Raw genomic sequence first — 114549 nt, 5'->3', positions numbered from 1 at the left:
GTGGTCGTCGAGTCCGGTCAGAAACCCGCCACGGCACAGACTGGAGACCCGTAACCCGTTGTCACCGACGATTTTCGCCGCCTGTTCCACTCCGGCCTCCGCGACCCGGGCGCGCCACAGTCCGATCGCGGGCAGGCCGGCGGCCGCCGTCTGCTCCACCGCCTGCCGCAGGGTCCAGCCCTTGGTGGTCATCGTGTTGAGCGACAGGCGCCCGAACACATCCGGCATCAGCTGACTCCGTTCACGGACAGGAAGGTACGCATCCGCTCGGCGGCCAGATCCGGATCCGACAGCAGGCCCGCACGGTCGGCGAAGACGAACACCCGGCTCAGGTGGCCGACAGAGCGGCCACTGGCCAGACCTCCCACCATCGCGAAACCAGGCTGGTGGCCGTTGAGCCAGGCCAGGAATGCGATGCCGGTCTTGTAGTAGTACGTCGGCGCGGAGAAGATGTGCCTGCCGAGGGAACGGGTGGACTCCAGAATCTCCTGTGCAGCAACGATATTGCCCGCGTCGATCTCCTGCAGCGCGGTCGAGGCCGCCGGGTAGATCGCGGCGAAGATGCCGAGAAGGGCGTCGGAATGGCCCTCCTGGTCTCCGACGATCAGCTCCGGGTAGTTGAAGTCGTCACCCGTGTAGAGGCGCACACCCTCTGGCAGCGCGCGGCGCAGCGCCACCTCGTGGGCGGCGTCGAGCAGAGACACCTTGACCCCGTCCACCTTGTCCGCATGCCGTCGCACCAGTTCTTCGAACGTGGCGGTGGCGTGGCCGATGTCGGGACTTCCCCAGTAGCCGTGCAGAGCCGGGTCGAACATGTCACCCAGCCAGTGCAGGATCACGGGACGGTCCGCTTCGGACAGCAGCGTGCCGTACACCGACAGATAGTCCTGCGGCGACGCCGCCGCCCGCGCAAGGGCACGCGAGGCCATCAGGATCACCTGCGCACCGGCCGCACGGACCACGTCGATCTGCTCGCGATAGGCGTCGGTGACGGCACGCAACCCCGCCGCGCCCGCCGGAACATCGCCCGGACCCAGCTGGTCGGTTCCCGCGCCACAGGCCAGAAGTCCGCCCGCGGCACATGCCTCGCGACCCGAACGCATGATCAGTTCACGGGTGGCCGGCCAGTCCATGCCCATGCCGCGCTGCGCGGTGTCCATCGCGTCGGCGACGCCGAGCCCGTAGGACCACAGCTCGTGCCGGTAGGCCATAGTGGTGTCCCAGTCCAGATCCGCCGGCGCGCCCGGCGTGTTGTCCGCGGTCACCTTCGGCACGACATGGGCTGCGGCGTAAGCGATCCGCGACGTGATCGGCTGCGCCGGACGCCGCCACCGGCCCGGCTCCCCGAGGTGGTGGCGGCGCAGCTCGCCGTCGACGGGCAGAAGCACCGACGTGGTGGTGCGTACACCGGTCGTCGCGGTCACAACACGATCTCCGGGACCTCGAGCCGGCGTCCCTGCGCCGAACTCGTGAGGCCGAGTTCGGCCAGCTGTACACCGCGGGCCGCCGACAGCAGCCCGAACCGGTGCGGGCGCCCCGCGAGGACGTCGCGCAGGAACTCCTCCCACTGCAACTTGAACCCGTTGTCCAGGTCGGCGTTGGCGGGGACCTCCAGCCACTGGTCACGGAACTTCTCGGTGACCGGCAGATCGGGATTCCACACCGGTTTCGGTGTGTGGGCGCGCTGTTGGGCCACGCAGCGTCGCAGGCCGGCGACGGCGGACCCATGGGTGCCGTCGATCTGGAACTCGACCAATTCGTCGCGGTAGACGCGTACCGCCCACGACGAATTGATCTGCGCGATGATGCCGCCCTCGATCTCGAAGATGCCGTACGCCGCGTCGTCGGCCGTTGCCGGATAGGACTGCCCGGCCTCGTCCCATCGGGTCGGCACGTGGGTGACCGCGCGGGCGGTCACCGCCTTCACCGAGCCCAGCAGGCCCTCCATCACGTAGTTCCAGTGGCAGAACATGTCGACGGTGATCCCGCCACCGTCTTCGGCGCGGTAGTTCCAGCTCGGCCGTTGCGCAGGCTGGCCGTCCCCTTCGAACACCCAGTAGCCGAACTCACCGCGCATCGACAGGATCCGGCCGAAGAATCCTTCGTCGACCAGCCGACGCAGCTTGACCAGCCCCGGCAGGTAGAGCTTGTCGTGCACCACCCCGGCGACCACACCCGCGTTCTGCGCCATGCGCGCCAACTCGATTGCCTCCGTGAGCGTTTCGGCGGTCGGCTTCTCGGTGTAGACGTGCTTGCCCGCCTTGATCGCCGACGACAACGCCTCGACTCGGCGCGAGGTCACCTGGGCGTCGAAGTACACGTCGACGGTCGGGTCGGCGATCACCGACGCGACGTCTGTCGTCCATTCCTGGATGCCGTGCTGGGCGGCCATGTCCGCGATCTTGTCCGCGTTGCGGCCGACCAGGATCGGCTCGACGGCCACCCGGGTGCCGTCCACCAGCGTCAGGCCGCCGTCGCGCAGCGGCAGGATGGACCGCAGCAGATGCTGGCGGTACCCCATCCGTCCGGTCACCCCGTTCATGGCGATGCGCAGCGTCTTGGGAGATGAAGTCATGGGTGAGCTTCCTTATCGGTGCGCCGGGATGGTGTGTGACGTCCATCCGGCACGTGCTGTCGGTGGAATTGCACCGGTCGCACCTCGGCAACGAGGAATACGCGGTGTCAGCACTTCGGAATGCGCTTTCCACGGTAAGCTGTGCGAGCGTCGAGGTCAACCCGAGGCTGTCCTGGCAGCCGCCGACCCCGGCCACCGTGTCGGCAGTCGGTACCAGCCAGGAGAGCGGGAGCAGCGGACGATGGCAGCGGTGACACTGCAGGATGTGGCGACCCGGGCCGGTGTGTCCCAGGCGACCGCATCACGAGTACTCAACGGTTCCAGTCGGATTCCCGGCGAGGGCGTCGCCGATCGCGTGCGCGCCGCGGCGCGCGAATTGGGTTACGTGCCGAACGCGCAGGCCCAGGCGTTGGCGCGGTCGTCGACCGGCGTCCTCGGGCTGATCGTGCACGACATCGCCGACCCGTACTTCTCGTCCATTGTCCGCGGTGTACAGACGGCGGCCCGGACCGCATGCAAGCAGGTGCTGCTGGCCAGCACCGACCGCGACTTCGACGTCGAGCGGGCATCGGTGAGCACGTTCATCGCCCACCGAGCGGATGCGATCGTGCTGGCCGGCTCGCGGCAGAGCGGGCATCTGGACCGGGATCTGGAAGCAGAGTTCGGCCGCTACCGCGACAACGGCGGTCGCGTCGTCGTGATCGGCCAGCCGCTCGCCTTCGGAGCCGCTGTCGAGCCGGAAAACCAGTTCGCCTCAAGCGAATTGGCCGAAGCTCTGGTAGCCGCCGGGCACCGGCAGTTCGCGGTCATCGGCGGTCCCGCCAGCATCCGCACCGCGGTCGACCGGCGCAACGGATTCGTCGAGGCCCTGGGCCGTTGCGGCCTCACCCCGCTCGTCGAGGTGTCGGGCGCTTTCACCCGCGACGGTGGCTTCTCCGCGGCCCAGCGCCTCGCCGCCGCCCTGCAACTCCAGCCGGGCCTCGGCGGACCACCGGTCTGCGTGTTCGCCGTCACCGACGTGATGGCCATCGGCGCCATCGCCGCGTGGCGTGAGCTGGGCCTGACGGTCCCGCGCGATGTCTGCATCGCGGGTTTCGACGACATTCCGACCCTGCGTGACCACACCCCGAGCCTGTCGACCGTGGCGCTTCCACTGGAGGAGATCGGCGCGCGTGCCGTCGACCTGGCCCTGAGCCCCGACGCCGATGATCTGCGTGAGCGCATCCCCGGACGCGTGGTCCTCCGGGACAGCACTCGCTTGCCCTGACCTGGGGGTCCGGCACCGGACACGTACGGTCGTTGACACTGTGCGCTGGGTCACGTTAGGGTCGGAACCGCTTCGGAAAGCGCATTCCCATCGGGTTGACGACCCGAGCCACTGCGAACATAGGACATTCCATGGCGGTAACCGCTTCGGCCGGCGTGCGCCCCTCGTCGTCGGCATCCCCGCCCACCGCACCTCCGGCACGGCGCTCGTGGCGCCCGACCTTCTCCCTGCGCCGTACGGCGTCCAACCTGTGGCGTCCCCTGGCGCTGGTGATCGCAATCGTCGCCGCGTGGTGGGCCGTCACGCAGGCCGAGCTGGTCGCCCCCTACATCCTCCCGTCGCCCGCCGACACCTGGCGCACAGCGCAGGAGAACGCGGCCTACCTCGCCCAGAACACCTGGGTCACCACGTGGGAGACGGTGATCGGCTTCGCCATCGCCGCCGTCTTCGGCGTGTTCGTCGCGGTGGTGATGATCTACTCGGCGAGCCTGGAGAAGACCGTCTATCCGTTGATTCTCTTCGCGCAGGTGATCCCGAAGATCGCCATCGCACCGCTGTTCGTCGTTTGGCTCGGCTTCGGGCCGTCACCGAAGATCCTGGTCGCCGTGCTGATGGCGTTCTTCCCGATCGTCATCTCCGGTCTGGCGGGTCTGCGCTCCGTGGACCCCGAGATTCTGGAGCTCACCTCCACCATGGGTGCCAGCCGGTTCAAGACCTTCCTGAAAATCCGCTTCCCCGCCTCGCTGCCGCAACTGATGTCCGGCCTCAAGGTCGCCGCGACGCTCGCGGTCACCGGCGCGGTGGTGGGCGAATTCGTGGGCGCCAACGAAGGCCTCGGCTACGTCATCCTGCAGGCCAACGGAAACGTCGACACCGCAATGCTGTTCGCCGCACTGATCATCATGTCGCTCCTCGGCATCGTGCTCTTCGCGCTCATCGAGGTCGCCGAGAAGCTGCTCATCCCGTGGCACTCGTCGCGGCGCACCACCAATTCCACCAGCACCGCCGCCTGACCCGGCACCAACTGACGACTCATCGAGGAGTAGACACCATGTTCTTCACCCGACGCCGCGCCGCTGCCGCGGCCGTTGCGACCGCTGCCATTCTCACGCTGTCCGCCTGCGGTGGCAGCAGTTCGGAAAACGCCCCTGCCGCAGACGGTTCCGCCACTCCGGCGACGCTGATGCTCAACTGGTACCCCTACGGCGAGCACGCTCCGTTCTACTACGGCGTGCAGGAGGGCATCTTCGCCAAACACGGCATCGATCTGACCATCGACGCGGGTCAGGGCTCCACCAAGACCGTGCAGGCCATCGGCTCAGGCCAAGCCGACTTCGGCTGGGCCGACACCCCGGCCGTGTTGAGCAACATCGACAAAGGCGTCGAGGTCAAGAGTGCCGGGGTATTCCTGCAGACCACACCGTCGGCAGTGCAGGTGTTCGCCGACTCCGGTATCGAGAACCCGCAGGACCTGGTGGGCCGGACCATCGCGGTGTCCGCCGGTGACGCACCGACGACCACGTTCCCGATCTACCTCGACAAGGTCGGGGTGCCCGAGGACCAGGTAACCCAGCAGAGCCTCGATGCCGCAGGCAAGATGGCCGCGATGCTGTCCGGCCGCGTCGACGGTCTCATCGGCTTCGCCCACGACCAGGGGCCGACGATCGCCGACAAGAGCGGGCGCGAAGTGCGCTACCTCCGTTACTCGGATGCGGGACTGAACTTCTACAGCAACGGTCTGATCGCCAACGACTCCACGATCGCCGACAATCCGGAGTTGGTGCAGGCGATGGTCGACGCCACCAGCGAGGCGTTCACCGCTGCAGCCGACAACCCCGAGGCCGCCGTCGACGCGATGGCCGGCAAGGATCCGCAGATGCCCCCGCGTGAGGTGCTGCTGCAGCAGTGGCAGCAGACCATACCGCTGCTGACCACCGCGGCCACCGCCAATCAGCCTCCCGGCAGCAACGCCAAGGAGGACTGGGTCACCACCATCACCACACTCAACGGCGCCGGACTCCTGCAGGAGGCCAAAGATCCTGCCGAATACTGGGATTCGTCGTTCGCCCCCGACGGCCAGCAGTAGGAGATCATGGACATGACCACCGCGACCATCACCCCACCCGGGACGAATATGACCTCGGTCGATTCCGCCGCCATCACCATCGAGAACCTGAGCGTGACGTTCTCCTCGAAACGCGCCACCGTCACCGCGCTCGACGACATCGACCTGCAGGTCGCCGACGGCGAGTTCGTCTCGATCGCGGGCCCGTCCGGCTGCGGCAAGTCGACACTGCTCAAGGTCGTCGCCGGGCTCACCGATGCCAGTTCAGGAGAGGTCCGGTTACGTGGCAGCCGGGTCGACGGCCCGCAGCGCGACATCGGCTATGTGTTCCAGCGGGCGGCCCTGCTCGAGTGGCGCTCGGTGCGCAAGAACATCCTGCTCCAGGCGGAGATGCGCGGCATGCCGCGGCAGGCGGCGCAGCAGCGCTGCGATCACCTCATCGAGATGACGGGGCTGACCGGATTCGAAAGCGCACTCCCCCACGAACTGTCCGGCGGTATGCAGCAACGGGTTTCGCTGTGCCGCGCACTGCTGCACGAGCCACGCGTGCTGCTGATGGACGAGCCGTTCGGCGCGCTCGACGCGCTGACCCGGGAGAAGATGAATGTCGAGTTGCATCGCATCTGGCGTGAGACCGGCACCACCGTGGTTCTGGTGACGCACTCGGTGGCCGAGGCGGTGTATCTGGCGAACCGCGTGGTCGTGATGAGCCCGCGGCCGGGCCGCATCGTCGAGACGCTGCAGGTCGATCTGCCCGCCGAGCGGGAGTACGCCGAGACCATGGAGCGTCCGGAGTTCATCAAGGTGGCCAACCGCGTCCGCGACCTCCTGGGCAGCACCACCGCCGCCGACTGAGCCCGGTACGCTGCTGCTCACATGAGCAACACACCCGACGCACGCCAGGTCGCCGCGATGATCGACCACACCCTGCTGAAGCCGGAAGCCACCACGGCAGACGTCGAGAAACTGATCGCCGAGGCGGCCGAACTCGGCACCTATTCGGTCTGCGTGTCGCCGTCCATGCTTCCCGTCACGGTGCCCGCAGATCTCAAAGTTGCTGCCGTGTGTGGGTTCCCGAGCGGAAAGCACACCTCGGCGACGAAGGCCGCCGAGGCGGCCGAGGCGGTGCGGCACGGCGCCGACGAGATCGACATGGTGATCGACGTCGGTGCAGCCTCCGAGGGCGCATTCGACCGGGTCGAGGCGGATATCGCGGCAGTGCGTGCAGCTGTCCCCGCGCCCACCGTGTTGAAGGTGATCATCGAATCCGGAGCCCTCACCGATGATTCCATCGTGGGAGCCTGCCGTGCGGCGATCGCGGCAGGCGCGGATTTCGTCAAGACCTCGACCGGTTTCCACCCCGCCGGAGGGGCCACCGCACATGCCGTCGCGCTGATGTACCGGACCGTCGCCGACTCCGGTCTGGCGGTCAAGGCTTCCGGTGGCGTACGGACCCTGGCCGACGCCCGCGCGATGATCGCCGCCGGCGCCACCCGGCTGGGCGTGTCGGGTTCGCGCGCACTGCTGTCGGACACCGGCAACGGCGCCGACTCGGGATACTGAGCGCGTGACCCGGCCGGTCAGCGGATGCCGGGCACCAGCCAGCGTCCGGACAGGACCCGCCAGCCGACGAACACCAGTCGCAGCACCATGAATGTGCTCAGGCCTGCCCAGATGCCGAGCAGCCCCCATCCGAACGCCAGCGACAGCCAGATCAACGGGAGGAATCCCAGCAGCGCGCTCGCCAGCGTCGCGGTGCGCATGAACGCCGCGTCGCCGGCGCCGAGCAGTACCCCGTCGATGGCGAACACGATCCCGGCAACCGGTAACTGAGCCACCAGGAACCACCACGGCACGCCGATGGCGTCAAGTACCGAGCGGTCGTCGGTGAACACGGTGGGGAACACCGAGGACCCGAGCGCAAACACCGCGGCCAGCACGGCGCCCGCCACCGTGGAGAAGATGGTCACCCGCCACGCCACCGACTTGGCATGGGCCAATTGGCCCGCACCCAGGGCCGCACCGACCAGCGACTGCGCGGCGATGGCCAGCGAATCAAGCACCAGGGCAAGGAAACTCCACAACTGCAGGACCACCTGGTGCGCGGCTACGGAAGCTGCGCCGAACCTCGCCGCAACCGCACCCGCGGAGATGAAGCAGGCTTGGAAGGCCATCGTCCGCACCACCAGGTCGCGCCCCATCACCACCTGCGCGCGCACCACCGACGGCTGCAGCCGCAGGGGCACCTTCTCGACCACCAGCGCGCGGCAGAACAGCGCGGCGGCCAGCCACTGCCCCACCACGTTGGCCACCGCCGACCCGGCCAGCCCGAGTTCCGGAGCGCCCAACCAGCCGTAGACCAGCAGCGGACACAGCACCGCGGACACGGCGAACCCGACGACGACGTAACGCAGCGGCCGCATGGTGTCCTGGACACCCCGCATCCACCCGTTGCCGGCAGCCGCAATCAAGATGGCCGGCACGGCCCCGCTCGCGATCCGGACCCAGGGCAGTGCCGTCTCGGCGATGCTGCCGCCGTCGGCCCCGCCCGCCAGCACCCCCACCAGCGGAACAGCGGTCAGCTGCACGGCGACCACGATCGCGGTGCCGATCCCCAGCGCCAGCCAGGTGGCCTGGACTCCCTCGGCGACCGCCGCCCGCCGGTCGCCGGCGCCGTAGAACCGGGCCGCGCGGGCCGTGGTGCCGTAGGACAGGAACGTCAACTGCGAGCTCAGCACCCCCATGATCAGCGCACCGATGGCGAGCCCGGCGAGGCTCAGCGCCCCGAGCCTGCCGATGACAGCCAGGTCGAACAGCAGGTAGACGGGTTCGGCGGCCAGTACACCCAGTGCCGGGAAGGCCAGCGCGGCGATACGCCGGCTGGTCGCGGGCGCAACCGCGTCAGCCAAGGGCTGCAAGCAGCGCCGCGACCAGTTCGTCGGCGGTTCCGGACGTGGAATAGCCGGCGGCCAGGCGGTGGCCTCCGCCGCCGAACGTGCTGGCGATGTCGGAGACGTTGACCGTCTTCGCGCGCATCGACACCGACCACTGCCGCGGTGCGATCTCCTTGAAGACCGCCGCCACCTCGGCCTGCTGGGTGGTGCGCACGATGTCGACGATGCTCTCGACTTCCTCGGGCCTGGCCTGGCACAACTCGTCGTGGTCGACCACCGCATACACCAGCCCGCGCCCGCCGAGCGCATCGGTGACCAGCTGCGCCGAGCCGAGCACGCGCGACAGCATCGGCAACCAGGCATACGGGTGCGTGTCCAGCAGTGCACGGCTGACGGCAGCGTTGTCGACACCCATGTCGATCAGCCGGGCCGCGAGCCGGTGCGCGCGCGGGCTGGCCCAGCGGAAAGATCCGGTGTCGGTGGCCAGACCGGCGTACAGGCAGTGCGCGACGCCGGCGTCGATCGGTTTACCCCACGCGTCGAGCAGATCGGCGATCAGCACGGTGGTCGAATCGGCCAGCGGATCGACAAAATTCGCGGTACCGAACATCTGGTTGGACACGTGGTGATCGATGACCAGGACGTCCCGGTCGACGGTGAGGTCGTGCAGCGCACCGAGCCGGTTGACACTGGGTATGTCCACCGTGACCAGGAGATCGGCGTCGCGGCGCAGGTGTTGCGGCGCCACGAGCAGATGCCCGCCGGGAAGCGAGTGCAGCGAATCCGGCAGCGTGTCCGGCTCCGCGAAGCTGACTTCCACGTCCTTGCCGACATCTTCGAGCACCAGCGCCAAGGCCAGCCCGGCACCGATCGTGTCGGCGTCGGGATAGACGTGGCAGATGACACTGACGCTCCCTGCCGCGGACAGCAGTTCCGCGGCAGCGCCAGCGTCGACGCGCACGCCCCCGGTCAGGGCGTCAGTCGTCGAGTCTGTCGCGGTCACCCATGTCCTCAGCGTCCGGCGTGTCCGTGGTCCCAGCCGGTCCCTCGGTTGCCTCCCCCACCGAATCAAGACGATACGGGTCAGCGTCACCGGCGTGCTTGGCACCCTGCCGAACTCTCGCCAAATCCTCATCCGCGGCCCGGGCGCGGGCGAGCAGCTCCTCCATGCGGTGCGCGGTGTCGGGGACGGTGTCGCGGGCGAAGGCCAGGGTCGGGGTGAAGCGCACGCCCAGGGCGGCACCCACCCTGGTGCGCAGCACCCCGTTGGCCTTCTCCAGCGCCACCGCGACGCCCTCGTAGTCCGGTTCCTCGTCGAGCGACTTCCCCAGCACCGTGTAGAACAGCGTCGCATCGTGGAGGTCGTTGGTGACCTTCGCGTCGGTGATCGTCACCCCCACCAGCCGTGGGTCCTTGATCTCGTATTCGATCGCGGACGCCACGATGGTGGCGATGCGCTTGGCCAGTCGCTTCGCGCGCGCGGGATCAGGCACGTGCTTTTTCGACCAGCTCGTACGCCTCGATGACGTCACCCTCCTTGATGTCGGAGTACGTCACCGTCAGACCACACTCGTAGCCGTCCCGAACCTCGGTGACATCGTCCTTCTCGCGCCGCAGCGACGAGATGGTGACGGTCTCCGCAACCACCACGTTGTCGCGGAGCAACCGCGCCTTCGCGTTGCGGCGCATGATCCCCGAGGTGACGAGGCAGCCGGCGATGTTGCCGACCTTCGACGACCGGAAGATGGCGCGGATCTCGGCGCGGCCGAGTTCCTTCTCCTCATAGACCGGCTTGAGCATGCCCTTGAGCGCGCTCTGGATCTCGTCGATGGCCTGGTAGATCACCGAGTAGTACCGGATGTCGACGCCCTCGCGGTTGGCCAGCTCGGTGGCCTTGCCCTCCGCACGCACATTGAATCCGATGATGATCGCGTCCGACGCCGACGCCAGGTTGACGTTGGTCTCGGTGACACCACCGACACCGCGGTCGATGACGCGCAGTTCCACCTCGTCGTCGATCTCGATACCCAGCAGGGCCTCCTCCAGCGCCTCCACGGTGCCGGAGTTGTCGCCCTTGAGGATCAAGTTCAACTGCGACGTTTCCTTCAACGCTGCATCGAGATCGTCCAGGCTGATGCGCTTGCGGGTACGGGCGGCCAACGCGTTGCGCTTCCGCGCGCTGCGACGGTCCGCGATCTGCCGGGCGATCCGGTCCTCGTCGACGACCAGCAGGTTGTCACCGGCACCGGGCACCGACGTGAAGCCGATGACCTGGACGGGACGCGACGGAAGTGCTTCGTGGATGTCCTCGCCGTGCTCGTCGACCATGCGCCGCACGCGGCCATAGGCGTCGCCGGCCACGATCGAGTCGCCGACACGTAGCGTTCCGCGCTGGATGAGCACGGTCGCCACCGGGCCGCGGCCACGATCGAGGTGCGCCTCGATGGCCACACCTTGGGCTTCCATGTCGGGGTTGGCCCGCAGGTCCAACGCCGCGTCCGCCGTCAGCAGCACCGCTTCCAGCAGGGCGTCGATGTTGGTGCCCTGCTTGGCGGAGATGTCGACGAACATGGTGTCGCCACCGAAGTCCTCGGCCACCAGCCCGTATTCGGTGAGCTGGCCGCGGATCTTCGCCGGGTCGGCACCTTCCTTGTCGATCTTGTTGACCGCCACGACGATCGGCACGTCGGCCGCCTGCGCGTGGTTGATGGCCTCCACCGTCTGCGGCATGACGCCGTCGTCGGCCGCGACCACCAGGATCGCGATGTCGGTGGCCTTCGCACCACGGGCACGCATGGCGGTGAACGCCTCGTGACCGGGGGTGTCGATGAAGGTGACCAGCCGCTCGTTGCCGTCCAGTTCGGTGAGCACCTGGTAGGCGCCGATGTGCTGGGTGATGCCACCGGCCTCGCCCTCACGCACGGTCGCGTTGCGGATGGTGTCCAGCAGGCGGGTCTTGCCGTGGTCGACGTGACCCATGACCGTGACCACCGGCGGGCGGAATTCGAGGTCGTCTTCGTCGCCCTCGTCCTCGCCGTAGGTGAGGTCGAAGGACTGCAGCAGTTCGCGGTCCTCGTCCTCCGGGCTGACGACCTGAACGACGTAGTTCATCTCGCCGCCGAGCAGTTCCAGCGTCGAATCGTCGACCGACTGCGTCGCGGTGACCATCTCACCCAGGTTGAACAGCGCCTGCACCAGCGAGGCCGGGTTGGCGTTGATCTTGTCGGCGAAATCCACCAGGGACGCGCCGCGAGCCAACCGGATGACCTCGCCGTTGCCGTGCGGCAACCGCACGCCACCGACGACCGGCGCCTGCATGTTCTCGTATTCGGCGCGTTTGGCCCTCTTCGACTTACGGCCACGCTTGGGCGCACCGCCGGGACGACCGAAGGCGCCTGCCGCTCCGCCGCGCTGGCCGGGCCGGCCACCGCCGCCGGGACGACCGCGGAAACCACCCGCGGCCGCGCCACCGGCACCTGCACCGCCACCTGCGCCGCCGCCGCGGTAATTACCGCCGCCGCCACCGCCACCGGGACCGCCGGGACGACCGCCGCCGCCGGGTCCGGGACGGGGACCGCCACCGGGACGGGGACCGCCACCGGGGCGAGGACCTCCACCGGGACGGGCGCCGGCCGGACGAGGCGGCATGTTGCCCGGAGTCGCGCCGGGACGGGGACCGCCACCGGGACGGGGTCCGCCGGGGCCTGCACTAGGGCGCGGGCCGCCGGGGCCCGCCGCGGGACGCGGTGCCGGCCGCTCGACGGGCTGCTGGGAAGAGAACGGATTGTTGCCGACGCGCGGGGTCCGTGCGGCGGGCTTGGGTGCACCGGGCTTGGGCGCTGCGGGTCCCGGGCGCGGACCTGGGGTCGGCCGGGCCGACGGGTCAGCGGGAGCTGCCGCTGCCGGCGGCTGTGACGCGGCGGGGGTCGGCGCAGCGGGCGGTGCGGCCGGGGCCGCAGCTGCGGGGGGCGCCGGAGGTGCGGCGGGAGCCGCGGGCGCGGCCGGAGCCGCGGGGGCCTGCTGCGCTACCGGAGCGGCAGGCTTGGGGCCTGGGCGCGGACCTGGCGCAGACGGCTTGGCGGGCGAGCCGTTGGCTGCCGCGGGGCTGCTGACCTTGTCCTGCGCCGGCTTGTTGCCGCCGAACGACTCACGGAGACGGCGGGCCACGGGGGCCTCGACCGTCGATGACGCTGACTTGACGAATTCGCCTTGCTCTCCGAGCCGGGCGAGTACTTGCTTACTGGTGACACCGAGTTCCTTAGCCAACTCGTGCACGCGGGCCTTACCTGCCACTACATCTCCTGTCTAGGAGGCAACAGCGGTGGTTGGCGCCGTGCCTCGGGTTAGCTATGACGCATGGTCATCGGGACTTCACGGTGTGCTCATGTTTTTCGCTTACCTGTTCTCTTGGCCGGGTGCGTCGGACACTTCCCCATCGGGGAGATGCTTTGACACCGCGGTGATATCCGGTGAACCGGCGATCCGTAACGCTCGGCCGAATGCCCGCCGGCGAACCGCTGCCTGCAGGCAGACCGGATCGGGGTGCAGCCACGCACCTCGCCCCGGCAGGCTTCTCGCTGTGTCAACGATCACGGCACTGGAGCAATTCCCAGTTCCGCTCTCCCCGTCGACAGCGACCACCCTGAGCAGTTCGACGGCCAGCTCTCGTTTACGACATCCGATGCAGGTCCGAACCGGTCCACCCGAAGGCGGGAAGGTGCTTCTCTGCGTCCGAGCCGATGTCTCGCGCTGGACCACAGCTGAGTCTACCGTCACCGCAGCCAGGAGAAGAAAACCGGTGCGCAAACCGAATCCGCGCTGCCGGTCAGTGTCCGTCCCCCGCACCGCGCGAGGCATCGGGACGCGGTGCATGGCGCTCGGCGTGGCCTGCCGAATTCGGTCCGCCGGCTCCGTCGGCGGGCGCGTCGTCGCTGCGGATGTCGATGCGCCAGCCGGTAAGGCGCGCCGCGAGACGGGCGTTCTGCCCTTCCTTGCCGATCGCCAGGGACAGCTGGAAGTCGGGCACGATCACCCGCGCCGCCCGCGCCGCCTCGTCGATCACCGTCACCGACACCACCTTGGCCGGGGAGAGCGCATTCGCCACGAATCGTGCCGGGTCCTCGTCGTAGTCGATGATGTCGATCTTCTCGCCCGACAGCTCGCTCATCACGTTGCGCACGCGCTGTCCCATCGGCCCGATGCAGGCCCCCTTGGCGTTCAAGCCGGGAGCCCTGGTGGTGACGGCGATCTTGGATCGATGGCCCGCCTCCCTGGCCACCGCCACGATCTCGACTGATCCGTCGGCGATCTCGGGCACCTCCAGCGAGAACAGCTTGCGCACCAGATTGGGATGCGTTCGCGACAGGGTGATCAGGGGCTCCCTGGCACCGCGCGAGACGCCGACGACGTAGCAGCGCAGCCGGTCGCCGTGTTCGTACCGCTCACCGGGTACCTGCTCGGCGGACGGGATGACGCCTTCGGATCCCTTGGTCTCGCTGCCGATCCGCACCACCACCAGGCCGCGGGCATTCGCGCGGGCGTCACGTTGGATGACGCCGGCGACGATGTCCCCCTCGCGGGCGGAGAACTCCCCGTAATTCTTCTCGTTCTCGGCATCGCGCAGCCGTTGCAGGATGACCTGGCGCGCGGTGGTCGCTGCGATACGGCCGAAACCCTCTGGGGTGTCGTCCCATTCGTGGACGACGTTGCCGTCCTCGTCGGTCTGCCGGGCCAGCACCTTGACGATGCCCGTCTTGCGATCGATGTCGATGCGGGCGTCGGCCTCGTGGCCCTCGGTGTGCCGGTATGCCGTCAGCAGAGCCGATTTGATGGTGTCGACCACAACGTCGACGGTGATTCCCTTGTCCGCTTCGATCGCGTGCAGGGCCGCCATGTCGATGTTCATGCTGAGGTTTCCTCTCCGGAGACGCCGGCCAGCTCCAACTCACGTGAGCTCGGTGGCGAAAACTCCACCTGGACAACAGCTTTGGTAATCGTGTCGAGAGCGATCTCGCGGACCGCGGGTCCCTTCTTGACCTGCTTCACGACGAGGTCGACGGTGCCGTCCCGCACGGCTCCGATGCGACCGGTCACCACGGAACCGTCCGCCAGCGACATCTCGGCCAGCCGGCCCTGGGACCGCCGGTAGTGCTTTTCTGACGTGAGAGGGCGATCCACACCGGGTGAGGTGACCTCCAGCACGTAGGGGGCGGAGTCCACCTCGTCGAGCACCTCCGAGGCGGCTCGGGACAGCTCGGCGATGGTGTCGAGATCCAGACCGTCGTCGCCGTCGGCGATCACCGTGATGCGCGGCGGACGGGTCGCGGTGTCGATGCGCACGTCCTCGATGTCGTATCCGGCGCGCGCGAACTCGGCATCGAGCAGTTCGATTACCTGTTGTTGCGACGGTAATCCCGCAGACCGCTCCGCCACGGCGAGCTCCTCGTCTTGAGTTGTCCGGACACGTTACGCAGGGAAGGCTCCTGCGAATCCGCTCACCCACGATACGCCAGCGCCGGACGCACAAATGACGAAAAGCACGCACGACCGGCGGCCCGCGGCCAACTCGGCTCCCCACCCGTGGGCAGCGGGGTGGCAGGATGTGGCACGTGCCGAGCCGACCGCCGACCGTAAGCCGTCGACGCGTTCTTGTCGGTGCTGCCGCGCTGGCGGCGCTCGGAGCAACGGCGGCGGCCTGCGGTACGCCGCCCCCTCCCCCCGACCTCGACGATCTCACCACTGCGCTGGACCGGGCGCGATCCGACAGCCGGCTGGCCTCCGACGTCGCGGCGACCGCCCGGGGCAGGCTCGCCGACGTACTCACCGACGTGGCCGCCCAGCGTTCCGCGCACGCGGAGGCGCTCGCCGAGGAGATCGTGCGGATGACCGGCCACGCCGCACCGACGACGACCACGACGACCACCACCACCACGACCTCGGCGTCGCCGTCCTCGACAACTGCTGCTGCGGCGTCCGCGGACGACGTGGTCGGGGCGCTGCGCACCTCTGCGGACAGCGCCACGCAGGCCGCCGGCGCGCTCTCCGGTTACCGGGCCGGGTTACTGGCGTCGATCGCCGCGTCCTGCACGGCGGCCTACACCGTCGCGCTGGCGTCCGGAGACCGGCAATGACCAGCCCGTCGCCGTCGCCCGACGACGCGACGCCGACCCGGCCCGACGACACGTCCGCAGGCGCGCTGTTCGACGCGGTCGCGACCGAGCACGCCACGATCTACGCGTACGGGGTGGTGTCGGCGCACTCCGTGCCGGACGTCAACTATCTGGTCGCCGCCGCGATGGCCGAGCACCGGGCTCGGCGCGAGGCGGCCATCGCGCTGCTCGCCGACGAGGGAGTCGACGCTCCGCTGCCCGAGGCGGGATACCAACTGCCCAGTGAGGTCGACACGCCGCCGGAGGCGACCAACCTCGCGGTGCGGATGGAGGAGGACGCGGCGACCGCATGGCGGGCCGTCGTCGAGCAGGCCGCAGACCAGACCGTGCGGGCGTTCGGAGTCACTGCACTAACGGAATGCGCCGTGACGGCTGCACAGTGGCGCAGCGTCCGCGGCGACAACTCGGTGACCGTGGCGTTCCCCGGCGGCGCCGAGCAGTAGCCGTCAGCGTGCCGCTGTGATCGCGGCGCTGATCGCCGCCGCCGCACCGTCCGCCGGGACCTCCTGCTTGTCCCCGCTGATCCTGTTGCGCAACTCGACCACACCGTCGGCCCAGCCGCGGCCGACCACGACGATCCACGGCACACCGAGAAGTTCGGCGTCCTTGAACTTCACCCCGGGAGAGGCCTTCCGGTCGTCGAACAACACGTCGACGCCGAGGCGGTCGAGATCGGCGACCAGCTCGGTGGCACCGGTGCGGGCATCGTCGTCCTTGTTGGCGATCACGACGTGCACGTCGAATGGCGACACTGCCGCGGGCCACCGCAGTCCGAGTTCGTCGTGCTGCTGCTCGGCGATGACCGCCACCATGCGCGACACTCCGATTCCGTAGGAGCCCATGGTCAGTCGCACCGGCTTCCCGTCCTCACCGAGCACGTCGGCGGTGAAGGCGTCCGCGTATTTCTGACCCAGCTGGAAGATGTGGCCGATCTCGATGCCCCGTGCCGATGTCAGCGGGCCGCTGCCGTCCGGCGACGGGTCACCATCGCGCACCTCGGCCGCCTCGATCGTGCCGTCGGGGGTGAAGTCGCGACCCGCGACGAGGTCGACGACGTGCTTGCCGACCTCGTCGGCGCCGGTGATCCACGCCGTACCGTCGACGATCCGCGGATCGACGAGGTATCGAACTCCGTTGGCCAGCAGTCCTTTCGGACCGATGTACCCCTTCTTGAGGAACGGGTACTTCGCGAAGTCGGCGTCATCGATCATCGCGTACTCGGCCGGTTCCAGTGCGGCGCCGAGTCGCTTGTCGTCGACCTCCCGATCGCCGGGCACGCCGACTGCGAGCAGCTCCCAGTCCCCGCCCGGCATCCGCACCTTGAGCAGCACGTTCTTCAGGGTGTCGGCGGCGGTGACCTGACGGCCTAGACCGGCGCCGTTGGCCCACTCGACAAGGGTCGAGATGGTGGGGGTGTCGCCGGTCTCGTGGACGACGGCTTCGGGCAGGCCGTCGAACGGGATCGGCGCGGGCGGCGTCGTGATCACGGCCTCGACGTTCGCGGCGTAGCCCGATTTCAGAGACCGGACGAAGGTGTCTTCACCGACCTCGCTCTCGGCCAGGAATTCCTCGGAGGCGCTGCCGCCCATGGCGCCCGAGACTGCCGACACGATGACGTAGCGCACCCCGAGTCGCGCGAAGATCCGCTGGTAGGCCTCACGATGCGCGTGATAGGCCTTCTTGAGTCCGTCCTCGTCGACGTCGAACGAGTACGAGTCCTTCATCACGAACTCGCGCCCGCGCAGGATGCCGGCGCGGGGCCGTGCCTCGTCGCGGTACTTGGTCTGAATCTGGTACAGCCGCAACGGGAAATCCTTGTACGAGCTGTACTCCCCTTTGACCGTCATCGTGAAGATCTCTTCGTGGGTCGGGCCGAGGAGATAGTCGTTGCCGCGCCGATCCTTCAGGCGGAACAGGGTGTCCCCGTACTCCGTCCACCGGTTGGTCGTCTCGTACGGTGCCCGCGGCAGCAGCGCGGGCAGCAAGATCTCCTGCCCGCCGATGGCATTCATCTCATCCCGGATGACCTGCTCGATCTTGCGGAACACCCGAAGCCCCAGCGGCAGCCAGCTGTACAACCCGGGTCCCACGGGGCGGACGTAGCCGGCTCGGATGAGCAGCTTGTGGCTCGGCACTTCGGCGTCGGCCGGGTCGTCGCGCAGCGTGCGCAGGAACAGCTCGGACATGCGGGTGATCACAGCCGACAACCTTACTGACTGCGCCGAGTACTTTTTCCCCCAGTCGCTGCGCTGCTGCCCCGGCGGAATCCGGCTAGAGCTCGCCCGCCTCGACCGCTTCGCGATTGTGCTGTGCCGTCGCGATCTGGCGTGCGGTGAACCCGATGAACAGCGCGGCGGCGCCCACCAGGACGGAGACCCCCGCAACCCACAGCAACGAGTACGTGTAGCCGGCATCGAGGGCGTCGAGCTGGGCCGACGTCATGTCGTTGACCGGGCCGGTGGTCCCGCCGACGTACAGGGTCCGTGAGACCTGCACAGCCTGGATGACGACCAGCACCACCGGACCGCCGAGGTTCTGCACCATCAGCGTGATGGACGAGACCGGGCCGATCTCCCGCGGGCCGACGTCGGCCACCGCACACAGCGGCAGGATCACCGAGATCACCCCGATGCCGAACCCGCCGAGCACCAGGGGCGCGATCAGATCCGGGAAGTACGGGACGCCGCGGTTGAGCGTGGAGCCGTACACCATCGCGATCGGCACCAGCAGCCCCGCACCGAGGATCACCCACCGAGGGGCGACGTGCGGGGCGACGCGCGCCGCGACGATCGTGCCCGCACCGAGCGCCAAGGCGAACGGGATGAAGCAGACCCCTGCCTTCAACGCGGAGTAGCCCATCACGTCCTGGACGTAGAGACCGATCATCACCGTTGCGCTCAGCATCACGCCGCCGGCCAGGAACAGCGAGATGAACGTCGCCACCCGGTTGCGATTGTCGAACACCGACAGCGGCACGATGGGGTGGTCGGCGGAGCGCTCGACGACGAAGAACCCGACGAACAGTGCCGCGGAGGCGGCGCCCGCGCCGATCACGAGCGGGTCCGTCCAGCCGCGTGCCGGACCCTGCGTGAACACCAGAACCGCTGACGTGCAGCCCAGCGTCGCCAACAGCGCGCCGGTGACGTCGAGCTTGAGCCGTTCGTGGTGCGTCTCGGCGAGCCGCAACATCGCGATGACGATGATCGCGATGCCGATCGGGACGTTGATGAGAAACGCCAGCCGCCACGACACGACGGTCAGCGCTCCGCCGAGGACGAGGCCGAGCACCGAACCGGTGGCCTGCATGGCCGCCGAGACCGCCAGGGCGCGGTTCCGCGGCTGGCCCACCGCGTACGTGGTTGCGATGAGCGCCAGCCCGGTGGGCGCGGACACCGCCGCACCGACGCCCTGCACGGCGCGTGCGACCACCAGGGTGGCCTCGTCGGTGGCCAGACCGCACACCAGCGACGCGAGGGTGAAGACACCGACACCCGACAGGAACGCCCGCTTGTGCCCGATCGCGTCACCGATGCGGCCGCCGAGCAAGAGCAGACCGCCGAACGCCAGCACATAGGCGGTGATGACCCAGCTCTTGCCGGCATCGGAGAGGTCCAGCTCGGCCTGCATCCGGGGCAGCGCCACGATCACGATGGTGCCGTCGAGCGTGGACATCAGCTGCATGCCGGTGATCGCGATGATCGCGATGCCGAGCACGGATTTCGACAGCGGCGCCGGCTGGGGGTCAGACGGCCCGGACGACATGGTGAGCCACCCTACCGAGCGGGGTCGATCACGCGCGCTGACCTACGGTCAGCCCGGCTCTGCTAGAGCTCGCCGGCGTCGATCGCTTCCTTGACCTCCTGCGCGTGCGCCACCTGTTGAGCGGTGTAGCCGATGAACAGCGCGGCACCGCCGACGATGATGGCGACCGCCGCCACCCACAGCAGGCCGTAGGAGTAGCCCTGGTCGAGCGCGTGCAGCTGCGCGGTGTCCATGTTGCTGACCGGGCCGGTGGTGCCGCCGAGGTACAGCGTGCGCGACGTGATGACGGCCTGGATGATCGCCAGGACGACGGGTCCGCCGAGACTCTGCAGCATCAGCGCGATGGCCGAGACGGGGCCGATCTGGTCGAAGCCCACCCCGGCGATCGCCGAGACGGTCAGCGGCACCACGATCATGCCGATGCCGAGGCCGCCGATGGTGATGGGCAGAACCAGGTTCGGGAAGTAGGGGATCCCGGCATCCAGCGTGGAGCCGTAGAGCATCGCGGCGAGCACCAGGACACCGCCGCCGATCACCAGGATCCGGGGTGGATACTTCGACACCAGCGCCGAGGACAGACCCAGCCCGATACCGAGAGCGACGACGAACGGGATGAACCCGATGCCCGCCTTGAGCGCGCTGTAGCCCAGGATGTCCTGCACGTACAGGCCGATGGTCACGGTCAGCGTGAACATCACTCCGCCGGCCAGGAAGATGGCTGCGAACGTGGCGACACGGTTGCGGTCGTGGAAGAGGTCGAACGGGACGACGGGGTTCTCGGCCGTGCGCTCGACGAAGAGGAATGCGATGAAGGCGGCGATCGCAGCCACCCCCGACCCGAGGGTCAGCGGCGACATCCAGCCCGCTTCGGGCCCCATCGAGAACGCGAACACCGCGGCCGTACAGCCCAGCGTGGCGAGGATGGCGCCGGTGGCGTCGAGCTTCAACCGCTCACGGTTGGTCTCGCGCAGCGTTCGCCGGGCCAGGTGGATCATCAGCAGCCCGATCGGGACGTTGATCAGGAACGCCCAGCGCCAGGACACCTCGGTCAGCGCGCCGCCGACGATCAGGCCCAGCACCGACCCGATGCCCGTCATCGCCGCGAATATCGCGGTGGCTGCATTGCGTGCGGGTCCCTTGGGGAATGTGGTCGCGATCAGCGCGAGAGCCGTCGGTGACGCGATGGCCGCGCCGACGCCCTGCAGCAGACGAGCCGTCACCAGCGTCGCCTCGTTCCAGGCGAGACCACACAGCACGGAAGCGATGGTGAACAGCGCGACACCGACGATGAAGGTGCGCTTGCGCCCGATGACGTCACCGAGCCGCCCGCCCAGGAGCATCAGGCCGCCGAACGTCAGGACGTACGCGGTGATCACCCAGCTGCGGCCGGCATCGGAGAGGCTGAGTTCGTCCTGGATCTTCGGCAGCGCCACGATCGCGACAGTGCTGTCCATCGTGGCCAGCAGCTGCATCCCGCCGATCGCCACCACAGCGGCGATGAAACGTCGCGACGGCATCCACGCCGGAGTCCTGCTCGGTCGGGACGTACCACCCCCGCGGCCGCCTGCCGCGTCACCCGAACCCGGAACACGGGCGGGCAGCGCCCGGTCCGAGGTCCCGACCGATTCCCGGTCCGAACCCCGTTTTCCCCTGCCTTCAGCATTACCGTGGATGGCGGCACGCTCCGCATCGTTGAGAGCCGTCATAACGAGTTACCTTACAGTACTCTTAAGAATCCTTTAAGCGCCGAAGCCCGCCACAACTCCGATCACGATGATCGCCGGGGGCCGAATACCGTCGGAACGTACCCGTTCAGGCGCATCCGCAAGCGTCGCACGCAAAGTCCGCTGGGATGACATGGTGCCGTGCTGCACGATGAGCACCGGCGTATCCGCAGGTCGACCGCCTGCCAGCAGCACTTTGACGAACAGCTCGATCCGCTCGACCGCCATGAGCAACACAATTGTGCCGCTCATCGCCGCCAGCGCATCCCAATTCACTAACGATTCGGGGTGGTCCGGCGCCAAGTGGCCGCTGACCACCACGAACTCATGGGTCAGACCGCGGTGCGTGACGGGAACGCCGGCCAGCGCAGGAACCGCTATGGCGCTGGTCACACCGGGCACGACAGTCACCGGTATGCCGGCTTCGGCGCATGCGATGACCTCTTCGTACCCGCGCGCGAACACGAACGGATCCCCGCCCTTGAGCCGTACGACGAACTTGCCTTCTCTGGCCCGGTCGATCAGCACCTCGTTGATCGCGTCCTGCGCCATCGCCCGGCCGTACGGAATCTTCGCCGCGTCGATTACCTCGACATCCGGTGACAACTCGGCGAGCAGTTCCTGGGGGGCCAGCCGGTCGGCGACCACGACGTCGGCGTGCGCGAGAAAGCGGCGTCCCCGCACCGTCACCAACTCCGGGTCGCCCGGTCCCCCGCCCACCAGTGCGACGGTTCCCTTCACCACGCCGGGGGTCTGCGAGCTGTCCGCGGCGATGACACCCTGCGCAAGCGCTTCGCGGATCGCCGTCCGGATACCCGCGGACCGGCGATGCTCACCGCCGGCCAGCACACCGACGGCAAGCCCCTCGTAGTCGAAGGAGGCCGGGGTGACCGCGGTCCCCTCGATCGCGACGTCGGCGCGCACGCAGAAGATGCGGCGCGCCTCGGCCTCGGCGACGATCGCCGCGTTGACCTCCGCGTCGTCGGTGGCCGCGATGGCGTACCAGGCGCCCTCGAGGTCGCCGTCCCGAAACTCCCGCATGGTCAACGTGATTCCGTCGATGGCCTCGACGGTCTGGGTCGCAGCCTTGGTGATCACGTGGACATCGGCTCCGCTGGCGACCAACAACGGCAGCCGCCGCTGGGCGACGGTCCCCCCGCCCACCACGACGACCTTCTTGCCCGCCAGGCGCAGTCCCACCAGGTAGGCGTTCTCGGTCTCGGTCACCCGGCGAGTTTAGAGGTTGCCGCGGATGCGACGAACCGCGCGATCGCCTGGGGATGGGCCGCGGGATGGGTGTGCAGATAGCCGGCGTGCACGCCGCCGAGCACCGCCCCATCCTCGACCACCTGACCCGCCCGGCCGGTGTACCGCCATGCAGGTCGCCGATCATCGGCGAATTGCACTGTGGTGCGGTGGAATTCGTGACCCACCGTACGGTCACCGAGGCTGTGCAGCGACGAGTCCACCATCGCGACGGCATCGCGATACCCGAGCGTGAGAGTTGAGGTGAACGACGCCGACCCGGCCAGCACGCCGCACATCGGGTGCCCGTCGAGGTCGTCGACCAGATAGGTCAACCCGGCGCACTCCGCGTGCACCGGCGCACCGCGCGAGGCCAGCGTCCTGATCTGGGCGCGCACCAGCTCGTTGGCCGACAGCTCGCTGCCGAACTCCTCGGGGAACCCGCCTGGCAGGACCAGCGCAGCCGCCGAGGGCGGCAGCGGGTCGCACAGCGGGTCGAAGTCGACCACGTCGGCGCCGGCGGCGCACAGCAGTTCCCGGTGTTCGGCGTAGCCGAAGGTGAACGCCTTGCCTGCCGCCAGCGCGACCGGCACGGCCTCAGGCAGCGACGGGAACTGGGCGGGTGTCCACGGTTGATCGGCGACCCGGCTCGCGGCGACCGCCACGATGGCGCCGAGGTCCACGTGCCGGGCCACCAACTCCGTCATGGCGTGCACCGCGTCGGCGGCTCTGCGGCCGTGCTCCGTCGCGGTCACCAGGCCCAGATGACGGGAAGGCACCGAGAGCTCCGCGGCGCGCGGGATCGACCCGAGCACCGCAACCCCGGCCTGCTCACAGGCCTGCCTCAGCACCTCGTCGTGGCGGGCGGACCCGACGCGGTTGAGGATCACCCCGGCCAGGCGCACCGAGGGGTCGAACGTGGCGAATCCGTGCAACAGGGCTGCGACACTGTGACTTTGGCCACGGGCGTCGACGACCAGCACGACGGGCGCGCTCAAGAGCGTGGCGACGTGCGCGGTGGAACCCCGCGGGATACCGGTCATGGCGCCGCCGATACGGCCGTCGAACAGACCCATCACGCCTTCGACGACCGCGATGTCGGCGTCGTCGCTGCCGTGCCGGAACAGCGGGCCGATCAGGGGCTCCCCGACAAGCACCGAGTCCAGATTGCGACCCGGCCGACCGGACGCCAGCGCGTGGTACCCGGGATCGATGAAATCCGGACCGATCTTGAACGGGGCCACCCGGTGGCCTGCCTGACGGAGCGCACCCATCAATCCCGTGGCGACGGTCGTCTTTCCGCTGCCCGACGCCGGCGCCGCGATCACCACCGCGGGAGTGCTCACCACTCGATGCCCTTCTGGCCCTTGCGGCCCGCATCCATCGGGTGCTTGACCTTGGTCATCTCGGTGACCAGATCCGCGGCGTCCAGCAGCGCGGGTGGCGCGTCACGGCCGGTGATCACCACGTGCTGGGTGCCCGGACGCGACACGAGGACCTCGACGACGTCGTCGGTGTCCACCCATCCCCACTTCAGCGGATAGGTGAACTCGTCGAGCACATAGAAGTCGTGACGCTCGTCGGCCAGCCGACGCGAGATCTCGGCCCAGCCGTCGGCCGCTGCGGCAGCGTGGTCGATCTCGGTGCCGGGCTTGCGCGTCCAGGACCAGCCCGCGCCCATCTTGTGCCACTCGACGGGGCCGCCGACGCCGCGTTCGTCGTGGACGCGGCCCAGTTCGCTCAGCGCGGTCTCCTCGCCGACCTTCCACTTGGCGCTCTTGACGAACTGGAAGACCGCGACACTGAAGCCCTGGTTCCACGCGCGCAGCGCCATGCCGAACGCGGCCGTGGACTTGCCCTTGCCCGGGCCGGTGTGGACCGCGAGCAGCGGGGCGTTGCGTCGCGCCCGCGTGGTCAGCCCGTCGGCGGGAACGGTCAGCGGTTGACCCTGAGGCATCGCTTCACCCTTCTCACGCTGCGCCCCGGTCGGCTTGCGCCTTCACCAGGGCGGTCAGGTTGTCGGACCGCAACGCGTCCAGGCGCACTGCGGGGGCGCCCAGATGCCGCGCCAGGTCCTCGGCCAAATCGAGTCGGATATAGGAGGTCTCGCAGTCCACCACGACAGCGGCCGCCCCCTCGGCCACCAGCCGCGCCGCCGCGGCGCGCGTCCGCCCGAGAGGGTCGGGGCCGCCGGTGGCGCGACCGTCGGTCAGCACCACGACCAGGCTCCGGCGCGCCCTGTCCCTGGCACGTTCGCGCACGACCATGTCGCGGGCGGCCAGAATCCCCTGCGCCAGTGGAGTTCTGCCTCCGGTGTCGAAGCGGGCCAGCCGTCGGCTGGCGATGTACACCGACGAGGTCGGCGGCAACAGCACCTGGGCGTCCTGCTGACGGAAGGTGATGACCGCGACCTTGTCCCTGCGCTGGTAGGCGTCCCGCAGGAGCGACAGCGTCGCGCCGCTGACCGCTGACATCCGGTCCCGGGCAGCCATCGACCCGGAAGCGTCGACGACGAAGATCACCAGGTTGCCCTCACGCCCTTCGCGCACCGCACGCCGCACGTCGTCGGGGCCGGGACGCACCGCACCACGGCCGGCTTGCCGCCCGGCCGCCGCGAGCAGCGTTGCGAACACATGCATACCGTGGCCGGAATCGGCGTCCGGTGTCGAGGAGATGACCGTGCCGGTCCGGTTGCGGGCCCGGGACCGTCGGCCGGGGGCGCCGTCGCCGACACCGGGCACGACCAGGGTCTTGGCCTTGAACGTCGCCGACGGCGGGGCGCTCTGCCCGGTGGGCGCAGACGAATTCCGTTGCGGTGCATCGTCGCCGGAGGATCCGTCGGTATCCGGCGCGCCACCGCCGGGCGGGTCGGTCTCTGGGTCGGGATCGGGATCGTCGTCGGGAGCGGACCCGGCGTCGGCCGATTCCCCCGCCTGATCCATCGCCTCGTCGAGGCGGTCCGGGTCCAGTCCCGGGTCGTCGAACGGGTCGCGCCGACGACGGTGCGGCAGCGCCAGTTCAGCCGCCACCCGGATGTCGTCTTCCTCCACGGTGGTGGCACCACGCCATGCCGCGTGCGCCACGGCCGTGCGCGCCACCACGAGGTCGGCGCGCATCCCGTCGACGTCGAAGGCGGCGCACAGCGCGGCGATCCGTCGTAACTCCTTGTCCGGCAACACGACGTCGGGCAGCACCGCTCGTGCCTGCGCGATGCGTGCGGCCAGGTCGGCGTCCGCGTCGGCGTATCGCTCGGCGAACGCGACGGGGTCGGCCTCGTAGGACAGACGGGTCCGGATCACGTCGGCGCGCACGTCCACATCGCGGGAGGCGGCCACGTCGACGGTCAGCCCGAACCGGTCGAGGAGCTGCGGGCGCAGTTCCCCCTCTTCGGGATTCATGGTGCCGACGAGCATGAACTTCGACTCGTGGCTGTGGGAGACGCCGTCGCGCTCGATGTGCACCCGGCCCATCGCCGCCGCGTCGAGCAGCACGTCGACCAGGTGGTCGTGCAGCAGGTTGACCTCATCGACGTAGAGGACACCGCGGTGTGCCCGCGCCAGCAGACCCGGAGAGAATGCGTGCTCACCGTCCCGCAGCACCTTCTGCAGGTCGAGTGAGCCGACCACACGGTCCTCGGTGGCGCCGATCGGCAGCTCCACCAGTTGCCCGCCGTCGTCACCGGAAGCCGAGAACGCCAGGGCCAGGACGTGGGCAAGGCCACGCACCGCGGTCGATTTCGCCGTGCCCTTCTCGCCTCGGATCAGGACTCCCCCGATGTCGGGGCGCACCGCGCACAGCACCAGCGCCAGCCGCAACCGGTCGTGTCCGATGACCGCACTGAACGGGTAGATCGGCGGGGACACGCCGGCGGCCGTCACGGCTTCACCATCGCGACGTGCGGGATGCCGTCGTCGAGGAACTCGTCGCCGACCCGCACGAACCCGTGCCTGCCGTACATCTCCTCCAGGTACGTCTGCGCGTTGATGTGGCACGGGTAGTCGCCGACCTCGGCCAGCGCGGCCGCAAGGAGTCGCGCGGTGTGCCCGTGTCCGCGGTCGCTGCGCTTGGTACACACCCGCCCGATCCGGAAGGCCTTTTGACCGCCGGGGTGTTCCTCCATCAATCGAAGTGTGGAAATGACTTGTCCTTCAGGGCTTTCCAGCCAGAAATGGCGCGTCTCGGCAAGCAGGTCACGGCCATCGAGTTCGGGATACGGGGTCGCCTGTTCGACGACGAACACCTCGACCCGCAGCTTCAGCAGCTCGTAGAGCGTTACGGCGTCCAAGTCCTGGGCCCAGCTGCGGCGCAGCGCCACTGTCATCCGGCGACCTTCGTCAAACGGTCGCCGCCGTCGGGGAATGCTCGGTGCCCGCAGTGGATTCGTCTGCCGCCGTGGCGGGCACGACGCTGGCAGGCTTGTCCAGCTTGAGCACCTTGGTGCCGTGCGCCCATACCTCGTCGAACAACGCCGGCTCGGTGGACAACGGGGTGCCCAGGGACGGCACCATCTCCTTGAGCTTGGGCTCCCACCCGGCGTACCGATCGGGGAAGCACCGCTTCATCACGTCGAACATCGCCGGTACCGCAGTCGACGCGCCCGGCGAGGCGCCGAGCAGTCCGGCGATGCTGCCGTCGGCTGCCGAGAGCACGGTGGTGCCGAACTCCAGCACCCCGCCCTTGCCCTTGGCCTTGCGGATCACCTGGACGCGCTGTCCCGCGATGTCGAGCTCCCAGTCCGAGTCCCTGGCGCTGGGCGCGAAGTCGCGCAGGTTCTCCACCCTGGCCGACTCGCTCAGCAGCAGCTGCCCGATCAGATACTTCAGCAGCCCCATCTCGGTGAGCCCGACGCCGAGCATCGAGACCAGGTTGTCTGGCCGCACCGAGAACGGCAGATCGGTGACCTTGCCCTGCTTGAGGAACTTCGGCGACCAGCCCGCGAACGGACCGAACAGCAACCACGACTTCTCGTTGATGACGCGGGTGTCCAGGTGCGGCACCGACATCGGCGGGGCGCCCAGCGGCGGCAGCCCGTAGACCTTGGCCTGGTGCTTGGCTGCCAGCTCTGCATTGCCGGTCCGCAGCCACTGACCGCCGACAGGGAAGCCGCCGAACCCCTTGGCCTCCTTGATGCCCGCCTTCTGCAGCAGCGGCAGCGCGCCCCCGCCCGCGCCGACGAAGACGAACTTCGACTGGAACACACGCTTGCGCCCCGTGCGCCTGTTGGTGACCTTGACCGTCCACGACGAGTCCGAGTTCTGCTTGAGGTCGGTGACCTCATGCCCGAAGAGGGTGTCCAGCCCCTGCTTGGCGCCGAACCCGAAGAGCTGCCGCGACAGCGACCCGAAGTCCACGTCGGTGCCGTCCTGCGTCCAGTTCAGGCCGACGGGGTCCGAGAAGTCGCGCTTCTCGGCCATCAGCGGCAGCCGGCGGGCGAACTCGTCGCTGTCGTCGATGAACTCCATGGTCGCGAACAGCGGGTTACCGACCAGAGCCTCATGCCGACGCTTGAGATAGTCGACGTTGTCCGCGCCGCTGACGAAGCTGACGTGCGGGATGGGGTTGAGGAAGCTGCGGACATCGGGGATGACGCCGTTCTCGACGGCGTAGGTCCAGAACTGACGGGACACCTGGAACTGCTCGTTGACGTTCACCGCCTTGGCGATGTCGATCGAGCCGTCGGGACGTGCGGGCGTGTAGTTCAGTTCGCACAGCGCCGAATGCCCGGTGCCTGCGTTGTTCCACGGGTCGCTGCTCTCGGCCGCCGCACCGTCGAGGCGTTCGACCAACGTCATCGACCAACTCGGCTCCAACAACCGCAGCAACGTGCTGAGGGTGGCGCTCATGATGCCCGCCCCGACCAGCAGGACGTCGGTCTTCTCTGGTTCTGACACCTTTTCGTGGGTCCTTCGTCATCGCGGTCCGCTGCACACGGCTTACCGGTGTTCAGGTTATCCCGCCGGGCCGGGCCGCAACGTGGCGACCACTGCCCGGGCCGCTCCGCGGCCGCTACACGGCACTAGGGTGGCTGTCGTGTCCGGATGGGATCCCGACGTGCTGCCCGGCTACTGGCAGCGCACCTTCGCGCTCGGTCCCGACCCCGACGGCGAGGGTGAGCTGGAGGCGACGCTGGTGCGGCGCGGTGCGGCCGACCCGTCGGCCCGCCACGCGGTGCTGATGGTGCACGGCTTCACCGACTACTTCTTCAACACCGAGCTGGCGGACCATTTCGCCGCTCGCGGGTTCGCTTTCTACGCCTTGGACCTGCACAAATGCGGGCGCTCACACCGCACTGGGCAGACTCCCCACTTCACCACCGACCTGTCTCGCTACGACGTCGAACTGGAGCGCGCACTCGACGTCATCGGGGCGGTGTCACCGGCGCAGGTGCTGGTCTATGGGCACTCGGCCGGCGGGCTGGTCGTGTCCCTGTGGCTGGACCGACTGCGGGCGCGGTGGGCCACCCCGGGGTCGGGGGTCTCGGGTCTGATCCTCAACAGCCCGTGGCTGGATCTGCAGGGGCATGCGATATTGCGCACACCGCCGGCATCGGCGGCGATCCTCGCCATGCGCCGGTTGCGCAAGCACTCGGTGGTCCGGCGCCCCACCGCCGGCGGCGGCTACGGCACCACGCTGCACCGCGACTTCGCCGGCGACTTCGACTACAACCTGGACTGGAAGCCCGTCGGCGGCTTCCCCGTCACCTTCGGATGGATCCACGCCATCCGGCGCGGCCAGGCGAGGCTGCACCGGGGCCTCGATGTCGGTGTGCCGAACCTGATCCTGCGGTCGGACCGCAGCGTGCGCGAAGCCGCCGACCCTGAGCTGATCCAGCGCGGTGACGCCGTGCTAGACGTGGCGCAGATCGCGCGCTGGGCGGGATGCATCGGCAACCGGTCCACAGTGGTGCCGATCGTCGACGCCAAACACGACGTGTTCCTGTCGCTGCCGACGCCCAGACGCGACGCCTACGACGAGCTGGACCGCTGGCTGGACCGCTGGCTGGCCGACACTTCGACGAATCCACCACCCTCAGACGGAAGCGCAGGACATGGCTGATTTCGACATCGCGATCATCGGCACCGGCTCCGGCAACTCGATTCTCGACGAACGCTACGCCGACAAGCGCGTCGCGATCTGCGAGAAGGGCATCTTCGGCGGCACCTGCCTCAACGTCGGCTGCATCCCGACCAAGATGTTCGTCTACGCCGCGGGGGTGGCCCAACAGATCCGGGAGTCAAGCCGTTTCGGCGTCGACGGACACATCGACGGCGTGCGATGGCCCGACATCGTGTCGCGGGTGTTCGGCCGCATCGATCCGCTGGCCAGCGGCGGCGAGCAGTATCGGCGCTCCACCCCGAACGTGAAGGTCTTCGCCAGCCACACCCGGTTCGCCGGCCCGGACACCGGTGACGGATACCGGCTTCGCACCGATGACGGTGACGAGTTCACCGCCGAGCAGGTGGTGATCGCAGCGGGTGCGCGGGCCACGGTGCCCCCGGCGATCCTCGACTGCGGCGTGGCGCACCACACCAGCGACACCATCATGCGCATCTCCGATCTTCCCGAACACATCGTCATCGTCGGCGGCGGCTTCGTCGCGGCGGAGTTCGCGCACGTCTTCTCGTCGCTGGGGTCGCGGGTGACGATCGTGCTGCGCGGCACCACGATGCTCACCCACTGCGACGACACGCTGTGCGAACGGTTCACCGACATCGCCGGCAAGAAGTGGGAGATCCGCAGCCGTCGCAACATCGTGAAGGGCAGCAACGGAACGGACACCACCGAATCCGGCGTCACCCTCCACCTCGACGACGGCTCCACCCTGCAGGCGGACACGTTGCTCGTCGCCACCGGCCGGATCCCCAACGGTGACCTGCTCGACGCGGAGAAGGCCGGCATCGAGGTCACCGACGGTCTCGTCGCGGTCGACGAGTTTCAGCGCACCTCGGCACGGAATGTCTTCGCGCTCGGCGATGTCAGCTCGCCGTATCAGCTCAAGCATGTGGCCAACCACGAGGCCAGGGTGGTCAAGCACAACCTGCTGCAGGACTGGGACGACACCGCCAATCTGATGCCGGCCAACCACCGCAACGTTCCCTCGGCGGTGTTCACGGAGCCCCAGATCGCCTGCGTCGGGCTCACCGAGAACGAAGCCCGCGCAGCCGGTTACCGCGTTCGTTCGAAGGTGCAGGACTACGGCGACGTCGCGTACGGCTGGGCGATGGAGGACAACACCGGATTCGCGAAGCTGATCGTCGATGACGACACCGGACTGCTTCTGGGCGCGCACATCATGGGCCACCAGGCGTCTTCGATCATCCAGCCACTGATCCAGGCGATGGCTTTCGATCTGCCCGCCCAGGACATGGCGCGCGGCCAGTACTGGATTCATCCCGCCTTGCCCGAGGTGGTGGAGAACGCGCTGCTGGCACTGTGCGGGGAGCCGCCCTGGCCGCCGTCGAAGCGGCACTAGACCGACGCCGCCCTCGGCAGTACCGCTTGTCACGCCGCCGAGGTGGCCCGTAGGTAGCCACGATCGGCCGCGACGTCGACCAACAGCGCGCGCAGCGCGCGCCGGCCGCGGTGCAGACGGGACATCACCGTGCCTTCCGGGATCCCGAGGATGAGCGCAATGTCCTTGTAGCGCAGGCCTTCCACGTCGGCGTAGTACACCACCAGGCGCTGGTCCTCACGCAACTGCTCCAGAGCGTCGCGGACCTCGTCGTCGCCGAGGGCCTGCAGCGCGGCGAGTTCGGCGGACTGCATACCCGTCGAGGAGTGGCCGGCGGACGCCGCGAGCTGTGCGTCGGTGATGCCGTCGGAGAGCACCTCGGCGGGGCGGCACTGCGCCCTGCGGTAGGACTTGATCCACGTGTTGGTCAGGATCCGAAGCAGCCACGCGCGGATGTTCGTCCCGTCCTCGAACCGGTGGAACGCGCCGTAGGCCTTGGCCATGGTCTCCTGCACCAGGTCCTCGGCGTCGGCGGCATTGCCGGTGTAGCGGCGCGCGGCGCGGTACAGCTGGTCGAGCACCGGAAGCGCGTCGCGCTCGAATCGTTCCCGGATGGCGTCTTCTGTCATATCCGTCACGGCCTGACCTCCACATCGCTTCTCTGACTGGTGATTCCAGCCTATGACCGGCAGTCGGCAGCGCCAGATGTGCATAGGAAACGCAAACATATGTGAAACATGTGAAGTTGTTTCTCGCGCAGTGCATTCAGCGGATCAGTCGGATCGTCGGCGCGAAACAGCAAGTGCCCCTGGCCCGGTGACCACCAGTAGCAGGAATATGAAGCAGAACAATGCCGCGGACTCACCACCGTTGACAAGGGGCCAGAAGCCGTCCGGGAAATGCCGCCAGAAGTAGGCCACCGCCATCATGCCGGAGGCGACGAATGCCGCCGCCCTGGTGAACAGGCCGATGGCGATCAGGCCGCCGAGCACTACCTCCAGGACTCCTGCCCACCACATCGGCCAGGCGCCGAGCACTGCAGGTGATCCCTGGGGCCAGCCGAACAGCTTGGCCGTCCCGTGCATCGCGAACAGCAGCGCGACGGCGATCCGGAACACCCCGAGCGCTGTGTCGGTGAGGGATGTCAGGCGCTTCTCGAACATGGTATCGGTGGACATGACGATGCCTTTCGTCGCGGACTGAGGTCGGGCGCGTGGCCCATCTGTCCACCCTTGCCGATCGCCTCCGCGGCTGTCATCACACTCATAGCCGATTCACATGTCCACCCAGGCTGTCGGCCAACGCCTTTCGGGCGGGTCAATTCCTGACTGGTCCGTCCGGCCGCGGAAAGTAACCCCCACCGGTCGCCGATCCGCGCACCGCCCCGCCACCTGGTACCTGTGTTCAGTTGAGTCTCTCCAGCGCGACACCGCCGTACCAGTCCACGTCGTCCGCGGCCGTACGCACGGTCACGGCCCGCACGTGGGTGAAGTCGGAGAAGGACTCGGTGCCGCCCTCGCGGCCGTGCCCGCTCTCGCGCACGCCTCCCCAGGGCGAACACGGGTCCAGGCGGTGATGATCGTTGACCCAGACGATGCCGTGTTCCAGCCGCGAGGCCACGCGATGGGCACGGGCGATATCGCGGGTCCAGATCGAGGACCCCAAGCCGTACGGTGAGTCGTTGGCGATCGCGATGGCTTCCTGTTCGTCGCGGAACGGGATCACCACCACGACGGGGCCGAAGATCTCCTCACGGGCCACCCGCATCTGATTGTTCACATCGGCCAGGACTGTGGGCGCGACGAAGAAGCCGTCCAGCCCCGTCACGTCGACCGCCGTGCCGCCGGTGGCCAGACGCGCGCCCTCGGCGACCCCGATGTCGACGTAATCGAGGATGCGCCTGCGCGCCCGCTCCGAGATCACCGGGCCGAGCTGGGTGCCGCTCTGGCTGGGATCGCCGACCCGGATCCGCTGCGCCTGATCCACCAGACCGGCCACGAAATCGTCGTATACCGTCTCCTGCACCAGGATCCGGGTTCCCGCGATGCACGTCTGGCCTGCACCGACGAATCCGCCGAAGGCCGCGCCTCGTGACGACACCTCGGGGGCAATATCGTCGAACACCAGAACCGGTGTCTTACCGCCCAATTCGACCGTCGACTTCGCGAATCGTGAGGCGGTGGCCACCGAGATGATGCGGCCGACCTCCGTGCCGCCGGTGAACACCACCTTGTCGACGAGCGGGTGCTCGGCCAACCCTGCGCCGGTGACGGGCCCCAATCCTGGAATGACGTTGAACACCCCGGGCGGAATGCCGGCCTCCAGCGCGAGCGCGCCGATCAACAGCGCCGTCAGCGGCGTCTGCTCAGACGGTTTGAGCACCACACTGTTTCCGGTGGCCAGCGCCGGGGCCACGCTCTTCGAGGCGATCATCAGCGGATGATTGAACGACGACAGAGTGGCCACCACGCCGAGCGGGAACCGCGACGTGTAGGAGTGGTACTGGCCCGACATCGGCACCACCGAGTCCCGACCGGCCAGCAGCAGCGCCGCGTTGTACCGGTACCACTCCGGAAGCCGGGTGATCTGCGCCTTGGTCTCGGTGATGGGCCTGCCGTTGTTGACCGTCTCCAGCCGGTACAGCTTGTCCATGTCCCGCTCCAGCAGATCCCCGAATCGGTTGAGGATGCGGGACCGTTGGTGGATCGGCATCTGCGACCACACACCGGAGGTGAAGGCGTTGCGCGCGGACACCACAGCGTCGTCGGTGTCCTCGATGCTGGCGCTATGGCAGCGGGCGAACACCCGCGCCGTCGCAGGATTGATCAGATCCAGGATTTCCCCACGACCGGGCCGACGGTCACCGTCGATGAGCAGGGCATGGGCATGCTCACCAATGTGCGCACCATCATCAGTCGCCGTTGCACGAGTTTCCAGCATGTCATCCACTTTCTGATCTGGGGTGCGCGCTCAGCGACGCGCCCGGTAGACGATCTCGAGACCGATCTTCGATCCGCCCACCGACGGGGAGGTGGTGATGGCTGCGCTGTCGGCGACAGCGGCGGGCAGCGCCCGGCCGAAGGCCCAGATATCCGACGGGGCCGGCAGGAAAGCGTGCACCTTGATTGCGGTGGCATCACCGCCGAGCACAGTGGCCGCGCCTGTGAAGGCCTCGGAGACCGCGCGCTCGATGGCGAAGGGCCGGTACTCGCTCTGATCGACGACGACCTCGGTGACAGCGAAGACGGTGTCATCGGTACCGCCCGCTGAGAGTGCACCCTGGCCGTAAGCGTGGGCGATAGGCCCTCGGGACTGCCGGCTGTCACTGCGCAGCGCGATCACATCGATCTCGATTTCCGCACCGCCGGTGAGTAACTCCTGGACACCGATGATCATGACAGGAGGTGCCCCGCCGTCGAATCCGTCGCGCCACATCCGCTCGACCAACGGAGCGTCCTCGATGTGCTTGAGGAAGATGTGGGCCCGGACCGTGTGCTGCCAGTCGCTTCCGGCGTCTTCGAGGAGGGTTTGGCAGATTCTGATCGTGTACTCGGCCTGGGCGACGATCGACGAGACGTGGTGTGGAAGATCTCGATTGACCGCCGCCCCCGGCGCGATACCGGTCGCGCCGAAATCCGTGGGAAGCTGGCCGGCCAGGAACAGCCACTCGCCTGCTCGAACACACGGGGTGTAATTGGCCAGAGGTTTGGGTAGCCGCGGGCTGTCGATCTGCTCGACAGTCACTTCACCAGATCGCGCGGCGATCACGTCTACCGACACCAAGGTGCCCGGGATCGCCATCCCGTCGCTGCCCACACCCACCGTCGTCCGCGGCGGAGGCACCGGGAAGAACCTCTTCCAGATCTGGTCGAACGCGTCGAACAGCCTGCAGTCGCTCAAGAACACCTGAGTCTTCACGACGTCTTCGAGCGACGAGTTGTTCTCATTCAGCAGCCGCTGCAACTTCTCCAGCAGGTGAATCGTCTGCTTCTGGATATCGCTGCCGTAGTAGGGGAATTCGGGTGAGACGGCGGCTGAGGACGGAATGCCCGCGCCCGGATCGGCAGCGGTGAGGCCGGAGACGAACACAAGTCCCTCGCAGACGAGTACCCGCTCGTCAAGGATCGTCTCAACCGAGGGGGTCAGAGTACTTTCGTAGGACATCGTCGATTACCTCTCTGGTAGGCCGGAACCGGCCAATGAATGCGATTTCGAACAAGAGCCACCAGCGCCGACGGACCACATCGGGGCGTCTGCGGTTCAGCGATGTTCGTCGATACCGAAGAACAGCCTGCGCAGTCCTTCGTCTGCCAGGACCGCCGCCACGTCCTGCTCGTCGCTGATGCGGCCGCCCTGCATGATGTGGACACGGTCGCAATGCGGCAGGATCACCGCAGGGTTCTCCTCGACCACCCACAGCACCCCGATGCCTTCCTTGGCCGCTTCCCCCAGCCGGGTTATCAGCTCGTTGACGATGGTGGGCGCCAGGCCGGTCGTGGGTTCGTCGAGGGCGAGGAACTTCGGTTCGGACGCCAATGCGCCTGCGACCGCCAGCATCTGACGTTCACCGCCGGATAGGGTCGATGCACTGCTGGTGCGGCGCTTGGCCAGCGACGGGAATCGATCGAAAGCCGCGCCGATCCCTGTTGCGGTCTTGGAACGGCCCATCGGCATGAGCGCCACTCGCAGGTTTTCTTCCACAGTGAGACTGGGGAAGGTGTTGCTCCCCTGCGGTACGAATGCCATGCCGCGCCGCACCATCTGCGACGTAGCCACCGAACCCAGATCCGCGCCATCGAGATGAACCTCGCCGGACATCGGCACGATCGTCCGGAAGATCGACTTCATCAACGTCGACTTTCCGGCCCCGTTGGGGCCCACCAGCGCGACGGTTTCGTTGGCGGCGACTGCTAGCGAGACACCATGGATCACAGGAAGTTTGCCGTAACCGGCCGTCAGATCCCGGACTTGCAGCAACGTCATTTCGAGCTCCCGAGATAGATCTCAGCCACCAGTGGGTTTTCCGCGATCTCTGCCGGCGTGCCGCTGGCAACCACGCGACCTTCTGCCATCACGTAGACGAAATCGGACACCGCGAACACGAACTGAATGTTGTGGTCGATGATCAGCAGGGTGATGCCGCGCTGCTTCAGATCGGACACCTGAGCAGCCAGGCGCCCGATTCCACTCGGGGCAACCCCTGCTGCCGGCTCGTCGAGAAGCACCATGCGCGGCTCGACCATGAGCAAGCGGGCGAAGTCCACGAGTTTGGTCTGTCCCGCTGTGAGGTCCTCTACACGGTCGTCCTTGATGTCTGTCAGCCCCAGATCGGCGATCAGAAGGTCGGCACGACGAGCTGTCTCCCGCTCCAACTCTCGCCACTTCCGCCGCCCGAAAAGAGCCTTCGCCAACGATTCCGAGTCATCTGCACCTGCGGTCATCAGGTTTTCCCACACCGACAGCAGCGGAAAGCCCACCGGAGTCTGGAAGGAGCGAACCATGCCCTTGTGCGCGATCTTCCACGCCGACAGTCGCTCGATCCGATCGCCGAACAGTGTGACCTCACCGGTGTCGGTCTGGTCGAATCCGGTCAGCACATTGAAAAGGCTGGTCTTGCCCGCACCGTTGGGACCGATGACGGCGGTGATGGTTCCTGCTCGCGCTTCGAGAGAAACTCCGTCCACAGCACGGACTCCCCCGAATGACTTACTGACGTCTGCGGCTCGGAAGGCTACTTCGCCGAAATTCGCCGTCGTCATCGTGCCGCCTCCGTCTTCGCATCGTGCTCGTCCACGGGGCCGAGGTCTCGTTCGCCGAATCTGAAGGCCGACCTTTCGCTGGAGATACCCTCTGGACGGAATCGCAGAATCAGGATCAGAAGCAGTCCGAGGATCACCGGGCGGGTAGCCGCGAGGATCTGGGCATACTCAGCCGAACCCTGCAGGAATGTCAGCAGCTCGGTGCACACGATCAACAGCGTGGCGCCGATGATGGGACCTTTGCGGCTGGCAATTCCGCCGATGACGAGTGCCGTCCAGACCACGAAGGTCAGCTCGGACACAAAGAGCGACGGGACGACGCTCCGGACGTGCCAGAGGTAGAGCGGGGTGATGACACCGATGAGCGCGCCGCCGAAGACGTAGGTGATCAGGCGATACCGAATCACATTCTTGCCCAGGGAATTCGCGACCGCTTCATTGTCGCGACTGGCGCGGAGCAGCCGGATGTAGGGAGTCTTGGCGAGCCTGTTCATGATTAGGTAGATAGCCAGCATCACCGCGACCGCCAACCCGAGCAACAGCCAACGGTAGTCGGACGCGGGCACCAGGTCGCGGAACGGTCGGTCGATGGACGAGAAGCCCGTCGTCCCGCGTGTGAGCCAACCCTCGCTGATCGCCAGTTGATGGATGACTTCGGCGAAAGCCAGAGTGGTGATCAGGAAGTATTCGCCGCGGAGCCTGATCGAGGGAAGCGCGATGATGAAAGCGGCCAACGCGGTGACCAGTGCCGCGACTATCACGCCGATTGCGATCGGCCATCCCGGCGTGAACAGCAGGCCGGTGTCGAACTTCGTCTGGGTGACGATGATGTAGGTATAGCCGGCAACGGCGACCAAGCCGGCTACCCCGAGATCCCACATGCCGGCCCATCCGGCGACCAAGTTGAGCACCATCGCCAACGCTGCATAAATCGCTGCGAGCGTCAGAACGCCGACCAAAAAAACGATCAGGGATTGCATCAGGCAGCCTGCTTTCTCTGTCGGACACTGAAGAGGCCGCTGGGTCTGATCAATAGGACGATGATCAGTGCGGCGAAGGCCACCACCGTGCGGTAGGAGGTGGGGATGACGAGTGCACTGAGATCCATGGCCAGCCCGAGGAGCAGACTCGCCGCGATGACGCCATACGTACTTCCGAGCCCACCGAGGACAGTGGCGGCAAGCACGAGGATGATGTTCTGCCAGCCCAGCTCCGGGCCAACGGAGCCGATGATGCCGATCATCACGCCCGCCAGACCGGCCAGAAATCCGGCGATGAACCAGACCTGATAGGAGACTATGCGGGTCGAGATGCCACGTACCTCGGCGAGGTCGGGGTTGGTGGCCACGGCACGTATCGATATACCGGCCGGCGTCTTGGTGAGAAAGAGGTGCAGCAGGAGGATCGAAGCCGCTGCGGTGACGATGATCGCGATCTCACCGAACGAAATCTGCAGCCCTGCGATGGAATACGAGGATCCGAATGACACCTCATAGTGCTGCAGGTTCGCGCCGAAGACCATCACGAGCAGTCCATACACCACATACGCGACACCGACTGACGTGAACAGCTGGACGAGTATGCCTTTGTGGCGGATGGGTTCGAAGACGACCACGGAGAGGATCACCGCTGTGATGCCCGTTGCGGTAGCGGCGAACAGCGCCGCCGCCCAGGTGGGCATGCCCATATCACGGCTGGCGAGCAGACCGAGGAAGGCAGCCAGAGCCAGAAATTGCCCATGGGCGATATTCAAGAAGCCTTCGGTTTGGCGCACAATCGAGAAGCCGACCGTGGCCATCGAGAGAATGCTCCCGGTGACCAGCCCGAATATCACATATTGCACGGCATATCGCCTTTCAACCTTTAACGGGATTCGTGAAATGTGCTGGGGCGCGCAGCGTGGATGCTCCGGTGCCGGCGGTCAACCCACCCGCCGGCACCGCGCATCTGCGTCAGCGCTGCAGTACTGCGCTCAGGTTGGGATCGAGCTCGATGACGCCGACCTGCGTCCAGCCGCCGTCGACGATGTTCTGCTCACCGAACAGAGGTTTCACCAGATTGTTGTTCTCGTTCACGTCCAAGGTGCCGGAAGCTCCCTGGTAATTGATCTCGTTACCGGCTTCGAGTTCCCGGAGTCCCTCGGCGTAGGAATACACCGTCGTCCCCTCGGGATTGAGCACCTCGGGCAGGGCCGCAGCGATGTCGGCACCCTCGGTACTCTGCGCCTTGGTGATCGCCAATGCCAGCGCGATGTACTCGTCGTACTGGTTCGCGTCGTATACGCCTGCGGCGGGTTCTTGTCCGGTCTTCTCCTTGAACCGCTCAGCGAAGCTCTGGTAGGCCGGAGACTCGGTGTCATAGGCCGCGATTGCTCCGACGGCCACCCCGTTCTCCAACTCTGGCATGAGCGAACCGATGGGCGGCGTAACCAGATCCGGTGAGACGAAGAACTTTCCGCCGTACCCGCGGCGCTGCCACTCGCGCAGGATCACGGACGCGGCTTCGTGTCCGGCGGCCAGGTACACCGCGTCCGGCTTGGCATCAAAAGCCTGAGCGAGTTCAGCCTGGTAGGAGGACCGTCCTGGGTTGAACCTGACGTCGGCGACCACTTCACCGCCGGCCCCCTCAGTGAACACCTCCTTAAAGATGTCAGCCGGTTCCGACATACCCTCGGTGTTCTGCGCCATGATGGCGACCCGCTTCACACCTTCGTCGCGTGCGAACTGCGCCGCGACGGTGCCACCGTCGGTGTCGGAGCCGGTGAGCCTCCAGATGTACTCGCCGTTGAGTTCGTCGAGTTCTGGTGTGCCGCAACCCGGGCACATCACCGGGATCTCCAATTCGTTTGCGCTGTCACGAATTGCCAGCGCACCGGTGGATTCGACTCCGCCGACGGCCACCACACCCTCGACGTCCACGAGGCGCGAGAACCCTTGAACAGCACCTTCGACAGTCGACAGGTTGTCGGCGGTGACCAGCTCGACAGGCTTGCCGAGGACGCCCCCGTCGGCATTGATCTCATCGATGGCGATGGTCACGGCAGCCTGTGAGGGTTCGTAATAGGACGAGTAATCGCCCGTGATCCCGTTCAGCCAGCCGAACTTGATGACGTCGCTGTTCTGACTACTGGACCCGCTGCTACACGCGGTCAGCGCCAAGGCCACGCTGGCGAGGATGCCGACAGCGGCGGTAGTTTTCCGCATTGCTCGTCCTTTCTCAGGCATGCGTTCTGCACCGTCCTGCGTTCGCAGGCGATGGGCACACCGCTGGGAGGTTGGTTGTTTGCGCGGTTCCGCTAGGGGGCCACGTCCTACGCGAAACTCTCGTCGTTAGCCAGGAGATATCGAACGATGAACTCGTGTGACGTCTCCAGGTGAGTTCGCGTAAGTTCGTTGATCCGCTGTCCGTCGCCGGCTTTCGCGGCACCGAGGATGGCGGCATGTTCAACCTGCAGGTGTTCGACATTGCCGATCACCGCAAGGTGGAGGTAGAGATACCGATCTGCGAGTTTTCGCAGCTGATCGACGTGCTCGATGGTCATCGGCCGGTTCGCCTGATGGTAGATGGTGGCGTGGAAATTCGCGTTGGCTTCCAGCCATTCGACGACATCGGTTGTGTCCGACATTATTTCGTAGTACCGACTCATCTGGATGATTTCGGCTCTGCCCACCTGCGGCAAGGCCATCTGGGTGAGGTGGGGCTCTACCGCCATGCGCATCTCGAAGAGTTCCTGTAGCTCCAGGACAGACAGCCGCCGTGAGTACGGAACGCCGTCGACCATGACGACCAGACCTTCGGCCACGAGTGCCTGTATGGCTTCGCGCACCGGAATGCGACTGACGCCGAACTTGTCGGCCAGCTTGGAATACGACAACCGGACGTCAGCGCCGATCTCACCTGTGAGTAGCGCGTGCCGAAGACCACTCACCACCGCGGTGCCCACCGTCGCGCTCACCATTGCGCTGCTCCCATCGGCTCGACTGGCTGTATACACAACGTAGCGATATGTATCCGCAGTCGCAATAGCGGATTCAAAGTAAACAGAAATGAAACACGGTTAACACGATGCATACATCGCAGACGCGCCGCGACAGTCTTCCGCCCACTGCGGCGCCGGCCCTCCGCGCCTCCTCCGGGCGGCAGCGCGCGTCACCGTCGGCGAGCGATTCAGACGCAAATTCGTATGTGCGGGAACAACTCTCCTTGCATCAGCCTCTCGGTCGCCGGAAGTGAGTGCCGCCGACATATGAGATCCCTATGAGGACCTGCCCATCCCGGCGCACACACGCGAGAATGACCGGGTGACGTCTGCGCCGCTCGAGGACCAGGGGCCCCGTCGCGCCATCCTGGGCAAGCTGCCCAAGATGTATCGCGCCGACGGGTCGCCGATCCGTGTGTTGCTCGTCGACGACGAGCGCGCGCTGACCAACCTGGTGCGGATGGCGCTGAAGTACGAGGGCTGGGAGATCGACGTCGCGCACGACGCCGCCGAGGCCGTCGAGAAGTACCGTGCGCAGACCCCCGATCTGCTGGTGCTGGACATCATGCTGCCCGACATGGACGGGCTGGGCGTGCTGGCGCAGCTGCGGGACTCGGGCACCTATACCCCCACGCTGTTCCTCACCGCCCGTGATTCGGTAGCAGACCGCGTGACGGGGTTGACCGCAGGCGGCGACGACTACATGACCAAGCCGTTCTCGCTCGAAGAGCTGGTAGCCAGGCTGCGTGGACTCCTGCGCCGATCGGCCTACCTCACGCCGGCCGACGACGAGACGCTGACCGTGGGCGATCTCGCGCTCGACGCCGCGAGCCGCGAGGTGACACGCGGCGGCGAGGTGATCCCGCTGACCTCGACCGAGTTCGAACTGCTCCGACTACTGATGCGCAATCAACGAAAAGCACTGGACCGCAATGAAATCCTTCGGCAGGTGTGGAACTACGACTTCGGCGGCCGGTCCAGCATCGTCGACCTCTACGTGTCGTATCTGCGCAAGAAGATCGACGCCGGCCGGGAACCGCTGATCCACACGGTGCGCGGAGTCGGATACATGCTGCGGTCGGCGGAATGAGACGCACCTGGCAGAGCTGGACGCTGTTGCGGCAGCTCGTCGTCGGCGTCTCGGCGGTGGTCATGGTGGCGCTGGTGACCGTCGGCACGATGTCGGTGGTGACGCTGCGGGCGTCGGTACTGGGCATCATCGACTCCCAGCTGGCGGGGGCAGCCGACGGGGGCATCAACTCGGTGGCCAAGTACCGGGCCACCCCGGGACCCGACGGCAGCCTGCCCGCGCCGGACTCGATGAAGCCCCTGACGTATCTCATCGGGCAGGCGCCGGGCAATATCGTCGCGCTGATCCAGAACGGCGAGGTGGTGGACTCTGCCTATTTCGGCGACGGGGAGGCGCAGCGCGCACCGGCCGCCGCCCTGGAGACGATCGCCGAGCTGTCGTGGACCAACCCGCAACCCCGCAGCATCGAGCTACCGGGGCTGGGCTGGTACCGGATGGTCGGCAGGCCCGGGAACGATGACGAAGTCCTGGTGACGGGCGTATCCCGTACTCCCGCGTGGGAGGCGATGGTGCGGGAGACGGTGATCGTGTCCGCGATGACCGCGCTCGCCCTCGTGTTCACCGCGTTGAGCACCATCGCGATCGTGCGGTTCGCCCTGCGCCCCCTGCGCCGCGTCGCCGCCACCGCAGCGGAGGTGGCGACGCTGCCCCTCGATCGCGACAACCACGCGATCACCCCGCGGGTGCCCACCGGCGACATCGATCCGCGCACCGAGGTGGGTCTTGTCGGCGACACCCTGAACCGACTGCTCGACAACGTCGAACGCGCCCTGGCCGATGTCGCGTCCTCGGACCGGCGGATGCGGCAGTTCATCACCGACGCGAGCCACGAGCTGCGGACGCCGTTGGCCGCCATCTCCGGCTACGCCGAGCTGACCCGCCAGGACAGTTCGGTTCTGCCGGAGACCACCGAGTACTCGCTGGCGCGGATCGAGGCCGAGGCCCAGCGGATGAACTCACTGGTCGCCGATCTGCTGCTACTGGCCCGGCTCGACGAGGGGCAGGACCTGCAGGCCACCGAGGTCGATCTCACCGATCTCGTCGTCGACGCGGTGAACGACGCGGCGGTGTCGGCCCCGACGCATCGCTGGGTGACCGCGGTCCCCGACGGCGCGGTCTGGGTGCGGGGCGACCGGGCCCAGCTGCACCAGACGCTGGCGAATCTGTTGTCCAACGCGCGTGTGCACACACCCGCGGGCACCACGGTGACGACCAGCGTCGCGGCGGGCACATCCGGCGGTGGCGACTACGTCGAGATGACGGTGACCGACGACGGACCCGGAATCGATCCGGTTCTGCTGACGCACATGTTCGAGCGGTTCGTCCGCGCCGACAAGTCGCGGTCGCGGCAGACGGGCAGCTTCGGGCTCGGGCTGTCGATCGCCGCGTCGATCGTCGAGTCGCACGGCGGCACCATCACGGCGCGGTCCGATTCGGGGACAACGGCTTTCAGCGTGCGCCTACCTGCGGTCCCGGCCGGGGCCACCCCCGCGCCCGCCTCAGCGTGAGCCGACGACGAACCCCCACGGCAGCTCCAGACGGTGCGCCGCGAGCAACTCGGTGTCGGACAACACGTCGCCGATCGCGCCGTCGGCGACGATCACGCCACCGTCCATGACGATCGCCCGCTCGCAGAGCTGGGCGGCGTACGGCAGGTCGTGGGTGACGATCAGCATCGTCGCGTCGAGTCCGGTCAGGGTCTCGGCGAGTTCCCTGCGGGCGACGGGATCGAGGTTGGCCGACGGTTCGTCCAGCACGAGAACCTCCGGTTGGCACGCCAGCACGGTGGCCAGCGCGGCCCGGCGGCGCTGGCCCCCCGACATGTGAGCGGGGCTGCGGGCGGCCAGGTCGGTCATCGACACGACCTCGAGGGCATGGGCGACGCGGGCGTCCAGCTCGGCACCGCGCACTCCGAAATTGGCGGGTCCGAAGGCGACGTCCTGGGCCAGCGTGGGCATGAAGAGCTGGTCGTCGGGATCCTGGAAGACCAGGCCTACCTTGCGGCGGATCTCACGGAGAGTGCCCCGGGTCAACGGTGTTCCGCCGATCTCCACGGTGCCCCGCAGCGCGCTCAGCACGCCGTTGAGGTGGAGCATCAACGTGGTCTTGCCCGCGCCGTTGGGACCCAGCAGCGCGACCCGCTCACCCGGGGCGACGTCCAGGTCGATGCCGCCGAGCGCTGGGTGCCCGCCCGGATAGGAGTACGCCAGATCCCGGACGCGGATCGCCGGCCGGCTCACCGCAGCACCCATGCGCTCACCGCCACCGACACTGCGGCCGCCGCGGGCAGCAGGGCCACCGTCCACTGCCGCGGTGTCGCGGCCGCCACACATCCGGCTCCGACGGCCAACGGCGGCACCCGGCCGTCGAACCCGCGCGACAGCATCGCCAGGTACACGCGCTCACCCCGCTCGTAGGAGCGCAGGAACAGCGCGCCGACACTCTTCGCCGTCGCCCCGACCTGATGCAGCATCCGCGGTGAATCGCCGCGCGAAATCCGCGCCATGCGCATCCGCCGGGCTTCGGCGGTCAGCACGTCGACGTAGCGGATCATCAGCGTCAGCACCGAGACGATCAGCGCCGGCACCCGCAGCCTGCTCAGCGCGACGGGTAGTTCCCGCGAGGTGGTGGTGGCCGCGACGGTCAGCGAGGCCGCGACGCCGAGGGTGCCCTTGATGACGATGCCCCATGCCGCGTACAGCCCCGCCACCGACAGGTGCATGCCCGCGACACTCACCCGCTCGCCGCCCTCGGCGAACGGCAGCAGCACCGCGAGCACGACGAAGGGCGCCTCGATCAGCATCCGGGGCAGGATCCACCGCAGCGGAAGGCGGGCCACCCGCCACACCGCGAGAATGATCACCGCGTAGAGGCCGAAGGGCCAGAACATCTCTCGGGGAGTGGCGACCACCGCCAGGACGAACAGCACCAGGCAGACGATCTTGGCCTCGGCCGGTGCCCGATGAAGCGGTGAATCACCGTCGCGATAGAGAGGATGCGAGTGACCCGCGCCCACCGTCACTCACTCACTGACGATGTCGGTTTCGACCGGGACCGCGCGATCACCCAGAACGCCCCACCCGCGATGACGACCGTGACGACGACGCCGATGATGCCCGCCAGCCCGCCGGTGCCATCCTGGCCACCGATCGCATAGTCGGCCAGCGGAGAGCCCGCCAGGGAATGCTCGTCGGCATGCTGGGCGATGCACTCACCCCGGAGCTCTTCGCCCGTCGCGGTCTCGACCACCTCGCACCCCTGCAAGGTCGCCGAGTCCAGACCGTCCGGGCTCGAACTCGCGAAGTACGACACCCCGCCGGCGATCAGCAGGGTGACCACCGCGAAGCCGATCCAGAACCACCAGCGGCGTTGCGTCGACTCCGTCATACCGTCACCTCCGCGCGCGCGTTGGTGCGCAACAGGTAGACCAGATCCGGCCGGGCCCGTACCACCGCCATCACCGTCAGCGCGGTGATGATGCCCTCGCCGATACCGATCAGGACATGGGTGCCGAACATATAGGCGGCGACGGTCCCCAGGGATGTCGTCGCCGCGCCGCCGAGGGCGTACTCCAGCACGAACCCCATTGCGGCGCAGACTGTGCCGATGATTGCGGCGACGAAAGCCACCGCCCCGACGGCAGGCACCGGGACGTCGTTGCGGCGGCGTCGGACCAGCCGGTACAGCAGCACCGCGGTTCCGTAGCCTGCCGCCACACCGATCACCGACATGTTGGTGATGTTCGTGCCGAGTGCCGTCACGCCACCATCGGCGAACAGCAGCGCCTGCACGATCAGGACGATGGCCACGCACAGCGCTCCGGTGAACGGGCCCACGAGGATGGCGGCCAGCGCCCCACCGAGCAGATGGCCGCTGACCCCGGGCAGAATCGGGAAGTTCACCATCTGCACCGCGAAGATGAAGGCGGCCACCAGCCCGGCCAGCGGCACCGTACGCTCGTCGAGCTCGATCCTCGCCTTCGCCACGCACACCGCCAGTGCCACCAGCGCGACGCCGGCGAACAGCAGGGAGATCGGGGCGTTGACGATGCCGTCGCTCATGTGCATGGCGACGTAGTCGACGTTCATCCTCCGAGCGTATTCCGCCGTCTGTTCACCTGTCTAGCTGATCAGATGAGCAGGGCACGCACCTGCCCGGTTGGACAGGTCCTAACCCCGCACGCGTTCACTCGCCGGATCGTAGAGCGGCCGCAGCGACACCGTGATCGCATGACGTTGCCCGCCCACGTTCACCTGATAGCTGCCGTCACGCACCCAGTCGGCGTCGACCTTCGCCGCGCCCGGCGCTCTCAGGTAGGCCAGCCCGACGCAGGCGCCGAGTGTGTGACCCCACGCCGCCGATGTCGCCTGCCCTGCGACCACTCCGTCGCGCAGGATCAACTCGCCACCCCACAGCATCGGTTCTGGCGAGTCGACGCGGAAGCCGACCAGTTTCTTGCCGACCCCGGCAGCGCGCGCCTTCTCCACCGCTTCGCGCCCCAGGAAGTCGATGTCGGTCTTGAGCTTGCACGCGAACAGCAGCCCGGCCTCGACGGGGTTCTCACTCGGTGTCAGCTCGCGGCCGAATGCCCGGTACCCCTTCTCCAGGCGCAACGCCTCGATTGCGTAGTACCCGCCGCGCGCAACGCCACAGCTCGCACCCGCAGCCATCAGGTCCTCATACACCCCGACGGCGAATTCGGCGGGAACATAGAGCTCCCAACCCAATTCACCGACATAGGTGATCCGGGTGGCGCGCACCGTGGCGTAGCCGAGTGAGACCATCCTGCTGGCGCCGAACGGGAACGCCTCGTCGGACAGATCGGCATCGGTCAGTCCTGACAGGAGGTCACGCGACCGCGGGCCCATCACACCGAACACCGCGTACGCAGAGGTGACGTCCACCAGGTGCGCGTCGGCCCCGGGGGACAAGCGCCGCCGGATCTGGGTGCGGATATGGTCCTTGTCGCGTTCGGTGGTGGCGGCGCTGCTGACGATGAGGTACTCCTGCGGCGCGGTCCTGGTGACCGTGACGTCGGATTCGTACGTGCCGCGCGCGTTGAGCATGCCCGTGTAGACCGATCTGCCGACTTCGACGCCGACATCTGCGGTGCACAACCACTGCAACGCCGCCTCGGCATCGCCTCCGACCAGCAGGTACTTGGAGAACGACGTCTGATCGAACACCGTGACCCCGGAGCGGGTGCTCGCCTGCTCGGCGGCCGACCACTCCAGCCAATTGGGCTTGTCCCACGTGTAGTCGATCACCGGTGGCGAGCCGGCCGGGGCGAAGAAGTTGGCGCGTTCCCACCCCATCCGGCTGCCGAAGTTGGCGCCCGCGGCATCGAGCAGATGGTGCACCGGAGACCGCCGGAACGGTCTGGCGGTCGTCATTTCCCGGTTGGGCCAGGGAATCTCGTAGTGGATGCCCAGCACCTCGGCCACTCGATCGTGCAGCCACCGGTTGTTGCCGTTGAACGGCGCGAAGCGGCGGATGTCCACGCCGGTCAGGTCGGTGCTCGGCGCGCCGTCGACGATCCATTCGGCCAGTGCCCGCCCCGCCCCGCCCGCGGTGGCGATGCCCACCGAGTTGAATCCGGCTCCCACGAAGAAGTTCCGGCACTCGGGTGCCTCACCGAGGATGAACTGGTTGTCCGGCGTGAAGCTCTCGGGACCGTTGTAGAACTTCTTGATCCCGGTGGTCTCCAATGCCGGGATGCGCAGCAGCGCACTGGTCATCAGGACCTCGAAATGCTCCCAATCTTCATCCAGCAGCTGGAATTCGAACGGATACGGGATCGCGTCGGGTGGGACCCACGGCTTGGCCTCCGGCTCGAATCCACCGATGACGAGACCGCCGACCTCCTCCTTGAAGTAGGTGTAGCCGTCGGGGTCGCGCAGGATCGGCAGGTCGGGATGGACGCCGTCGATCGTCTCGCTGACCACGTAGAAATGCTCGGCCGAGTGCAGCGGCACGTTGACCCCGGCCATCGCGCCGACCTGTTTGGCCCACTGCCCGGCACAGTTCACGACGATCTCGGCCTCGATGTCACCGGCGTCGGTGCGCACGCCTGTCACCTCGCCGTCGGTGACGAGCACATCGAGCACACGGGTCTTCTCCACGATCCGGCACCCACCCGAGCGCGCGCCCTTGGCCAGCGCGAACGTCAGGTCGGTCGGATTGGCCTTGCCGTCGTCGGGCAGCCAGATGGCGCCGACCAGGTCGTCGACCCGCATCACCGGATAGTGCTCGTGTGCCTGTTCGGGCGTGAGCAGTTCGCACTGCAGGTCGAACGCCGCCGCGTTGGCCGCAGTGCGGCGCAGCTGCACCATCCTGTCCTCGGTGCGTGCGACCGTGACTCCGCCGCACTGCTTGTAGCCGGCCGACAGACCCGTCTCGCTCTCCAGCTCCGAGTACAGCTGCGTCGAATACTGCACCAGGCGGGTCATGCCTTCCGATGCCCGCAGCTGGCCTACGAGACCTGCTGCGTGCCAGGTGGTTCCGCAGGACAGCTGGCCCTGTTCGAGCAGCACGACGTCGGTGAGCCCGAGTTTGGTCAGGTGGTAGGCGACGCTGGTGCCGATGACCCCGCCGCCGATGACGACGACCCGGGCACGCGACGGCAGAGATTTGGCGGACGTCATGTCTTCCTCACGGTTGTCCCTCGATGGCGGCGACGTCGTCGAGCAGTCGCCCGTAGCCCGGGTCGCGGAATGCGGCGACCGCGGCCTCATAACGCTCCATGGCCCATTCCCAGAAGTCGAATTCTATTGCGCTGGAGCCGTACTGGATGCATCCCCAGAGCGTCCATCCGTACTTGGCGACGATCCCCTGCAGGTGCGCCCGCGCTGTCTTGTGCCGCCGGGGACGCCCGTAGTACGCGGTGACCAGCTCGTCGAGCTGATCGAGCGACAGCGCGCACTCGCTCCAGATGTTGCCGAGCTCGAAACATGGGTCGTTGTTGCCGGAGTACTCGTAGTCGATCAACCACATCCGGTCGCCGTCCTCGATGAAGTTGCCGGCCAACAGGTCGTTGTTGCAGGGCACGGTGACGGTCTCAGTGGCCTCGAGCGCGCGCTTGGCCGCCGCGAACGCGTGGGCGTGGTCGTGATAGTCGGCTGGTATCCGGAAGCCGTGGTCTTGGACCGTCTTGAGGTAGGCGGGTTGGCGCTCGAACATGTCGAAGCGCCCCCGAAACCGCGGCCCGTCGTGCAGTGTCCGGCAGGCACGGGCGGCCATGGCGATTACGCCGTCGCGCTGAAAATCGTGGTTTTCCAGCGTCTTTCCCTCGATGTAGCTCAGCAGGAGCACCCCGAGGTCCGGTCGGTAGTCGAGCACGCGCGCCCCGACTCCCGCCTGCTCGGCGGCCACGCTGTTGTGGTGCTCGCGGTCACGGTCGATGCCGAGCAGGTTGGCGGCGGTGTCGACGCACCGGGCCACGTAGACCCCGTCCGGGGTGGTGATCTTGACGTTGCGGTTGGTCAGGCCGCCGGAGAGCTGCACGAGGTGCCGGGGCCGACCCGCCAGCAGCCCGATCTGGTCGAACAGCACGTCGAGCTGTTCGTCGGTGAGCCGTGACGACATTCGCGATCCTCAAGCGCCGCAGTGTGGTTGGCCTTCACTCTAAACCCTGGACGATCAAAGGTCTAGACTTATAGAAAGCCTGGCGCGCCTGCCGGCGGGACGATCTCGGCGCGCGACTTGATCCGGATCGCGGTCCGGTCGGACCTCAAGTAGTCGCGGGAGAACTCGACGGCCACTCCGTCGGCGGAAAACGACGTGCGCAGGATCAGCAGCAGCGGGCTGGCAGGCGCCACGCCCAGGATCTCGCTCTGCTCCACCGTGGCCTGGGTGGCCTCGATGCGTTCGTCGGCGGTGAACGGGGCGCTGCCGTGGGCGCGCATCACGGCATACAGCGACCCGTGCAGATTCTCCGACAACAGCCCCGGGAACACCGCCGCGGGCACATATGCCTCCTCCAGGACGATCGGCTCGCCATTGGCGGTGCGAACCCGCCGGATCTCGTGCACCAGATCGGACCTGCGCAATCCGAGCGCCTTGCCGATCACCGTGTCCGGCCGACGTGTGGTCGCCGTGAGCACCTCCGCACCGGGTTCCACGTCGATCCGCAGCATCTGCTCGGTGAATCCGGGCAGGCTCGCGTGGTCGAGTTCGAAACGCGGGGACGCGATGAAACTCCCGCCGAAGCGCCCCCGGCGACGATCGATGAAGCCCTTCGCCTCGACCGCTCCCAGCGCCTGCCGCAACGTCATCCGGCTCACCCCCAGCGACGTGGCGATCTCGACCTCCGGGGGCAGCTTGTCCCCCGGCTCCAGCTCCCCGGACACCACCAGGTCCTCCAGCCAGTGGGCGATGCGCGCGTGGGCCGGCTGATCAGAGCGCCCGGTCAGCTCCGGCCGGGGCGCCAATGGTGGTTCGTCGACGTTCAGAACACGCACGGGCGTCAGTGACGTGCCGGGTGACCGTGCGGCTCGGAGTGCCTGGCGCCGATCCAGTGCAGCAGATCGTGCACGATCTCGTCGTTCAGCCGATAGCTCACCGATCGGCCGGCACGGGTGCTCGTCACCCAGCCCTGTGCGCGGAGAACCCGAAGTGCCTGGGAGACGGCGTTTTCCGAGCGGCCCAGCGCTGCAGCGAGGTCGCTGACGCAGATACCGGGCGCACGGTGCAGGCTCAGCAGTATCTCGAGGCGGTGAGGGTCGGACACCAGGTCGAAGCGCTGCGCCCAACCCTGTGTATCGACGTCGGACAGCGCCGACGACGCCAGCTCCACCACCGACCGATCCTCCACGCCCCCCAATCTAGCCCTCGCCGAGCGAGCGCGAAATGCCAGCATCCGCGGCGTGTCGGTGTGCAGACGCTCAATTCGCGGTGAAAGGGTCAGCGCTTGGTTGCGGTGACGAGCAGGTATTCCGCCTGGTAAGCGGTGTGCTGCGGCTCGGTGGCGCGGTTCCAATCGGTGAGGAAACTTAAGAAGTCGCGATCGAGGCTTCTGACGCGATCCGGCTGCTCCGCATTGAACCGATAGGCCGCGATCGTCGGCCCGTAATTGTGTTTCCAGTACTCGCGGAACTCCTCCGGAGTGGCGCAGCGGTCGATGTGCACGGTCTGCCTGCGAGTGGCCAGGTCGGTGACGGCATCGCCGAAGAGCTCGCGGACATGGTTCTCGTCGCCCCACAGCGGCGGAGGGCTGGCGCCCGGGGGTGGCGGCGGCGCATACGGCTTCATCGTCGCAAACAAGTTGCCGATGAAACCTTCCGGCGTCCAGTTGATCATGCCGATTGTTCCGCCGGGTCGACACACCCGGATCAACTCATCGGCGGTCACCTGGTGGTGCGGCGCGAACATCGCACCGACACAGGACATCACGACGTCATAGCTGTTGTCGGAGAACGGCAAGGCCTCGGCGTCCGCCTCGACCCACTCCAGCTCGACTCCACGCTCAGCGGCGATGTGGCGGCCCGCGTCGAAAAGCTCCGGCGTCAGGTCGCTGGCCGTCACGAGAGCGCCCGCTTCTGCGGCAGGAATGGCGGCGTTGCCCGAACCCGCCGCCACATCCAGCACGCGGACACCCGGCGTCACGCCGCACGCGCCCACCAGTTCTGGCCCAAGTGCTGGAATCAGCTCGGCCGCCACGGCCGGATAGTCGCCGGACGCCCACAGCGCGCGATGTTTGGCCTTGAGTGCCCGATCGGCATCGACACTGTCTGCGGTGCTCATCGCACCCTCCTCCGGATCCGTGTCTTACCCCCACAGCATGGGCGGGCGCACTCGGTGAAGCTTCGGCCGGCGTGAACTCGCAGTTCAGACACACCAAGGCTATCGAAACACGTCCCTGCACTGTTCGGGTGACATTCACCGAGCCGATCGTTCGCGTGAATGTCAGTGGTGTCGGCGGGTCAACGGGTCAGTCGAGGAAGCCGTGCAGCAGCGCCGCCGAGCCCCAGACGTGCGCGGCGATCGTCTGCGCCGCGGTATCGGCGTCACCGGCCAGGATCGCCACGACGATCGCCTCGTGCTGCTCGTCGGAGTGGGCGATGTTGCGCGAGAGCAGCGGGATGCAGTCCAGCAGTTCGTTGAGCCGCATCCGGTTCTGGGCGACCAGCGGCACCAGCGACGGCACGCCCGCCGCCTCGGCGATGGCGAGGTGCAACCGGGAGTCCACCCGGCGATAGTCCTCCGGCGCCGCGGCCCGAACGTCGGCCAGCCGGGTCCACAGCGCCTCCCGCTCGGGGGCGGTGAGCGTGCGGCTCGCGGCCATCCGCGCCGCCCCCACTTCGAGGATCTCGCGCAACCGCAGCGCGTCGTCGATGTCGGCGCGCCGGAATTCGACGTCGCCCGCAGGCGGCGTCGGCAACGCGTCGGCCAGGAAGGTTCCTCCGTACCGGCCGCGGCGCGACACCAGATAGCCGGCATCGGCCAGCGACTTGATCGCGTCGCGCACGGTGTCCCGGCTCACCCCGAGCCGGGTGGCGAGCTCCCGCTCCGGGGGCAGGGACTCGCCGGGTTTCAGCACACCCAGCCGGATCGTCTGCAGTAGCCGCTCGACGGTGTCCTCGAATGCGTTGAGCGGCCGCACCGGACGCAACAGCGCGTCTGTTGCGTCAGCGCTGTCTCCGGGATCCGGCTGGGCCGTCATCGTGGGCAGCGTCCTACAGCGGCGTCACGTAGTGGCCGGTGATACCGCCGTCGACCAGGAAGGTCGAGCCGGTGATGAACGACGCGTCGTCACTGGCCAGGAATGCGATGGCGGCGGCGAGTTCCTCCGGTTCGGCGAACCGCCCCATCGGCACGTGCACCAGCCTGCGCGCGGCACGCTCGGGGTCTTTGGCGAACAGCTCCTGCAGCAGCGGCGTGTTCACCGGACCCGGGCACAGCGCGTTGACCCGGATTCCCTGGCGCGCGTACTGGATTCCGAGCTCGCGGGACATCGCCAGCACTCCGCCCTTGGACGCGGTGTAGGAGATCTGCGAGGTGGCCGAGCCGTTCACCGCGACGAACGACGCGGTGTTGACGATCGACCCCTTCTGCGCGGGCACCATGTGGCGCAGCGCGGCCTTGCAGCAGAAGAACACCGACTTGAGGTTGATGTCCTGCACCCGGTCCCAGGCGTCGATGCCCGTGACCTCGATCAGGTCGTCCTCCGGCGGACTGATACCGGCATTGTTGAAGGCGATGTCCACCGACCCGTGTGTCTCGGCCGCGGTGTCGAACAGCGCATCCACGGCGGCCTGATCGGAGACGTCGACCTGGACGAACGTGCCGTTCAGATCGTCGGCGACGGTCTTGCCGGTGCCCGGGTCGATGTCGCCGATGACGATCGTCGCGCCCTCTGCTTTCATGCGCTTCGCCGTCGCGAGGCCGATGCCGCTGGCGCCGCCGGTGATCACCGCCACCTTGCCTGCCAGTCGTTGGGTCAGATCCACTTTCGTCACGGGGCCTCCTGCACGGCGATGAAGACGTTCTTGGTTTCGGTGAACGACAACGGGGCGTCGGGGCCCAGTTCACGGCCGAGGCCGGACTGTTTGAACCCGCCGAAGGGGGTGCTGTAGCGCACCGATGAATGCGAGTTGACGGACAGATTTCCGGACTCCACGGCGCGCGACACCCGCAGCGCACGCGACACGTTCTCGGTCCAGATCGATCCCGACAATCCGTACACACTGTCGTTGGCCAGTGCGATGCCGTCGGCCTCGTCGTCGAAAGGCAGCACGGTGACCACCGGGCCGAAGATCTCCTCGGTGACCGACCGGTCGGTGCGCTGCGGAGTCAGCACCGTCGGCGGGAACCAGAATCCGGGGCCGGTGGGGGCGTCACCGCGGAATGCCACGGGCGCGTCGTCGGGTACGTAGGACGCCACCGATGTCCAGTGCGCCTTCGACACCAGCGGGCCCATCTCGGTGCCCTCTGCCCCGGGGTCGCCGACGACGACGCCCTTGACGGCAGGCTCGAACAGCTCCATGAATTTGTCGAACACGTTGCTTTGCACCAAGATCCGACTCCTAGCGCAGCAATCCTGCCCGGAGTTGTCGAACACCCCGTATGGCGCGGTCGCGGCGGCGCGCTCCAGGTCGCAGTCGTCGAAGATGATGTTGGCGCTCTTGCCGCCGAGTTCGAGGGTGACCCGCTTGACCTGTGTTGCAGCGCCGGCCATCACCCTCGTGCCGACCTCGGTGGATCCGGTGAACACGATCTTGCGCACGTCGGGATGGGTGACGAAACGCTCCCCCACCACCGATCCGCGGCCCGGCAACACCTGGAACAGATCCGCGGGCAACCCCGCTTCGACGGCCAGCTCACCCAGGCGGATCGTGGTCAGCGGGGTCCACTCCGCCGGCTTGACCAGCACCGCGTTGCCCGCCGCCAGCGCAGGCGCGAACCCCCACGACGCAATCGTCATGGGGAAGTTCCACGGGGTGATGACGCCGACGACTCCGAGCGGCTCGTTGAAGGTGACGTTCAGGCCGCCGGCCACGGGAATTTGCTTGCCGGACAGGCGTTCCGGGGACGCCGAATAGTACTGCAACACGTCACGGACGTGGCCGGCCTCCCACCGGGCGTTGCCGATCGGGTGCCCGGAGTTGGCCACCTCCAGCGCCGCGAGTTCTTCTATGTGTAGCTCGACCACCGATGCGAAGGCGCGCAACGCGGCAGCCCGCTCCGCGGGCGCCTGAGCGGCCCACTTCTTCTGGGCGGCCTTGGCCCGCGCCACCGCGTCGTCGACGCCCGCTTCGTCGGTCTGTTCGACAGTGCGCAGCACCTCCTCGGTCGCGGGATTGATCACATCGCTTGCCGTCATCAGCTCACTTTCTGTGCCGTGTTGTGGGTGGCAGAGGCTGCCGCCGCGCCGACCAGGCCGGCGAACAGTCTCAGGTCGTCCAGCCGCTCCTCCGGGTGCCATTGCACGGCCACCACCCAGCGATCGGGGTGCTGCGCCGGATCGAGCTCGACCGCTTCGATCACACCGTCGGTGTCGGACGCACTGACGATCAGCCCGTCACCGAGGCGGTCGATGGCCTGGTGGTGGTAGCACTGCGCCTCGGTGTCGGGCCCCACCAGCGCCGCCACCGTGGTTCCCGGCACCGTGGTGATCGTCGAGGTGCTGAACACCGCGTTGCCCTGCTGGTGGCGGACGTGGCCGACCACGTCGGGAAGGTGCTGGTGCAGCGTGCCGCCGAGGGCGACGTTGAGCACCTGTGCACCCCGGCAGATCCCGAGCACAGGGATGCCGCGTCGCAGCGCCGCGCGCAGCAGCGCGAACTCGAACTCGTCGCGGGTACGGCTGTCGGCGCCGGGCTCGTCGGTGGTCGGGTGCCGCGGGGCGCCGTAGGTTGCAGGGTCGACGTCTCGGCCGCCGGTGATGATCAGGCCGTCGAGGCCGCTGACAATGCGCTCGGCGACGGCGTCGTCGGCGGGCTGCGGCGGCAGCAGCACCGAGATGCCGCCCGCGAGGCCCACGCCTTCGAAATAGATCGCAGGCAGAAAACTCGCCCGGACGTCCCACACGCCGGTCTGTGCCTGCTGCAGATAGGTGGTCAGCCCGATCACCGGGCGAACCGCGCCCCGGTCCTCACAGACGCTCAAAACCACGCACCCTTTCCCAGTCCGTCACGGCGGAGTTGAACGCCTTGAGTTCCACGGCCGCGTTGTTCAGATAGTGGTCGACGACATCGTCGCCGAAGGCGTCCCGCGCCACCCGCGAGTTGTCGAACAGCTCCATCGCTTCGGTCAGCGTCGTCGGCAGACGGTCGGCGCCGCTGGTATAGGCGTTGCCCTGCAACGCTTCCGGCAGCTCGAGCTCTTGGTCGATACCGTACAGGCCGCCGGCGATCAACGCCGAAACGGCCAGGTACTGGTTGACGTCGCCGCCCGGGGCGCGGCACTCCATCCGCATGCCGTGGCCGTGCCCGACGACCCGCAGCGCGCACGTGCGGTTGTCGATCCCCCACGCCACCGCCGTCGGCGCGAAGCTGCCGTCGACGAAACGCTTGTAGGAGTTGATGTTCGGGGCGTAGAACAGGGTCATCTCGCGCAGGGTGGCCAGCTGTCCGGCGATGAAGCTGCGGAACATCGCCGACATGCCCAGCTCGGCGTCCTCGTCGGAGAACACCGCTACACCTTCTGGACTACCGTCCAGCCCTCGGAACGAGATGTGGATGTGACAGCTGTTGCCTTCGCGCTCATCGAATTTCGCCATGAAGGTCAGGCTCTTGCCGTGCTGGTCGGCGATCTCCTTGGCGCCGTTCTTGTAGATGGTGTGGTTGTCGCAGACCACCAGCGCGTCGTCGTAGCGGAACCCGATCTCCTGCTGGCCGAGGTTGCACTCGCCCTTGACGCCCTCGCAGTAGAGGCCGGCCCCCTCCATTCCCCGTCGGATGTCGCGCAGCAGCGGCTCCATCCGCGTGGAGGCCAGCATCGCGTAGTCGATGTTGTAGTCGGTGGCCGGCGTCAGGTGCCGGTAGCCGGCCTTCCAGGCGTCGCGGTAGGTGTCGTCGAACACCATGAACTCGAGTTCGGTGGCCGCGACCGCGGTCATGCCGCGCTCGGCGAGCCGGTCGAGCTGGGTCCGCAGGATGCCTCGCGGCGCCTGCCGCACCAGCCGTCCGTCGGTCCACGACAGGTCGGCCATCACCATCGCCGTGGCGGGCAGCCACGGCAGCAGGCGCAGCGTGGTGAAGTCCGGCGTCATCACCATGTCGCCGTAGCCGGTCTCCCAGCTGGAGATCTCGTATCCGTCGACGGTGTTCATGTCCACGTCGACGGCGAGCAGGTAGTTGCAGCATTCCGCACCGTGGGCGGCGACGTCCTCGACGAACAGTCGTGCCGAGATCCGCTTACCGGTCAGCCTGCCCTGCATGTCGCAGAACGCGACGATGACAGTGTCGATGTCCCCCTCGGCGACCAGTTTTTCGAGATCCTCTTTCGACAGCATGCCCCTGGCGCCCATCGGCCACCTTTCTCGATGTCCCGCCGTACCAACCATTGGCGCGTGCCGGAGGTTTCAACTTACGTTCCCAACCCAGGTTTTCATGTTCAAAGGTAGGACACCAGACCAATAGGCGATCTATTGTCCCCTTGCGGCCAGCGCTCGCTCCCCGCGCTGACTACTGGACGAGGAGGTCTGCCGTGCCCGAGGGACACGAATATCTGGACGAGGACGAACGCCATCTCGCGAGCCTCGGTTACACCCAGGAGCTGCACCGCTCCTGGTCGGGGTTCAGCAACTTCGCGATCTCGTTCTCGATCATCTCGATCCTGGCGGGTTGCTTCACCTCGTTCGGACTCGGCTGGAACAACGGCGGGCCGGCGGCGATCGCCTGGGGCTGGCCGATCGTCTCGGTGTTCATCCTGATCATCGGGCTCTGCATGTCCGAGCTGGTGTCGGCCTACCCGACGTCGGGCGGAATCTACTGGTGGGCAGCCAAACTCGGCGGCCCCAAGGCCGGCTTCTACACCGGCTGGCTCAACCTCATCGGGCTGATCGCGATCCTGGCGTCGGTGGCCTACGGGTGTGCGACGTTCCTCGACCTCACGCTCGGCACGTTCAGCGAGACCTGGCTGGAGGGCTACAGCCTGACCAGGACGTTCATCATGTTCATCGTCATCCTGGCGATCTCGGCGATCATCAACATCTTCTCCTCGCATCTGCTGGCAGTGATCAACAACGTCTCGGTGTGGTGGCACGTGGCCGGTGCGGCCGCGGTGATCGCGATCCTCTGGCTGCTACCCGATCAACACGCCAGCTTCGGTGACGTGTTCGCGCAGACGATCAACAACAGCGGCATGTTCGGCGGCGAAACCTCCGGCATCGGCGTCCTGCTGTTCGTACTGCCGATCTCGGCGATCCTGACGCAGTACACGATCACCGGCTACGACGCCTCGGCACACCTGTCGGAAGAGACCAAGAGCGCGGCCGACGGTGCGGCGAAAGGCATCTGGCGGTCCATTTTCTACTCGGCCATCGGTGGCTGGATCCTGCTGCTGACGTTCCTGTTCGCAGTCAACGACGCCGATGCGGTGTCCGCGGGCGGCGGCGCGGTGGTCGGGATCTTCACCCAGGCCCTGGACTCGCAGTGGGTGGCCATCATCCTGCTCATCTCGACCGCAGGACAGTTCTTCTGCACCACGGCCTGCCAGACCAGCGCGTCACGCATGCTGTTTGCGTTCAGCAGGGACCGCGCCGTCCCCGGCCATCAGCTGTGGTCGAAAGTCAGCAAGAACCGGATCCCCGCCAACGGTGTGGTCGTCACCGCCGTCCTCGCCGCTGTCATCACGCTGCCCGCCCTGGTGGAGGTCGACATCAACGGCGCCCCCGTCCCGGTGGCCTTCTTCGCCGTGGTCTCGATCGGCGTCGTGGGCCTGTACCTCTGCTTCGCGGTCCCGATCTACCTGCGCTGGCGGATGGGCGACGACTTCCAGGTGGGCAAGTGGAACCTGCGCGGCCATCACCGGTGGATGGCGCCCGTCGCCGTCGTCGAGATCATCATCACCTCGATCATCGCGATGTTCCCGACGTCGTCGGGCGGGGTGTTCTGGGGTGACAGCTTCGAGTGGAAGTACGTCAACTACACACCGCTGTTGGTCGGCGGCGTGCTGATCCTGCTCTTCATCTACTGGCATGTGTCGGTGAAGCACTGGTTCACCGGACCCATCAAGCAGATCGACGAGACCGGCGGCCGTCTGGAGGGCGTGTCCTGAGCGCCGTGTGACCAGCGTCTCGATCTTGATCGGCGACATCAGGTTTACCCGGCGGCGACGGGGGTAATTGACGACGGCGTTGCCGGGCACTGTCGCACGGCTGCGCAGCACTGAACGCCAACAGCCGTCACAGAGTAGGGTCGACCAGGTGTGTGGAGCCACCGGCGAGATACGTCTCGACGGAAGAACCCCAGATGTCCGCGCGGTCGCAGCGATGGCCGCAGTCATGGTCCCCCGCGGCCCTGATGCCGCGGGTGTGTGGTCCCAGGGCCGGGTGGCCCTCGGGCATCGCCGCCTGAAGATCATCGATCTCAGCGAAGCCGGCGCCCAGCCGATGGTCGACTCCGAACTCGGCTTGACCGTCGCCTGGAACGGCTGCATCTACAACTACGAAGAGCTGCGCGACGAACTGCACGGCCACGGCTATCGGTTCTTCTCCCACAGCGACACCGAAGTGCTGCTCAAGGGCTACCACCACTGGGGCGACCGCTTCGTCGACCACCTCAAGGGAATGTTCGCGTTCGCCATCGTCGAGCGCGACAGCGGACGCGTACTGCTGGGCCGCGACCGCCTCGGCATCAAACCGCTCTATCTCACCGAGACGTCCGACCGGATCAGGTTCGCGTCGTCACTGCCCGCCCTGCTGGCCGGTGGTGACATCGACACTCGTATCGACCCCGTGGCGTTGCACCACTACATGACGTTCCACTCGGTGGTGCCGTCTCCGCGCACCATCCTGCGCGGCGTGACCAAGCTGCCCCCCGCCACCGTGATGGCCATCGAGCCCGACGGCACGACCACCACGACCACCTACTGGGAGCCGGACTTCTCCCGCCGCGACGACCGTGCCGACTGGTCCGACAAGGATTGGGAGGACGCGGTTCTCGATTCGCTGCGGACCGCAGTCGAGCGGCGCCTGGTCGCCGACGTGCCCGTGGGGTGCCTGCTGTCCGGAGGTGTCGACTCGAGTCTGATCGTCGGGCTGCTGGCCGAGGCGGGTCAGCACGGACTCAAGACGTTCTCGATCGGCTTCGAGTCGGTCAACGGCGTCAAGGGCGACGAGTTCAAGTACTCCGACATCGTCGCCGAGCGCTTCGGTACCGATCATCATCAGATCCGCATCGACACCGCGCGGATGTTGCCTGCCCTCGACGGTGCGATCGGTGCGATGAGCGAGCCGATGGTCAGCCACGACTGCGTGGCCTTCTTCCTGCTCAGCCAGGAGGTCGCCAAGCACGTCAAGGTGGTGCAGTCCGGGCAGGGCGCCGACGAGGTGTTCGCCGGCTACCACTGGTATCCCCCGATGGGCGAACCCGCGGCCGCCTCGCTCGAAGGTTCGGTGGCCGGCTACCGGGCGGCGTTCTTCGACCGGGACCCGGCGGGTTACGCCGACATCGTCTCGCCGGCGTACGCCTCCGCCGGCGATCCGAGCGAGCTCTTCGTCACCGAACATTTCGCCCGAGCGGGTGCGCAGACCGGCGTGGACCGGGCGCTGCGCCTGGACACCACCGTGATGCTGGTCGACGACCCGGTCAAGCGGGTGGACAACATGACGATGGCATGGGGGCTGGAAGGCCGGGTGCCGTTCCTCGACCACGAGCTCGTCGAGCTGGCCGCCACCTGCCCCCCACACCTCAAGACCGCCTACGAGGGTAAGGGCGTGCTCAAACAGGCTGCCCGCCAAGTGATCCCATCTGAGGTGATCGACCGGCCCAAGGGGTACTTCCCGGTGCCCGCGCTCACCCACCTGGAGGGGCCCTACCTCGACCTGGTGCGCGATGCGCTGTACGCCCCAGCGGCCAAGGAGCGCGGACTGTTCCGGCCGGAGGCGGTGGACCGGTTGCTCGCCGACCCCAACGGAAAGCTCACGCCGTTGCGCGGCAACGAGCTGTGGCAGATCGCGCTCCTGGAACTCTGGTTGCAGAAGCACGGCATCAACGGGCCCGCGGCATGACCGCGGATCCGGCCAGGGAGCACGCCGAAGGAATCACCCTCGCGCTGCACGACGCGTCCCCGCCCGACATGGTGGACGCGATGAGCGACGATGTCGTTCTCGAATTGGGCTGGGGCAGACTGATATTCGGTCAGACTTTCGCCGACCCCGAGAGACTCGCCGACGTCCTGCGTCAGGAGGGCCAGGGCCGCCGCGACATCTGCATCTACGCGCGCGAGCCGCACGTACTCGTGTCGAAGGCACCCGCGGAGCTGTTCATCGATCCGAGCCACACCTACCGGCTCAGGTTCGCCGAGGACGACGAGACAGCGCCGGCACCAAGCGGTTTCCACATCCGTTCCCTGGAAAGCCGCGAAGACGCCGATGAGATGAACCGCGTCTACGTGCGCTGCGGGATGGTGCCTGCACCCACCGATGTGCTGTGGGACAACCACCGCGAGCAGCCATCGGTGGACTACCTGGTCGCGGTCCGTGACGAGGACGGCGCGGTACTCGGCACCGTCACCGGCGTCGACCACCAGGCCCTGTTCTCCGATCCGGAGGGCGGTTCGAGCCTGTGGACGCTGGCGGTGGACCCGGCGGCGCCGCTGCCGGGGGTCGGTGGGGCGCTCACCCGCCATCTGGCCGATCTGTACCGGGAACGTGGCCGCGCATACATGGATCTCTCGGTGGCGCACGACAACACCGCTGCGATCGCGCTGTACGAGAAGCTGGGCTTCGCCCGGGTTCCGGTGATGGCGGTCAAGCGCAAGAACGCGATCAACGAACCACTGTTCACGCATCCGCCGGAGACCGTCGACGACCTCAACCCGTATGCGCGAATACTGGCTGACGAGGCGATGCGCCGGGGCATCTGGGTGGAGGTGCTCGACGCCGAAGCCGGCGAGATGCGACTGTCCCACGGCGGCCGCAGCGTCGTCACCCGCGAATCGTTGTCCGAGTACACCTCGGCGGTCGCGATGGCCCGGTGCGACGACAAACGGCTGACCCGGCGCATCGTGTCCGAGGCGGGCATCGCCGTGCCGAGAGGTCGCCTGGCCACCTTCGACCAAGCCGACCACGACTTTCTCGCCGAGGTCGGCGACGTCGTGGTCAAACCCACCCGCGGCGAGCAGGGCAAGGGCATCACCGTCGGGATCGACGGCCCCGAGGAACTCGACGCTGCTCTGGCCCGGGCCCGCGAGCAGCATCCCGAGGTTCTCATCGAGCAACGCGCCGAGGGCGACGATCTGCGGCTCGTGGTGATCGACAACAAGGTGGTCGCCGCGGCCCTGCGGCTGCCCGCGGAGATCACCGGGACGGGCACACACACCATCCGCGAGCTGATCGAGACGCAGAGTCGGCGGCGCGCCGCAGCCACCGGCGGCGAGTCCCGGATCCCGATGGACATCGTCACCGAGACCACCGTCAAAGAGGCGGGTTTCACGTTCGACGACGTTCTGGACGAGGGGGTCCGGCTGCGGGTTCGCCGGACCGCGAACCTGCACCAGGGCGGCACGATCCACGACGTCACCGCCACCGTGCATCCGGAACTGAAGTCCGTGGCGGTGGCCGCCGCACGGGCCATCGGTATCCCGGTCACCGGAGTCGACCTGCTCGTCCCCGATGTCACGCAGCCGGACTACGTGTTCATCGAAGCCAACGAGCGCCCCGGGCTGGCCAATCACGAACCGCAGCCCACCGCGAAAGCGTTCGTGGACTTCCTGTTCCCCAATCAGCCGGGGTTGCCCCAGGCCTGGACGCCCGACGAAGTCGAGCCGCCCGCGCAGGGTTAGCTACCAGGTGCTGGTGCGCATCACGATCTCGGCGGCCAGTTGCGCAGTCGAGTCGGCGGCGTTGCGCCGGCCCAGCAGATCGACGATGCGATATTCGCCGTACACATAGCGCTGGCTGGCTTTGGCCACGGCGCGCGCGGCGCTCGTACTGACCAGCGCGGTCGTGTTGAGCTCAACGGGCGGGCAGTTCTCGTCACGGACCACACCGGCCAGGTCGGCCACGCGCGGATGGCCGCGATCGATGACCACCAGACCGATGAAGCGGTCGAGTCGGGTGGCGGCCAACTCCCACGCCAGCTCCCCGCCGAGGCGGTCACCGACGAGCAGAGCCCACCGCACCTCCAGTGAATCGAGGATGCCGATGACGGCCTTGGCGGTGAGCCGCGGATCCGGTGCGATCACCACGGTTTTCAGTGACGCGGTGTGCAGACGCTGGCACACCCCGTCGTAGGCGGTGGGCGCCTGGTGCGCCGCACCAAGGAACACCACCACCGAACCCTTCTCCGGACCGCTGACTCCGACGGGCACGCCAATGCCGTCGACGGTGATCATCGGAGAGGCCATTGCGCCACGCTACAGGGCAGACCGGAGTCGGCGCGGGGCTTTCCACGCTGTTGACCCGATGAGCGTCACGCCGCGTGCGCGCGCTCGGCCTGCTTACTGGTGATGTCCAGAAAGGTCTGTGGCAGCGTGCCTTTGACGGGGATGGACGGATCGGGTGTGGGGAAAGCGATGCCGAAAACCGCCATGGTGCCGACGTTCTCGAACGAGAAGTAGACGCTGCTTTCCTGGCCTGCGAGATGCATCGTCTGTTGATAGGCCAGCGCGTCACCGCGTGCGACCGGCAGTTGGGTGGTGGTCACCGGGATGCCGGGGTCCGTCGGGTCGAAGAACGTCTCGTACTCGGCGCAGCGCGCCGCGGTGGCCGCCAGCCGCTCCAGATCGAGCGACCACGTCAGCACGGTGATCACCATCCGCGCGCCGTCGTAGGCGACGACGTACTCGTCGGCGCTGCCGGGGCCGCGTTCGGCGGTGCCGGCGATGTCGCGGGTGAGCCCGTCGGTACACCCCTCGGGCCTCGACAGCATCGGCGGCGGCGAGCCCGCGTTGTCCGCTTCACCCGGATTTCGGATGATGCGCTGGTAGCGCACCCCGGGAGGAAAGTCGGCCTCGGTGAGCACCGCACGCTCCAGCTTGGCGCCGGGCCACGTCGCGGTTCCGGTGATGGTTGCGCACCCGGAGACCAGCAGCACGGTCAGTGCAGCGCCGAGCGCCCGCCTGGTCATGGTCTCAGGCTACCCAGACTCACAGCTGGGTCAGGATCTCCGCGCCGTCGCCGGTGACCACCAGGGTGTGCTCGAACTGTGCGGTCCACTTCTTGTCCCGGGTGGCGACGGTCCAGTCGTCGTCCCAGATCTCGTAGTCCAGACTCCCGAGGTTGATCATCGGCTCGATCGTGAACGTCATCCCGGGCTCCAGCACTGTCTCCACCGAGGGCTGGTCGTAGTGCAGCACCACCAGCCCGTTGTGGAAGGTGGTGCCGATGCCGTGCCCGGTGAAATCGCGAACCACGTTGTAGCCGAATCGATTTGCGTAGGCCTCGATGACGCGCCCGACGACCGACAACGCCCGGCCCGGTTTGACGGCCTTGATTGCGCGCATGGTGGCCTCGTGGGTCCGTTCGACCAGCAGCCGATGTTCCTCGGAGACGTCACCGGCCAGGAAGGTCGCGTTCGTGTCGCCGTGCACGCCGTCGATGTAGGCGGTGACGTCGATGTTGACGATGTCGCCGTCCTCGATGACCGTCGAGTCCGGGATGCCGTGGCAGATGATCTCGTTCAGTGACGTGCAGCAGGATTTCGGATAGCCCTTGTAGCCCAGCGTCGACGGGTAGGCGCCGTGATCGACCATGTAGTCGTGGGCGATCCGGTCCAGGCGATCCGTGGTGACCCCGGGCTCGACGGCTTTTCCTGCCTCGGCAAGCGCACCCGCGGCTATCCGCCCGGCCACCCGCATCTTCTCGATCACCTCGGGCGTCTGGACCCATGGCTCGCTGCCCTCACGCGCAGTCGGCTTGCCGACGTATTCGGGACGAGCGATCGATTTGGGCACCGGCAGCATCGGCGAGACGGTGCCGGGTCGCAGGGCGGTCCGTACAGACATATAGCAATGCTAGCGTTCCGCCATGCAGGTCTCCCCGGGACATTTGTTCGCTCAGCTGAACTTCCGCGATGTCGAGGAATCCGACGAGCGCATGGTCATCGAGTTGGACAACCGGCCCGATCTGGTCAATCGCCGCGGGGCATTGCAGGGCGGTCTGGTGGCGACGCTGATCGACATCGCCGCAGGCCGGCTGGCCGACCGCCACGTCGGACCGGGCCAGGACATCACCACCGCGGATATGACCGTCCACTTCCTGGCTCCGGTCCTCGAGGGTCCGGCCCGTGCGGAGGCCACCGTCGTGCGCGCCGGGCGGCGCCTGTCGGTGATCGCCGTCGACGTCACGGATGTCGCGCGGGGCAGGCTCGCCGCACGGGGCACCCTGAGCTTTGCGGTGCTCGACCCGCGTTAGGCGAGCGAGATCGAGGCCAGCGCGCAGCGCAGCCGCGCGGGCAGCGAACCGCCGTGGATCAACCAGTCGTCGAGCGCGATCCGCACCGACGCCATGGCCAGCGCACCGAGCAACCGCGGCCGGGGGTCGTCCGGCACGGGCTCGGGCAGGCGCGGGGCCACCAGATCGGCGATCGCCGATTCGTAGCGCAGGTAGATCTGCAGCGTCCAGGCACTGAACACCGGCGACGACCGGGTCAGGGTCGCCAGCTCGCGCACCTGGTCGATGACGGCGCCGTTTCCTCCGGCGGCGAAGTCGTCACCCAGTCCCTCGAACGCCGACACAACGGCCTCGTGGGCGGAGAGGTGCGCCGGTTGTGCGGCGATCGCCGCGGTGACCAGGTCCAGCCAGTGGCTGGTCATCCCCTCGGCGACCGCGTCTTCCTTGGCGCTGAAGTACCGGAAGAACGTGGCACGGCCGACGTCGGCGGCCGCGGCGATGTGTTCGACGGTGGCCCCGGCCAGACCGTGATCTGTCACCGCCTGTGCCGCGGCGGCGGCGATTCGGGTCTTGGTCGCGCGCTGCTTGCGCACGGTCAGACTGTCTCCCGGATTCCGCCTTGAGACTACGTCCATGGTGAGACTATGTCTCATGTGAATGCCGAGAGCAACGACCGAGCCGCGGCGAGCCTGGAGTCCTGGGGGCTCGTCCAGCAGATGCTCGGAGATGCGACCCGAACTGTGATCGAGGACGCGACGAGCGAACGCGAACTGCTGGAGGGATTGGCCGTCGTGGCCAAGGCCACCGCCCTGTGCACCGAGATGACCGTCGAGTCCGATCCGCAACGACCGCGATTCTTCGACATGTGCACCGACAGCAGGCTGATCGGCGGACCCAACCCCGACGGCAGATACCTGCTGGCGATGATTCGCGGCGACCGCACCTACCGGGTCTCCGGGACACGCGGCAGCACCGCCTATCTCGGCTTCCAGGTGCTGGCGGGGACCGGACTGACGCCGCGCCGGATGGCCGCCTACCTGGGCGACCGCGAACTCGACTGCCGGGAGGGCGCTTTCGCGTTCGTCCTGTCGGCGACGGCACCGGCCGCCGACGTCCTGGCCGGGGCGCAGTGGCTCCAGGTCCCCGAGGACGCCTCGGCGATCGTGGTACGCGAATACATCGGTGACGTCGACACTGAGACGGCGGCGACGATGACCATCGAGTGCCTCGACAGTGCACCGCTGGAGCCGCTGTCGGACCAGCAACTGGCCGACGCGTTCACCGCGATGGCGTGGACCATCGTCAAGCTCACCACGCTGCACCGCACCGTCAAACCCGAACTGCTGGACCAGCCCAACACGTTGCTGACCGCCGAGGCCGCCGAGTTGGGCAGCGCCGACACCACACCCGACAACCTGTACATGATCGGGTCCTTCGCGCTCGACCCTGACCAGACGTTGCTACTCGAGTTCGTGCCGCCCGACACCCGCTACTGGAACGTCACGCTGGAAAGCGTGTGGCACGAATGCCTGGAACCACGCCACCGGCACAGCTCGGTCACCAACCGCGGCGTCGAACCCGACAACGACGGCCTGGTCCGAATCGGCATCGGCGCCAACGACTTCGGTCATGGGCATTGGCTGGACACCGGGGGCCGCCGGCGCGGCTTCGTCATCGTGCGGTGGCTCGACAACCCGGAGGCGCCCACCGTGGGCACCCGAGTGCTCCGCGGAGCGCGGCCGTGACCGGCAACCGGTTCGTCCCGGAGGTTCTCGTCGAGCAGGCGTGCGCAGCAACCGGACTCGATGATTTCGGCGACGGATCGTCCTGGCGCGAGGGTCTGAACCTGCTGTGTGAGGGCCTGGTCGCCGATGCTCGTCTGAACGCACTCGGAGTCGAGATCGCCGCCATGGACATCACCCGAGCGCTCACCAACCGGCTCCAGGTCATCGCATGGCGCACGCAGCATCCCGCCCTTGCCGAAGCTCCGGTGGAGCGCCCGATCTTCATCGTCGGTCAGCCCAGGACCGGGACGACGATCCTGTTCGACCTGTTGGCACAGGATCCCGCGTTGCGTCCGCCGTTGACGTGGGAGGTCGACAACCCCCTCCCGGTGCCGCAGCCCGAGACCTACGACACCGATCCCCGGATCGCGCAGACGCAGGCGGCTCTGGAGATGTCGGAGCAGATCGTGCCGGGGCTGCTGACACACCATCCGATGGGAGCTCTGGTCGGGCAGGAGTGTGTCCGCATCACCGCGGGCGAGTTCTGCAGCATGATCTTCCCGACCCAGTACCGGCTGCCGGAGTATTACCGCTGGCTTCTGTACGACGCCGATCACCGACCGGCCTACCGCTATCACCGAAAGTTCCTGCAGCACCTGCAGTCCGGCGTCGACGGACAGTGGCTGCTGAAATCACCTGCTCACCTGTGGCAGCTCGACGCGCTGGTGGCCGAATACCCTGATGCGCTGATCGTGCAGACTCACCGCGATCCACTCAACGTCATCTCATCGGTCAGTGCGCTGATCCACCACCTCCGGCGGATGGCCTCCGACGAGTCGACCATCCCCGACTGCGCGGCGCAATCGTGCGAGCAGATCGTCGTCGGTCTCGAGCACGCGATGGCGTGCCGTGACTCCGGCACGCTGGCCGAACACCAGGTCGTGGATGTCCAGTTCGCCGATTTCATGCGCGACCCGTTCACGACCATCCGCTCGCTCTACGACCGCCTCGGGCGTGAACTGGAGCCGGTGGCCGAGGAGCGGATGCGTGACTTCCTCGCCGCCCATCCGGGTGACCACGGCGGCAGCAGGTATCGCTGGCAGGACACCGGCCTCGACGCCGCAGAGGTGCGCGACCGGGTCAGCGGCTACCAGCGGCGGTATGGCGTACCCGACGAGACGCTCAGGTAGCGCGCAGCGGGCCCAGCCGCCACGACTTGCGCGGACCCCGGATGTCGACCGACCCCCACACGACCTTGCCGGTGAGGATCACGTGGGGCGTGCCCTCGGCCGGGGCGTCCCTGCGATGGTCGCGGGCGCTGCCGGCGTTGACCTCGACGTCGTCGATGGAGGCGCTGGCGCCGTCGGGCAGCCGCAGATCCAGGCCACCGAACTTCATGTCCAACTCGATCACCACGATCGGCCCGGCGAAGCGCGCGCGGGTCAGGTCCAGATCCACCGACCCCATCCGCCGGTGCAGGGCCAGCCGGGACGGCACCACCCATTCGCCCTGGCGCTTCAGCGAGCCGAGTACACCGCGTAGCTCCACGCGGTCCGCGGCCGAGGTCACGATGGCCCCGGGGCCGGGCAGGTCGCCCACCAGCGCGTCGAGCTCGGAACGCAGCCGGGCCTGCGACACCATCGCGGAGCGCTCCTCGAACTCCCCGATGTCGATCAGACCGAGCGCGACAGCGTTGTGCAGCCGGCGCAGTGTGCCGTTGCGATCGGCGTCGGAGATCCTCATCTCGACGGCATCCCCGGGCCCACGCAGACTCGCCGCGTCAGCGATGCGACGCGGGCGGCCGTGGTTGATGTTGGTCATGGCGTCTTCCACGGTACCGCCGGTATCTTGCGCGGCGCGGCGGTGTTCGTGTGATCTCCGGCAACTCAGGCCAGATAGTCCGGCGGCAGCGAGTCGAGCATCGCCTTGACCATCCGGACCGCGTACTCCGAACTGCCGCCGCCGACGATCAGGGCGGAGAACGCCATGTCACCGCGGTAGCCGGTGAACCACGAATGCGAACCGCCCGCGAACTCGGCCTCACCGGTCTTCCCGCGCACGTCGCCCGCCCCCTGTAGATCCTCGGCGGTGCCGTTGGTGACGACCAGTCGCATCATCGGGCGCAGACTTTCCACCACGTCGGCCGGGATCGGCTGGCGCTCACCGGTGACCTGGGTTTCCCGCCCTTCGATCAGGTGGGGCACCGGGGTGTGCCCGGCGGACACCGTCGCCGCCGCCAGCGCCATTCCGAATGGGCTGACCAGCACCTTGCCCTGTCCGAAGCCGTCCTCGGTGCGCTCGGTGAGGTTCACCGTCGGCGGCACCGATCCGCTGACCGTGGACAACCCGGCGATGTCGTAGTCCGGCCCGATGCCGTACTGGGAGGCGGCCTGGGTCAGCCCGCGCGGCGGCATCCTGCTCGCCAGTTCGGCGAACGTGGTGTTGCACGAGCTCGCGAACGCCCGCGACATCGGCACCGTGCCGAGGTCGAAGCCGCCGTAGTTGGGCACCGTGCGGTGGCCGATGTCCATACGGCCCGGACAACCCAGAAGCGTGTTGGGCGTTGCCATCTGACGTTCGATGGCGGCCCCGGCCGTCACGATCTTGAAGGTCGAGCCGGGCGGGAACAGGCCCATGGTGGCCAGCGGGCCCTCCCGGTCGGCGGCCGCATTCTGGGCCACCGCGAGGATCTCGCCGGTGGACGGCTTGATGACGACGACCATGGCCTGTTTGGCGGTGATGCCGACCGCGTTCTGCGCCGCGGTCTGCACCGAGCGGTCCAGGCTGATGCTCACCGACGGCGCGGGATCGCCGGGCACTTCGGTGAGGACGTCGACGTCGACGCCGTTCTGGTTGACGGTCACGACCCGCCAGCCGGCGTCACCGTCGAGATCGTCGGTGACGGTCTTCTTGATCTCGTTGATCACCGCGGGCGCGAAAGTGTCGTCGGTGGGCACCATTTCGGGCTGCGGGGTGATCACCACACCGGGCAGCGCGCCCAGCGCGCCCGCTACGGCGTCGTGGTCGGCCTGTTTCAGCGTGATGAGGCTCAACGCTCCCGGTGTCGAACTGGCCAGCTCCGCCATCCGCTGCGGATCCATCGTGTTGTCGAATCTGCGGAGCACGTCGGCAACGGTGCGCGCGGTCGGCATCAGGTCTGCCCCGGCAGCCTGCGCATCGAGCGCGAAGTGGTAGCGGTAACCCGGCACCAGGACATTGGTGCCGGTGCGTTCGTGCACCGACGCGCGCGGCGGTGCCTCGGCGCGTAACGCGAAGCTCTGATTCTCCCCCAGTCGTGGGTGCAGGCCGGTGGCGCTCCACCGCACCTCCCAGGTGCCTTCGTCACGCACCAGGTTGAGCTGACCGTCGTAGGTCCACGTCCGGTCCTTGGGCAGATGCCAGGTGTAGCGGTAGGTGACGCTGCCGGTGTCCTCGGCGTATTTGGAACTCAGGATCTGGGCGTCCAGCCCGGTGGCCTGCAGGCCGGCCCACGCCTCGTTCAGCGCGGCACGCGCTTCGTCGGGGTGGTCGGCCAGTCGTGAGGCAGCCCCGGTGTCGCCGGTCGCCAGCGCGGCGAAGAACGCCTCGGCAGTGGGTTCCGGACCGTTGGGCCGCGGCGTGCACGCACCCACCGTGACGACCATCGCCGCGGTGGTCATGATCGCTGCGACGCGTGTTACAGATGAAAACAGTGTGGCCATTGGGACAGATGTTAAGAAGTAACGATCCGATTTCGGCGTAGGCGCACCGCAGTCACGCCGAGATTGCGCCCAGCGGCTGAGAACGCGTCAGGAACCGGCGGCGGGTGCCCGCACCACCAGCGGCACCGCCGGGAAATAGGCTGCCATCTCCGACCGCGACGCGCGCAACGCCGCCGTGCCGTAGCCCTGCTTGCGGTGATCGGGATGGACCCAGATCCGCACCCCGACTTCGCCGTCGGTGAGCTCGCCGAACACCATCCCGACCTTGGCCGACCCGACCTCGGCGACCAGCCAGGCGGCTTCCTCGGCCGCGACACGGGCGACGGCACCGCGGATCTCGTCGCCGATATCACCAGCGGGCGCGGCCGTGCCGTCGCCCGCCGAACGCATGTCAGCGGTGCGTGCGGCGAAGATGTCCCGGTCCTCGTCGGCGCTGAACGGCCGCAGCATCAGCCGGCGGGCCGAACCCGGGGTCTGCTCGGTCCCGGTGAACGTCTGGGTGGGGAGGTTCTCCAGTTGGGCGGCAATCCGGCGTCTGGACACCTTGGTGAGCCGGTCGAACGACAGCCGCAGGACGGCTTCCGCGGCAGCAGCCGAGGTGTCGAGCAGCGCTGCGAGCGATTCGATCGCGGCGTCGTAGTCGTCGGAGGCGACCACAGCGTCGAGCACTTCGTGTCGGCGCTCCATGGCGTGGACGAGCGCTGCCGCCATCTCGCGACTCTGCGCATCCTGCTCGTTCATATTCAGGAGAGTATGCGCAGCGTTCGATCAGTCGAGCAGTACGGTCGCAAACGACGCGATCTCGGCGAACCCGATGCGCGCGTACGTCGCGCGCGCGACGGTATTGAAGCTGTTGACGTACAGGCTGGCGATCCGCCCGCTGCCTACGATGGCCGCGGCGACGGCGGCGGTCCCTGCCGTTCCGATGCCGCGACCGCGCTGATCCGGACGCACCCACACGCCCTGGATCTGGCCGACTGCCGGGGACTGGGAACCCACCTCGGCCTTGAACACCACCTCGCCGCGCTCGAACCTGGCCCAGGCTCGGCCCGCGGTGATCAGGCCGGCGACCCGCCTGCGGTAGCCCCGTCCGCCGTCTCCGAGGCGCGGGTCGATGCCGACCTCGCCGATGAACATGTCGATGGCCGCAACCAGGTAGGCGTCGAGCTCCTCGATGCGGACCGGACGCACGCCGGGGTCGAGCGGACAGTGCGGCGCGGTGTTCAACGCCATCAACGGTTGATGGGCCCGCACGTCGCGCGCCGGCCCCCACACCGGCTCCAGCCGCTGCCACATCGGCAGCACCAGTTCCGCGCGGCCGACCAGCGACGAGCATCGGCGCGCACTACTCATTGCCTTGTCCGCGAACGCGTTTAGATCACCGGGAGTGCCCCGCAACGGAATGAGGTTGGCGCCGGCGAAGCACAGCGATTCTCCTGCACGCCGGCGAGTCCACAGTTCCCCGCCGATCGCCGACGGCTCGATGCCGTGTTCGGCGACCCGGGAGGCGACCATGCACGACGCGACCGGGTCCTCGTCGAGGACCTGCCGGACGGCGAGGATGTCGCGGACCACCGACACTCTTCGCTCGTCGACGAGCCGAAAAAGCGGAGGAGCCGACATCTGGACTCTTTCTGCGACGGACCCTGAACAGGCGGGCCCCACCCCCTGGAGCCTGGGTCTCAGCTTACGGTCACAACGGGCGAACCTGCAGCATCATCAGAACCCCGCTCTTCGGCGATTCGCAGCGCCTCTTCGATCAGGGTCTCGACGATCATCGCCTCCGGCACCGTCTTGATGACCTCGCCCTTGACGAAGATCTGTCCCTTGCCGTTGCCCGACGCCACACCGAGGTCGGCCTCGCGGGCCTCGCCGGGGCCGTTGACGACGCAGCCCATGACCGCGACACGCAGCGGCACGTCCATGCCTTCGAGCCCGGCGGTCACCTCGTTGGCCAGCGTGTACACGTCGACCTGGGCACGTCCGCAGGACGGGCACGACACGATCTCCAGACCGCGGGGCCGAAGGTTCAGCGACTCCAGGATCTGGTTGCCGACCTTGATCTCCTCGACCGGCGGCGCGGACAGCGACACGCGGATGGTGTCGCCGATGCCCTTGGACAGCAACGCCCCGAACGCGACGGCCGACTTGATGGTGCCCTGGAACGCCGGCCCGGCCTCGGTGACGCCGAGGTGCAGGGGGTAGTCGCACTTGGACGCCAGCAGCTCGTAGGCGGCCACCATGATGACCGGGTCGTTGTGCTTCACGCTGATCTTGATGTCGCCGAAGCCGTGCTCCTCGAACAGCGAGGCCTCCCACAGCGCGGACTCGACGAGCGCCTCCGGGGTGGCCTTGCCGTACTTCTTGAGCAACCGCGGATCCAGCGAACCGGCGTTGACGCCGATCCGGATCGGGATGCCCGCGGCGCCGGCCGCCTTGGCGACCTCCTTGACCCGGCCGTCGAACTCCTTGATATTGCCGGGGTTCACACGCACCGCGGCACAGCCCGCGTCGATCGCCGCGAAGATGTACTTCGGCTGAAAGTGGATGTCGGCGATCACCGGGATGTTCGCCTTCTTCGCGATCGCCGGTAGCGCGTCGGCGTCCTCCTGCCGCGGACAGGCCACGCGGACGATGTCGCATCCCGACGCTGTCAGCTCGGCGATCTGTTGCAGTGTCGCGTTGATGTCGTGGGTCTTGGTGGTGCACATCGACTGCACCGCGATGGGGTGGTCACTGCCGACGCCGACGTCGCCGACCATGAGTTGGCGCGTCTTGCGGCGGGGTGCCAGCGTGGGGGGTGGCGGAACAGGGATCCCCAGGCTCACATTTGCGGTCGTCACGACGAAGTCTCCTACTGGAATAACGTGATCGGGTTGACCACGTCGGCAGTCACGGTCAGCAGCGTGAAGCCCACCATCACGATGATCACGACATAGGTGAGGGGCATCAGCCTGAGGTAGTTCACCGGCGCCGCGGCCACTTTGCCGCGCACCTCTCGCATCTTATTGCGCACCTTCTCGTACAACGCGATCGCGATGTGCCCGCCGTCGAGCGGCAGCAGCGGAATCAGGTTGACCGCGCCGAGAACGAAGTTGAGCTGCGCCAGGAAGAACCAGAACGCGACCCAGATGCCGTGCTCGACGGTTTCACCGCCGATCCTGGACGCACCGACGACGCTGATCGGGGTCTCGGGGTCGCGCTCACCGCCGGTGATGGAGTTCACCAGTGCACCCATCTTGCTCGGGATCTTGACGATGGCCTTGCCGAGCTCGACGGCGAGATCGCCGGTGAACACGAACGTGCCCGGCACCGCGGTGAACGCGTTGTACCGCGTCGGACCGAACTGCGCGGCCGTCACGCCGATACTTCCGACGTCGGCGGGGACCGCCTGCCCGTCATCGCCTGCGACGAAGCGCTGGCTGGGCGTGACGTCGACCGTGGTGGTGAACTCCCGCAGCGCTCCGTTCTCGTCGCGCTGCACGGTCAATTCGGTCGGACCGTTCTGTTGCCGCACCGCTTCGACCAGCGCATCGAAGGTCGGCACCTCGGTGTCGCCGACCTTGAGGATGACATCGCCGGGCTGCACCCCTGCCGCGGCCGCCGGGCTGGCGGCGACACAGTCACCGAGTTCGCCTTGAGCCACCTCGGATTTGATGCACGAGGTCTCGCCGACGACGGCGGTGGTCGGGGCTTTCAGATTGGGCAGGCCCCAGATGATCGCGATCGCGTAGATGAGGACGAGGCCGATGATGAAGTTCATTCCGGGCCCGGCGAGCAGCACCGCGACGCGCTTCCAGGTCTTCTGCTTGTACATCGCGTACCGCTGGTCCTCGGGGGCCAGCTCTTCCACTGCGGTCATGCCCGCGATGTCGCAGAAACCACCCAGCGGAACTGCCTTGATGCCGTACTCGGTCTGGCCCAGCTTGTTGGGCCGCCACGTGGACCACAGCGTCGGACCGAAGCCGACGAAGTAGCGGCGCACCTTCATACCCGTGGCGCGGGCCACCCACATGTGGCCGCACTCGTGCAGCGCCACTGACACCAGGATGGCCAGTGCGAACAGCGTGACGCCAAGTACATACATCATCTGGCGGCCCAGTCCTTACTTCTGCTACCTGCGGGTTCCCGCTCGACTGCGCTCCGCGCCCGGTCACGGGCCCAGTCTTGTGCGTCGAGTACGTCGTCCACGGTAGCTGGTTCCGCGGCCCACTGGTCGGCAGCGCGCAGCACGTGGGCGACGGTGCGCACGATCGCCGGGAACCGGATCCTGCCCGCCAGGAACGCCTCGGCCGCTTCTTCGTTGGCGGCGTTGTACACCGCGGTCAGGCAGCCGCCGCCCTTACCGGCCTCGCGGGCCAGCGCAACGGCCGGGAAGACGTCGTCATCCAGCGGCTCGAAGTCCCATCGGGAGGCGGTGGTGAAATCGCATGCCAGCGCGGCACCGGCCACCCGGGCCGGCCAGCCCAGCGCCAGCGCGATCGGCAGCTTCATGTCGGGCGGACTGGCCTGGGCGAGCGTCGATCCGTCGGTGAAGGTCACCATCGAGTGCACGATCGACTGCGGATGGACCACTACCTCTATTCGGTCGTAATCGACCCCGAAGAGCAGGTGCGTCTCGATCAGCTCAAGGCCCTTGTTGACCAGGGAGGCCGAGTTCAACGTGTTCATCGGCCCCATCGACCAGGTGGGATGCGTGCCGGCCTGCTCGGGGGTGACATCGGTGAGCCGGTCGGCGGACCAGCCGCGGAACGGTCCACCGGACGCGGTGAGCACCAGCTTGGCCACCTCGTCTGCGGTGCCGCCGCGCAGGCACTGCGCGAGCGCGGAATGCTCGGAGTCGACAGGCACGATCTGTCCCGGCGAGGCGGCCTTCTGTACCAGCGGCCCGCCGGCCACCAGAGACTCCTTGTTGGCCAGCGCCAGCCGTGAGCCGGTGGCCAGCGCAGCGAGCGTCGGCTTGAGGCCGAGCGCACCGACAAGGGCGTTGAGGACGACGTCGGCGTCGGTGTTCTCCACGAGATGGGTGACCGCATCCGGTCCGGTGTAGGTGACGTCACCCATCGATGCGGCCGCGGCCGCATCGGCGACCGCGACGTTCGTCACCCCGGTCTCGGAACGCTGCCTGGCCAGCAGATCGGGGTTTCCCCCGCCCGCGGCGAGCCCGACCACCTCGAAACGATCCGGATTCGCGGCGATGACCTCGAGTGCCTGGGTGCCGATCGACCCGGTGCTGCCCAGGATCAGTACGCGCACCCGCGCGCCGCTTTCGCTCACCGCCCCATTGTGCCGCGCAGCGCCGCGATCGCCGCCATGCGGCCGCGCCGAGCGGGACGCGAAAGTGTTACACGAGTGTGACGAACACCCCTCGAACCCATCCGAGAGACCCGCAGCTGGGAATTACCCGTGAGCCAGATGAGGCGGGCAACGGTGTCCGCACGCGAAGGGATGAGGAAATGATGATTGTTCACCGTAGGAAAGCCGCTGCAGCAGGATTGGCTGCGGTTGCCATCTTCGGCGTGGCAGCGTGTTCGAGCGAAGAGGCGTCGAGCACCGCATCGTCAGCCACCAGCGCGGCCGAGTCGGCAGTGGAGTCCGCGACCAGCGAGATGACCACCTCGTCTGCCGCGCCCAGCGCGGATCCCGCCGCCAACCTCATCGGCACCGGGTGTGCTGCCTATGCCGAGCAGGTCCCCGAGGGCCCCGGTTCCGTGGCGGGCATGGCGGCCGACCCCGTGACGGTCGCCGCATCGAACAACCCCATGCTCTCGACCCTGACCCAGGCGCTGTCCGGTCAGCTCAACCCGAACGTCAACCTCGTCGACACGCTCAACGGCGCCGAGTTCACGGTGTTCGCACCGACCAACGACGCTTTCGCCAAGATCGACGCGGCCACGCTGGAGACCCTCAAGACCGACTCCGATCTGCTGACAAGCATCCTGACCTACCACGTGGTTCCGGGCCAGGCGGCTCCTGATGCAGTGGCCGGCGAGCACGTCACCGTGCAGGGCGCTCCCCTCACCGTCACCGGCGCGGGCAACGACCTCAAGGTCAACGACGCGGGCCTGGTGTGCGGTGGAGTCAAGACCGCCAACGCCACCGTCTACATGATCGACACCGTCTTGATGCCGCCGGCCAACTAAAGCCTCCGACACCATTCCTTCAGAAAGGACAACGATCATGACTGTCAACACACGGGCGCTACTCGGTGCAGGCTTCGCGGTGACCGCCGCCGTCGGCCTGTCGCTGGGCACGGCCACCACGGCCGCGGCAGCCCCCCTCGGACCGGGCTGTGCGGCTTATGTCCAGCAGGTGCCGGAAGGCCCCGGATCGGTGCAGGGCATGGCGATGGCGCCGGTGGCCACTGCTGCGGCCAGCAACCCGATGCTGACCACGCTCACGAAAGCCGTGTCCGGACAACTCAACCCGAACGTCAACCTCGTCGATACGCTCAACGGGGCCGAGTTCACCGTGTTCGCCCCCACCGACGAGGCGTTCGCCAAACTCGATCCCGCGACGGTCGAGACCCTCAAGACCGACACCGACCTGCTGACGAACATCCTGACCTACCACGTGGTGCCGGGTCAGGCTGCGCCGGAGCAGGTCGTCGGTGAGCATGCGACGGTGCAGGGCGCGACGCTGAACGTCACCGGGGCGCCGGACCACCTGATGGTCAACAACGCGTCGGTGGTCTGCGGTGGCGTCCAGACGGCCAACGCGACGGTGTATCTCATCGACACCGTGCTGATGCCGCCGGCGATGTAACCGGTACCGCAGCGAAGCTGAGGATCCTCCGCACCCGCCGGGTGGTGCGGAGGATTCTCGTTTCAGGACACAGGGAAGTGTTCGATCCAGTGCCTGGCGATGTCGACGCGGCGCGCGATCCACACGTCATCGTGGGATTGGACGTGGTCGAGGAAGCGCTCCAAAGCGGCGGTGCGGGCGGGCCGGCCGGCGATCCGGCAGTGCAGCCCGATCGACAACATCTTCGGTGAACCCGACGCCCCCTCCGCGTAGAGCACGTCGAACGCGTCCCGCAGATGGGTGAAGAACTCGTCACCGCTGGGAAATCCGCCCGCGACGGCGAACCGCATGTCGTTGGTGTCCAACGTGTAGGGCACCACCAGGTGGTCGGTGTCATCGACCCGGGTCCAGTACGGGAGGTCGTCGGCGTAGGAGTCGGAGTCGTAGAGGAAGCCGCCGTGCTCCACGACCAGCTGCCGCGTCTGCGGCGAGTCACGGCCGGTGTACCAGCCTTGCGGAGCATGCCCGGTGAGCTCGGTCATCAACTGCACCGCCTCGGCGAGGTGTGCGCGCTCGACCTGCGGTTCGACGAGTTGGTAACTGATCCAGCGCAATCCGTGGCAGGCGATTTCGTCGCCGCGCCGCTGGAACGCCGCGACCGCCTCGGGGTTGCGCGCCAGCGCCATCGCGACCCCGAAGACCGTCAGCGGCAGGCCGCGCCGGTCGAACACCCTCAGTACCCGCCACAGCCCGGCTCGCGACCCGTACTCGTAGAGCGACTCCATGCTCATGTGTCGATTCGGAAAAGGTTGGGCACCAATGATTTCCGAGAGGAAGGTTTCCGAGGCCGGGTCGCCGTGCAGCACACTGTTCTCGGCGCCCTCCTCGTAGTTGAGGACGAACTGGACGGCGATCTTCGCGCCACCGGGCCAGCGGGGGTCTGGCGGGTGTTGGCCGTAGCCGACCATGTCCCGCGGATAGTCGTCGCCGAGCCCGGTGGTCATGCTGGCATTCTGGCAGCACGTCCCGGGTCGGCGCTCTCCCAACGCTGCCCCGTGGGCGCTCAGGTCTAACCCTTTTGTCAGAATCGCCGACTCGGAGTTTCTCTGTCGGAGTTTCGGGGCAGCATCAAGGCCATGCCCGCTGTGTTGTGGTTCCGCCGTGATCTCCGGCTTGCGGATCTGCCCGCCCTGCAGGCCGCCGCCGAGAGCGACGGGGACGTCATCGCCTGTTACGTGCTCGATCCCCGGTTGAAGTCCTCCTCCGGGGCACGGCGCCTGCAATACCTTTATGACGCGCTGCGTGACCTGCACGAAAGCCTGGACGGCCGGCTGCTGGTCACCCGGGGCGACCCGAAGACCCGCATCCCCGCGCTCGTGAAGGCGGTGGACGCGACGTCGGTCCATGTGTCGGAGGACCACACGCCGTTCGGCAGGCGCCGCGACGACGAGGTGCGCGACGCCCTGGGCGACGTCGAACTGATCGCGACGGGATCGCCGTATCTGGTGTCCCCCGGCCGGGTCACCAAGGGTGACGGCACTCCGTACAAGGTGTTCACCCCGTTCTATGACGCGTGGCGCAAGCACGGGTGGCGCAAGCCGGCGGACTCCGGAAAGAAGTCCGCACGCTGGATCGACCCCGGCGACGTGACCGGCGGGCCCGCCGTCGTCGACATCCCTGACGCAGGCGTGGAGCTGGAGCTGCCCGCGGGTGAACGGGCGGCCCGACAGCAGTGGAAGAAGTTCCTCGGCGACGGAGTTGACGGTTACGACGATGACCGCAACCGCCCCGACCTGGCGGCCACCAGCAGGATGTCGGCGCACCTGAAGTTCGGAACCATCCATCCCCGCACCATGGCTGCCGATCTGGGCCGGGGTAAGGGAGCGCAGGCCTACCTGAGGGAGCTGGCGTTCCGCGACTTCTACGCCTCGGTGGTGCACGAGTGGCCCGACAGCACATGGTGGAACTGGAACAAGTCCTTCGACGCCATCGAGGTCGACGACGGCCCGGAGGCCGAGAAGGCCTTCGAGGCGTGGAAGGCGGGCAAGACGGGCTTTCCCATCGTCGACGCGGGCATGCGCCAACTCGCCGAAACCGGGTTCATGCACAACCGGGTACGGATGATCGTCGCGTCCTTCCTGGTCAAGGATCTGCACCTGCCGTGGCAATGGGGTGCGCGCTGGTTCCTCGACCAGCTCGTCGACGGCGACATGGCCAACAATCAGCACGGCTGGCAGTGGGCCGCCGGCTGCGGCACCGACGCGGCGCCGTACTTCCGGGTGTTCAATCCGACGACGCAGGGCAAGAAATTCGACCCGTCCGGTGACTACATCCGGCGGTGGGTCTCTGAGCTCGCCGACACCGACGACGTGCACAAGCTCGAGAGCACCAGGCCGAGCGACTACCCGGAACCGATCGTCGACCACGGCCAGGAGCGCGCCGAAGCCCTGCGCCGGTACGGCGCCCTCTGACTACTTCAGCGTCTGGCCCGCGTCGAGGGGCAGCGCCACCCCGGTGACGTACCTGCCCCCGGGGCCACAGAGGTAGATCATCGCCGCACTGACGTCGTCGGGCTCCATCATCGGCAGCTGCAGCAGTGGCTGCTGCGCGGTGCTGAACGACGGATGCTCGCCGGCCCAGTCCGCCATCGCCTGGTTGAGCACCATGGGGGTCGCGACGCCGCCGGGATGCACCGAGTTGACCCGGATGTTCTTCTCGGCGAGCGAGCGGGCGAAGTGCCGCATGACGCCGATCACGCCGTGCTTGGCGGCGGTGTAGCCGGCAGCGCCATGACTCATGGTGCCGAATTCTGTACTGACGGAGGTGAAGCCGGCCGCCGAGCTGGTGATCACGATCGCGCCACCGTCGGGGTTGCGTAGCAGCGCAGGCAGCGCTGCGTCGATGGTGAATTAGACGCCGCTGAGCATCACGGCGATCGCGTCGGTGAAGGCGGAGATCTCGCGCCCCTGCGCACCGGCGGCGGGCAGGATGCCGGCATTGGCGATGACGAAGTCGATGTGCCCGAACTCGTCGAGCCCCTTCGCCACGATCTGCTGGAGCCGCTCACGGTCCCGGACGTCGCCGCGCTCAGCGACGATCCGGCGGCCGGTCTTCTCCACCAGCCGCACGGTTTCGTCGAGGTCCTCCGGTGTCGACATCGGGTAGGCCACACTGTCAATCTGCTCGCACAGGTCGACGGCGATGACGTCGGCGCCCTCTTCTGCGAATCGGACCGCATGAGCGCGTCCCTGCCCGCGCGCGGCGCCGGTGATGAACGCGACCTTGTCCTGGAGAAGGCCGACGCGCTCCTGCGGTGTCATGACCGGCCAGCCTAGTGCGCAACCGGAAGCTCTACGGCGGCGCGTAGTAGGCCTGTGTCAGAATGACCGCAACAGATGCCGCCCGACCGGAGGAGCAGCCGTGGCAAGCACCGAGGTGGAACGACGCAGTGGTGTCGACGTCGAGGAAGTGCCGTCGGCCGAGTGGGGCTGGTCGACGGGCAGCCTCAAGGGCTTCCAGATCGGCGGAACGCTCGCCGCGCTGTTCCTTCTGGCCATGATGCACGGCAACCACTCCGGCAAGGTCGAGGACCTCTTCCTGATCGGGTTCGCGCTCGTGTTGTTCGGCGTCGTCGCGCGCAGCGTCTACACCAGCCGCAACCGCGACACCAGGTAGGGCCGCTACACCGTATAGAACCGGCGATACGTGTCGGGGCGAACCCGATACAGCGCCTCCACAGGCTCGACCATGCCCGCAGTCCCCGCCGCACGCAGCGCGTGGGTCTTGAACGCGATGGCTGCGGGGCTCAGCTCGTACGGGTCCGGCTCCAGGCCGGTACCGATTTCGGCCTCCGGCGGCCGGCCCCAGACCCTGACCGCGCCATATGCGGACTGCGCGAACTCTCCCAGGCCATCACGGGCGCGCGCGTCAGCGCCGAGGAGATCCGCACCGATCATGACAGTGGTCTCTCGCGGTAACCCGCTGATGATCGATCCCAGGTCCTCGCGCTCGTCGACCACCCGGTGGTCGGACACTCCGAGGATGGCCAGCGGCCGCACATCGCAGGACCCGGCGAGCAGAACGCTGACGGTCCAGCCCTCCCGCGCGCGGTCACAGAGGAAGCCTCCGGCTGCCGCGACGATGGGGCCGACCGAGGCAGCCGCGACGACGACGCGGTAGCCCGGCAGCTCCGCACCGTCCGCACACAGTTCCAGCTCACGAACCTCGCCGACCTGGTTGTACCGTCGCGACGCCATCTTCCGAGCCACCCTTCGGCGCCGTCGGGTGGCGCCCCAGACAGCGTGACACTACAGAGCCGATCTGTAAAGCCTCTGTTTACCCTCCGTCGAATCCCACGCACTCGTCACGTCACGAAACCCCGCGGCGAGCAACGGGTTCCATCGCTAGAGTGCCTGCGCCACCGGCATGGCCGTTTCGACGGGTGTCAAATCCCTGGACAAACCCGCGGCCTGGCGGATCTCGACGAAGGAGGTCAGCAGCGCGTCGGTGGCCTCGTGCGGGTCTTTGAGAGTGCGGTCGTCGGTAAGTACCGAGATGGAGAGCTGATCGACATAGCTCCACACCGTGATGTTCATGCCACTGCCTGCCACGATCGGTCCGACCGAGTAGATCTCGTCGACGACCGCACCCTCGACGAAACCGCGTTCCCGCGGCCCGGGCACGTTGGACACCGTCAGGTTCATGACCATCGCCGATTCGACGCGGCGCGCCTGCATCCGGAAGATCCGTGGCGTCGTCGCGGGCGGCAGGAAGGTCAGCCAGGACGGCAACAACGTCGGGCCGAGCAGATTGTGGTTCTCCTTGGCGATCGCCGTGGAGGTCGCGGTCAGTTTCACCCGTTCCAGGGGGTCCTCGATATGTATGGGCAACGACGGTGTCATGTAGGTGAATTCGTTGCCGACCAGACGCTCCCGCGACGTGTTGACGCTCACCGGCACCCCGGCGATCAGCGGCGCATCGGCCTTCTTGTCGTACTGCAGCGCAAGTCGGCGCAGCGCACCCGCGGCGGTGGCCAGCACGATGTCGTTGAGCGTGACGCCGAGATGCTTGGCGGTCTCTTTGACATCCGACAACGCCAACGGCGCTGTCGCGAAGCGGCGTCCCGGCGTGACCACATGGTTGAGGAAACTCGGCGGTGGGGCGAAGTTGCGCGCGATGTCCGGATTCGGCCCGCGCTCCCTGGCCTTCCTGCGCACTCGCGAGACGCCGGTCACGGTCTCGTTCATCAGGCCCGGTAGTCGGCGCAGTTGCCTCAGGTGGTCGCGCCCCGCGGCCCTGAGAAGGTAGCCGGGTGCCTTCGAGTCGGTGGACAGCTGCTCGAGCTGCCCGCCGATCTCCGGCTCGTGCGGCTGAATCGCCCGCGCGAGCTGGTTCGCCGACGCCATTCCGTCGGCGAGTACGTGATGCACCTTGTGGATGACCGCAATCCGATTGTCCGCCAGCCCTTCTGCGATGTACATCTCCCACAGCGGGTGGTTGCGGTCCAGCGGGGTGCCTGCGATCTCACCGATCAGCTGGTCGAGTTCGCGGCGACCTCCCGGCGGGGCGACGCGAGCCCGGCGGATGTGATAGTCGACGTCGATCTCGGCGTTCTGCACCCACATCGGGTGATGGAACTTCCACGGAATGTCGACGAGCTGGTAGCGCAGTGGAGCCAGAGCGTGCAACCGGGGAAGCGCGGCCCGGCGGAACAACTCGAAGTCGTATCCCTCGACGTTCGACACGTCGAGCACGCCGATCTTCAGGGTGTGCATGTGGATCTCCGGCGTCTCGCTGTAGAGCATCATCGCGTCCACGCCGTTGAGTCGCCTCACCCGCCACCACCCCGTCTGTCGCCGACACATTCGGTCTGTGTCATACCCATTTCAGCGGTCTTCGCCGATCGCGGGGCGGCTATCGGGCGATCTGACACGCGGTGTTAGCAGAATCTCAATTCGGGACGCGCCGTTGGAACGCCCCCGGACGTGACAATCGGCAAGCGCTTTGTAACACTCGTACGCAACGATTCCGATGCAGGAGACGACAACCCGAGGATGCGATGACGCGCTCGAATTCCGTTGCCACCGCGAGGTTTCGATGAGCCTGGTGGCGGGGACCGGCCCCCTCGGCCGTGACCGTGCGGGTCGCCTCAGCCCGCCGGTGGCAGGTGACCTCGTCTACATCGAGCCGCACCCGCGGCGAATCCAGGCCGTCGTCGACGGTCGCACGGTGCTCGACACCGAAGGTGCATTGATGGTGCACCGCCGGGGCGAAGCGCTGAGCTATGCGTTCGCCGCCGACGAGGTGGGCGATCTGCCGGGGACGCCGGTTCCTGAAGCGCCCGGATACGTCGTGGTGTCGTGGGCGGCCGCCGACGCGTGGTTCGAGGAGGGGCGACGCCTGGTGCACTACCCGCCCAATCCGTATCACCGGGTGGACTGCCGGACCACGACGCGGGCGCTGCGCGTGACGGCCGCGGGCATCACCCTGGTGGACACCGTCGACACCGTGATCGTGTTCGAAACCTCGCTGCGGCCCCGTCTGTACGTCGACCCGGCCGCGGTTCGCGCCGATGTGCTGCGTCGTTCGTCGACGTCGAGTTACTGCAACTACAAGGGCTACGCCACCTACTGGGATGTGGTGGCCGGCGACGAATCGATCGCGGATGCCGCTTGGAGCTACGAGGATCCGATGCCCGAGAGCCGGCCCATCACCGGGCTCCTGAGCTTCGACGAGACCAAGGTGACCGTGCAGGCCGAGATTCCCGGCCACATGTGATGCATGTCACATAGCGCAGCGACCTCGCTCCCTACGGTTGCGTCACCGTAGGTTTGCCCTGGTTACGGTTGCGTATGTGTTTGCTGGGCCGCCACACTGCGGTCATGGGTAACGGTCACTACATCGCCAATGTCCGGGATATCGCGTTCAACCTCTTCGAGGTGCTGCGCCTGGACACCGTGTTGGACGCCGGTGGATACGGCGACCTCGATTCCGGCACCGCACGCACCATGCTCGACGAGGTGGCCCGGCTGTCCGAGGGTCCTGTGGCCGCCTCGTTCGCCGACGCCGACCGCAATCCCCCCGTGTTCGATCCCGCGACGCACTCCATCTCGGTGTCCGACGAGATCAAGCGCACCGTGGCGGCGGTCAAGGACGCCGAGTGGTGGCGGCTCGGCATCGCCGAGGAGATCGGAGGGGTCCCGGCACCGGCCGCGCTGACCTGGGCGATCGGCGAGATGATCCTCTGCGCCAACCCGGCGGTGGCTTTCTTCCACGCGCTGGGCCCGGCGATGGCGCACGCACTGGCCGTGGAAGGGACCGAGCAGCAGAAGGTGTGGGCCGCCAAGGGCCTGGAGCGCGGGTGGGCGGCGACGATGGTGCTGACCGAGGCCGACGCAGGATCCGACGTCGGCGCCGGACGTGCCAAGGCGATCGGCCAGCCCGACGGCACCTGGCATATCGAGGGCGTGAAGCGATTCATCTCCGGCGGCGACGTCGGCGACACCGCCGAGAACATCTTCCACCTGGTGCTGGCCCGGCCCGAGGGCGCCGGCGCGGGCACCAAGGGGCTGAGCCTGTTCTACGTCCCCAAGTACCTGTTCGATCCCGAGACCTTCGAACTCGGCGAGCGCAACGGGGTCTTCGCCACCGGCCTGGAGCACAAGATGGGGCTCAAGTCCTCCCCCACCTGCGAACTGACCTTCGGCGCGCACGGCAGGCCCGCGGTCGGGTACCTGGTGGGCGACGTCCACAACGGCATCGCCCAGATGTTCACCGTCATCGAGCACGCCCGGATGACGATCGGCGTCAAGTCCGCAGGCACGTTGTCGACCGGCTACCTCAACGCGTTGGCCTATGCCAAGGACCGGGTGCAGGGCTCGGACCTGACCCAGATGACCGACAAGTCGGCACCGAGGGTGACGATCCTGCACCACCCCGACGTCCGCCGCAGCCTGCTGACCCAGAAGGCGTACTCCGAGGGGCTGCGCGCGCTGTACATGTATGCCGCCGCCCATCAGAACAACGATGTCGCAGAACATGTTTCGGGCGCCGATCCGTCGATGGCCCACCGCGTCGACGACCTGCTGCTCCCCGTGGTCAAGGGGGTGGGCTCCGAGCGAGCCTACGAGGTCCTCACCGAATCACTGCAGACGCTGGGCGGTTCGGGCTTCCTCCAGGACTATCCGATCGAGCAGTACATCCGCGACTCGAAGATCGACTCGCTCTATGAGGGCACCACGGCGATCCAGTCGCTGGACTTCTTCTTCCGCAAGGTTGTCAGGGACCGGGGAGAGGCGTTGGCCCACGTCGCCACCGCGATCACGCGCACGATCGAATCCTGCGATGCGCGACTCAAGCCACAGGCGATGCAGCTGGCCGCCGCCCTCGACGACGTGCAGGCGATGATGGCGGCCGCCACGGGCTACCTGATGGCCGCCTCCGAACACCCGACCGAGATCTACAAGGTCGGCCTGGTGTCCGTCCGGGTGCTGCTCGCCGTCGGTGACCTGCTGATCGGGTGGCGCCTGCTGGAGCAGGCGCAGGTGGCCCAGGTTGCGCTGGAAGCCGAGCACAGCGCGCAGGACACCCCGTTCTACGAGGGCAAGATCGCGACCGCCGCGTTTTTCGCCGCCAACATGCTGCCTCAGCTCAGCGCCGTGCGCCGGATCGTCGACGACATCGAAGCCGATGATCTGATGGCGTTGCCCGAGGAGGCGTTTTAGGTCAAGCTTGCGTCCCATGGCCCGCTGGTTCGCCCTCAAGCCCGCCGACGCCGGATTCTTCGCGTCGGCACCGTACGTGTTCCGGTACGTCAAGCACTTCGACGCCACCCCCGAGCAGGTCTGGGACTCGCTGCAGTCCGACGAGTCGCTCGCGGCCTGGGGTAAGACGGTGACGTCGCTGACGTGGACGTCCCCGCGCCCGTTCGGGGCGGGCACGACCCGGGAAGTCAGCACCGGCCCGATCAAGGTTCGCGAGCGTTTCTTCGACTGGACCGACGGTTCGGGGTACGCCTTTCACGCCACCGAGGCCAACGCTCCCCTGTTCCGCAGGTTCGCCGAGGACTACCGCGTCGAGCCCGAGGGTGCTGGAACGCGGTTCACCTGGCTGGTGGCCATCGAACCTGTCGGCCCGCTGAAGCTGCCGTTCAAAGTGCTCGCTCCGGCGTTGAAGGCCGCCTTCGGCCGAGCGGCCGCCGACGGGGAGAAGTACTTCGCCAGCCGATAGGGTCAGCACCTGATGACAGGTGTCGACGTGAGCTGGATCGCGCAGCTCCTGCAGTTCGAGCGCCGCGGCGACACCTTCGTCACGTCGCAGCCCGGCGCGGGCCCGGGACCGCGATTGTTCGGCGGCCTCATCGCTGCGCAGTCGCTTGCCGCCGCGGGTGCCACCGTCGAGCCCCACAAGCTGCCTCAGTCGTTGCACCTGTACTTCGTGCGCGGCGGGCGCTATCACGTCGACGTGGAGGTACACGTCGAACGCACCCGCGACGGTCGGTCGTTCGACACCCGCCGGGTCACCGCCGTCCAGGAGGGTGCGGTGATCCTGGAGATGATCGCGTCATTCCACGCCCCGGAGCCCGGGCCCGACGAGCACCCGCCACACGCGCCGTCGGTGTCTTTGGCCGAGGCCCGCGCCAAGGAACCCGACATCGAGTACGCCGATCGTTTCGAGATCCGCACCACGGCCGACGACGACTCCGTATTCGCGGTGCCGCCGTTCTGGATCCGCACGCGGGCCGAGATCGAGGACGATCCGCTGACCCGCGCCTGCACACTGACGTTCATGTCCGACTTCGGTCCGGTCCCGGTGGCGCGACCCAGCGGCGTGCCGCTGGATCCGGACACCGGTTACGCGGCGAGCCTGGACCATTCGGTGTGGTTCCACCGGCCGTTCGTGCCGCACGACTGGCACCGGTATGAGGTGCATCCGCTCAACGTCGGAGACTCCCGCGGACTAGTGCACGGCTCGCTCTACGACGCCGGCGGCGCGCTGATAGCCACCACAACACAGGAGGCGCTGTGGCGCGTGTAGTGCCGGAACCGCGTCCGGCAGCGGTCCGCCTTCGGTAGGTTCTTGGCTCGTGTCGACGCTGACGAACCGCCAGATCTTGCTGCGCCGCCGTCCCGAGGGGTTGGTCGCCCCCGGCGACACCGAACTCGTCACGGCGCCCGCCCCCGAACCCGCCGAGGGCGAAGCACTGGTCCGCACGACGTACGTCGGCATGGACGCCGCCGTGCGGACGTGGCTGGACGACCAGCCCGGTTACCTGCCACCGGTACAACTCGGTGAGGTCATCCGTGCCGCCGGAATCGGCGAGGTCATCGAAACGCGTTGCGATGCTTACGCTGTCGGGGACATCGTGACGACGCTGACCGGCTTCCAGGAGTACACGATCGTCCGCGACGACCTGTTCACCACCCCGGTACCGGGGCCCGCCGAGCAGGTCGACCAGCTGGCCGTCATGTCGATCTACGGCCCGACGGGCGCCACCGCCTACTTCGGAATGACCGGCATCGGTCGCCCGCAACCGGGTGAGACCGTCGTCGTGTCTGCGGCAGGCGGGGCGACCGGTTCGGTGGCGGGCCAGATCGCCAAGATCGCGGGAGCCCGGGTGGTGGGCATTGCGGGCGGCGCGGACAAATGCCGGGCAGTCGTGCAGGACTTCGGTTTCGACGCATGCATCGACTACCGCAACGACGATGTGCCCGCCGCTCTGAAGAAGCACTGCCCGCAGGGCGTCAACGTCTACTTCGACAACGTCGGCGGACCGATTCTGGACGCGGTACTGGGCAGACTCGCGCACAAGGCGCGCGTCGTGCTGTGCGGGGTGATCTCCAGCTATCTCACCGGCGAGCATCCAGGCCCCGCGAACTACGTCAACCTGCTCGCCAAAACCGCTCTGATGCAAGGGTTCAACGCACTCGACGAGTGGGGGCGATTCGACGAGGCGTTCGCCGCGCTGCGCGGTTGGGAGGAACAGGGCCTGCTGACCCATCGCGAGCACATCTCCGACGGCATCGAGTCGTGCGTGGATGCCCTCAACGGGCTCTTCACCGGGGCGAACATCGGCAAGACGCTGGTGAGGCTCGCCGGCTCGTGACCCCCGTTCACTGTTGCGCGATGACGTCGCGGCCGAAGCTGTGGATCGTGTCCACCGCGTGCGCGAGGCTGTCGCCCGGCACCGTCACCTGAATCCAGGTGACGCCGGCACGTTCGAGCTCTGCCGCTCCGGCGAGGAACGCGTCGGCGTTGAAACCGGCGGCGCCGGGACTGCCGCCGGCGTCGTTGGTGAACGTGACGTCGATCTCGCCCGGGTCCCGGCCGGCGTCGTCGAGGCGGCGCCGCAGATCCTCGACGCCGGCTTTGAGATGTTCGGTGGTCTCCAGCGCCGCCGTGCGGGCGGTCTGGGCGAGCGCCGCGGGGGCGCGGAACGGGCACCATCCCTGCGCGTACTTCGCCACTCGAGACCGGGCCGCCGCGGTGTTGCCGCCGACCCAGATCGGCGGATGCGGCCTGCTGACCGGCCTGGGGTGCGCGGTGATGCCGGTGGCGGTGAAGTGGGTGCCCTCGACCGTGAGGTCATCGGTGGTCCAGATGTCGCGGATCACGTGCAGCGACTCCTCGAACAACGCGGCGCGGTCGTCGAAATCCACACCGAGCGCCGCGAATTCGCGCTTGAGGTAGCCGACGCCGACCGCGAGGGTGAAGCGGCCCTGCGATATCAGGTCCAGCGTGGCACCCGCCTTGGCGACGATGAACGGGTTGCGGTACGGCAGCACCACGATGTTCGGGATGAGTCGAAGTGTGGTGGTGTGGGCGGCGGCGAACCCCATCGCGACGAAGGGGTCGAGCGCGTCGTGGCCTCCCGCATCCAGCCAGCGCTGGGTCGGTGCCGGGTGATCAGTGAAGCCGAGGCCGTCAAAGCCCGCCCTCTCGGCGGCAATCGCCACCTGCGCAATGCCCGAACCCGTCACCATCTCCGGGTTGTAGGGGTGGCTGTGCATCGGATGGGTGATGGCGAACCGCACTGTTCGATCCTCCTCGGTCCCGCATCGGTAACAACCTTCTCCGTTGTTGAGAATGTGGTTACCATGCAGACTGCGGAATGTACAGCGGGCGGACGGGGAGTGCATGACCAGGCCGGAGATCGGTGTCTATCTGCCGCAGATGGGCTTCTCATTCGAGGACGTCCTTCACCGGGCCCGTCGCTGCGAGGAGCTCGGGATCGACTCGCTGTGGCTGTACGACCACCTGTACGGGCCGGGCATGCCGGACTACCCGTCGCTGGAGGCGTGGACGCTGGCCACCGCGCTGCTGAGCCGCACCGAGCGGCTCCGGGTCGGGCACATGGTGCTGTGCAACCAGTTTCGGCACCCGGTCACGCTGGCCAAGATGGCGACAACGTTGGACCAGATCTCCGGCGGACGGCTGTCGCTGGGCCTGGGTAGCGGGTCCATCGAAGACGAGCATCGTCGCGCGGGCCTGCCGTGGGGGACGTTCGCGGAACGCTCGGAACAACTCGGTGAGACACTGGAGATCCTGCGCCAGGCGTTCGACGACGGGCGTATCGACTTCGCGGGCAGGCATTTCGCCGTCTCCGACATGCCGGTCACGCCGGGGCCGGTTCAGTCGCCACGGCCACCGATCGTGGTCGGCGGCGTCGGGGAAAACTTCACGCTGCCCCTGGTGGCGCGGTACGCCGATGTCTGGAACGTGCCCACCTATGCCCTGGGGCAGATCACCGAGAAGATCGCCGCACTGCGCGCGATCTGTGACGACGTCGGCCGAGACCCGCAGAGCATCGTGCTCTCGATCGAGGCTGTCATGGCGCTTGCGCCCGACGAACAGTCGTTGCCGTCAGTCCGGTCGCTCGCCGAAAAGCGCTTCGGTGGACCAGGTTTCGGACTGCACGACACCGATTTGATCGGCACCCCGGAGGTGGTGGCCGAAAGACTGCGCGGCCTGGTCGCGTCGGGCTTCGGCCAGATCGTGCTCTTCACCCACGACCGGTGCTCGGATCAGACGGTCCAGCTGCTCGCCTCGGAGGTCATTCCGCGGCTCTGAGCGCGCCCGGCGCACGCAAGGCATCATCGAGCGCCATCATCAGCTGCGCGACGCGGCTCCTGCCGCCTGGCACCCGAGGGTAGCGCCGGAGAACATCGACCAATTCCGGCGTGGCGCGGCGTCGCGTTCTCTCGAATGTTTGTGTGGCGGCGGCGCCAGTCGAATCGGCCGAGATCTCGGATATTCGTATCGCATTCGCGGCAGCACGCAGAATGTGTCCGACCTGACGAGCGCTGGCGATCGGGTGGAGATAGGCAGCGGAGGCGGCATCGCCGGCGGCCTGCGCGGCCAGACGTGACGCTTCAGTCGAAGCTTCGCTCGCTGCTCGGTGAGCGTCCAGCGACGTGACCCGCTGCAGCCTGGTTCTCGGCGCGCCCTCGACGAACAGCCAAGCGGCAGCGACAGCCGCTCGCGGGCGCGGGTCGTCGAGATTCGCACGCTCGAAGACAGGGAGTACATCCTCGGCGGCCTCAGCCACGAAGCGGGCAACGACGCGCAGTTCGGCCATCGTCACCTCGAAGTCTCCTGTCACGCTCCACATTTCCTGCTCGACGATGCAGCCGGGACCACCCATCTGACATTACTTGTCGGTGGGCGGAAGTACTGTCGGTGTCGTGTTCGAAAGTATGTTCGACATCGATGAGGGTGCCTCGCAGGCCGAGCTGCGGGCCGTCGTCGAGCGCTGCGAACGACTCAAGTCCGCCGCGGCCGCGGCGCAGGCCCGGGCCACCGCACTCTGGGCCGCGAAGCGCCGCGAGGCCGAGCAGGCGGCGGGGGTGCCCGCCCGCCGCCGGGGTAAAGGGCTCGCCTCGGAGATCGCGTTGGCGCGCCGGGATGCCCCGGTGAAGGGCAATCAGCATCTCGGGTTCGCACGGGCGTTGGTCCAGGAGATGCCGTACACGCTGGCCGCCCTGGAGTGCGGGGCCCTCTCGGAGTGGCGGGCCACCCTGATCGTGCGGGAATCGGCGTGCCTGAGCGTGGAACATCGTCGGCAACTTGACGCCGAACTGTGTGCCGACACCGCGAAGTTCGACCACTGGGGCACCAACCGGGTGACCGCCGAGGCCAAGAAGATCGCCGCCCGCCTCGATGTCGCCGCGGTGGTGGAACGCAACACCAAGGCCGAGCAGGACCGCTGCGTCACCATCCGGCCCGCCGCCGACGGCATGGTCTACCTCAGCCTGCTGCTACCCCTATCCCAAGGTGTCAGCGCCTACGCCGCACTCACACGCCACGCCGACACCACCGGTGACGGCCGCTCACGGAACCAGATCATGGCCGACACCGCCTGCGAACGCATCACCGGCCGCGCGGTCACCGAACCGGTGGACGTAAGCCTGAACCTGGTCATGGCCGACACCACCCTGTTCGGCGGGGACGACTGCCCCGGCTACCTCCAGGGCTACGGCCCCGTCCCCGCACCCGTGATCCACCACCTACTCGCTGATGCAGTGGCAGACAAGAACGCCAAAGCCACCCTGCGCCGCCTCTACCGCCACCCCAAATCCGGACAACTGGTCGCGATGGAATCCCGCGCCCGGATCTTCCCGAAGGGCCTCGCGATGTTCATCGGGCTGCGCGACCAAACCTGCCGCACCCCGTTCTGCAACGCCCCCATCCGCCACCACGACCACGCCACCCCCGACCGCCACGGCGGACCCACCACCGCCCTCAACGGACTCGGCATGTGCCAAGCCTGCAACTACACCAAAGAAGCCCCCGACTGGACAGTCACCACCACCGACCGCAACGGCGAACACACCGCCGAATTTCGAACCCCCACCCACGCGGTCTACCACTCCATCGCCCCACCACCACCAGGCACCCGCATCATCCGCCGCAGCATCATCGAAGACCAATTCAGCATCGACCTGGTCACCTTCGAACCACGCGCCGCTTGACGCTGCCGCCGCCTACGTGCGCGTGGTGGGCGGCGAATAGTTCGGCTTGCCAAGGCCCAACGCGTGCTGAGCGATCATGTTGCGGAAGACATCGAGGGTGCCGGCGTAGATACCCATGGGCGAGGCCAGCCGGAACAGGTACTCGGCGCCGAGTCCCGACGGAACGGCCGATGAGGCGCCTGCGATGTCCATCAGGTCCGGGGTGATGTCCCGCAGCGTCTGCGCGATCGCCACCCGGCCGAACATCTCGGTAGTACTCATCGCCGCCTCCACACGGGCGATGCTGCGGCCGAGGCGATAGGCCACCGATCCGTCGTCGAGGCGACCCGCAACGGAACCCGCAGTCCGGTCGACCTCGTCGGCGAGCAGCAGCGCATGCTCGGTCATGACCGCGATCTTGTGCAGACCGCTGTCGTCACGCTCCACCGTCCCATGTTCGGCGTCGAGCGCCTCTCGCAGCACCCCCCATCCCCCGTTCACCGGTCCGACGCGGTACCGGTCGTCGATGCGGACATCGCTGTAGAACGTGATGTTGGTGCGATCACCGTCCACCGTGCGGATCGGCTGGATCGCGACACCGGGCGAGTCGAGCGGGACGAGGAACATGGTCAGGCTCTGATGCTTGGGCGCATCCGGGTCGGAGTTGGTGATCAGATACACGTACTGGGCGTGATGGGCATTGGAGGTAAACATCTTGGAGCCGTTGATGATCCAGCCGTCACCGTCACGCACCGCCCGCGTCTTGCAGGTGGCGATGTCGGACCCGCCCTCGGGTTCGGTGTAGCCGAGGCACAGCCGATAGTGGCCCGACAGCACCTTGCCCAGCACCTCGTCCTTCAGCTGCTCCGAGCCGAACTGATCGACCGCGGTGGCGACCATCGCCGTGGTGCCCCAGTGGAACCACGGGGTGTGCGCCCGGCCGATTTCGAGTTCCCAGATACGGCGCTGCACGGCGGTGAATCCCCCGTCGGCCTCTGTGCGCCAATCACGTTCCAGGTAGCCGGCGGCACCGAGCGCCAGGTGGACCGCCTCGTCGAAGTTGTCGCCGGTCTCCCGGTCGCGCTGGATGACATCGTCAGTGACCACCGATGACAAAAACGCACGCAGCTCATCGCGGAAAGCCCGGTCATTCTCGGACAGTTCGACTTCGGAGAAGTTCATCGTGACAGCTCCCGTCCCTTACTCCGCCATCTCCTTGGCCACCCACCACGCAGCGTGACATTATGACGGGACTTTGTAAAGAAGCGGAGAAGGGCGCACAGCGTGGGAATCGTGACGACGACGTCGGAGACAGCCTTCACCCAGTCCCCCGAGCAGATCTATGACTTCGTGACCAACCCGGCCAACTGGCCCAAGACGTACCCGGGCAGCGCGCACGTCGGCCAGGTCCCGGCGAAGTTGCCGCTGGAGGTCGGTGACACCTGGACCGAGACCGGTCCCGACGGAGACCGCATATTCACCTGGCATCTGGCGATCGCGATGCGGCCCAAGCTCTGGATGTTCAATTCGGTGGGCAACCTCGGCCACGACCGCGACGGGAACGGCGGCATGCCGGGGCGCATCACCGTGCAGTACAAGTTCACCGAGCCCGGCCAGGGCATCACCCTCTTCAGCCGAACGATGACCGTCGAGGCCTTCAAGGACTCGCCGCTGCCCGACGGCTTCTTCCGTACCGTCAACCCAGCCAACATCGACCGCTACCACGACGCGATCGCGCGAGAACTGGCGAACGAGGACTCAGCGTAGGAACGCTCTGCGCAGCGCCGCACCCTGGATGCCGAACAGCTGCGCGCTGACCTCCCATTCCGGCGCCAGTGAATCGAACCCGTGGCAGGTGCCGGCGAAGACGTGGAGTTCGGTGGTGACCCCGGCCCACATCAGCCGCAGCGCGTAGTCGATCGCTTCGTCCCGCAGTGGGTCCAGCTCGGAACAGGTGATCACGGTGGCCGGCAGACAGGACAGTTCGTCGGTCCGCGCAGGCACCGCGTCTTCGGGTAGCGCAGCACCTGCGCCGTAATGACGCCACATCCACCGCACGGCCGGGCCGTCGAAACCTGGTGTCGCGGTGAACTCTTCCTTCGACGGTGTCGGCCTGTCGTCGAGTACCGGCTGGTGTAGCAGTGCAAGCACGACGGGCGGGGCGACGCCCACCGCCGCACGTTGCGCCAGCCGGGCAGCCAGCGCAGCGCCGGCGCTGCTGCCCGCGACCGCGATGGACTCTGCGGCGACCCCCAGTTCGGCGGCGCTGCGCGCCACCCAGTCCAGAACGGCCGCAGCATCGTCCAGCGCCGCCGGAAACGGGTGTTCCGGGGCGAGGCGGTAATCCATGGCGAGCACGGTGCAGCGCCCGCGCCGCGCCAGCTCGACGCACTGCCGGTGGTCGGTGTCCAGGTTCCCCAGTACGAAAGCCCCTGAGTGGCAATAGATGACTGCCGGCGACGGAGGTGGCCCGCCCCGGTAGATCCGGACCGTGAGGTGATGCCCGGCCGGGACCGGTACGTCGCGCTGCTCGATCTCCACGCCGACGGTGTCGGCAAACCTCGCGGTCTCGGCCCGGCGCTGGTTCAACGCGTCGCGCACAGCACCGAGGACAGGTGGGGACAGATCGGTACGCGCATCGGCGAGGTGACGCAACGCCGGGTCGAGGCGCTCGATGATGTCCCGCGGGAACGGTGGAATCGGCATGGTCACAGCGGCCTACCGCTTCGCCGCGGTCTGGGCCTCGACGTGTATCGGTGAGGGCTCCTGCGGTGCGTCGAAAATGTAGTCGCCCGGGCGGAACCATCGCGTGAGACCCCAGAACGCCCGCGCGCTGCGCGGCCACTGCGTGACCACCCGGCCGTTGGCGGCGCGAAAGTAGTTGCTGCACCGGGTGAGCCAGACCGTACCTTGCATCCACGTGTCGATCGTGTCGAGGAAGCGTGTCATCACCCGTGAGCGCACCTCGATGGAGGACTTGTTCCTGCGGCGCATATACCGCAGCGCGCGCACGAGGTAGTGCGCCTGGGCTTCGAGCATGAAGATCACGCTGTTCGACCCCACGTTGGTGTTGGGTCCGTACAGCATGAAGAAGTTGGGGTAGCCGGGCACCGACATCCCCAGGTAGGCGAAAGCGCCGTCGCGCCAGGTGTCGCTCAGCAGCGTCCCGTGAGTTCCGCGCACCTCGATCTGGCCCAGGTAATCCGCTGCTGCGTATCCGGTCGCGCACACCACCACGTCGACGTCGAGTTCGGTTCCGTCCTCGGTGATCAGGGACCGCGAGCGCAGCGCGCGTGCCGGGCTCGAGACCACCCGGACGTGCGGCTGGGTCAAGGCCTGCAGATAGTCGGTGGCGAACACCAGCCGCTTGCAGCCGAACGGATGGGTGGGTGTCAGCCTGGTGCGCAGGTCGTCGTCGGTGACGGCGGCCTCGAGTGCCCGCAGTGCAACACTTTTGAACTCCTCTGTCTTGTCGCTGCCGTTCTCGATGACGGAGATGTTGGACTCGCTGCGCAGCCACAGCCGCGTGCGGTAGATCTTCTTGGCCAGCGGAATGTGGGCGAACACCCACTTCTCCCGTTCGCTGTACTCGCGATCCGGCTTCGGCAACACCCAGGTGGGTGAGCGCTGTACCGAGTACACCTCGGCGGCCTGCCTGGCCACCTCGGGAACCAACTGCGCCGCAGTCGATCCCGTTCCGAGCACCGCGACCCGGGCGTCGCGCAGATTCACCGAGTGATCCCATCGGGCGGTGTGCATGACGGTCCCGGTGAACGGCTCCTCCTCGACCAGGTCGGGCATCTTCGGCTGCGTGAACAGTCCGACCGCCGACACGACGATGTCGAAGTTCTGGACTTCTCCGGTGGAGGTGGTCAGGGACCAGGTCCGCGTTTCGGAATGCCAGTGCGCCGCGACGATCTCGGTGTTCACCCGCAGGTTCTGCTGCAGTCGGTAACGCCGCGCGCATCGCTCGAAGTACTCCAGGATCTCCGGCTGGCCGGACCACAGCCGCGACCAGTGCGCGTTCAAGTCGAAGGAATACGAGTAGAGATGGGACTTCACATCGCAGGCCAGGCCCGGATAGGTGTTGATCCGCCAGGTGCCGCCGACCCCGTCCTCCCGATCAAAGATCGTGATGTCATCGAATCCCGCTTTGCGCAGGAATATTCCGAGCGCAAGCCCGCCGGGGCCGGCGCCGATGATTCCCACCGAGAAGGTCTTCGCCATGAACGTCGTCATCCAATCTGCAGCGATTGCCCACCATCGACGATGAGCTCAGAACCGGTGATGAAGCTGGCGTGCTCGGAGACCAGGAACGCGACGGCGTCCGCGATCTCCATGGGCGTGCCGATCCGGCCCATCAGCGCCTGCGCCGCCAACCGCGTCTGCGTCGTCTCGTCCAGCATCGGTGTCCCTACCGGGCCGGGGAACACCGCGTTCACCCTGATCCCGGCCGGCGCCAGCTCGACGGCCGCGACCTGGGTGAGACCGCGCAGCGCCCATTTCGACGACCCGTAGGCGCTGTGGTTGGGGAACGGGCGGATCGCACCGGTGCTGCAGGTGTTCACGATCGCGGCGCCCTCGGAATCGCGCAGGTGCGGCAGCGCAGCCTGGATGCCGAGGAACGGGCCCAGACAATTGACCCGCCAGCTGCCCTCGAAGCCTGCCGCGGTCTCGTCGGCCAGCGACGCACGATGCAGCACACCGGCGTTGTTGACCAGTGTGCTCAGCGCGCCGAAGCGTGCGACCACCGCCGCCACTGCCGCCGCCCACTGCTCCTCGGAGGCCACGTCGAGCTCCACCGCCATGGCGCGCTCGCCGCCGAGCTTGTCGACGGTGCGTCTGACGTCGTCGGCACGCAGATCGCACGCCGCGACCCGGAACCCGTCTCGCAGCAACCGGGCGGTGATCGCGGCACCCTGTCCGCGGGCGGCACCGGTGATCAGCGCGACACGGTCGCCGGCCATCAGGAACCCTCCGCGACGGCCTCGGCCAGATGCGCAGCGGCACCGCGACGCAAAGCCTGCGATTCGGACGCCAGCGTGAGCATCCGGAATCCTTTCCGCGCCATCGCATTTCCCATGGTGCCGGTGCTGGCGTGGATACCGGGAACCAAACCGGCCTCGGTCGTCGTCCGCTGAATGTGGCCGATCACGTCCACGACGTCCTCTCGCGTCCACGCGTCCGCCGGTCCGTGGCCCATCGAGATCGCCAGATCAGCGGGCCCCACATAGATACCGGTGAGGCCGTCGACTCCGCAGATCTCGTCGAGCGCGGCCAATCCTCTTGTCGTCTCGATCATCGCGAAGACCGACACCCGCTCCGCAAGCGCCACCGGGTCGACACCCAGGCTTGCCCGCAGCGGCCCGAAGCTGCGCACGCCACCGGGCGCGTACCGCGTGGCCGCCACCGCCTCAGCGGCCTGAGCGGCCGACTCGACCATCGCGACGACGACGCCGTCCGCGCCGGCATCGAGTACCCGTCCGATCGGTGCCGCGTCCGCGTCGGGCAGGCGGACGACGGTCGCGATCGGGACGTGCTCGAGCCGACGCAGCATCAGCGCGACGTCGGTGTCGCTGAGATAGCCGTGCTGGAGGTCGAATCCGACGTAGTCGTATCCGGCGGCGGCGAATTCCTCGGGACCGTACAGGGTCGGACCCACCACCCATCCGCCCCAGATCGGTCCGGTGCCCGCCAGCGCGTCCTGCAGTCTGCTCGTCATGTCAGGCCACGATCGCAATCTTGATCCGCCCCGGAACCGGACGCGACGCCAGATCGAATGCCGCCTGCACGTCACCGATCCCGAACGTGTGGGTGAGATACCGGTCGAGCAGTCCCGGGTGTGCCTGCGCGAACGCGTCCGCCTTCTCCAGCACCCGCCTGCGGTCCATGGTCACACCGGACTTCAGCGTGAGGTTGTTCCTGAGCATGGTGCGCATGCTGATCGGATAGGAGTCGTCGTCGGGCACGCCGAAGTAGAACACGGTGCCGCCGAACGCGGCCGCCTCGACGGCGTGGGACAGCGTTGCCACCTGGTGGCCCACCGCCTCGATCACGATGTCGGGCTTGGCATCCGGGAGCAGGCGACCCACCCACCGGTCACTCGTGGCCCGCACGCTGGTGTCCACGCCGAATGACGGTCCGACATCGGCGCGGTCGATGGGGTCGACGCCGGTGACGTGTGCGGCGCCCATGGTCTTGACCACGTAGGAGAACAGCAGTCCGATGGAACCCTGACCGAGGACGGCGACGTGGCGTCCGGCCGGGTCGGGAAGGTGTTCGGCGGCGTAGAGCACGCAGGCCAGCGGCTGCAGGGCGACCGCGTGTGCAGGACTGAGCGAGGTGTCGAAGGGCGCCAACCCATCTCCGTCAGACACCACCTCTTCCATCAACCCGTCGAACCCCGAGGCCCAGCCGACCACGCGGTCGCCGCGGGTGTGGGCGGTGTGTCTGCTGGCGATCACCTCGCCGACGACCTCGTGGATCGGGAAGCCGTCCTTCTCGGCGGCGTGTGCACCGGTATCGCCCCTGACCCGGCCCTTCACTCCCCGGAAGCCGGGGATGTCGCTGCCACAGATGCCCGCCGCGAGGAACCGCAGCAGTACCTCGCCGTCCTGCAGAGACTCCGGTGAGCGTGGCAGCACATCGGTTCTCTCGAAGGTGTAGGGGGCTACCAGTCGATAGGACCACACGTCAGCGCACCTCCACCGGAAGGTTGTTCCAGCCCCACTGGAAGCTCGACGGCGGTCGTGACGCGGCGTCGGTGTCGACACGGAAGTCAGGGACCCGCTTGAGCCACTCGGTCACCATGATCGCGATCTCCAACCGGGCGAGGTGCGACCCCAGGCAGAAGTGTTGTCCGCGGCCGAACGCCAACAGCCGCGGGATGGACCGGTTCCAGACGAACCGGTCCGGGTCCTGGTACTCACGCTCGTCCCGGTTGGCCGAGGCGAGCAGCGAGATGATCCGCTGTCCCGGCGCGATGGTGACGTCGTGCAGCGTGAACGGGCGCCGCAGCGTGCGGGCGAACCATTGCGCGGGTGCGCAATAGCGGATCATCTCTTCGCGGGCGACCGGGACGTTGGCATCCAGGTCAGCGCGAACCTCGGCGAGCTGATCGGGGTGGCCGGACAGCTCCCACAGCCCGTGCGCGACGATTTTGGGCACCGTCTCGGTCCCTCCGATGAAGACTCCGAGCAGTTGCACGGCGGCTTCGGAGTCGGACAGGCCCGAACCGTCGGGCAGCCGGTAGGCCAGCAGATTGTCGACGATCGGAAGCGCACCCGGCTCACCGGCTCTGGCGCGTTCGACCACGGGGGTCAGATACTCCAGGTATCCGGGGCGGGCGTTGGCGACCTCGACGCCGCTGCCCGGCTGCGCCAGGCTGCCCGCGTTGACGGTGGCCAGCACGTCAGAAGCCAGATCAGCTGGCAGGCCCACGATGTCGCAGACAATCGAGGCGGCGACGATGCCGCCGTACTCCTGCGTGAGGTCGAACCGGCCGCGGGGTAGCAGCTCGTCGAGCCGTTCGTTGGCGAGCGTACGGATTCGCTCCCCCAGCTTCGCGACGTTCTTGGGCCGGAACGGTGCTGCCGTGCAACGGCGGACCTCATCGTAGATCGGCGCGTCGAAATTCGCATGAAAAGGCATGGGGTGCAACGGCGGATCGGCAACCGGCCCCGCGTTGCGGCCGGCCAGCACCGTGGCGGCGGGCAGCGTTCCCTCCGAGGCGACAAACGTTCCGTCGTTGACCTCCAGGACGTTCCAGATGTCGTCGAACCGCGACAGTGCGTAGGTGTCCCACCTGTCCAGGTAGTAGACCGGATGCGCGTCGCGCAGTACGCGGTAGAACGGCAGCGGGTCGGCCATGACCGCGGGATCGAACGGGTCGTAGGAGAACTGGGCGGCGGGCATCGTCGCGCTCACTGCAGCGGGGACGGCGGCAGGGCGGCCAGGATCGAATCCTCCCAGCCGTCGCGCAGTGCGGGGGCGACGCTCATCCAGGTGACGATTTCGGCGGGTGGGCTTCCCTTCCAGGACGGGTAGTGATTCTCGAAGCAGTCCCAACCCCCGTCCAGCGCCCAGTAATGGATCACCTCGTTGAACCGGAACGTCGTGATGAAGGAGCCCAGCCACCGCTTGCCGGTCGATTCGGACCACGGCACGTAGAGGCGTTCGAGTTCGCGGATGTAGTCGTCCTGCCGGCCCGGTTTGGTCTGCATGATCTCCTGGATCACCAGTGACGCGGTGATATCGGACTCCTGCAGCTGGGCCAGGGTCTTGTTGGCGCGGCCTGCGTACATGATTCGGCCCTCACCCCGGGATCCGGTGTCGCGGAGAAAGGTCGACCACGTGGCGGCCTCGGCGGCGTGACTGCCGCCGCGGGCCTGGGCACGCCCGATCCGGGCGTAGTCGGCGAATGCGTCGATCTCCCAGACGATCGTGACCTGCGGCCAGTGCCCGTTGTAGGGCGTCGTCTCCCACATCGCGAAGAGGCGGGCACCGAGGTCGGTCATCATCGGCTGGTACACATCGGTGAACTCCGTGACGAACCGGTCGCCGTGCACCGCGCCGAGATTGATGGTCTCGTGCAGATAAAGCAGCGTGTGGCTGTGGTATTTCTTCATCGTCACGACATGCTCCTGGTTGACAGCTGCACCCAGCGAGCGTGACACTCGTCGCGTGTTTTGTAAAGTCATGTCATGACGCTGACTCCGTTGGCCAAAGGCTTCTGCTTCGGTGAGGGACCGCGCTGGTTCGAGGGCCTGGTGTGGTTCTCGGACATGCTGGGCGAGGCGGTGCACACCGTGACGCTGGAGCGCGAGATGAGCACGCTCCCCTTGGCCGGGCACGCCCCGTCCGGCCTGGGGTTTCGCCCGGACGGATCCCTGCTGATCGTGTCCACCCAGCACAGACAGGTGCTGCGCTACGACGGGGAATCGGTCGTCACGATCGCCGACCTGTCGAAGTTGGTCCCCGCCGACCTCGGAGACATGGTGGTCGACCGACACGGGTGCGCCTACATAGGCTCCCAGGCCCGCGCCGGCGGCGGCGTCATCGTGCGCGTCGATCCCGACGACGAGAAGCAGACCACGGTCGTTGCCGACGGCCTGGACTTCCCGAACGGGATGGCCCTCTCTCCCGACGGCGCAACGCTGATCGTCGCCGAATCCACCGGCAGACGCCTGACGGCCTTCACCGTCGCTGCAGACGGAACCCTCGGCGGTCGACGGGTTTTCGCCGACGGGCTGGAGGGTCCCCCGGACGGGATCTGCCTGGACACCTCGGGCGGAGTCTGGGTCGCGATGACGCTGGCCCACCGGTTCAGCCGGATCGTGGACGGGGGGCAGGTGACCGACCGCATCGACGTCGGCGACCGGATCGCGATCGCGTGCGCACTCGGTGGCCCAGAGGGCCGGACCCTGTTCCTGGTGACGACCACCGATGCCTATCCCGAGAGGCTGCGCGGAACTCTGCTCTCGCGCCTGGACGCAACCACAGTCGACGTGCCCGCCGCCGGGTTCGTCGCCGAGATGCACTGAGGGGGTCCGTGGTGACCGATGCCTACTACGAGCTCGTCGACGCGTCCGACGATCGCGGGGAGAAGTTCGCGGCAACAGATTTCGTGCGGAGCACGTGGTCGGCAGCCATTCAGCACGCGGCGCCGGTGTCAGCGCTTCTGGTCCGGGGCCTGCAGCGCTGCGAGCCGCGGGACGACACGCGCCTCAGCCGAGTGCTGGTCGATCTGCTGGGGCCGGTGCCGGCTGAGGGCGAGTTGTGGGTTCGGGCGCGGCGGGAGCGCGCAGGCAAGCAGATCGAGCTCGTCAGCGCCGAGATGCTCGCGCTCGGCCCGGACGGCGCGCCACGGCCGGTGGCCAGGGCCAGCGGGTGGCGGCTGCAGACCATCGACACCGCCTTCGTGACACATGCGCCGGCCGAACCACTTCGCCCTCGGTCGGAGGCACGGACCCGCGACATGGCGAAGGACTGGGACCGCAACTACGTCCACAGTCTTGACTGGCGGTGGTTGACCACGCCGATGAGTGACGGCCCGGGCGAATCGTGGCTCAAGCCCGAGGTGGACCTCGTCGAGGGTGAGGCGATGACGCCGCTGGAGCGGCTGTTCGTGGTCGCCGACGACGCGAACGGCATCGGCACCAAGCTCGACATCCGGAAATGGACGTTCCTCAACACCGATCTCGCAGTGCACATCCACCGGGTGCCCGACGGAGAGTGGATCGGCATCCGCGCCGAAACCAGTTACGGACCTGACGGAATCGGCACGACGCTGGGCACCCTGTTCGACGAGGACGGTGCCGTCGGGGCCATCCAGCAGTCGGTGCTCGTCCGCCCGCGACCCCCGGCGTAGTCAGTCGGTGAGCGTCAGCGCAGCGACCGGGCACTGAGTGACCGCCTGCTGCATCCGGCTGCGGTCGGCCTCGGGACGCTCGGCGTCGTGGATCACCACGGTGCCGTCGTCCTGCACCTCGAAGACCTCATCGGCGATGGACTCACAGATGCCGTGCCCGGTGCACTTGGCGGGATCCACTCGGACCTTCACGGAAATAGCGTGACAGTTGGCCGGTAATTTGTAAAGCTGTCATGATGCAGCACTCGGCGTCGGGCAATGACGGCGATCCGGACAACTCCACGCGTCAGCGCATATTGGCCGCCACGGCAGAGGTGCTGGGCCGCAACGGCACAACCAAGCTGTCGCTGTCCGAGGTGGCGGCTCAGGCGGGTGTGTCACGGCCCACGCTGTATCGCTACTTTGCCGACAAGCGCGAGCTGCTGGACGTCTTCGTGGCCTGGGAGCGGCGATACTACGAACGCGCGATCGCCCGCGCCACCGCCAATGTGCCTGCGCACCAACGCCTCGACGCCGCATTGCGGGTCATCGTCGAATACCAGCTGTCTTACCCGGGGCTTCGGATGGTCGACGTGGAGCCCGACCAGGTGATCGCACGGATGGCGAGTGTCCTGCCGTTGATGCGCGACCGCCTGCAACGCCTGTGCAGCGGACCGGACGCCGAACTGTCCGCTGCCACCGCGGTCCGCGTGGCGATCTCGCAGTACCTGGTGCGCAGCGACGATTCCGGCGATTTTCTGGCCCAGCTGCGGCACGCCGCCCGGGTGAAGCCGCAGGCCCACTCACCCCGGTTCACCGATGGCTGAGTTCGTCAAGGATCTCGGCGGTGTGCTCACCCAGTTCGGGTGCGCTGCAGCGCACTTCGTTCGGTGTGCCGTGAAAATCCGCAGGCGTGGCCACCATCGGTACCGCACCGCCGTCGGCGTCGGGTACGTAGACCACCCCGCCTGCGGCGTGGAATTGCTCGTCGGCGATCACATCCTCCATCGAATTGATCGGCGACCAGAACAGATCAGGTTGTGCGGCGAATATCTCGGCCCATTCGTCGAGCGTCTTGGCGGCGAAGATGGCGTCGAGTTCGGCGATCAACTCGCCCGCGTTGGTGGCACGGGCCCGGCCGGTGGCGAACCGTTCATCGGTCAGCCAGTCGGGCCGTTGCACGCACGCGCACAAAGCGGGCCAGTGCCGGTCGCCCTGCAGACCCACCAGCCAGAATCGACGACCATCGGCCGCGGTGTAGTTGTTCATGCACGGGTTGCCCATCGTCTCGCGCTGCCCGATCGCGATCGCGTGGCCGGTGATCAGAAACGTGTTGAGGTCGAAGCTGACGGTGTAGGCGCCCTGGCGGTACAGCGAGGTCGTCACCAATTGGCCTGCGCCGGTTCGTGTCCGCGCCACCAGGGCGGCGCAGATCGCACCGGCCAGCGTCATGCCCGCCATGTGATCGCCCATCCCGCCGCGCTGGAACGGGGGCGTCTCGCCCGGCCGGGTCAGCAGGTGGGCCAGGCCCGACCTGGCCCAGAATGCGGCGACGTCGTAGGCCGGCCGGTCCGCGTCGGGTCCCTCGGCGCCGTAGCCGGTGATCAGGCCATAGACCAGCCGCGGGTTCGCGGCCGCCACCGCCGCGAAATCCAGGCCGATCCGCCGCAGGGCACCGGTGCGGATGTTGGTCAGGAACACATCGGCGCCGTCCAACAGAGCCTGCGCGCGCGCCTTCCCGTCGTCGGACGCCAGGTCGAGCACCACACTGCGCTTACCGCGGTTGTCCATCTGGAACGGCGGGCTCACATGATGCCGGTCCTGGGGGCTGATGCCCAGCATCCGGCCGAACGTGCGGGCCGGATCCCCGTCGGGCGGCTCGATCTTGACGACGTCGGCGCCCCAGTCCGCAAGGATTCCGCCGGCCGCGGGTCCCGCCACCCAGACCCCGAGTTCGACGACCCTGATGCCTTCCAGCGGACCAGCCATGGCGTGCCACCCCTTCCCGAACCGATCCAAGCCTAGGAGGCTCGTGGTTTCCCTCATCTCCCAGCGCATCGGGCCGGTCGCCGGTCTCGCCTCGCATCTTGGCCGTGGCCTCGGCAGGATCGGCGCCGACACGCTGGTCGGCCGGCTGCGTTCCTTCCCCCGCACCATCGACGATCTCGACGCGGCCACGCTGTCGTCGCTGATCGGCGCGACGGTGACCTCGGTGTCGCTGATCGGCGGCGATGCCGGGACGTCGTCGCGGGCCCGGCTGGCGCTCACCGGCCACGCCGTCCCCGCCTCGGTGTTCGTCAAGATGGCGGCCGAGACGGTGGCCACCCGCCTGATGGGCGAACTGGGCAACCTCGCCGATACCGAGACGCGTTTCTACGGCCGGCTCGCCCCCGAACTGACGGGTGTGCCGCGCTGCTACGGACGGAGATTCGACCCGCTATCGGGCAGATTCGTCCTCATCCTCGAGGACCTGTCAGCCACCACATGCGAGTTTCCCGACACCCTGCACCCGATCGACGCCGACCGGGCTGCGCTCGTCGTCGAACTGCTGGCCCGGCTGCACGCCACCTTCTGGGACCGGTTCCCCACCGACGACACCGGACCACTGAACTGGATCTATACGGCCTCGGCCGACAGCGCGTCGCTGCTCACCGCGCCGCTGCTGCGGATGTCGTCGCAACGCCTGGCCGAACGAACGGACCTGCCGCTGGAGCGCGGCCGCTTCATCGACCAGAACTATCGCGCGGCCGCGGCGCTCATCGACCGTCCGCCGCACACCGTCATGCACGGCGACGCACACCCGGGCAATCTGTACTTTCGCGAGGGGAAGGCCGGCCTGCTCGACTGGCAGGCCGTGCGACGCGGCCACCCCAGCCGGGAACTCGCGTACACGCTGGTGACGAGCATGACGACCGAGAGCAGGCGGGAGTCTCAGCGCGATCTTCTCGACGTCTACCGCGGTGCGCTCGCCGCGTCGGGCGGACCCGAGCTGGACCGCGACGGGCTGTGGGACCGGTACCGGCAGAGCGCGCTGTACCCGTACGTCGCCACGATGATCACCGCCGGGATGGGCGGCATGCAGGGCGCAGACATCGCGATGAAAGGACTCGAACGCAGCCTGGAGGCGCTCGCGGATCTCGACACCGTTGCAGCGGTGAAAAAGGCCCTGTGACCGACTGTGTGACCAAGAATGCCCCGCGCGCCGTCGGCCCTTCACCCCGGCACGCTTTACGATCGACAGCGAACCCGTAAGTAAGGCCAGGTACGTGAACCAACCAGCACGCGATGCCACCGACGTCCCCGAGGACACCTCGACGCGGCACCGGATTCTCGTCGCGACCGCGGAGGTCCTCGGCCGCAGCGGGCAGACCAAGCTCAGCCTGTCCGAGGTCGCCCTGCAGGCGGGGGTGTCGCGGCCGACGTTGTATCGATGGTTCGCCGACAAGCAGGCACTACTGGAAGCGTTCGGCATCTACGAGCGCGAGATGTTCGAAACCGGTATCGCCAAGGCGACCGCGGGCCTGCGTGGCACCGAACGCGTGGACGCCGCGATGCGGTTCATCGTCGAGTACCAGCAGTCCTACTCGGGCGTGCGGCTCGTGGACATCGAGCCCGAGGTCGTGATCTCGCGGCTGGCCCACATCATTCCGTCGATGCGCGGCCAGCTGGAGAAGCTGCTGCCCGGCGCGAACGGGGCAGTCAAGGCCGCCACCGCGATCCGGGTGGCCGTCTCGCACTACATCGTCCGGGCCGACGACGACGATCAGTTCCTGGCACAGCTGCGGCACGCCGTGGGAATCAAGACCAGCTGAACCAAAACGCGTGACACTGAGCTGAAATATTGTAAAGCTGGCTGTCATGACGACAGCGCAGACCGACACCGGGGTGCTCGCGGGCGACGAGCGCATGCTCATCGACGGTGAGCTGCAGTTGACCGGCAGCGGAGCCACATTCGAGGTGGTCCATCCGGCCAGCGAGCAGGTGGCCGGCCAGGCGACCGACGGCACGGTCGAGGACATGGCGCGCGCGGTGGGTGCTGCCCGGCGGGCGTTCGACGAGACAGACTGGTCGCGCGATGTGGAGTTCCGGCACCACTGCCTGATGCAGTTGCATGACGCGCTGGAGCGCAACAAGGAACGGCTGCGCCGCATCCTGATCACCGAGGTCGGATGTCCGGTCACGGTCACAGGCAGCCAGATCGAAAGTCCCATCGCCGAGGTCGAGCACTGGGCCGAGCACGGCAGGAACTTCGACTACCTGGTTGACAACGGCGTGCACGAGACGCCGTTGGGCCCGGCGCAGCGCAAAATCCACTACGAGCCGGTCGGGGTGGTCGGCGCGATCACCCCGTGGAATGTGCCGCTGTACCTCAACATCGCCGAGACGGTGCCTGCGTTGATGGCCGGAAACACGGTGGTACTCAAACCCGCGCAGCTGACGCCGTGGTCGGGCACCGAATACGGCCGCATCGTCGCCGAGGAGACCGACATCCCGGCCGGGGTGTTCAACGTCGTGGTGTCCAATGCCAACGAGGTGGGCGCGGCGCTGTCGGCCGATCCTCGGGTGGACATGATCACCTTCACCGGGTCGACCGCGACCGGCCGGGCCATCCTGGCCGCGGGAGCGTCCACGGTGAAGAAGACTCTGCTCGAGCTCGGCGGCAAGAGCGCCCACATCGTGCTCGACGATGCCGACTTCACTTCCGCGTTGCCGATGGCGGCGATGATGGCGTGCGTGATGAGCGGGCAGAGCTGCATCATGCCCAGCCGGATCCTGTTGCCGCGCAGCCGCTATGACGAAGGCATCGAGCTACTCAAGAACATGATGGCGGGTTTCCCGGTGGGCGACCCGTGGACCCCCGGCACCATGCAGGGCCCCCAGATCAGCGAAGGTCAGCGCCAGAAGGTGCTCGGATTGATCAAGTCAGGAATCGACTCCGGCGCCCGCCTGGTCACCGGTGGTGGCATCCCCGAGAACCTGCCGGTCGGGTACTACACGCAGCCGACCCTGCTCGCCGACGTCGACCCGGATTCGCAGATCGCGCAGGAGGAGATCTTCGGGCCCGTGCTGACCGTGACCCCCTACGACACCGACGACGACGCGGTGGCGATCGCCAACAACAGCATCTATGGGCTCTCCGGCGAAGTCAGCAGCGGTGACGTGGAGCGGGCGTTCGCGGTGGCGTGCCGGATGCGGACGGGCAACGTGACCATCAACGGCAAGAGCCACTTCGGTATCGGCAGCCCGTTCGGCGGCACCAAGCAGAGCGGGCTGGGCTACCGCAACGGCGAGGAGGGCTACAAGGAGTACCTCGACGCCAAGACCATCGGCATGCCCGCGTGAGTGATCACGACGAGATCGCCGCGTTGCTCTACAGGTACGCCCGCGCCGTCGACAGCAAGGACTGGCAGCTGTACCGCTCGGTGTTCACCGACGACGCCCACATCGACTACTCCTCGGCCGGTGCGGCCGCAGGATCCCGTGACGAGGTCGCCGACTGGCTGGCTGCGGGATTCGGCGCCATCCCGTGGACAATGCACTACATCACCAACATCGAAGCGGACATCGACGGCGACACCGCGGCGGTGCGCGCGATGTTCTACAACCCCATGCAGCTGCCCGGCATGGCCGAACAGAGTTGCTGCGGCGGGTATTACCACCACGACCTGGTGCGCACACCCGACGGCTGGCGCAGCCGCAGCCTGCGCGAGGACAACGTGTGGTTCGTCAATCCGCCGGCAGCGACCGTCGGCTAGGACCCCTCAGCCGCCAATTGTCCACAGGCAGCCGCGATTTCGCGACCGCGGGTATCGCGTACCGTGCAGGACACCCCGCGCTCGCGCACCCGCCGGACGAACTCCCGCTCGACCGGCTTGGGGCTGGCGTCCCACTTGCTGCCCGGTGTCGGGTTCAGCGGAATGAGGTTGACGTGCACGAGCGGACCGAGCGCGCCGTGCAGCTTCTTGCCCAGCAGGTCGGCTCGCCAAGGCTGGTCGTTGACGTCGCGGATCAACGCGTACTCGATGGACACCCGCCGGCCGGTGACGTCGGCGTAGTAGCGGGCGGCATCGAGAACTTCGGAGATCTTCCACCTGTTGTTGACCGGCACCAGGGTGTCGCGCAGTTCGTCGTCCGGGGTGTGCAGTGACACCGCGAGCGTGACGTTGAGGCCTTCGTCGGCGAGCTTGCGGATCGCGGGAGCGAGCCCGACCGTCGAGACGGTGACCGACCGTGCCGAGATGCCGAAGCCGTTCGGGGGTGGCGCCGTAATGCGGCGGACGGCCGCGAGCACCCGGTTGTAGTTGGCCAGCGGCTCGCCCATGCCCATGAAGACGACGTTGGAGAGTCTGCCCCCGTCGCGGTCGCGCAGCTCGGCACTCGCGGCACGCACCTGCTCGAGAATCTCGGCGGTCGACAGGTTGCGCGTGAGACCACCCTGACCTGTCGCGCAGAAGGGGCAGGCCATGCCGCATCCCGCCTGTGACGAGATGCACACGGTGTTGCGATCCGAATAGCGCATCAGCACCGATTCGAAGGTCGTTCCGTCGACGGCGCGCCACAGCACCTTGCGCGTCTCGCCCGCGTCGCACTCGATCTCCCGCGCCGCGTTCAGCAGCTCCGGGAACAGCGCCGCACCGACCTGCTCGCGTACTGCGGCAGGCAGGTCGGTCATCTGTGTCGGATCGCTGATCAGCCTGCCGTAGTACTGGTTGGCCAGCTGTTTGCCGCGGAACGCCGGTAGGCCGAGCTCGCCGACAGCGGAGGCACGGCCGGCGTCATCGAGGTCGGCGAAGTGCCGCGGCGGCATACCGCGGCGGGGTGCGTCGAACACAAGGGGCAAGGGAGTGGGCATGAGCCCCGCCATTGTCTCACTTCTGGAGACCCACTCCCAGCCGCCGAGCCTCAGGCAAGCAGCGACAGGACGACCCACGTGGCGACGGCCGACGGCAGAACGGAATCGAGACGGTCCATCAGTCCGCCGTGCCCGGGCAGTAGGGCACCCATGTCCTTGATGCCCAGGTCACGCTTGACCTGCGATTCGACCAGGTCGCCGAGTGTTCCGGTGATGACGAGCATGACTCCGAGCGGAACACCGATCCACCACGGCTTGTCCAGCAGGAACACCACGGCCAGCACGGAGGCGGTGGTGCCGAACACCAGGGAGCCGGCCAGGCCTTCCCACGATTTCTTCGGGCTGATCGCCGGCGCCATCGGATGCTTGCCGAACAAGACCCCGGCCGTGTAGCCGCCGATGTCGGAGAACACGACGCCGAGCATCAGGCACAGCACCCGCCAGCCGCCGTCCTCGGGATAGACGAGCAGGACCCCGAACGCGCCGAACAGCGGGATCCATGCCGCCAGGAACACTGTCACCGCGACGTCGCGCAGGTAGTTGACCGGGGCGTGGGTGAGACCGCCGCTGAGCAGGCGCCAGATCAGGCACAGCACCACCGTGGCACCGAACGCGCCGAGCGCGCCCGCCGTCCCCAAGGGCCATGTCAGCCAGACCATGGCCTGCCCGCCCACCAGAAGGGGGATCACCGGGATGACGTAGCCGCCCTCCCGCAGCCGGCGTACGACCTCGTGGGTGGCCACCGCCATGGCGACCGCCACGACGCCCACCCAGACCAGCGGAACGAACACCAGGATCGCGATGACGCTGAACCCCAGCATCGCGCCCACAGCGATCGCTGCGGGGAGGTTGCGCCCGGCGCGGCCCCCCGTCTTGACGGCGTTCTGCTCTGGTTCGTTGACCGGCGTATCTGCCACAGTGCTCGATTGCTGATCGGTCATGCTCAGACCTCCAGCAACTCGCCTTCTTTGTGCTTGACGAGATCGTCGATCTGAGCCGTGTAGGTCCCGGTGGACTTGTCGAGGTCCTTCTCCGCGCGGGTCACCTCGTCCTCACCGGCGTCGCCGTCCTTCTTGATCCGGGCCAGTTCCTCCATCGCCTTGCGGCGGATGTTGCGGACCGACACCTTGGCGTCCTCGCCTTTGGACTTGGCCTGCTTGACCAGATCCCGGCGGCGCTCCTCGGTCAGCTGCGGAATCGACACCCGGATGACGTTGCCGTCGTTGCCCGGGTTCACGCCCAGATCCGAGTTGCGGATCGCGTCCTCGATCTGACGCAGCATCGTGGCCTCGTAGGGCTTGATGACGACCATCCGGGCCTCGGGCACGTTCACGCTCGCAAGCTGGGTGATGGGTGTCATCGCGCCGTAGTAGTCGATCTGGATCCGGTTGAACATGCCCGGGTTGGCGCGGCCGGTGCGAATCGACGCGAGGTCATCCCGTGCCACCGACACGGCCTTCTCCATCTTCTCCTCGGCGTCGAAGAGGGTTTCGTCGATCACTGGATAGTTCTCCCGTCGCTTCGCTCGCTCCGCACACACTTCTCCCGACCGCATCGCCGGTAGCTGGTCACGAGGTCACCAGCGTTCCGATCTTCTCACCCGCGACGGCACGAGCGATATTGCCATCCGTGAGCAGGTTGAACACCAGGATCGGCATGCCGTTGTCCATGCACAGGCTGAAGGCCGTCGCATCGGCCACTTTCAGGCCCCGGTCGATGACCTCGCGGTGGCTGATCGCGGTCAGCATCTCGGCATCGGCATTGACTCGGGGGTCGTCGGTGAAGATGCCGTCGACGGCCTTGGCCATCAACACCACGTCGGCGCCGATCTCCAGCGCCCGCTGCGCGGCGGTGGTGTCGGTGGAGAAGTACGGCAGCCCCATGCCGGCACCGAAGATGACCACACGTCCCTTCTCCAGATGCCTGCGGGCGCGCAACGGAATGTAGGGCTCGGCGACCTGCCCCATCGTGATGGCGGTCTGCACCCGCGTCTGGATGCCCTCTTTCTCCAGGAAGTCTTGCAGCGCAAGGCTGTTCATCACGGTGCCGAGCATGCCCATGTAGTCGGACCGGGAGCGCTCCATGCCGCGCTGCTGCAGTTGGGCGCCGCGGAAGAAGTTTCCGCCACCGATGACGACGGCCACCTGGGCGCCGCTGCGGACCACTTCGGCGATCTGACGCGCCACCAGCGCGACCACGTCGGGATCCAGCCCCACCTGTCCGCCGCCGAACATCTCGCCGCCCAACTTGAGCAGCACTCTGGAGTAGGCGGGCCGGAAACGGGAGGACTGGTCACCAATTGGCTGGGACATCGGGGCCATCGGGCTCCTTTCGGCCGCGCGCGAGGTGCCGTCGGCGAGACGACTCCCCCAATCCTGCCAAACTCGGCCTCACCCCATGGCGAATGGGTGGATGCGGCCCGTCACCCGAGGTGTGCAGAGAGCAGCCACGCCCCCACGGACTTGCGCCCGTCGGCTTCGTCGCGGACGTCCCCGCCTGCGAACTCCGTGAAATTCTGGGCAAACGCCTGCGGAACCTGGGCGTGGATGCGGGCGGGCCGGATCTCGTCGACGACCCAGTAGGTGGACACCACGTCGCGCAGTTCGTCCTCGGTGACGGCGTTGACCGGGCCCGCGGGCATGGCCGTGCGGTCGAAGACGAGCACGAAGTACGACGCCCCCGGCGCGGCGGCCCGCACAATGGACTGCTGATAGCCCTCGCGCAGCTCGACCGGCATCGAACGGAACAGCGTGCTGTCGACAATGGTGCCGAAGCGGCCGTCGTAACCGGTGAAGGCGCTGATATCGGCGACCTCGAAGGTCGCGTTGTCCAGCCCGCGGCGCGCGGCTTCCGCCCGGGCGAGCTCGATGCCTGCCGGAGACTGGTCGAGGCCGACGGTCGTGAAACCGCGCTCGGCGAGATACATCGACACGGCGGCCTCGCCGCAGCCGGCGTCGAGAACCGCACCGTGGAACTTTCCGGCATCGATCAGTGCGGCGATCTCGGGCTGCGGGACACCGATGCTCCACGGCGGGCGGGAGCCTGCTCCCACTTCATCGGCCTCGCCACGGTAGGCGGCATCGAACATCTGATTCGAGGGATTGGTCATGACACCTTGGTATCAACCCAGTTGATATATGTCAATATAGTTGACATGTCAGGGACCGAGGATCAGCCGCTGGCATTTCTGCTGCACCGGCTGAACACCGCGCTGCGCGCCGAGGTGAGCGTGACGGTGCTCGAGCCGATCGGACTCTCGTTCCCGCAGTACATCTGCATGCGCAGCCTGTCGCGCTACCCCGGCCGCTCCAACGCCGAACTCGCGCGCACCATGATGGTGTCGCCGCAGGCGATGAACATGGTCGTGCGCGGACTGCAGGATTGCGGACTCGTCACCCGCCCCGCCGAGGTGCCGTCGGGCCGGTCGCGGCCTGCGGAGTTGACGCGCGAGGGCCGGATGGTGCTCGACCGGACCATCGACGGCGTCCGCGCCGCGGAGGAACGCGTCCTGGCCCCGCTGAGTGACGCCCAGCGCAGACAGTTCCGGCAGCTGCTCGCCGCTCTCGGCCAGTAGGCGCCGCCCCTCTACCGGTGTGCGAAGCGCAGGCCGACGAGTTTCTCCGACAGCTCCCACAGACGCGCGGCATCGGCCATGTCGCCTGCGGGCCGGTAGACCTGCTGCTCGGCCGGCGCTCCGGCGGTGTGCTGGAAACCGCTGGGCCCGTACAACTTGCCGCCTTGCGCGTCAGGATGGGTGGCGGCGTACAGGGCGGGAAGGAGCCCCTGGTCGACGGTTTGGGTGAGGATCCCCACCCGGGCCAGCGATCGGATGATGCGTACCGAGAGTGTGTCGCTGGCGCGACCCATGTGCGGCTGCGCTGCCAGCAGGTTGGTGGCGGTGACCCCGGGGTGGGAGACGTCGCTGGTGACACCCCACCCGGCCTGCGCGCTGCGCCGATCCAGCTCCAGGCCGAACATCAGGTTGGCGATCTTGGACTGACCGTAGGCCTTTGCCGACGAGTAGGCTTTGGCGAAATCGGTGTCGCCCCAGTTGATGGCGCCCGAGCGCGCCGCGATGCTCGACTGGGTCGTGATGCGGGCGTTGCCCGCCGTCAACAAAGGCATCAGCCGGGCGGTCAGCGCGAAGTGCCCGAGATGGTTGGTGCCCCACTGTAATTCGAAACCATCGACGGTGGTGTGGCGGGCCGGAGGCCTCATCACCCCGGCGTTGTTGATCAGCAGATGGATCGGCCGCCCCTCGGCGAGAAGCACATCGGCGAGGTCGGCCACCGACTGCAATGACGAGAGGTCGAGATCCCTGATGCTGACCCGCGCGCCGGGCACGGCTGCGGTGATGCGCTCGACGGCACGGCCGCCTTTGACGGGGTTGCGTACCGGCAGGATGACCTCGGCTCCGGCCGCCGCCAGCCGGCCGGCCAACCCGAAGCCGACGCCGTCACTGCCCCCGGTCAGCACCACCAGTGCGCCGGTCAGGTCGGGCACGTCCACGTCTGCTCTGCGGGCCATGAGAATCTCCTCGGTGTCGCCAGGTCGAATGCGCTCCACGTTGTCAGGCCTGGCGAATCCCATTCAGGGAGCGATCATCCGCTGATTGCCGATCCCCCGTTGTTGTGCCGGCCGCGGCATGGCGCGTTGATCCGGATCACGTGGGATGCACCATCAGGTGGCGCTGATGCGCGCGGGTGCGGAGTCCACATCGGTGCGCAGGAACGACTCCGGATCAGCGCCCAGCTCAGCGAGTTTGGCGTGGCTCGTGGTTCCCGGTTCGGCGGTGAACACGAGCAGCGAGTGCAACTGCACCGGGTCGTACAACGCCTGGCACTGCAGCTCGAGCAGACCGAGTTTCGGATGCAGGATGCGCTTGGTGAGCGCTTCTCGATGTGCCACGTCGTGCTGCTTCCACAGCTCGGCGAACTCGGCGCTGCACGCGAGCAGCGCGTCGACGTACTGGGCGGCGCGCGAACCGGCACCGTCGCGCACATAGGCCACCCGGGCACCGGCCACGAAGGACCGCCCGATCTCGTCACGATCCTCGTCGGGATACATCGCCCGCGAATTCTCGTCGGTGAACCACCGGTACACCACGCTGCGCGCGAGACCCCGATACGACGTCTGATCACCGAGCAGAGCGCGCGCCGCGGGCGTCTGCACCAATGCCTCACCCAGCGCCGACACCACCTGCGCCGGGGTGTCCTGCAGGCGGTCGAGGATACGCAGGGTGGCCGGGCTG

General features: G+C 67.6%; 114 protein-coding genes and 1 pseudogene (2 of these 115 only partly in view). 38 read left to right on the top strand and 77 right to left on the bottom strand.

The annotated features are described in order from the left end of the window. The 3 genes in view from EL337_RS10885 to EL337_RS10875 are tightly spaced (at most 32 nt apart) and all read right to left on the bottom strand, a layout consistent with a single transcriptional unit that may run on beyond the window. Positions 1 to 228: the beginning of a sugar phosphate isomerase/epimerase family protein gene (locus tag EL337_RS10885; RefSeq protein ID WP_048634667.1), read on the bottom strand. The gene continues 639 nt to the left of window position 1, outside the view; the window shows 228 of its 867 coding nt (coding positions 1-228); the start codon lies at positions 226 to 228; its stop codon lies off the left edge, out of view. Continuing rightward, a complete protein-coding gene (locus tag EL337_RS10880) occupies positions 228 to 1388 on the bottom strand; it encodes a dihydrodipicolinate synthase family protein (RefSeq protein ID WP_306316168.1) in 1161 nt (386 codons plus the stop codon). Before EL337_RS10880 ends, EL337_RS10885 begins: the two co-directional genes overlap by 1 nt. Before the next feature lie 32 nt (positions 1389 to 1420). Next, positions 1421 to 2575, bottom strand: a complete 1155-nt coding sequence (locus EL337_RS10875) for a Gfo/Idh/MocA family protein (protein WP_048634665.1) — start codon at positions 2573 to 2575, stop codon at positions 1421 to 1423. 2 nt (positions 2576 to 2577) lie between these two features. Here EL337_RS10875 and EL337_RS10870 point away from each other — a divergent pair, with 2 nt between their 5' ends. From EL337_RS10870 to deoC, 6 genes are all read left to right on the top strand, one after another. Beyond that, the gene (locus EL337_RS10870; protein WP_126316556.1) at positions 2578 to 2829 is read left to right on the top strand and encodes a hypothetical protein; all 252 of its coding nucleotides are present in this window, start codon (positions 2578 to 2580) and stop codon (positions 2827 to 2829) included. Further along, positions 2817 to 3842, top strand: coding sequence for a LacI family DNA-binding transcriptional regulator (locus EL337_RS10865; RefSeq protein WP_048634663.1), 1026 nt, complete (start codon positions 2817 to 2819; stop codon positions 3840 to 3842). Before EL337_RS10870 ends, EL337_RS10865 begins: the two co-directional genes overlap by 13 nt. A 131-nt stretch (positions 3843 to 3973) precedes the next feature. Continuing rightward, entirely contained in the window at positions 3974 to 4855 is an 882-nt protein-coding gene (locus tag EL337_RS10860; protein ID WP_048634662.1) for an ABC transporter permease, read from the top strand. 38 nt (positions 4856 to 4893) lie between these two features. Further along, a complete protein-coding gene (locus EL337_RS10855) occupies positions 4894 to 5928 on the top strand; it encodes an ABC transporter substrate-binding protein (RefSeq protein WP_048634661.1) in 1035 nt (344 codons plus the stop codon). Positions 5929 to 5940: 12 nt separating this feature from the next. Continuing rightward, a complete protein-coding gene (locus tag EL337_RS10850; protein ID WP_048634751.1) occupies positions 5941 to 6762 on the top strand; it encodes an ABC transporter ATP-binding protein in 822 nt (273 codons plus the stop codon). Positions 6763 to 6783: 21 nt separating this feature from the next. Next, a complete protein-coding gene (gene deoC / locus EL337_RS10845; protein ID WP_048634660.1) occupies positions 6784 to 7470 on the top strand; it encodes a deoxyribose-phosphate aldolase in 687 nt (228 codons plus the stop codon). Between the two features lie 17 nt (positions 7471 to 7487). Here deoC and EL337_RS10840 read toward each other — a convergent pair whose 3' ends face one another. The 7 genes from EL337_RS10840 to rimP all read right to left on the bottom strand — a co-directional run bounded on the left by EL337_RS10840 (position 7488) and on the right by rimP (position 15233). Further along, a complete protein-coding gene (locus tag EL337_RS10840) occupies positions 7488 to 8816 on the bottom strand; it encodes an MATE family efflux transporter (RefSeq protein WP_048634659.1) in 1329 nt (442 codons plus the stop codon). Continuing rightward, entirely contained in the window at positions 8809 to 9804 is a 996-nt protein-coding gene (locus tag EL337_RS10835) for a DHH family phosphoesterase (RefSeq protein WP_048634658.1), read from the bottom strand. Before EL337_RS10835 ends, EL337_RS10840 begins: the two co-directional genes overlap by 8 nt. Next, positions 9779 to 10294 carry a 30S ribosome-binding factor RbfA gene (rbfA, locus tag EL337_RS10830; RefSeq protein ID WP_048634657.1) on the bottom strand — a complete coding sequence of 172 codons (516 nt, stop codon included), beginning with the start codon at positions 10292 to 10294 and terminating at the stop codon, positions 9779 to 9781. The genes EL337_RS10835 and rbfA overlap by 26 nt, the downstream gene beginning before the upstream one ends. After that, positions 10287 to 13094, bottom strand: coding sequence for a translation initiation factor IF-2 (gene infB, locus EL337_RS10825; RefSeq protein ID WP_126316554.1), 2808 nt, complete (start codon positions 13092 to 13094; stop codon positions 10287 to 10289). Before infB ends, rbfA begins: the two co-directional genes overlap by 8 nt. 102 nt (positions 13095 to 13196) lie before the next feature. After that, entirely contained in the window at positions 13197 to 13658 is a 462-nt protein-coding gene (locus EL337_RS10820) for a YlxR family protein (RefSeq protein ID WP_306316172.1), read from the bottom strand. Then, on the bottom strand, positions 13627 to 14706 hold the full coding sequence (gene nusA / locus EL337_RS10815) for a transcription termination factor NusA (RefSeq protein WP_048635507.1): 1080 nt from the start codon (positions 14704 to 14706) through the stop codon (positions 13627 to 13629). Before nusA ends, EL337_RS10820 begins: the two co-directional genes overlap by 32 nt. Then, entirely contained in the window at positions 14703 to 15233 is a 531-nt protein-coding gene (gene rimP, locus EL337_RS10810) for a ribosome maturation factor RimP (protein WP_048635506.1), read from the bottom strand. Before rimP ends, nusA begins: the two co-directional genes overlap by 4 nt. 167 nt (positions 15234 to 15400) lie before the next feature. Between rimP and EL337_RS10805 the strand changes: the two genes are divergently transcribed. Together EL337_RS10805 and EL337_RS10800 are read left to right on the top strand one after the other, a co-directional pair. Next, the gene (locus EL337_RS10805) at positions 15401 to 15931 is read left to right on the top strand and encodes a hypothetical protein (RefSeq protein WP_109860288.1); all 531 of its coding nucleotides are present in this window, start codon (positions 15401 to 15403) and stop codon (positions 15929 to 15931) included. After that, on the top strand, positions 15928 to 16413 hold the full coding sequence (locus EL337_RS10800; protein WP_048635505.1) for a ferritin-like domain-containing protein: 486 nt from the start codon (positions 15928 to 15930) through the stop codon (positions 16411 to 16413). The genes EL337_RS10805 and EL337_RS10800 overlap by 4 nt, the downstream gene beginning before the upstream one ends. Before the next feature lie 3 nt (positions 16414 to 16416). Here the strand turns inward: EL337_RS10800 and EL337_RS10795 are convergent, their stop codons facing one another. The 9 genes from EL337_RS10795 to mqo form a co-directional block, all read right to left on the bottom strand. Further along, a complete protein-coding gene (locus EL337_RS10795; RefSeq protein ID WP_048635504.1) occupies positions 16417 to 18168 on the bottom strand; it encodes a proline--tRNA ligase in 1752 nt (583 codons plus the stop codon). A 73-nt stretch (positions 18169 to 18241) separates the two neighbouring features. Beyond that, a complete protein-coding gene (locus EL337_RS10790; protein ID WP_048635503.1) occupies positions 18242 to 19732 on the bottom strand; it encodes an MFS transporter in 1491 nt (496 codons plus the stop codon). Between the two features lie 62 nt (positions 19733 to 19794). Continuing rightward, positions 19795 to 21249, bottom strand: a complete 1455-nt coding sequence (locus tag EL337_RS10785) for an MFS transporter (protein WP_232786935.1) — start codon at positions 21247 to 21249, stop codon at positions 19795 to 19797. Between the two features lie 222 nt (positions 21250 to 21471). Then, positions 21472 to 22683, bottom strand: coding sequence for a uroporphyrinogen-III C-methyltransferase (gene cobA, locus EL337_RS10780; protein ID WP_048635501.1), 1212 nt, complete (start codon positions 22681 to 22683; stop codon positions 21472 to 21474). Continuing rightward, positions 22680 to 24047, bottom strand: coding sequence for a cobyrinic acid a,c-diamide synthase CobB (locus tag EL337_RS10775; RefSeq protein ID WP_083443309.1), 1368 nt, complete (start codon positions 24045 to 24047; stop codon positions 22680 to 22682). Before EL337_RS10775 ends, cobA begins: the two co-directional genes overlap by 4 nt. Then, positions 24044 to 24658, bottom strand: a complete 615-nt coding sequence (gene cobO, locus EL337_RS10770; protein ID WP_048635499.1) for a cob(I)yrinic acid a,c-diamide adenosyltransferase — start codon at positions 24656 to 24658, stop codon at positions 24044 to 24046. Before cobO ends, EL337_RS10775 begins: the two co-directional genes overlap by 4 nt. A gap of 13 nt (positions 24659 to 24671) precedes the next feature. Then, positions 24672 to 26579, bottom strand: a complete 1908-nt coding sequence (locus EL337_RS10765) for a magnesium chelatase subunit D family protein (protein WP_048635498.1) — start codon at positions 26577 to 26579, stop codon at positions 24672 to 24674. After that, complete coding sequence (locus EL337_RS10760; RefSeq protein WP_048635497.1) at positions 26576 to 27022, bottom strand: GNAT family N-acetyltransferase; 447 nt, start codon at positions 27020 to 27022, stop codon at positions 26576 to 26578. Before EL337_RS10760 ends, EL337_RS10765 begins: the two co-directional genes overlap by 4 nt. A gap of 13 nt (positions 27023 to 27035) precedes the next feature. Further along, positions 27036 to 28592 (bottom strand): malate dehydrogenase (quinone), encoded by a 1557-nt coding sequence (gene mqo, locus EL337_RS10755; protein ID WP_048635496.1) that lies wholly within the window; start codon positions 28590 to 28592, stop codon positions 27036 to 27038. A 139-nt stretch (positions 28593 to 28731) separates the two neighbouring features. Between mqo and EL337_RS10750 the strand changes: the two genes are divergently transcribed. Together EL337_RS10750 and mtr are read left to right on the top strand one after the other, a co-directional pair. After that, positions 28732 to 29757: an alpha/beta hydrolase gene (locus tag EL337_RS10750; RefSeq protein WP_048635509.1), complete on the top strand. Its 1026-nt coding sequence runs from the start codon at positions 28732 to 28734 to the stop codon at positions 29755 to 29757. Then, positions 29750 to 31174 carry a mycothione reductase gene (gene mtr, locus EL337_RS10745; protein ID WP_048635495.1) on the top strand — a complete coding sequence of 475 codons (1425 nt, stop codon included), beginning with the start codon at positions 29750 to 29752 and terminating at the stop codon, positions 31172 to 31174. Before EL337_RS10750 ends, mtr begins: the two co-directional genes overlap by 8 nt. A gap of 29 nt (positions 31175 to 31203) precedes the next feature. On the opposite strand, the gene EL337_RS10740 is transcribed toward mtr, so the two are convergent. The 10 genes from EL337_RS10740 to EL337_RS10695 all read right to left on the bottom strand — a co-directional run bounded on the left by EL337_RS10740 (position 31204) and on the right by EL337_RS10695 (position 40870). Then, positions 31204 to 31866 (bottom strand): sigma-70 family RNA polymerase sigma factor, encoded by a 663-nt coding sequence (locus tag EL337_RS10740; protein ID WP_083443308.1) that lies wholly within the window; start codon positions 31864 to 31866, stop codon positions 31204 to 31206. A gap of 60 nt (positions 31867 to 31926) precedes the next feature. Next, a complete protein-coding gene (locus EL337_RS10735; RefSeq protein ID WP_048635494.1) occupies positions 31927 to 32331 on the bottom strand; it encodes a DoxX family protein in 405 nt (134 codons plus the stop codon). 226 nt (positions 32332 to 32557) lie between these two features. Next, positions 32558 to 34093: an aldehyde dehydrogenase gene (locus tag EL337_RS10730; protein ID WP_235666618.1), complete on the bottom strand. Its 1536-nt coding sequence runs from the start codon at positions 34091 to 34093 to the stop codon at positions 32558 to 32560. Positions 34094 to 34123: 30 nt separating this feature from the next. Continuing rightward, a complete protein-coding gene (locus EL337_RS10725) occupies positions 34124 to 35317 on the bottom strand; it encodes a RidA family protein (protein WP_048630477.1) in 1194 nt (397 codons plus the stop codon). Positions 35318 to 35413: 96 nt separating this feature from the next. Further along, positions 35414 to 36136, bottom strand: coding sequence for an ABC transporter ATP-binding protein (locus EL337_RS10720; RefSeq protein ID WP_048630478.1), 723 nt, complete (start codon positions 36134 to 36136; stop codon positions 35414 to 35416). Next, positions 36133 to 36912 carry an ABC transporter ATP-binding protein gene (locus EL337_RS10715; RefSeq protein ID WP_048630479.1) on the bottom strand — a complete coding sequence of 260 codons (780 nt, stop codon included), beginning with the start codon at positions 36910 to 36912 and terminating at the stop codon, positions 36133 to 36135. Before EL337_RS10715 ends, EL337_RS10720 begins: the two co-directional genes overlap by 4 nt. Next, positions 36909 to 37892: a branched-chain amino acid ABC transporter permease gene (locus EL337_RS10710; protein ID WP_048630480.1), complete on the bottom strand. Its 984-nt coding sequence runs from the start codon at positions 37890 to 37892 to the stop codon at positions 36909 to 36911. The genes EL337_RS10715 and EL337_RS10710 overlap by 4 nt, the downstream gene beginning before the upstream one ends. Then, positions 37892 to 38710, bottom strand: a complete 819-nt coding sequence (locus EL337_RS10705) for a branched-chain amino acid ABC transporter permease (protein WP_083442969.1) — start codon at positions 38708 to 38710, stop codon at positions 37892 to 37894. The genes EL337_RS10710 and EL337_RS10705 overlap by 1 nt, the downstream gene beginning before the upstream one ends. Positions 38711 to 38864: 154 nt before the next feature. Then, positions 38865 to 40115: an ABC transporter substrate-binding protein gene (locus tag EL337_RS10700; RefSeq protein WP_048630482.1), complete on the bottom strand. Its 1251-nt coding sequence runs from the start codon at positions 40113 to 40115 to the stop codon at positions 38865 to 38867. Positions 40116 to 40222: 107 nt separating this feature from the next. Beyond that, positions 40223 to 40870: a GntR family transcriptional regulator gene (locus tag EL337_RS10695; RefSeq protein ID WP_235666617.1), complete on the bottom strand. Its 648-nt coding sequence runs from the start codon at positions 40868 to 40870 to the stop codon at positions 40223 to 40225. A gap of 343 nt (positions 40871 to 41213) precedes the next feature. Between EL337_RS10695 and EL337_RS10690 the strand changes: the two genes are divergently transcribed. Together EL337_RS10690 and EL337_RS10685 are read left to right on the top strand one after the other, a co-directional pair. Then, positions 41214 to 41981 (top strand): response regulator transcription factor, encoded by a 768-nt coding sequence (locus EL337_RS10690; RefSeq protein WP_109519755.1) that lies wholly within the window; start codon positions 41214 to 41216, stop codon positions 41979 to 41981. Beyond that, a complete protein-coding gene (locus EL337_RS10685; protein ID WP_048630483.1) occupies positions 41978 to 43489 on the top strand; it encodes a sensor histidine kinase in 1512 nt (503 codons plus the stop codon). The genes EL337_RS10690 and EL337_RS10685 overlap by 4 nt, the downstream gene beginning before the upstream one ends. Here EL337_RS10685 and EL337_RS10680 read toward each other — a convergent pair. The 14 genes from EL337_RS10680 to EL337_RS10615 all read right to left on the bottom strand — a co-directional run bounded on the left by EL337_RS10680 (position 43481) and on the right by EL337_RS10615 (position 56949). After that, a complete protein-coding gene (locus EL337_RS10680; RefSeq protein ID WP_048630484.1) occupies positions 43481 to 44233 on the bottom strand; it encodes an energy-coupling factor ABC transporter ATP-binding protein in 753 nt (250 codons plus the stop codon). The genes EL337_RS10685 and EL337_RS10680 overlap by 9 nt on opposite strands. Then, positions 44218 to 44997, bottom strand: a complete 780-nt coding sequence (gene cbiQ / locus EL337_RS10675; protein WP_048630901.1) for a cobalt ECF transporter T component CbiQ — start codon at positions 44995 to 44997, stop codon at positions 44218 to 44220. Before cbiQ ends, EL337_RS10680 begins: the two co-directional genes overlap by 16 nt. A 2-nt stretch (positions 44998 to 44999) precedes the next feature. After that, complete coding sequence (locus tag EL337_RS10670) at positions 45000 to 45368, bottom strand: PDGLE domain-containing protein (protein WP_048630485.1); 369 nt, start codon at positions 45366 to 45368, stop codon at positions 45000 to 45002. Next, positions 45365 to 46069, bottom strand: coding sequence for an energy-coupling factor ABC transporter permease (locus tag EL337_RS10665; protein ID WP_048630486.1), 705 nt, complete (start codon positions 46067 to 46069; stop codon positions 45365 to 45367). The genes EL337_RS10670 and EL337_RS10665 overlap by 4 nt, the downstream gene beginning before the upstream one ends. Before the next feature lie 81 nt (positions 46070 to 46150). Beyond that, positions 46151 to 48625, bottom strand: coding sequence for a GcvT family protein (locus EL337_RS10660; RefSeq protein ID WP_048630487.1), 2475 nt, complete (start codon positions 48623 to 48625; stop codon positions 46151 to 46153). 7 nt (positions 48626 to 48632) lie between these two features. Next, positions 48633 to 49565 (bottom strand): choline kinase family protein, encoded by a 933-nt coding sequence (locus EL337_RS10655; protein ID WP_048630488.1) that lies wholly within the window; start codon positions 49563 to 49565, stop codon positions 48633 to 48635. Between the two features lie 68 nt (positions 49566 to 49633). Beyond that, positions 49634 to 50440, bottom strand: coding sequence for a GntR family transcriptional regulator (locus tag EL337_RS10650; protein WP_048630489.1), 807 nt, complete (start codon positions 50438 to 50440; stop codon positions 49634 to 49636). Between the two features lie 5 nt (positions 50441 to 50445). Further along, on the bottom strand, positions 50446 to 50838 hold the full coding sequence (locus EL337_RS10645; RefSeq protein ID WP_048630490.1) for an ArsR/SmtB family transcription factor: 393 nt from the start codon (positions 50836 to 50838) through the stop codon (positions 50446 to 50448). Positions 50839 to 50882: 44 nt separating this feature from the next. Next, positions 50883 to 51722, bottom strand: a complete 840-nt coding sequence (locus EL337_RS10640) for a class I SAM-dependent methyltransferase (RefSeq protein WP_048630491.1) — start codon at positions 51720 to 51722, stop codon at positions 50883 to 50885. Between the two features lie 187 nt (positions 51723 to 51909). Further along, positions 51910 to 52641, bottom strand: coding sequence for a FadR/GntR family transcriptional regulator (locus EL337_RS10635; RefSeq protein WP_048630492.1), 732 nt, complete (start codon positions 52639 to 52641; stop codon positions 51910 to 51912). Positions 52642 to 52654: 13 nt separating this feature from the next. After that, entirely contained in the window at positions 52655 to 53428 is a 774-nt protein-coding gene (locus EL337_RS10630) for a 3-oxoacyl-ACP reductase (protein ID WP_048630902.1), read from the bottom strand. Positions 53429 to 53433: 5 nt separating this feature from the next. Beyond that, entirely contained in the window at positions 53434 to 54801 is a 1368-nt protein-coding gene (locus EL337_RS10625) for an aldehyde dehydrogenase family protein (RefSeq protein WP_048630493.1), read from the bottom strand. Beyond that, entirely contained in the window at positions 54801 to 55586 is a 786-nt protein-coding gene (locus tag EL337_RS10620) for a gamma-glutamyl-gamma-aminobutyrate hydrolase family protein (protein ID WP_232786697.1), read from the bottom strand. The genes EL337_RS10625 and EL337_RS10620 overlap by 1 nt, the downstream gene beginning before the upstream one ends. Beyond that, the gene (locus EL337_RS10615) at positions 55573 to 56949 is read right to left on the bottom strand and encodes a glutamine synthetase family protein (protein WP_048630494.1); all 1377 of its coding nucleotides are present in this window, start codon (positions 56947 to 56949) and stop codon (positions 55573 to 55575) included. The genes EL337_RS10620 and EL337_RS10615 overlap by 14 nt, the downstream gene beginning before the upstream one ends. A gap of 179 nt (positions 56950 to 57128) precedes the next feature. Here EL337_RS10615 and EL337_RS10610 point away from each other — a divergent pair, with 179 nt between their 5' ends. The 3 genes from EL337_RS10610 (at position 57129) to ngg (ending at position 62429) form a co-directional block, all read left to right on the top strand. Then, positions 57129 to 58700 carry an amino acid permease gene (locus EL337_RS10610; protein ID WP_048630495.1) on the top strand — a complete coding sequence of 524 codons (1572 nt, stop codon included), beginning with the start codon at positions 57129 to 57131 and terminating at the stop codon, positions 58698 to 58700. Between the two features lie 148 nt (positions 58701 to 58848). Next, complete coding sequence (locus EL337_RS10605) at positions 58849 to 60654, top strand: N-acetylglutaminylglutamine amidotransferase (RefSeq protein ID WP_048630496.1); 1806 nt, start codon at positions 58849 to 58851, stop codon at positions 60652 to 60654. After that, complete coding sequence (gene ngg, locus EL337_RS10600) at positions 60651 to 62429, top strand: N-acetylglutaminylglutamine synthetase (protein ID WP_048630497.1); 1779 nt, start codon at positions 60651 to 60653, stop codon at positions 62427 to 62429. Before EL337_RS10605 ends, ngg begins: the two co-directional genes overlap by 4 nt. Here the strand turns inward: ngg and EL337_RS10595 are convergent, their stop codons facing one another. From EL337_RS10595 to map, 3 genes are all read right to left on the bottom strand, one after another. Then, on the bottom strand, positions 62430 to 62993 hold the full coding sequence (locus tag EL337_RS10595) for an alpha/beta fold hydrolase (protein ID WP_048630498.1): 564 nt from the start codon (positions 62991 to 62993) through the stop codon (positions 62430 to 62432). It abuts the gene before it with no gap. A gap of 65 nt (positions 62994 to 63058) precedes the next feature. After that, positions 63059 to 63715, bottom strand: coding sequence for a hypothetical protein (locus EL337_RS10590; protein WP_048630499.1), 657 nt, complete (start codon positions 63713 to 63715; stop codon positions 63059 to 63061). A 19-nt stretch (positions 63716 to 63734) separates the two neighbouring features. Continuing rightward, positions 63735 to 64592, bottom strand: coding sequence for a type I methionyl aminopeptidase (gene map / locus EL337_RS10585; RefSeq protein WP_048630500.1), 858 nt, complete (start codon positions 64590 to 64592; stop codon positions 63735 to 63737). 22 nt (positions 64593 to 64614) lie between these two features. On the opposite strand from map, the gene EL337_RS10580 reads away from it, so the two are divergent. Then, the gene (locus EL337_RS10580) at positions 64615 to 65001 is read left to right on the top strand and encodes a PaaI family thioesterase (protein ID WP_048630501.1); all 387 of its coding nucleotides are present in this window, start codon (positions 64615 to 64617) and stop codon (positions 64999 to 65001) included. Here EL337_RS10580 and EL337_RS10575 read toward each other — a convergent pair. Then, on the bottom strand, positions 64998 to 65615 hold the full coding sequence (locus EL337_RS10575; protein ID WP_048630502.1) for a TetR family transcriptional regulator: 618 nt from the start codon (positions 65613 to 65615) through the stop codon (positions 64998 to 65000). The two genes, EL337_RS10580 and EL337_RS10575, sit on opposite strands and share 4 nt — an antisense overlap. 9 nt (positions 65616 to 65624) lie before the next feature. Between EL337_RS10575 and EL337_RS10570 the strand changes: the two genes are divergently transcribed. Beyond that, positions 65625 to 66725, top strand: a complete 1101-nt coding sequence (locus tag EL337_RS10570; RefSeq protein ID WP_048630503.1) for a DUF1214 domain-containing protein — start codon at positions 65625 to 65627, stop codon at positions 66723 to 66725. Next, the gene (locus EL337_RS10565; protein WP_048630504.1) at positions 66722 to 67894 is read left to right on the top strand and encodes a sulfotransferase family protein; all 1173 of its coding nucleotides are present in this window, start codon (positions 66722 to 66724) and stop codon (positions 67892 to 67894) included. The genes EL337_RS10570 and EL337_RS10565 overlap by 4 nt, the downstream gene beginning before the upstream one ends. Here the strand turns inward: EL337_RS10565 and EL337_RS10560 are convergent. The 7 genes from EL337_RS10560 to dxr form a co-directional block, all read right to left on the bottom strand. Beyond that, entirely contained in the window at positions 67887 to 68525 is a 639-nt protein-coding gene (locus EL337_RS10560; RefSeq protein ID WP_048630904.1) for a DUF1707 SHOCT-like domain-containing protein, read from the bottom strand. The genes EL337_RS10565 and EL337_RS10560 overlap by 8 nt on opposite strands. A gap of 65 nt (positions 68526 to 68590) precedes the next feature. After that, entirely contained in the window at positions 68591 to 70405 is a 1815-nt protein-coding gene (locus EL337_RS10555; RefSeq protein ID WP_048630505.1) for a penicillin-binding transpeptidase domain-containing protein, read from the bottom strand. An 87-nt stretch (positions 70406 to 70492) separates the two neighbouring features. Continuing rightward, the gene (locus tag EL337_RS10550) at positions 70493 to 71146 is read right to left on the bottom strand and encodes a GNAT family N-acetyltransferase (RefSeq protein ID WP_048630506.1); all 654 of its coding nucleotides are present in this window, start codon (positions 71144 to 71146) and stop codon (positions 70493 to 70495) included. A 27-nt stretch (positions 71147 to 71173) separates the two neighbouring features. Further along, complete coding sequence (locus tag EL337_RS10545; protein ID WP_048630507.1) at positions 71174 to 72028, bottom strand: GNAT family N-acetyltransferase; 855 nt, start codon at positions 72026 to 72028, stop codon at positions 71174 to 71176. A 59-nt stretch (positions 72029 to 72087) separates the two neighbouring features. Next, positions 72088 to 73221, bottom strand: coding sequence for a flavodoxin-dependent (E)-4-hydroxy-3-methylbut-2-enyl-diphosphate synthase (gene ispG, locus EL337_RS10540; protein WP_048630905.1), 1134 nt, complete (start codon positions 73219 to 73221; stop codon positions 72088 to 72090). Positions 73222 to 73259: 38 nt separating this feature from the next. Further along, entirely contained in the window at positions 73260 to 74495 is a 1236-nt protein-coding gene (locus tag EL337_RS10535; RefSeq protein ID WP_048630508.1) for a M50 family metallopeptidase, read from the bottom strand. Further along, positions 74492 to 75682, bottom strand: coding sequence for a 1-deoxy-D-xylulose-5-phosphate reductoisomerase (gene dxr, locus EL337_RS10530; protein ID WP_048630509.1), 1191 nt, complete (start codon positions 75680 to 75682; stop codon positions 74492 to 74494). Before dxr ends, EL337_RS10535 begins: the two co-directional genes overlap by 4 nt. Before the next feature lie 332 nt (positions 75683 to 76014). Between dxr and EL337_RS10525 the strand changes: the two genes are divergently transcribed. Beyond that, positions 76015 to 76548 carry a fasciclin domain-containing protein gene (locus tag EL337_RS10525; RefSeq protein ID WP_370737122.1) on the top strand — a complete coding sequence of 178 codons (534 nt, stop codon included), beginning with the start codon at positions 76015 to 76017 and terminating at the stop codon, positions 76546 to 76548. Positions 76549 to 76585: 37 nt separating this feature from the next. Next, entirely contained in the window at positions 76586 to 77170 is a 585-nt protein-coding gene (locus EL337_RS10520) for a fasciclin domain-containing protein (protein WP_048630511.1), read from the top strand. A 62-nt stretch (positions 77171 to 77232) separates the two neighbouring features. Here EL337_RS10520 and puuE read toward each other — a convergent pair whose 3' ends face one another. Further along, a complete protein-coding gene (gene puuE, locus EL337_RS10515; RefSeq protein WP_048630512.1) occupies positions 77233 to 78153 on the bottom strand; it encodes an allantoinase PuuE in 921 nt (306 codons plus the stop codon). A gap of 132 nt (positions 78154 to 78285) precedes the next feature. Here puuE and EL337_RS10510 point away from each other — a divergent pair, with 132 nt between their 5' ends. Then, the gene (locus EL337_RS10510; RefSeq protein WP_048630513.1) at positions 78286 to 79620 is read left to right on the top strand and encodes a cryptochrome/photolyase family protein; all 1335 of its coding nucleotides are present in this window, start codon (positions 78286 to 78288) and stop codon (positions 79618 to 79620) included. Here EL337_RS10510 and EL337_RS10505 read toward each other — a convergent pair. After that, positions 79621 to 80469 (bottom strand): annotated as a pseudogene (locus tag EL337_RS10505) (mycofactocin-coupled SDR family oxidoreductase). 100 nt (positions 80470 to 80569) lie between these two features. Between EL337_RS10505 and EL337_RS10500 the strand changes: the two are divergent. After that, complete coding sequence (locus EL337_RS10500) at positions 80570 to 80824, top strand: DUF2631 domain-containing protein (RefSeq protein WP_048630514.1); 255 nt, start codon at positions 80570 to 80572, stop codon at positions 80822 to 80824. Positions 80825 to 80829: 5 nt separating this feature from the next. Here EL337_RS10500 and EL337_RS10495 read toward each other — a convergent pair whose 3' ends face one another. Together EL337_RS10495 and EL337_RS10490 are read right to left on the bottom strand one after the other, a co-directional pair. Beyond that, a complete protein-coding gene (locus EL337_RS10495; RefSeq protein ID WP_048630515.1) occupies positions 80830 to 81405 on the bottom strand; it encodes a hypothetical protein in 576 nt (191 codons plus the stop codon). Between the two features lie 147 nt (positions 81406 to 81552). Further along, complete coding sequence (locus EL337_RS10490) at positions 81553 to 82983, bottom strand: WS/DGAT/MGAT family O-acyltransferase (RefSeq protein WP_197724219.1); 1431 nt, start codon at positions 82981 to 82983, stop codon at positions 81553 to 81555. Between the two features lie 262 nt (positions 82984 to 83245). Between EL337_RS10490 and EL337_RS10485 the strand changes: the two genes are divergently transcribed. From EL337_RS10485 to EL337_RS10465, 5 genes are all read left to right on the top strand, one after another. Beyond that, entirely contained in the window at positions 83246 to 83926 is a 681-nt protein-coding gene (locus tag EL337_RS10485; protein ID WP_048630907.1) for a DUF427 domain-containing protein, read from the top strand. Positions 83927 to 84030: 104 nt separating this feature from the next. Next, entirely contained in the window at positions 84031 to 85872 is a 1842-nt protein-coding gene (locus tag EL337_RS10480; RefSeq protein ID WP_048630516.1) for an acyl-CoA dehydrogenase, read from the top strand. A 16-nt stretch (positions 85873 to 85888) separates the two neighbouring features. Then, the gene (locus EL337_RS10475; protein WP_048630517.1) at positions 85889 to 86377 is read left to right on the top strand and encodes an SRPBCC family protein; all 489 of its coding nucleotides are present in this window, start codon (positions 85889 to 85891) and stop codon (positions 86375 to 86377) included. Positions 86378 to 86389: 12 nt separating this feature from the next. Next, complete coding sequence (locus EL337_RS10470) at positions 86390 to 87184, top strand: acyl-CoA thioesterase (RefSeq protein WP_048630518.1); 795 nt, start codon at positions 86390 to 86392, stop codon at positions 87182 to 87184. Positions 87185 to 87233: 49 nt separating this feature from the next. Then, positions 87234 to 88253, top strand: coding sequence for an NADP-dependent oxidoreductase (locus tag EL337_RS10465; protein WP_048630519.1), 1020 nt, complete (start codon positions 87234 to 87236; stop codon positions 88251 to 88253). Between the two features lie 7 nt (positions 88254 to 88260). On the opposite strand, the gene EL337_RS10460 is transcribed toward EL337_RS10465, so the two are convergent. Further along, entirely contained in the window at positions 88261 to 89181 is a 921-nt protein-coding gene (locus EL337_RS10460; protein WP_048630520.1) for an LLM class F420-dependent oxidoreductase, read from the bottom strand. A gap of 103 nt (positions 89182 to 89284) precedes the next feature. On the opposite strand from EL337_RS10460, the gene EL337_RS10455 reads away from it, so the two are divergent. Further along, positions 89285 to 90217 (top strand): LLM class flavin-dependent oxidoreductase, encoded by a 933-nt coding sequence (locus EL337_RS10455; RefSeq protein WP_048630521.1) that lies wholly within the window; start codon positions 89285 to 89287, stop codon positions 90215 to 90217. Here the strand turns inward: EL337_RS10455 and EL337_RS10450 are convergent. Continuing rightward, positions 90201 to 90791: a putative immunity protein gene (locus EL337_RS10450; protein WP_232786698.1), complete on the bottom strand. Its 591-nt coding sequence runs from the start codon at positions 90789 to 90791 to the stop codon at positions 90201 to 90203. The two genes, EL337_RS10455 and EL337_RS10450, sit on opposite strands and share 17 nt — an antisense overlap. A 40-nt stretch (positions 90792 to 90831) precedes the next feature. On the opposite strand from EL337_RS10450, the gene EL337_RS10445 reads away from it, so the two are divergent. Continuing rightward, complete coding sequence (locus EL337_RS10445; RefSeq protein ID WP_126316552.1) at positions 90832 to 92118, top strand: 13E12 repeat family protein; 1287 nt, start codon at positions 90832 to 90834, stop codon at positions 92116 to 92118. A 12-nt stretch (positions 92119 to 92130) separates the two neighbouring features. Here the strand turns inward: EL337_RS10445 and EL337_RS10440 are convergent, their stop codons facing one another. Beyond that, a complete protein-coding gene (locus tag EL337_RS10440; protein ID WP_048630522.1) occupies positions 92131 to 93279 on the bottom strand; it encodes an acyl-CoA dehydrogenase family protein in 1149 nt (382 codons plus the stop codon). 102 nt (positions 93280 to 93381) lie between these two features. Here EL337_RS10440 and EL337_RS10435 point away from each other — a divergent pair, with 102 nt between their 5' ends. Further along, positions 93382 to 93864: an SRPBCC family protein gene (locus EL337_RS10435; protein WP_048630523.1), complete on the top strand. Its 483-nt coding sequence runs from the start codon at positions 93382 to 93384 to the stop codon at positions 93862 to 93864. Here EL337_RS10435 and EL337_RS10430 read toward each other — a convergent pair. The 7 genes from EL337_RS10430 to EL337_RS10400 are packed head-to-tail and all read right to left on the bottom strand — an operon-like array spanning position 93856 to position 100724. Next, on the bottom strand, positions 93856 to 94803 hold the full coding sequence (locus EL337_RS10430) for an alpha/beta hydrolase fold domain-containing protein (protein ID WP_048630524.1): 948 nt from the start codon (positions 94801 to 94803) through the stop codon (positions 93856 to 93858). The genes EL337_RS10435 and EL337_RS10430 overlap by 9 nt on opposite strands. Positions 94804 to 94815: 12 nt before the next feature. After that, a complete protein-coding gene (locus EL337_RS10425; protein WP_048630910.1) occupies positions 94816 to 96324 on the bottom strand; it encodes a flavin-containing monooxygenase in 1509 nt (502 codons plus the stop codon). 8 nt (positions 96325 to 96332) lie between these two features. Then, positions 96333 to 97064, bottom strand: coding sequence for an SDR family NAD(P)-dependent oxidoreductase (locus EL337_RS10420; protein WP_048630525.1), 732 nt, complete (start codon positions 97062 to 97064; stop codon positions 96333 to 96335). Beyond that, on the bottom strand, positions 97064 to 97819 hold the full coding sequence (locus EL337_RS10415; RefSeq protein WP_048630526.1) for an HpcH/HpaI aldolase family protein: 756 nt from the start codon (positions 97817 to 97819) through the stop codon (positions 97064 to 97066). The genes EL337_RS10420 and EL337_RS10415 overlap by 1 nt, the downstream gene beginning before the upstream one ends. Position 97820: 1 nt before the next feature. Next, on the bottom strand, positions 97821 to 98789 hold the full coding sequence (locus tag EL337_RS10410; RefSeq protein ID WP_048630527.1) for a zinc-binding dehydrogenase: 969 nt from the start codon (positions 98787 to 98789) through the stop codon (positions 97821 to 97823). A 1-nt stretch (position 98790) separates the two neighbouring features. After that, positions 98791 to 100011, bottom strand: a complete 1221-nt coding sequence (locus tag EL337_RS10405; RefSeq protein WP_048630911.1) for a cytochrome P450 — start codon at positions 100009 to 100011, stop codon at positions 98791 to 98793. An 8-nt stretch (positions 100012 to 100019) separates the two neighbouring features. After that, positions 100020 to 100724: a hypothetical protein gene (locus tag EL337_RS10400; RefSeq protein WP_048630912.1), complete on the bottom strand. Its 705-nt coding sequence runs from the start codon at positions 100722 to 100724 to the stop codon at positions 100020 to 100022. A gap of 75 nt (positions 100725 to 100799) precedes the next feature. On the opposite strand from EL337_RS10400, the gene EL337_RS10395 reads away from it, so the two are divergent. Next, positions 100800 to 101639, top strand: coding sequence for an SMP-30/gluconolactonase/LRE family protein (locus EL337_RS10395; RefSeq protein ID WP_048630528.1), 840 nt, complete (start codon positions 100800 to 100802; stop codon positions 101637 to 101639). Between the two features lie 11 nt (positions 101640 to 101650). Further along, complete coding sequence (locus tag EL337_RS10390; RefSeq protein ID WP_048630913.1) at positions 101651 to 102466, top strand: thioesterase family protein; 816 nt, start codon at positions 101651 to 101653, stop codon at positions 102464 to 102466. Here the strand turns inward: EL337_RS10390 and EL337_RS10385 are convergent, their stop codons facing one another. Then, a complete protein-coding gene (locus EL337_RS10385) occupies positions 102467 to 102658 on the bottom strand; it encodes a ferredoxin (protein WP_048630529.1) in 192 nt (63 codons plus the stop codon). Positions 102659 to 102702: 44 nt separating this feature from the next. Here EL337_RS10385 and EL337_RS10380 point away from each other — a divergent pair, with 44 nt between their 5' ends. Then, complete coding sequence (locus EL337_RS10380) at positions 102703 to 103272, top strand: TetR/AcrR family transcriptional regulator (RefSeq protein ID WP_232786699.1); 570 nt, start codon at positions 102703 to 102705, stop codon at positions 103270 to 103272. On the opposite strand, the gene EL337_RS10375 is transcribed toward EL337_RS10380, so the two are convergent. Then, positions 103259 to 104434 (bottom strand): CaiB/BaiF CoA transferase family protein, encoded by a 1176-nt coding sequence (locus EL337_RS10375; protein ID WP_048630531.1) that lies wholly within the window; start codon positions 104432 to 104434, stop codon positions 103259 to 103261. The genes EL337_RS10380 and EL337_RS10375 overlap by 14 nt on opposite strands. A gap of 43 nt (positions 104435 to 104477) precedes the next feature. Here EL337_RS10375 and EL337_RS10370 point away from each other — a divergent pair, with 43 nt between their 5' ends. The 4 genes from EL337_RS10370 to EL337_RS10355 all read left to right on the top strand — a co-directional run bounded on the left by EL337_RS10370 (position 104478) and on the right by EL337_RS10355 (position 108201). Then, complete coding sequence (locus tag EL337_RS10370) at positions 104478 to 105617, top strand: phosphotransferase (protein ID WP_048630532.1); 1140 nt, start codon at positions 104478 to 104480, stop codon at positions 105615 to 105617. Between the two features lie 94 nt (positions 105618 to 105711). After that, positions 105712 to 106257, top strand: coding sequence for a TetR/AcrR family transcriptional regulator (locus EL337_RS10365; RefSeq protein WP_048630533.1), 546 nt, complete (start codon positions 105712 to 105714; stop codon positions 106255 to 106257). Positions 106258 to 106303: 46 nt separating this feature from the next. After that, the gene (locus tag EL337_RS10360) at positions 106304 to 107788 is read left to right on the top strand and encodes an aldehyde dehydrogenase family protein (RefSeq protein ID WP_048630534.1); all 1485 of its coding nucleotides are present in this window, start codon (positions 106304 to 106306) and stop codon (positions 107786 to 107788) included. Then, entirely contained in the window at positions 107785 to 108201 is a 417-nt protein-coding gene (locus EL337_RS10355; protein ID WP_048630535.1) for a nuclear transport factor 2 family protein, read from the top strand. Before EL337_RS10360 ends, EL337_RS10355 begins: the two co-directional genes overlap by 4 nt. Here the strand turns inward: EL337_RS10355 and rlmN are convergent. The 5 genes from rlmN to EL337_RS10330 all read right to left on the bottom strand — a co-directional run bounded on the left by rlmN (position 108198) and on the right by EL337_RS10330 (position 112407). After that, the gene (gene rlmN, locus EL337_RS10350; RefSeq protein WP_048630914.1) at positions 108198 to 109298 is read right to left on the bottom strand and encodes a dual-specificity RNA methyltransferase RlmN; all 1101 of its coding nucleotides are present in this window, start codon (positions 109296 to 109298) and stop codon (positions 108198 to 108200) included. The genes EL337_RS10355 and rlmN overlap by 4 nt on opposite strands. Positions 109299 to 109348: 50 nt before the next feature. Next, on the bottom strand, positions 109349 to 110239 hold the full coding sequence (locus tag EL337_RS10345) for a phosphatidate cytidylyltransferase (protein WP_048630536.1): 891 nt from the start codon (positions 110237 to 110239) through the stop codon (positions 109349 to 109351). Between the two features lie 2 nt (positions 110240 to 110241). Next, complete coding sequence (frr, locus tag EL337_RS10340) at positions 110242 to 110799, bottom strand: ribosome recycling factor (protein WP_048630537.1); 558 nt, start codon at positions 110797 to 110799, stop codon at positions 110242 to 110244. A gap of 67 nt (positions 110800 to 110866) precedes the next feature. Then, a complete protein-coding gene (pyrH, locus tag EL337_RS10335) occupies positions 110867 to 111610 on the bottom strand; it encodes a UMP kinase (RefSeq protein ID WP_048630915.1) in 744 nt (247 codons plus the stop codon). A 110-nt stretch (positions 111611 to 111720) separates the two neighbouring features. Further along, positions 111721 to 112407: a class I SAM-dependent methyltransferase gene (locus EL337_RS10330; protein WP_048630538.1), complete on the bottom strand. Its 687-nt coding sequence runs from the start codon at positions 112405 to 112407 to the stop codon at positions 111721 to 111723. Positions 112408 to 112452: 45 nt separating this feature from the next. Here EL337_RS10330 and EL337_RS10325 point away from each other — a divergent pair, with 45 nt between their 5' ends. Further along, a complete protein-coding gene (locus tag EL337_RS10325; protein WP_048630539.1) occupies positions 112453 to 112872 on the top strand; it encodes a MarR family winged helix-turn-helix transcriptional regulator in 420 nt (139 codons plus the stop codon). An 11-nt stretch (positions 112873 to 112883) separates the two neighbouring features. Here EL337_RS10325 and EL337_RS10320 read toward each other — a convergent pair whose 3' ends face one another. Next, entirely contained in the window at positions 112884 to 113825 is a 942-nt protein-coding gene (locus tag EL337_RS10320; RefSeq protein ID WP_048630916.1) for an SDR family oxidoreductase, read from the bottom strand. Positions 113826 to 113978: 153 nt separating this feature from the next. Continuing rightward, positions 113979 to 114549, bottom strand: the 3' portion of a protein-coding gene (locus EL337_RS10315) for a helix-turn-helix transcriptional regulator (protein ID WP_048630540.1). 305 nt of this gene lie beyond the right edge of the window; the window shows 571 of its 876 coding nt (coding positions 306-876); the start codon falls outside the window, past its right edge; the stop codon is at positions 113979 to 113981.

The organism is Mycolicibacterium aurum, from assembly GCF_900637195.1.
GTDB lineage: Bacteria > Actinomycetota > Actinomycetes > Mycobacteriales > Mycobacteriaceae > Mycobacterium > Mycobacterium aurum.
Note: the sequence above shows the minus strand (reverse complement) of the source record. Positions and strands in the feature narration are given on the sequence as shown.

Coding starts and splice junctions, on each gene's coding strand:
- EL337_RS10425 (WP_048630910.1), bottom strand. CDS start 96,324: ATGGCGAAGACCTTCTCGGTGGGAATCATCGGCGCCGGCCCCGGCGGG.
- EL337_RS10790 (WP_048635503.1), bottom strand. CDS start 19,732: ATGTCGTCCGGGCCGTCTGACCCCCAGCCGGCGCCGCTGTCGAAATCC.
- EL337_RS10645 (WP_048630490.1), bottom strand. CDS start 50,838: ATGCTGGCATTTCGCGCTCGCTCGGCGAGGGCTAGATTGGGGGGCGTG.
- EL337_RS10495 (WP_048630515.1), bottom strand. CDS start 81,405: ATGGCGTCGCGACGGTACAACCAGGTCGGCGAGGTTCGTGAGCTGGAA.
- EL337_RS10535 (WP_048630508.1), bottom strand. CDS start 74,495: ATGATGTATGTACTTGGCGTCACGCTGTTCGCACTGGCCATCCTGGTG.
- EL337_RS10545 (WP_048630507.1), bottom strand. CDS start 72,028: ATGTCGGCTCCTCCGCTTTTTCGGCTCGTCGACGAGCGAAGAGTGTCG.
- EL337_RS10420 (WP_048630525.1), bottom strand. CDS start 97,064: ATGGCCGGCGACCGTGTCGCGCTGATCACCGGTGCCGCCCGCGGACAG.
- EL337_RS10680 (WP_048630484.1), bottom strand. CDS start 44,233: ATGGGTGCTGCGGTGAGCCGGCCGGCGATCCGCGTCCGGGATCTGGCG.
- EL337_RS10660 (WP_048630487.1), bottom strand. CDS start 48,625: ATGACGTCCGCCAAATCTCTGCCGTCGCGTGCCCGGGTCGTCGTCATC.
- EL337_RS10520 (WP_048630511.1), top strand. CDS start 76,586: ATGACTGTCAACACACGGGCGCTACTCGGTGCAGGCTTCGCGGTGACC.
- EL337_RS10325 (WP_048630539.1), top strand. CDS start 112,453: ATGTCAGGGACCGAGGATCAGCCGCTGGCATTTCTGCTGCACCGGCTG.
- EL337_RS10655 (WP_048630488.1), bottom strand. CDS start 49,565: ATGTCGTCACGGCTCACCGACGAACAGCTCGACGTGCTGTTCGACCAG.
- rlmN (WP_048630914.1), bottom strand. CDS start 109,298: ATGCCCACTCCCTTGCCCCTTGTGTTCGACGCACCCCGCCGCGGTATG.
- EL337_RS10485 (WP_048630907.1), top strand. CDS start 83,246: ATGAGCCTGGTGGCGGGGACCGGCCCCCTCGGCCGTGACCGTGCGGGT.
- EL337_RS10670 (WP_048630485.1), bottom strand. CDS start 45,368: ATGACGGAGTCGACGCAACGCCGCTGGTGGTTCTGGATCGGCTTCGCG.
- EL337_RS10475 (WP_048630517.1), top strand. CDS start 85,889: ATGGCCCGCTGGTTCGCCCTCAAGCCCGCCGACGCCGGATTCTTCGCG.
- EL337_RS10760 (WP_048635497.1), bottom strand. CDS start 27,022: ATGACAGTGGCGCTGCGCCGCAGCTGGGCCCAGGACTTGGACGCCGTA.
- EL337_RS10375 (WP_048630531.1), bottom strand. CDS start 104,434: ATGGCTGGTCCGCTGGAAGGCATCAGGGTCGTCGAACTCGGGGTCTGG.
- EL337_RS10395 (WP_048630528.1), top strand. CDS start 100,800: ATGACGCTGACTCCGTTGGCCAAAGGCTTCTGCTTCGGTGAGGGACCG.
- EL337_RS10785 (WP_232786935.1), bottom strand. CDS start 21,249: ATGCCGTCGCGACGTTTCATCGCCGCTGTGGTGGCGATCGGCGGGATG.
- EL337_RS10640 (WP_048630491.1), bottom strand. CDS start 51,722: ATGAGCACCGCAGACAGTGTCGATGCCGATCGGGCACTCAAGGCCAAA.
- EL337_RS10415 (WP_048630526.1), bottom strand. CDS start 97,819: ATGACGAGCAGACTGCAGGACGCGCTGGCGGGCACCGGACCGATCTGG.
- EL337_RS10480 (WP_048630516.1), top strand. CDS start 84,031: ATGGGTAACGGTCACTACATCGCCAATGTCCGGGATATCGCGTTCAAC.
- EL337_RS10665 (WP_048630486.1), bottom strand. CDS start 46,069: ATGAACGTCGACTACGTCGCCATGCACATGAGCGACGGCATCGTCAAC.
- EL337_RS10560 (WP_048630904.1), bottom strand. CDS start 68,525: ATGACCAACATCAACCACGGCCGCCCGCGTCGCATCGCTGACGCGGCG.
- EL337_RS10855 (WP_048634661.1), top strand. CDS start 4,894: ATGTTCTTCACCCGACGCCGCGCCGCTGCCGCGGCCGTTGCGACCGCT.
- EL337_RS10440 (WP_048630522.1), bottom strand. CDS start 93,279: ATGAACTTCTCCGAAGTCGAACTGTCCGAGAATGACCGGGCTTTCCGC.
- cobO (WP_048635499.1), bottom strand. CDS start 24,658: ATGCCTCAGGGTCAACCGCTGACCGTTCCCGCCGACGGGCTGACCACG.
- mtr (WP_048635495.1), top strand. CDS start 29,750: ATGGCTGATTTCGACATCGCGATCATCGGCACCGGCTCCGGCAACTCG.
- EL337_RS10685 (WP_048630483.1), top strand. CDS start 41,978: ATGAGACGCACCTGGCAGAGCTGGACGCTGTTGCGGCAGCTCGTCGTC.
- EL337_RS10805 (WP_109860288.1), top strand. CDS start 15,401: ATGTGGCACGTGCCGAGCCGACCGCCGACCGTAAGCCGTCGACGCGTT.
- EL337_RS10380 (WP_232786699.1), top strand. CDS start 102,703: ATGCAGCACTCGGCGTCGGGCAATGACGGCGATCCGGACAACTCCACG.
- EL337_RS10430 (WP_048630524.1), bottom strand. CDS start 94,803: ATGCCGATTCCACCGTTCCCGCGGGACATCATCGAGCGCCTCGACCCG.
- EL337_RS10625 (WP_048630493.1), bottom strand. CDS start 54,801: ATGACGGCAAGCGATGTGATCAATCCCGCGACCGAGGAGGTGCTGCGC.
- EL337_RS10800 (WP_048635505.1), top strand. CDS start 15,928: ATGACCAGCCCGTCGCCGTCGCCCGACGACGCGACGCCGACCCGGCCC.
- EL337_RS10730 (WP_235666618.1), bottom strand. CDS start 34,093: ATGCTGGAAACTCGTGCAACGGCGACTGATGATGGTGCGCACATTGGT.
- puuE (WP_048630512.1), bottom strand. CDS start 78,153: ATGACCACCGGGCTCGGCGACGACTATCCGCGGGACATGGTCGGCTAC.
- EL337_RS10360 (WP_048630534.1), top strand. CDS start 106,304: ATGACGACAGCGCAGACCGACACCGGGGTGCTCGCGGGCGACGAGCGC.
- EL337_RS10470 (WP_048630518.1), top strand. CDS start 86,390: ATGACAGGTGTCGACGTGAGCTGGATCGCGCAGCTCCTGCAGTTCGAG.
- EL337_RS10575 (WP_048630502.1), bottom strand. CDS start 65,615: ATGGACGTAGTCTCAAGGCGGAATCCGGGAGACAGTCTGACCGTGCGC.
- pyrH (WP_048630915.1), bottom strand. CDS start 111,610: ATGTCCCAGCCAATTGGTGACCAGTCCTCCCGTTTCCGGCCCGCCTAC.
- ngg (WP_048630497.1), top strand. CDS start 60,651: ATGACCGCGGATCCGGCCAGGGAGCACGCCGAAGGAATCACCCTCGCG.
- deoC (WP_048634660.1), top strand. CDS start 6,784: ATGAGCAACACACCCGACGCACGCCAGGTCGCCGCGATGATCGACCAC.
- EL337_RS10455 (WP_048630521.1), top strand. CDS start 89,285: ATGACCAGGCCGGAGATCGGTGTCTATCTGCCGCAGATGGGCTTCTCA.
- EL337_RS10555 (WP_048630505.1), bottom strand. CDS start 70,405: ATGGCCACACTGTTTTCATCTGTAACACGCGTCGCAGCGATCATGACC.
- EL337_RS10740 (WP_083443308.1), bottom strand. CDS start 31,866: ATGCACATCTGGCGCTGCCGACTGCCGGTCATAGGCTGGAATCACCAG.
- EL337_RS10700 (WP_048630482.1), bottom strand. CDS start 40,115: ATGCGGAAAACTACCGCCGCTGTCGGCATCCTCGCCAGCGTGGCCTTG.
- EL337_RS10570 (WP_048630503.1), top strand. CDS start 65,625: ATGTCTCATGTGAATGCCGAGAGCAACGACCGAGCCGCGGCGAGCCTG.
- EL337_RS10615 (WP_048630494.1), bottom strand. CDS start 56,949: ATGGGCGCCAGGGGCATGCTGTCGAAAGAGGATCTCGAAAAACTGGTC.
- EL337_RS10715 (WP_048630479.1), bottom strand. CDS start 36,912: ATGACGACGGCGAATTTCGGCGAAGTAGCCTTCCGAGCCGCAGACGTC.
- EL337_RS10820 (WP_306316172.1), bottom strand. CDS start 13,658: ATGCCTCGCGCGGTGCGGGGGACGGACACTGACCGGCAGCGCGGATTC.
- EL337_RS10695 (WP_235666617.1), bottom strand. CDS start 40,870: ATGGTGAGCGCGACGGTGGGCACCGCGGTGGTGAGTGGTCTTCGGCAC.
- EL337_RS10720 (WP_048630478.1), bottom strand. CDS start 36,136: ATGACGTTGCTGCAAGTCCGGGATCTGACGGCCGGTTACGGCAAACTT.
- EL337_RS10865 (WP_048634663.1), top strand. CDS start 2,817: ATGGCAGCGGTGACACTGCAGGATGTGGCGACCCGGGCCGGTGTGTCC.
- EL337_RS10320 (WP_048630916.1), bottom strand. CDS start 113,825: ATGGCCCGCAGAGCAGACGTGGACGTGCCCGACCTGACCGGCGCACTG.
- EL337_RS10710 (WP_048630480.1), bottom strand. CDS start 37,892: ATGCAATCCCTGATCGTTTTTTTGGTCGGCGTTCTGACGCTCGCAGCG.
- EL337_RS10875 (WP_048634665.1), bottom strand. CDS start 2,575: ATGACTTCATCTCCCAAGACGCTGCGCATCGCCATGAACGGGGTGACC.
- nusA (WP_048635507.1), bottom strand. CDS start 14,706: ATGAACATCGACATGGCGGCCCTGCACGCGATCGAAGCGGACAAGGGA.
- EL337_RS10525 (WP_370737122.1), top strand. CDS start 76,015: ATGACCACCTCGTCTGCCGCGCCCAGCGCGGATCCCGCCGCCAACCTC.
- EL337_RS10550 (WP_048630506.1), bottom strand. CDS start 71,146: ATGAACGAGCAGGATGCGCAGAGTCGCGAGATGGCGGCAGCGCTCGTC.
- EL337_RS10345 (WP_048630536.1), bottom strand. CDS start 110,239: ATGACCGATCAGCAATCGAGCACTGTGGCAGATACGCCGGTCAACGAA.
- EL337_RS10450 (WP_232786698.1), bottom strand. CDS start 90,791: ATGGGTGGTCCCGGCTGCATCGTCGAGCAGGAAATGTGGAGCGTGACA.
- EL337_RS10850 (WP_048634751.1), top strand. CDS start 5,941: ATGACCACCGCGACCATCACCCCACCCGGGACGAATATGACCTCGGTC.
- EL337_RS10400 (WP_048630912.1), bottom strand. CDS start 100,724: ATGAAGAAATACCACAGCCACACGCTGCTTTATCTGCACGAGACCATC.
- EL337_RS10635 (WP_048630492.1), bottom strand. CDS start 52,641: ATGACGGCCCAGCCGGATCCCGGAGACAGCGCTGACGCAACAGACGCG.
- EL337_RS10330 (WP_048630538.1), bottom strand. CDS start 112,407: ATGACCAATCCCTCGAATCAGATGTTCGATGCCGCCTACCGTGGCGAG.
- map (WP_048630500.1), bottom strand. CDS start 64,592: ATGTCTGTACGGACCGCCCTGCGACCCGGCACCGTCTCGCCGATGCTG.
- EL337_RS10590 (WP_048630499.1), bottom strand. CDS start 63,715: ATGACCAGGCGGGCGCTCGGCGCTGCACTGACCGTGCTGCTGGTCTCC.
- EL337_RS10405 (WP_048630911.1), bottom strand. CDS start 100,011: ATGCCCGCCGCCCAGTTCTCCTACGACCCGTTCGATCCCGCGGTCATG.
- EL337_RS10725 (WP_048630477.1), bottom strand. CDS start 35,317: ATGTCCTACGAAAGTACTCTGACCCCCTCGGTTGAGACGATCCTTGAC.
- EL337_RS10580 (WP_048630501.1), top strand. CDS start 64,615: ATGCAGGTCTCCCCGGGACATTTGTTCGCTCAGCTGAACTTCCGCGAT.
- EL337_RS10705 (WP_083442969.1), bottom strand. CDS start 38,710: ATGGCCACGGTCGGCTTCTCGATTGTGCGCCAAACCGAAGGCTTCTTG.
- EL337_RS10735 (WP_048635494.1), bottom strand. CDS start 32,331: ATGTCCACCGATACCATGTTCGAGAAGCGCCTGACATCCCTCACCGAC.
- EL337_RS10595 (WP_048630498.1), bottom strand. CDS start 62,993: ATGGCCTCTCCGATGATCACCGTCGACGGCATTGGCGTGCCCGTCGGA.
- EL337_RS10510 (WP_048630513.1), top strand. CDS start 78,286: ATGCCCGCTGTGTTGTGGTTCCGCCGTGATCTCCGGCTTGCGGATCTG.
- EL337_RS10860 (WP_048634662.1), top strand. CDS start 3,974: ATGGCGGTAACCGCTTCGGCCGGCGTGCGCCCCTCGTCGTCGGCATCC.